This is a genomic window from Tsuneonella sp. HG094 (assembly GCF_053819285.1).
Genome location: NZ_JBSORA010000001.1, coordinates 2,124,715 through 2,236,122, shown reverse-complemented (window position 1 = coordinate 2,236,122; position 111,408 = coordinate 2,124,715). Strand labels below are relative to the sequence as shown.

At 66.0% G+C, this 111,408-nt stretch carries 111 protein-coding genes, 2 tRNA genes and 2 pseudogenes (2 of these 115 cut by a window edge); 49 read left to right on the top strand and 66 right to left on the bottom strand.

Annotated elements, in window-relative coordinates; genetic code table 11:
• From ACWPMX_RS11185 to ACWPMX_RS11150, 8 genes are all read left to right on the top strand, one after another.
• Nucleotides 1–715, top strand: the 3' portion of a protein-coding gene (locus tag ACWPMX_RS11185) for an acyl-CoA dehydrogenase family protein (protein WP_455700078.1). 482 nt of this gene lie to the left of the window's left edge; 715 of the gene's 1,197 nt are visible here — the last part of the coding sequence; the start codon falls outside the window, past its left edge; its stop codon occupies nt 713–715.
• Nucleotides 708–1,775 carry a phosphotransferase gene (locus ACWPMX_RS11180; protein WP_455700077.1) on the top strand — a complete coding sequence of 356 codons (1,068 nt, stop codon included), beginning with the start codon at nt 708–710 and terminating at the stop codon, nt 1,773–1,775. Before ACWPMX_RS11185 ends, ACWPMX_RS11180 begins: the two co-directional genes overlap by 8 nt.
• 11 nt (nt 1,776–1,786) lie before the next feature.
• The gene (locus ACWPMX_RS11175; RefSeq protein WP_455700076.1) at nt 1,787–2,578 is read left to right on the top strand and encodes an enoyl-CoA hydratase/isomerase family protein; all 792 of its coding nucleotides are present in this window, start codon (nt 1,787–1,789) and stop codon (nt 2,576–2,578) included.
• Between the two features lie 22 nt (nt 2,579–2,600).
• Nucleotides 2,601–3,746: an acyl-CoA dehydrogenase family protein gene (locus tag ACWPMX_RS11170; protein ID WP_455700075.1), complete on the top strand. Its 1,146-nt coding sequence runs from the start codon at nt 2,601–2,603 to the stop codon at nt 3,744–3,746.
• Between the two features lie 83 nt (nt 3,747–3,829).
• Nucleotides 3,830–4,951, top strand: coding sequence for an 8-amino-7-oxononanoate synthase (locus ACWPMX_RS11165; RefSeq protein WP_455700074.1), 1,122 nt, complete (start codon nt 3,830–3,832; stop codon nt 4,949–4,951).
• Nucleotides 4,948–5,568: a dethiobiotin synthase gene (gene bioD, locus ACWPMX_RS11160; RefSeq protein WP_455700073.1), complete on the top strand. Its 621-nt coding sequence runs from the start codon at nt 4,948–4,950 to the stop codon at nt 5,566–5,568. Before ACWPMX_RS11165 ends, bioD begins: the two co-directional genes overlap by 4 nt.
• A complete protein-coding gene (locus ACWPMX_RS11155; RefSeq protein WP_455700072.1) occupies nt 5,565–6,815 on the top strand; it encodes an adenosylmethionine--8-amino-7-oxononanoate transaminase in 1,251 nt (416 codons plus the stop codon). The genes bioD and ACWPMX_RS11155 overlap by 4 nt, the downstream gene beginning before the upstream one ends.
• 251 nt (nt 6,816–7,066) lie before the next feature.
• Nucleotides 7,067–8,359, top strand: coding sequence for a tyrosine-type recombinase/integrase (locus ACWPMX_RS11150; RefSeq protein ID WP_455700071.1), 1,293 nt, complete (start codon nt 7,067–7,069; stop codon nt 8,357–8,359).
• Between the two features lie 8 nt (nt 8,360–8,367).
• On the opposite strand, the gene ACWPMX_RS11145 is transcribed toward ACWPMX_RS11150, so the two are convergent.
• Nucleotides 8,368–8,580 (bottom strand): helix-turn-helix transcriptional regulator, encoded by a 213-nt coding sequence (locus ACWPMX_RS11145; protein ID WP_455700070.1) that lies wholly within the window; start codon nt 8,578–8,580, stop codon nt 8,368–8,370.
• 377 nt (nt 8,581–8,957) lie between these two features.
• Between ACWPMX_RS11145 and ACWPMX_RS11140 the strand changes: the two genes are divergently transcribed.
• On the top strand, nt 8,958–9,725 hold the full coding sequence (locus ACWPMX_RS11140) for a hypothetical protein (protein ID WP_455700069.1): 768 nt from the start codon (nt 8,958–8,960) through the stop codon (nt 9,723–9,725).
• Between the two features lie 193 nt (nt 9,726–9,918).
• Nucleotides 9,919–10,818: pseudogene (locus ACWPMX_RS11135) on the top strand (2-hydroxyacyl-CoA dehydratase).
• On the opposite strand, the pseudogene ACWPMX_RS11130 reads toward ACWPMX_RS11135, so the two are convergent.
• From ACWPMX_RS11130 to ACWPMX_RS11100, 7 genes and pseudogenes are all read right to left on the bottom strand, one after another.
• Nucleotides 10,743–10,901: pseudogene (locus tag ACWPMX_RS11130) on the bottom strand (CoA transferase); the annotation flags it as partial. The pseudogenes ACWPMX_RS11135 and ACWPMX_RS11130 sit on opposite strands and share 76 nt — an antisense overlap.
• A 127-nt stretch (nt 10,902–11,028) precedes the next feature.
• Entirely contained in the window at nt 11,029–13,023 is a 1,995-nt protein-coding gene (locus ACWPMX_RS11125; RefSeq protein ID WP_455700773.1) for a TonB-dependent receptor, read from the bottom strand.
• A gap of 42 nt (nt 13,024–13,065) precedes the next feature.
• Nucleotides 13,066–13,425 (bottom strand): hypothetical protein, encoded by a 360-nt coding sequence (locus tag ACWPMX_RS11120; RefSeq protein WP_455700068.1) that lies wholly within the window; start codon nt 13,423–13,425, stop codon nt 13,066–13,068.
• 59 nt (nt 13,426–13,484) lie between these two features.
• A complete protein-coding gene (locus ACWPMX_RS11115) occupies nt 13,485–15,029 on the bottom strand; it encodes a carboxylesterase/lipase family protein (protein WP_455700067.1) in 1,545 nt (514 codons plus the stop codon).
• A gap of 47 nt (nt 15,030–15,076) precedes the next feature.
• Nucleotides 15,077–17,320, bottom strand: coding sequence for a TonB-dependent receptor (locus tag ACWPMX_RS11110; protein ID WP_455700066.1), 2,244 nt, complete (start codon nt 17,318–17,320; stop codon nt 15,077–15,079).
• Nucleotides 17,321–17,414: 94 nt separating this feature from the next.
• Nucleotides 17,415–18,437 (bottom strand): hypothetical protein, encoded by a 1,023-nt coding sequence (locus ACWPMX_RS11105; protein ID WP_455700065.1) that lies wholly within the window; start codon nt 18,435–18,437, stop codon nt 17,415–17,417.
• A 287-nt stretch (nt 18,438–18,724) separates the two neighbouring features.
• A complete protein-coding gene (locus tag ACWPMX_RS11100; RefSeq protein ID WP_455700064.1) occupies nt 18,725–19,606 on the bottom strand; it encodes a GntR family transcriptional regulator in 882 nt (293 codons plus the stop codon).
• Here ACWPMX_RS11100 and ACWPMX_RS11095 point away from each other — a divergent pair.
• Complete coding sequence (locus ACWPMX_RS11095) at nt 19,596–20,603, top strand: serine hydrolase domain-containing protein (protein WP_455700063.1); 1,008 nt, start codon at nt 19,596–19,598, stop codon at nt 20,601–20,603. The two genes, ACWPMX_RS11100 and ACWPMX_RS11095, sit on opposite strands and share 11 nt — an antisense overlap.
• Here the strand turns inward: ACWPMX_RS11095 and ACWPMX_RS11090 are convergent.
• On the bottom strand, nt 20,580–20,921 hold the full coding sequence (locus ACWPMX_RS11090; RefSeq protein ID WP_455700062.1) for a hypothetical protein: 342 nt from the start codon (nt 20,919–20,921) through the stop codon (nt 20,580–20,582). The genes ACWPMX_RS11095 and ACWPMX_RS11090 overlap by 24 nt on opposite strands.
• Nucleotides 20,922–21,072: 151 nt before the next feature.
• Complete coding sequence (locus tag ACWPMX_RS11085; protein ID WP_455700061.1) at nt 21,073–21,303, bottom strand: hypothetical protein; 231 nt, start codon at nt 21,301–21,303, stop codon at nt 21,073–21,075.
• Nucleotides 21,304–21,317: 14 nt separating this feature from the next.
• Here ACWPMX_RS11085 and ACWPMX_RS11080 point away from each other — a divergent pair, with 14 nt between their 5' ends.
• The 4 genes from ACWPMX_RS11080 to ACWPMX_RS11065 all read left to right on the top strand — a co-directional run bounded on the left by ACWPMX_RS11080 (nt 21,318) and on the right by ACWPMX_RS11065 (nt 22,713).
• Nucleotides 21,318–21,530 (top strand): hypothetical protein, encoded by a 213-nt coding sequence (locus ACWPMX_RS11080; protein WP_455700806.1) that lies wholly within the window; start codon nt 21,318–21,320, stop codon nt 21,528–21,530.
• On the top strand, nt 21,470–21,943 hold the full coding sequence (locus tag ACWPMX_RS11075) for a serine aminopeptidase domain-containing protein (RefSeq protein WP_455700772.1): 474 nt from the start codon (nt 21,470–21,472) through the stop codon (nt 21,941–21,943). The genes ACWPMX_RS11080 and ACWPMX_RS11075 overlap by 61 nt, the downstream gene beginning before the upstream one ends.
• Nucleotides 21,944–22,000: 57 nt before the next feature.
• Nucleotides 22,001–22,342 (top strand): esterase/lipase family protein, encoded by a 342-nt coding sequence (locus tag ACWPMX_RS11070; protein ID WP_455700060.1) that lies wholly within the window; start codon nt 22,001–22,003, stop codon nt 22,340–22,342.
• Nucleotides 22,343–22,410: 68 nt separating this feature from the next.
• The gene (locus ACWPMX_RS11065; RefSeq protein WP_455700059.1) at nt 22,411–22,713 is read left to right on the top strand and encodes a hypothetical protein; all 303 of its coding nucleotides are present in this window, start codon (nt 22,411–22,413) and stop codon (nt 22,711–22,713) included.
• 211 nt (nt 22,714–22,924) lie between these two features.
• Here ACWPMX_RS11065 and ACWPMX_RS11060 read toward each other — a convergent pair whose 3' ends face one another.
• The gene (locus ACWPMX_RS11060; RefSeq protein WP_455700058.1) at nt 22,925–23,158 is read right to left on the bottom strand and encodes a conjugal transfer protein TraD; all 234 of its coding nucleotides are present in this window, start codon (nt 23,156–23,158) and stop codon (nt 22,925–22,927) included.
• 22 nt (nt 23,159–23,180) lie between these two features.
• Nucleotides 23,181–23,486, bottom strand: coding sequence for a conjugal transfer protein TraD (locus tag ACWPMX_RS11055; RefSeq protein ID WP_455700057.1), 306 nt, complete (start codon nt 23,484–23,486; stop codon nt 23,181–23,183).
• Nucleotides 23,487–23,658: 172 nt separating this feature from the next.
• Between ACWPMX_RS11055 and traA the strand changes: the two genes are divergently transcribed.
• Both traA and ACWPMX_RS11045 read left to right on the top strand, forming a co-directional pair.
• On the top strand, nt 23,659–26,544 hold the full coding sequence (traA, locus tag ACWPMX_RS11050) for a Ti-type conjugative transfer relaxase TraA (protein ID WP_455700056.1): 2,886 nt from the start codon (nt 23,659–23,661) through the stop codon (nt 26,542–26,544).
• 10 nt (nt 26,545–26,554) lie between these two features.
• On the top strand, nt 26,555–27,316 hold the full coding sequence (locus ACWPMX_RS11045) for a DUF6118 family protein (RefSeq protein WP_455700055.1): 762 nt from the start codon (nt 26,555–26,557) through the stop codon (nt 27,314–27,316).
• Nucleotides 27,317–27,467: 151 nt separating this feature from the next.
• On the opposite strand, the gene ACWPMX_RS11040 is transcribed toward ACWPMX_RS11045, so the two are convergent.
• A tRNA-Ser gene (locus ACWPMX_RS11040) sits at nt 27,468–27,560 on the bottom strand.
• A gap of 185 nt (nt 27,561–27,745) precedes the next feature.
• Here ACWPMX_RS11040 and ACWPMX_RS11035 point away from each other — a divergent pair.
• The 3 genes from ACWPMX_RS11035 (at nt 27,746) to ACWPMX_RS11025 (ending at nt 30,375) form a co-directional block, all read left to right on the top strand.
• A complete protein-coding gene (locus ACWPMX_RS11035; RefSeq protein WP_455700054.1) occupies nt 27,746–28,555 on the top strand; it encodes a DUF1134 domain-containing protein in 810 nt (269 codons plus the stop codon).
• An 87-nt stretch (nt 28,556–28,642) separates the two neighbouring features.
• Entirely contained in the window at nt 28,643–29,821 is a 1,179-nt protein-coding gene (locus ACWPMX_RS11030; RefSeq protein ID WP_455700053.1) for an amino acid aminotransferase, read from the top strand.
• A gap of 2 nt (nt 29,822–29,823) precedes the next feature.
• A complete protein-coding gene (locus tag ACWPMX_RS11025) occupies nt 29,824–30,375 on the top strand; it encodes a GNAT family N-acetyltransferase (protein WP_455700052.1) in 552 nt (183 codons plus the stop codon).
• 66 nt (nt 30,376–30,441) lie between these two features.
• Here the strand turns inward: ACWPMX_RS11025 and ACWPMX_RS11020 are convergent, their stop codons facing one another.
• The 4 genes from ACWPMX_RS11020 to secB all read right to left on the bottom strand — a co-directional run bounded on the left by ACWPMX_RS11020 (nt 30,442) and on the right by secB (nt 34,656).
• Nucleotides 30,442–31,164 (bottom strand): DUF4136 domain-containing protein, encoded by a 723-nt coding sequence (locus ACWPMX_RS11020; RefSeq protein WP_455700051.1) that lies wholly within the window; start codon nt 31,162–31,164, stop codon nt 30,442–30,444.
• A gap of 152 nt (nt 31,165–31,316) precedes the next feature.
• Entirely contained in the window at nt 31,317–32,330 is a 1,014-nt protein-coding gene (trpS, locus tag ACWPMX_RS11015) for a tryptophan--tRNA ligase (RefSeq protein ID WP_455700050.1), read from the bottom strand.
• A gap of 171 nt (nt 32,331–32,501) precedes the next feature.
• On the bottom strand, nt 32,502–34,097 hold the full coding sequence (murJ, locus tag ACWPMX_RS11010) for a murein biosynthesis integral membrane protein MurJ (protein ID WP_455700049.1): 1,596 nt from the start codon (nt 34,095–34,097) through the stop codon (nt 32,502–32,504).
• A 28-nt stretch (nt 34,098–34,125) separates the two neighbouring features.
• A complete protein-coding gene (gene secB / locus ACWPMX_RS11005) occupies nt 34,126–34,656 on the bottom strand; it encodes a protein-export chaperone SecB (protein WP_455700048.1) in 531 nt (176 codons plus the stop codon).
• Between the two features lie 216 nt (nt 34,657–34,872).
• Between secB and ACWPMX_RS11000 the strand changes: the two genes are divergently transcribed.
• The 3 genes from ACWPMX_RS11000 (at nt 34,873) to ACWPMX_RS10990 (ending at nt 37,318) form a co-directional block, all read left to right on the top strand.
• A complete protein-coding gene (locus tag ACWPMX_RS11000) occupies nt 34,873–35,523 on the top strand; it encodes a Tim44/TimA family putative adaptor protein (protein WP_455700771.1) in 651 nt (216 codons plus the stop codon).
• 290 nt (nt 35,524–35,813) lie between these two features.
• A complete protein-coding gene (gene mltA, locus ACWPMX_RS10995) occupies nt 35,814–36,773 on the top strand; it encodes a murein transglycosylase A (protein ID WP_455700047.1) in 960 nt (319 codons plus the stop codon).
• 146 nt (nt 36,774–36,919) lie between these two features.
• Entirely contained in the window at nt 36,920–37,318 is a 399-nt protein-coding gene (locus tag ACWPMX_RS10990) for a Smr/MutS family protein (RefSeq protein ID WP_455700046.1), read from the top strand.
• Here ACWPMX_RS10990 and ACWPMX_RS10985 read toward each other — a convergent pair whose 3' ends face one another.
• From ACWPMX_RS10985 to ahpC, 6 genes are all read right to left on the bottom strand, one after another.
• Entirely contained in the window at nt 37,319–38,080 is a 762-nt protein-coding gene (locus ACWPMX_RS10985) for a transglutaminase-like cysteine peptidase (protein ID WP_455700045.1), read from the bottom strand. It abuts the gene before it with no gap.
• Nucleotides 38,081–38,190: 110 nt separating this feature from the next.
• A complete protein-coding gene (locus ACWPMX_RS10980) occupies nt 38,191–39,537 on the bottom strand; it encodes a DUF418 domain-containing protein (protein ID WP_455700044.1) in 1,347 nt (448 codons plus the stop codon).
• 161 nt (nt 39,538–39,698) lie between these two features.
• Nucleotides 39,699–41,303, bottom strand: coding sequence for a catalase (locus tag ACWPMX_RS10975; RefSeq protein ID WP_455700043.1), 1,605 nt, complete (start codon nt 41,301–41,303; stop codon nt 39,699–39,701).
• A 182-nt stretch (nt 41,304–41,485) separates the two neighbouring features.
• Complete coding sequence (gene katG, locus ACWPMX_RS10970; protein ID WP_455700042.1) at nt 41,486–43,681, bottom strand: catalase/peroxidase HPI; 2,196 nt, start codon at nt 43,679–43,681, stop codon at nt 41,486–41,488.
• A 143-nt stretch (nt 43,682–43,824) separates the two neighbouring features.
• Nucleotides 43,825–45,414 carry an alkyl hydroperoxide reductase subunit F gene (gene ahpF, locus ACWPMX_RS10965; RefSeq protein WP_455700041.1) on the bottom strand — a complete coding sequence of 530 codons (1,590 nt, stop codon included), beginning with the start codon at nt 45,412–45,414 and terminating at the stop codon, nt 43,825–43,827.
• Between the two features lie 73 nt (nt 45,415–45,487).
• Nucleotides 45,488–46,054, bottom strand: coding sequence for an alkyl hydroperoxide reductase subunit C (gene ahpC, locus ACWPMX_RS10960; RefSeq protein WP_455700040.1), 567 nt, complete (start codon nt 46,052–46,054; stop codon nt 45,488–45,490).
• A 277-nt stretch (nt 46,055–46,331) separates the two neighbouring features.
• Between ahpC and ACWPMX_RS10955 the strand changes: the two genes are divergently transcribed.
• Nucleotides 46,332–46,838, top strand: coding sequence for a hypothetical protein (locus ACWPMX_RS10955; RefSeq protein ID WP_455700039.1), 507 nt, complete (start codon nt 46,332–46,334; stop codon nt 46,836–46,838).
• Here ACWPMX_RS10955 and ACWPMX_RS10950 read toward each other — a convergent pair.
• The 4 genes from ACWPMX_RS10950 to ACWPMX_RS10935 all read right to left on the bottom strand — a co-directional run bounded on the left by ACWPMX_RS10950 (nt 46,835) and on the right by ACWPMX_RS10935 (nt 49,347).
• Nucleotides 46,835–47,347, bottom strand: a complete 513-nt coding sequence (locus ACWPMX_RS10950; protein WP_455700038.1) for a ferric reductase-like transmembrane domain-containing protein — start codon at nt 47,345–47,347, stop codon at nt 46,835–46,837. The two genes, ACWPMX_RS10955 and ACWPMX_RS10950, sit on opposite strands and share 4 nt — an antisense overlap.
• Before the next feature lie 68 nt (nt 47,348–47,415).
• Nucleotides 47,416–48,495: a chorismate synthase gene (gene aroC / locus ACWPMX_RS10945; protein ID WP_455700037.1), complete on the bottom strand. Its 1,080-nt coding sequence runs from the start codon at nt 48,493–48,495 to the stop codon at nt 47,416–47,418.
• Nucleotides 48,496–48,631: 136 nt separating this feature from the next.
• Entirely contained in the window at nt 48,632–48,937 is a 306-nt protein-coding gene (locus tag ACWPMX_RS10940; RefSeq protein ID WP_455700036.1) for a hypothetical protein, read from the bottom strand.
• A gap of 56 nt (nt 48,938–48,993) precedes the next feature.
• Complete coding sequence (locus ACWPMX_RS10935) at nt 48,994–49,347, bottom strand: hypothetical protein (RefSeq protein WP_455700035.1); 354 nt, start codon at nt 49,345–49,347, stop codon at nt 48,994–48,996.
• 120 nt (nt 49,348–49,467) lie between these two features.
• On the opposite strand from ACWPMX_RS10935, the gene ruvA reads away from it, so the two are divergent.
• Both ruvA and ruvB read left to right on the top strand, forming a co-directional pair.
• Nucleotides 49,468–50,064: a Holliday junction branch migration protein RuvA gene (gene ruvA, locus ACWPMX_RS10930; RefSeq protein WP_455700034.1), complete on the top strand. Its 597-nt coding sequence runs from the start codon at nt 49,468–49,470 to the stop codon at nt 50,062–50,064.
• Entirely contained in the window at nt 50,061–51,089 is a 1,029-nt protein-coding gene (gene ruvB, locus ACWPMX_RS10925) for a Holliday junction branch migration DNA helicase RuvB (protein ID WP_455700033.1), read from the top strand. Before ruvA ends, ruvB begins: the two co-directional genes overlap by 4 nt.
• A gap of 592 nt (nt 51,090–51,681) precedes the next feature.
• Here the strand turns inward: ruvB and ACWPMX_RS10920 are convergent.
• From ACWPMX_RS10920 to ACWPMX_RS10905, 4 genes are all read right to left on the bottom strand, one after another.
• Nucleotides 51,682–52,203, bottom strand: coding sequence for a hypothetical protein (locus tag ACWPMX_RS10920; RefSeq protein WP_455700032.1), 522 nt, complete (start codon nt 52,201–52,203; stop codon nt 51,682–51,684).
• Nucleotides 52,204–52,572, bottom strand: a complete 369-nt coding sequence (locus ACWPMX_RS10915; RefSeq protein ID WP_455700031.1) for a hypothetical protein — start codon at nt 52,570–52,572, stop codon at nt 52,204–52,206.
• Nucleotides 52,573–52,745: 173 nt separating this feature from the next.
• On the bottom strand, nt 52,746–55,418 hold the full coding sequence (gene acnA / locus ACWPMX_RS10910; protein WP_455700030.1) for an aconitate hydratase AcnA: 2,673 nt from the start codon (nt 55,416–55,418) through the stop codon (nt 52,746–52,748).
• Nucleotides 55,419–55,528: 110 nt separating this feature from the next.
• Nucleotides 55,529–56,422: a DMT family transporter gene (locus ACWPMX_RS10905; RefSeq protein WP_455700029.1), complete on the bottom strand. Its 894-nt coding sequence runs from the start codon at nt 56,420–56,422 to the stop codon at nt 55,529–55,531.
• Between the two features lie 151 nt (nt 56,423–56,573).
• Between ACWPMX_RS10905 and ACWPMX_RS10900 the strand changes: the two genes are divergently transcribed.
• The gene (locus tag ACWPMX_RS10900) at nt 56,574–57,968 is read left to right on the top strand and encodes a L,D-transpeptidase family protein (RefSeq protein ID WP_455700770.1); all 1,395 of its coding nucleotides are present in this window, start codon (nt 56,574–56,576) and stop codon (nt 57,966–57,968) included.
• Between the two features lie 6 nt (nt 57,969–57,974).
• On the opposite strand, the gene ACWPMX_RS10895 is transcribed toward ACWPMX_RS10900, so the two are convergent.
• Genes ACWPMX_RS10895 through ispG form a run of 4 tightly spaced genes read right to left on the bottom strand, consistent with a single transcriptional unit; the run spans nt 57,975 to nt 60,829 of the window.
• Nucleotides 57,975–58,685, bottom strand: coding sequence for a murein L,D-transpeptidase catalytic domain-containing protein (locus ACWPMX_RS10895; RefSeq protein ID WP_455700028.1), 711 nt, complete (start codon nt 58,683–58,685; stop codon nt 57,975–57,977).
• A gap of 22 nt (nt 58,686–58,707) precedes the next feature.
• A complete protein-coding gene (locus tag ACWPMX_RS10890) occupies nt 58,708–59,196 on the bottom strand; it encodes a thioredoxin family protein (RefSeq protein ID WP_455700027.1) in 489 nt (162 codons plus the stop codon).
• On the bottom strand, nt 59,196–59,681 hold the full coding sequence (locus ACWPMX_RS10885) for an N-acetyltransferase family protein (RefSeq protein WP_455700026.1): 486 nt from the start codon (nt 59,679–59,681) through the stop codon (nt 59,196–59,198). Before ACWPMX_RS10885 ends, ACWPMX_RS10890 begins: the two co-directional genes overlap by 1 nt.
• Nucleotides 59,682–59,683: 2 nt before the next feature.
• Nucleotides 59,684–60,829, bottom strand: a complete 1,146-nt coding sequence (gene ispG, locus ACWPMX_RS10880; protein WP_455700025.1) for a flavodoxin-dependent (E)-4-hydroxy-3-methylbut-2-enyl-diphosphate synthase — start codon at nt 60,827–60,829, stop codon at nt 59,684–59,686.
• 208 nt (nt 60,830–61,037) lie between these two features.
• Between ispG and ACWPMX_RS10875 the strand changes: the two genes are divergently transcribed.
• Both ACWPMX_RS10875 and ACWPMX_RS10870 read left to right on the top strand, forming a co-directional pair.
• On the top strand, nt 61,038–61,400 hold the full coding sequence (locus tag ACWPMX_RS10875; protein WP_455700024.1) for a hypothetical protein: 363 nt from the start codon (nt 61,038–61,040) through the stop codon (nt 61,398–61,400).
• 96 nt (nt 61,401–61,496) lie between these two features.
• On the top strand, nt 61,497–62,519 hold the full coding sequence (locus ACWPMX_RS10870; protein ID WP_455700023.1) for a zinc transporter ZntB: 1,023 nt from the start codon (nt 61,497–61,499) through the stop codon (nt 62,517–62,519).
• A 1-nt stretch (nt 62,520) separates the two neighbouring features.
• Here ACWPMX_RS10870 and ACWPMX_RS10865 read toward each other — a convergent pair whose 3' ends face one another.
• Nucleotides 62,521–63,039, bottom strand: coding sequence for an N-acetyltransferase family protein (locus ACWPMX_RS10865; RefSeq protein WP_455700022.1), 519 nt, complete (start codon nt 63,037–63,039; stop codon nt 62,521–62,523).
• A gap of 93 nt (nt 63,040–63,132) precedes the next feature.
• On the opposite strand from ACWPMX_RS10865, the gene ACWPMX_RS10860 reads away from it, so the two are divergent.
• Nucleotides 63,133–64,188 carry an isoaspartyl peptidase/L-asparaginase family protein gene (locus ACWPMX_RS10860; RefSeq protein WP_455700021.1) on the top strand — a complete coding sequence of 352 codons (1,056 nt, stop codon included), beginning with the start codon at nt 63,133–63,135 and terminating at the stop codon, nt 64,186–64,188.
• 10 nt (nt 64,189–64,198) lie between these two features.
• Here the strand turns inward: ACWPMX_RS10860 and ACWPMX_RS10855 are convergent, their stop codons facing one another.
• From ACWPMX_RS10855 to ACWPMX_RS10820, 8 genes are read right to left on the bottom strand one after another with little or no spacing between them, the layout of a single operon-like run.
• A complete protein-coding gene (locus ACWPMX_RS10855; RefSeq protein WP_455700020.1) occupies nt 64,199–64,660 on the bottom strand; it encodes a GNAT family N-acetyltransferase in 462 nt (153 codons plus the stop codon).
• Nucleotides 64,657–65,574, bottom strand: a complete 918-nt coding sequence (locus ACWPMX_RS10850) for an RDD family protein (protein ID WP_455700019.1) — start codon at nt 65,572–65,574, stop codon at nt 64,657–64,659. The genes ACWPMX_RS10855 and ACWPMX_RS10850 overlap by 4 nt, the downstream gene beginning before the upstream one ends.
• Complete coding sequence (locus tag ACWPMX_RS10845; protein WP_455700018.1) at nt 65,571–66,602, bottom strand: stage II sporulation protein M; 1,032 nt, start codon at nt 66,600–66,602, stop codon at nt 65,571–65,573. The genes ACWPMX_RS10850 and ACWPMX_RS10845 overlap by 4 nt, the downstream gene beginning before the upstream one ends.
• Nucleotides 66,599–67,936, bottom strand: a complete 1,338-nt coding sequence (locus ACWPMX_RS10840; RefSeq protein WP_455700017.1) for a DUF58 domain-containing protein — start codon at nt 67,934–67,936, stop codon at nt 66,599–66,601. The genes ACWPMX_RS10845 and ACWPMX_RS10840 overlap by 4 nt, the downstream gene beginning before the upstream one ends.
• 9 nt (nt 67,937–67,945) lie before the next feature.
• On the bottom strand, nt 67,946–68,902 hold the full coding sequence (locus ACWPMX_RS10835; protein ID WP_455700769.1) for an AAA family ATPase: 957 nt from the start codon (nt 68,900–68,902) through the stop codon (nt 67,946–67,948).
• Between the two features lie 2 nt (nt 68,903–68,904).
• Nucleotides 68,905–70,176, bottom strand: a complete 1,272-nt coding sequence (locus ACWPMX_RS10830) for a DUF4350 domain-containing protein (protein WP_455700016.1) — start codon at nt 70,174–70,176, stop codon at nt 68,905–68,907.
• On the bottom strand, nt 70,173–70,868 hold the full coding sequence (locus tag ACWPMX_RS10825) for a hypothetical protein (RefSeq protein ID WP_455700015.1): 696 nt from the start codon (nt 70,866–70,868) through the stop codon (nt 70,173–70,175). The genes ACWPMX_RS10830 and ACWPMX_RS10825 overlap by 4 nt, the downstream gene beginning before the upstream one ends.
• A gap of 15 nt (nt 70,869–70,883) precedes the next feature.
• Nucleotides 70,884–71,774 carry a prephenate dehydratase gene (locus tag ACWPMX_RS10820; RefSeq protein ID WP_455700014.1) on the bottom strand — a complete coding sequence of 297 codons (891 nt, stop codon included), beginning with the start codon at nt 71,772–71,774 and terminating at the stop codon, nt 70,884–70,886.
• A gap of 128 nt (nt 71,775–71,902) precedes the next feature.
• Between ACWPMX_RS10820 and ACWPMX_RS10815 the strand changes: the two genes are divergently transcribed.
• Nucleotides 71,903–72,580 carry a c-type cytochrome gene (locus ACWPMX_RS10815; protein WP_455700013.1) on the top strand — a complete coding sequence of 226 codons (678 nt, stop codon included), beginning with the start codon at nt 71,903–71,905 and terminating at the stop codon, nt 72,578–72,580.
• Nucleotides 72,581–72,628: 48 nt separating this feature from the next.
• Here ACWPMX_RS10815 and ACWPMX_RS10810 read toward each other — a convergent pair whose 3' ends face one another.
• From ACWPMX_RS10810 to ACWPMX_RS10800, 3 genes are all read right to left on the bottom strand, one after another.
• The gene (locus tag ACWPMX_RS10810; protein WP_455700012.1) at nt 72,629–72,757 is read right to left on the bottom strand and encodes a hypothetical protein; all 129 of its coding nucleotides are present in this window, start codon (nt 72,755–72,757) and stop codon (nt 72,629–72,631) included.
• 152 nt (nt 72,758–72,909) lie between these two features.
• Nucleotides 72,910–73,584 (bottom strand): RlmE family RNA methyltransferase, encoded by a 675-nt coding sequence (locus ACWPMX_RS10805; RefSeq protein ID WP_455700011.1) that lies wholly within the window; start codon nt 73,582–73,584, stop codon nt 72,910–72,912.
• A complete protein-coding gene (locus tag ACWPMX_RS10800; RefSeq protein WP_455700010.1) occupies nt 73,581–74,768 on the bottom strand; it encodes a Ppx/GppA phosphatase family protein in 1,188 nt (395 codons plus the stop codon). The genes ACWPMX_RS10805 and ACWPMX_RS10800 overlap by 4 nt, the downstream gene beginning before the upstream one ends.
• A gap of 193 nt (nt 74,769–74,961) precedes the next feature.
• On the opposite strand from ACWPMX_RS10800, the gene ACWPMX_RS10795 reads away from it, so the two are divergent.
• Nucleotides 74,962–75,035, top strand: a tRNA-Gln gene (locus ACWPMX_RS10795).
• 17 nt (nt 75,036–75,052) lie between these two features.
• Here ACWPMX_RS10795 and ACWPMX_RS10790 read toward each other — a convergent pair.
• Complete coding sequence (locus ACWPMX_RS10790) at nt 75,053–75,856, bottom strand: lipid II flippase Amj family protein (RefSeq protein WP_455700009.1); 804 nt, start codon at nt 75,854–75,856, stop codon at nt 75,053–75,055.
• A 108-nt stretch (nt 75,857–75,964) separates the two neighbouring features.
• Here ACWPMX_RS10790 and ACWPMX_RS10785 point away from each other — a divergent pair, with 108 nt between their 5' ends.
• Nucleotides 75,965–76,837 carry an LOG family protein gene (locus ACWPMX_RS10785; RefSeq protein WP_455700008.1) on the top strand — a complete coding sequence of 291 codons (873 nt, stop codon included), beginning with the start codon at nt 75,965–75,967 and terminating at the stop codon, nt 76,835–76,837.
• On the opposite strand, the gene thiD is transcribed toward ACWPMX_RS10785, so the two are convergent.
• Genes thiD through glmM form a run of 3 tightly spaced genes read right to left on the bottom strand, consistent with a single transcriptional unit; the run spans nt 76,834 to nt 79,204 of the window.
• On the bottom strand, nt 76,834–77,646 hold the full coding sequence (gene thiD, locus ACWPMX_RS10780; protein ID WP_455700007.1) for a bifunctional hydroxymethylpyrimidine kinase/phosphomethylpyrimidine kinase: 813 nt from the start codon (nt 77,644–77,646) through the stop codon (nt 76,834–76,836). The two genes, ACWPMX_RS10785 and thiD, sit on opposite strands and share 4 nt — an antisense overlap.
• On the bottom strand, nt 77,643–77,867 hold the full coding sequence (locus tag ACWPMX_RS10775; RefSeq protein WP_455700006.1) for a DUF1272 domain-containing protein: 225 nt from the start codon (nt 77,865–77,867) through the stop codon (nt 77,643–77,645). Before ACWPMX_RS10775 ends, thiD begins: the two co-directional genes overlap by 4 nt.
• Entirely contained in the window at nt 77,867–79,204 is a 1,338-nt protein-coding gene (gene glmM / locus ACWPMX_RS10770) for a phosphoglucosamine mutase (protein WP_455700005.1), read from the bottom strand. Before glmM ends, ACWPMX_RS10775 begins: the two co-directional genes overlap by 1 nt.
• A 284-nt stretch (nt 79,205–79,488) precedes the next feature.
• Between glmM and ACWPMX_RS10765 the strand changes: the two genes are divergently transcribed.
• A complete protein-coding gene (locus ACWPMX_RS10765; RefSeq protein ID WP_455700004.1) occupies nt 79,489–80,769 on the top strand; it encodes a dicarboxylate/amino acid:cation symporter in 1,281 nt (426 codons plus the stop codon).
• A gap of 63 nt (nt 80,770–80,832) precedes the next feature.
• Nucleotides 80,833–81,444 carry a superoxide dismutase gene (locus ACWPMX_RS10760; protein WP_455700003.1) on the top strand — a complete coding sequence of 204 codons (612 nt, stop codon included), beginning with the start codon at nt 80,833–80,835 and terminating at the stop codon, nt 81,442–81,444.
• A gap of 9 nt (nt 81,445–81,453) precedes the next feature.
• Here ACWPMX_RS10760 and ACWPMX_RS10755 read toward each other — a convergent pair whose 3' ends face one another.
• From ACWPMX_RS10755 to ACWPMX_RS10745, 3 genes are all read right to left on the bottom strand, one after another.
• Nucleotides 81,454–82,638, bottom strand: a complete 1,185-nt coding sequence (locus ACWPMX_RS10755) for an AI-2E family transporter (protein ID WP_455700002.1) — start codon at nt 82,636–82,638, stop codon at nt 81,454–81,456.
• A gap of 84 nt (nt 82,639–82,722) precedes the next feature.
• Nucleotides 82,723–83,334 carry a sigma-70 family RNA polymerase sigma factor gene (locus ACWPMX_RS10750; protein WP_455700001.1) on the bottom strand — a complete coding sequence of 204 codons (612 nt, stop codon included), beginning with the start codon at nt 83,332–83,334 and terminating at the stop codon, nt 82,723–82,725.
• Nucleotides 83,334–83,582 carry a NepR family anti-sigma factor gene (locus tag ACWPMX_RS10745; protein ID WP_455700000.1) on the bottom strand — a complete coding sequence of 83 codons (249 nt, stop codon included), beginning with the start codon at nt 83,580–83,582 and terminating at the stop codon, nt 83,334–83,336. The genes ACWPMX_RS10750 and ACWPMX_RS10745 overlap by 1 nt, the downstream gene beginning before the upstream one ends.
• Nucleotides 83,583–83,706: 124 nt before the next feature.
• Here ACWPMX_RS10745 and ACWPMX_RS10740 point away from each other — a divergent pair, with 124 nt between their 5' ends.
• Nucleotides 83,707–85,398, top strand: a complete 1,692-nt coding sequence (locus ACWPMX_RS10740; protein WP_455699999.1) for a CHASE domain-containing protein — start codon at nt 83,707–83,709, stop codon at nt 85,396–85,398.
• 46 nt (nt 85,399–85,444) lie between these two features.
• Here the strand turns inward: ACWPMX_RS10740 and ACWPMX_RS10735 are convergent, their stop codons facing one another.
• The 3 genes from ACWPMX_RS10735 to ACWPMX_RS10725 all read right to left on the bottom strand — a co-directional run bounded on the left by ACWPMX_RS10735 (nt 85,445) and on the right by ACWPMX_RS10725 (nt 88,477).
• The gene (locus ACWPMX_RS10735) at nt 85,445–86,236 is read right to left on the bottom strand and encodes a response regulator (protein WP_455699998.1); all 792 of its coding nucleotides are present in this window, start codon (nt 86,234–86,236) and stop codon (nt 85,445–85,447) included.
• Nucleotides 86,237–86,704: 468 nt separating this feature from the next.
• Nucleotides 86,705–87,166, bottom strand: a complete 462-nt coding sequence (locus ACWPMX_RS10730) for a response regulator (protein WP_455699997.1) — start codon at nt 87,164–87,166, stop codon at nt 86,705–86,707.
• Nucleotides 87,167–87,298: 132 nt separating this feature from the next.
• Complete coding sequence (locus tag ACWPMX_RS10725) at nt 87,299–88,477, bottom strand: N-acetyltransferase (RefSeq protein WP_455699996.1); 1,179 nt, start codon at nt 88,475–88,477, stop codon at nt 87,299–87,301.
• A 73-nt stretch (nt 88,478–88,550) separates the two neighbouring features.
• Here ACWPMX_RS10725 and ACWPMX_RS10720 point away from each other — a divergent pair, with 73 nt between their 5' ends.
• Complete coding sequence (locus tag ACWPMX_RS10720; protein WP_455699995.1) at nt 88,551–89,696, top strand: fatty acid desaturase family protein; 1,146 nt, start codon at nt 88,551–88,553, stop codon at nt 89,694–89,696.
• Nucleotides 89,697–89,715: 19 nt separating this feature from the next.
• Here the strand turns inward: ACWPMX_RS10720 and ACWPMX_RS10715 are convergent, their stop codons facing one another.
• The 6 genes from ACWPMX_RS10715 to ACWPMX_RS10690 form a co-directional block, all read right to left on the bottom strand.
• Nucleotides 89,716–89,922: a hypothetical protein gene (locus tag ACWPMX_RS10715; protein WP_455699994.1), complete on the bottom strand. Its 207-nt coding sequence runs from the start codon at nt 89,920–89,922 to the stop codon at nt 89,716–89,718.
• A 72-nt stretch (nt 89,923–89,994) separates the two neighbouring features.
• Nucleotides 89,995–91,092, bottom strand: a complete 1,098-nt coding sequence (gene lptG / locus ACWPMX_RS10710) for an LPS export ABC transporter permease LptG (RefSeq protein WP_455699993.1) — start codon at nt 91,090–91,092, stop codon at nt 89,995–89,997.
• Between the two features lie 9 nt (nt 91,093–91,101).
• Nucleotides 91,102–92,334 carry an LptF/LptG family permease gene (locus ACWPMX_RS10705; protein WP_455699992.1) on the bottom strand — a complete coding sequence of 411 codons (1,233 nt, stop codon included), beginning with the start codon at nt 92,332–92,334 and terminating at the stop codon, nt 91,102–91,104.
• Nucleotides 92,335–92,449: 115 nt separating this feature from the next.
• Nucleotides 92,450–92,815 carry an ATP-dependent Clp protease adapter ClpS gene (clpS, locus tag ACWPMX_RS10700; RefSeq protein ID WP_455699991.1) on the bottom strand — a complete coding sequence of 122 codons (366 nt, stop codon included), beginning with the start codon at nt 92,813–92,815 and terminating at the stop codon, nt 92,450–92,452.
• Nucleotides 92,816–93,009: 194 nt separating this feature from the next.
• A complete protein-coding gene (locus ACWPMX_RS10695) occupies nt 93,010–93,873 on the bottom strand; it encodes a phasin family protein (protein ID WP_455699990.1) in 864 nt (287 codons plus the stop codon).
• 107 nt (nt 93,874–93,980) lie between these two features.
• Complete coding sequence (locus ACWPMX_RS10690) at nt 93,981–95,843, bottom strand: PHA/PHB synthase family protein (RefSeq protein WP_455699989.1); 1,863 nt, start codon at nt 95,841–95,843, stop codon at nt 93,981–93,983.
• Nucleotides 95,844–95,939: 96 nt separating this feature from the next.
• Here ACWPMX_RS10690 and ACWPMX_RS10685 point away from each other — a divergent pair, with 96 nt between their 5' ends.
• The 5 genes from ACWPMX_RS10685 (at nt 95,940) to ACWPMX_RS10665 (ending at nt 99,214) form a co-directional block, all read left to right on the top strand.
• On the top strand, nt 95,940–97,139 hold the full coding sequence (locus tag ACWPMX_RS10685; protein ID WP_455699988.1) for an LL-diaminopimelate aminotransferase: 1,200 nt from the start codon (nt 95,940–95,942) through the stop codon (nt 97,137–97,139).
• Between the two features lie 94 nt (nt 97,140–97,233).
• Nucleotides 97,234–97,788 carry a helix-turn-helix domain-containing protein gene (locus ACWPMX_RS10680; protein ID WP_455699987.1) on the top strand — a complete coding sequence of 185 codons (555 nt, stop codon included), beginning with the start codon at nt 97,234–97,236 and terminating at the stop codon, nt 97,786–97,788.
• A gap of 31 nt (nt 97,789–97,819) precedes the next feature.
• Nucleotides 97,820–98,158 (top strand): hypothetical protein, encoded by a 339-nt coding sequence (locus ACWPMX_RS10675; protein ID WP_455699986.1) that lies wholly within the window; start codon nt 97,820–97,822, stop codon nt 98,156–98,158.
• Between the two features lie 19 nt (nt 98,159–98,177).
• Complete coding sequence (locus ACWPMX_RS10670; protein ID WP_455699985.1) at nt 98,178–98,690, top strand: hypothetical protein; 513 nt, start codon at nt 98,178–98,180, stop codon at nt 98,688–98,690.
• Nucleotides 98,630–99,214, top strand: a complete 585-nt coding sequence (locus ACWPMX_RS10665; RefSeq protein ID WP_455699984.1) for a JAB domain-containing protein — start codon at nt 98,630–98,632, stop codon at nt 99,212–99,214. The genes ACWPMX_RS10670 and ACWPMX_RS10665 overlap by 61 nt, the downstream gene beginning before the upstream one ends.
• A gap of 3 nt (nt 99,215–99,217) precedes the next feature.
• On the opposite strand, the gene ACWPMX_RS10660 is transcribed toward ACWPMX_RS10665, so the two are convergent.
• A complete protein-coding gene (locus ACWPMX_RS10660; protein WP_455699983.1) occupies nt 99,218–100,432 on the bottom strand; it encodes a UbiH/UbiF/VisC/COQ6 family ubiquinone biosynthesis hydroxylase in 1,215 nt (404 codons plus the stop codon).
• Between the two features lie 28 nt (nt 100,433–100,460).
• On the opposite strand from ACWPMX_RS10660, the gene ACWPMX_RS10655 reads away from it, so the two are divergent.
• A complete protein-coding gene (locus ACWPMX_RS10655; protein WP_455699982.1) occupies nt 100,461–102,512 on the top strand; it encodes a protein-disulfide reductase DsbD family protein in 2,052 nt (683 codons plus the stop codon).
• Here the strand turns inward: ACWPMX_RS10655 and ACWPMX_RS10650 are convergent.
• Both ACWPMX_RS10650 and uvrB read right to left on the bottom strand, forming a co-directional pair.
• Nucleotides 102,478–103,044: a hypothetical protein gene (locus tag ACWPMX_RS10650; RefSeq protein WP_455699981.1), complete on the bottom strand. Its 567-nt coding sequence runs from the start codon at nt 103,042–103,044 to the stop codon at nt 102,478–102,480. The two genes, ACWPMX_RS10655 and ACWPMX_RS10650, sit on opposite strands and share 35 nt — an antisense overlap.
• Nucleotides 103,045–103,148: 104 nt before the next feature.
• Complete coding sequence (uvrB, locus tag ACWPMX_RS10645; RefSeq protein WP_455699980.1) at nt 103,149–105,344, bottom strand: excinuclease ABC subunit UvrB; 2,196 nt, start codon at nt 105,342–105,344, stop codon at nt 103,149–103,151.
• A 75-nt stretch (nt 105,345–105,419) separates the two neighbouring features.
• On the opposite strand from uvrB, the gene ACWPMX_RS10640 reads away from it, so the two are divergent.
• From ACWPMX_RS10640 to ACWPMX_RS10615, 6 genes are all read left to right on the top strand, one after another.
• Nucleotides 105,420–107,123 (top strand): N-acyl-D-amino-acid deacylase family protein, encoded by a 1,704-nt coding sequence (locus tag ACWPMX_RS10640; RefSeq protein ID WP_455699979.1) that lies wholly within the window; start codon nt 105,420–105,422, stop codon nt 107,121–107,123.
• Between the two features lie 71 nt (nt 107,124–107,194).
• Nucleotides 107,195–107,743, top strand: a complete 549-nt coding sequence (locus ACWPMX_RS10635; protein ID WP_455699978.1) for a DUF3617 domain-containing protein — start codon at nt 107,195–107,197, stop codon at nt 107,741–107,743.
• Nucleotides 107,744–107,785: 42 nt separating this feature from the next.
• On the top strand, nt 107,786–108,577 hold the full coding sequence (locus tag ACWPMX_RS10630; RefSeq protein WP_455699977.1) for an esterase/lipase family protein: 792 nt from the start codon (nt 107,786–107,788) through the stop codon (nt 108,575–108,577).
• Between the two features lie 92 nt (nt 108,578–108,669).
• Nucleotides 108,670–110,097, top strand: coding sequence for a circularly permuted type 2 ATP-grasp protein (locus ACWPMX_RS10625; RefSeq protein WP_455699976.1), 1,428 nt, complete (start codon nt 108,670–108,672; stop codon nt 110,095–110,097).
• Between the two features lie 16 nt (nt 110,098–110,113).
• A complete protein-coding gene (locus ACWPMX_RS10620; protein WP_455699975.1) occupies nt 110,114–111,058 on the top strand; it encodes an alpha-E domain-containing protein in 945 nt (314 codons plus the stop codon).
• A gap of 13 nt (nt 111,059–111,071) precedes the next feature.
• On the top strand, nt 111,072–111,408 hold the 5' end (the start) of the coding sequence (locus ACWPMX_RS10615) for a transglutaminase family protein (RefSeq protein WP_455699974.1). 479 nt of this gene lie beyond the right edge of the window; the window shows 337 of its 816 coding nt (coding positions 1–337); its start codon is at nt 111,072–111,074; its stop codon lies off the right edge, out of view.

Genomic DNA, 111,408 nt, shown 5'->3' with positions numbered 1-111,408 from the left:
CAAGGCATTCATTACCGGCGCGCAGGGAGCTCAGGTCGGAATCGTGATGGCGAAATCGATCGATCCGGCGAGTGAGGGAGGGGCATGCATGTTCCTCGTCGACTTGCCTGACGACGCGATCACGATCGAGCGGGTGCCCAACACGATCGACAGCTCCATGCCCGGGGGGCACGCCGTCGTGCGCATCAAAGGGTTGCGCGTGCCAGCCGACCAAATGCTGGGCGCAGCGGGCGAGGGGTTTCGCTATGCGCAAGTCAGGTTGTCGCCCGCGCGGCTCAGTCACTGCATGCGCTGGCTCGGTGCATGCATTCGCGCGCACGAAATCGCCACCGATTACGCCTGCCGGCGCAGCGCCTTCGGGAAGACGCTGGTCGACCACGAAGGGGTCGGCTTCATGCTCGCGGAAAACCGCATCGACCTGCAGCAGGCGCGGCTCATGGTCGACTGGTGCGCCGACGTGCTCGACGGCGGGGCGCTGGGAACCGTCGAAAGCTCGATGGCCAAAGTAGCCGTTTCCGAAGCGCTCATGCGCGTGGCGGACCGGTGCGTGCAGGTGATGGGCGGCAGCGGGGTGACTTCGGACACCATCGTCGAGCAGGTGTTTCGAGAAATCCGCGCCTTCCGCATCTATGACGGTCCGACGGAAGTCCACAAGTGGAGCCTGGCGAAGGCGATCAAGCGCGAATGGCGCGCCGCGCAGGCCAGTGATGTCTGACGATCTCATCACGGCCAACCTCGGCACCACCGACGTCCGCCCCGGTTTCGAAATCGATTCCGTCCGACTCGATGACTGGATGCAGGCCAACGTCGATGGGTACGCGGGGCCGCTTACTGTTCGCCAGTTCAAGGGCGGCCAGTCGAACCCGACCTATCAACTCGCCACGCCGGGGCGCAATTATGTCCTCCGACGGAAACCTCCGGGCAAGCTGCTCAAGGGCGCACACGCGGTCGAACGCGAAGCCCGCGTCATGGCGGCGCTCGGAGAAACGGCGGTGCCCGTTCCGCGGGTGTTCGGTATCTGCACAAACGACGATGTGATCGGGACGTGGTTCTTCGTCATGGACCTCGTCGACGGTCGCATCTTCTGGGACGCCACCTTCCTGGATGTCGATCGCGCACAGCGGCCCGAATACTTCGACGCCATGAACGCGACGCTCGCCGCACTCCACCGGGTCGATCCAGTGGCTGTCGGACTCGGCGATTACGGTCGGCCCGGCAATTATTTCGCCCGCCAGATCGCGCGCTGGTCGGGCCAGTACCTTGCGGACGAGGAAGCGGGGCGCGACGCGGGTATGGACTGCCTCATCGAATGGCTTCCCGCGAACATCCCTGCGGGTGAAGAGGCGACCATCGTCCACGGTGATTTCCGCTGCGACAACATGATCTTCCACCCGACCGAGCCACGGGTTCTCGCAATCCTCGACTGGGAGCTATCGACGATCGGTCACCCGCTGGCCGACTTCGCCTATCACGCCATCATGTATCGCATGCCGCCCGATATTGTCGCGGGCCTCGCAAGCGCCGACCTCGCCGACCTGAACATCCCCGGCGAGGAAGAGTATGTCGCGAGGTATTGCCGTCGGGTAGGGCGCACGGCGATCCCCGAGTGGGACTTCTATGTCGCGTTCCAGTTCTTCCGGCTCGCGGCGATCTTTCACGGCATCAAGGGCCGGGTCATCCGCGGCACCGCTGCCAACGCCAAGGCGCGGGTGCGGGCAGAAGCCTACCCCCGCCTCGTCGACCTAGCGATCGAAGCGATGGAGAAGTGCAATTGACAGGCAGCGGCGTGACCTTCACTGTTGACGGCGCGATAGCCACGATCCTGCTCGACCGGCCCGCCGCCGGAAATGCGATCGACATGAGCGTCGCCGACGCCTTGTTCGTGGCTGCGCGTACCTGCCACGCAGACGAGAGCATCCGGTGCGTCATGTTGACGGGCGCAGGCCGGCTATTCTGTGTCGGCGGCGACCTGTCGGCCATGCGCGGAGCAGCCGACCGCGGTGCGTACGTCGGCGCACTGGCCGAACGCCTTCATGAAGCGATCGTCCTCCTCATGACGATGCAGAAGCCCCTGGTGACCCTTGTCAACGGACCGGCTGCGGGCGCCGGCATGAGCCTGGCGATCATGGGCGACATTGTCCTCGCTTCGAGGAGTGCCACGTTTACTACCGCCTACGGCGCAGTGGGACTGACGCCTGACGGCGGCATGAGCTGGCTGCTCCCGCGGCTCGTCGGGTTGCGGGAGGCCCAACGCCTGCTCATGACCGGTGAGAGGGTAACGGCAGATAGGGCGATCGAGATCGGCCTTGTCTCGCAAGTCGTCGAAGTCGACGATCTGACGGTCGAAGGCCAGGCGCTGGCCTGTCGGCTCGCCATTGGGCCGACCCGGGCGCTTGGGGGTGCGCGGGCACTCTTGCAGACGAGCTATAGCACCTCGCTCGAGGGCCAGCTTGTCCGCGAGGCGGAGCGAATTGCCGTTGCGGCGCGCGGGGGCGAGGCGGCCGAGGGCATCACTGCCTTCGCCGAACGCAGGACGCCCGACTTTCCCGCAGCGACCGTCCAGCCCGCGAAAATCTAGTCCGTTCGAGAGAATTTTGCGCATGACAGGCCAGTTTCAGCTCACCGAAGACCAGCTCGCCATCCAGGACATGGCGAGGAAGTTCACCGCCGACCGCATCACGCCCTTCGCCGCGCAGTGGGACGAGGAGCACCACTTCCCGCGTGACGTGGTGCAGGCGGCGGGCGAGCTTGGCTTCGGCGCAATCTATGTGTCCGAAGATTCGGGCGGCATCGCGCTCGGCCGGCTCGAGGCGGCGCTGATCATGGAAGCGATGGCCTACGGCTGCCCCGCGACCAGCGCCTACGTCTCGATCCATAACATGGCGAGCTGGATGATCGATCGCTTCGGCGGCGACGAGGTGAAGGCGAAGTTCCTGCCCAGGCTCGTGAGCATGGAGCATATCGCGAGCTACGCCCTGACCGAGCCCGGCTCGGGCTCGGACGCGGCCGCGCTCAAGACCACCGCGCGTCTGGACGGCGACCACTACGTCGTCAATGGCACCAAGCAGTTCATCTCGGGCAGCGGTTTCAACGACATCTATGTCGTCATGGTCCGCACGAGCGACGACAAGAGCAAGGGCATCACCTGCCTCGTCGTCGAGAAGGGCACACCGGGTCTCAGTCACGGTGCGCCCGAGAAGAAGCTCGGCTGGAACGCATCGCCCACCGCGCAACTCATCTTCGAGGACTGCCGGGTGCCGGTCGCCAACCGCGTCGGGGCCGAGGGTGAAGGCTTCCGCTTCGCGATGGCGGGTCTCGACGGTGGCCGCCTCAACATCGGTGCGTGCAGCCTCGGCGGCGCGCAGCGGTGCCTCGACGAGGCGGTCAAGTACACCAAGGAACGCCAGCAGTTCGGCCAGCCGATCGCCGACTTCCAGAACACCCAGTTCATGCTCGCCGACATGGCGACAGACCTCGAGGCTGCGCGCGCGCTGCTCTATCTGGCCGCCGCCAAGGTGACCGACGGAGCGCCCGACAAGACGCGCTTCTCGGCAATGGCGAAGCGGTTGGCGACCGACTCGGGCAGCAAGATCGTCAACGACGCGCTGCAACTGTTCGGCGGCTACGGCTACCTGCGCGACTATCCGATCGAACGCTTCTGGCGCGACCTCAGGGTCCACTCGATCCTCGAGGGCACCAACCAGGTCATGCGCATGATCGTCGGCCGCGACATGCTGCGCCAATGACGACGCTCGCGAGCAAGCCGAGCCACGCTCCGAGCAAGAATTTTCAAGTCGCCTGCTCGTCTGCCTCCCCTATGTCGCCATCCATGCGCGCCCTGAAAGCACAAAGCGATGATCTCGATCGACTTCGCAAGGCAGACCGTCTTAGAAGCTTGAGACCACGCGAAGGCATCGACTTTGCGTCGAACGACTATCTTGCATTGGCGCAGTCCGAGCGCCTCCGCGATGCCGTCGCGAGTGCGCTCGCACGCGGCGTGCCCATCGGTTCAGGCGGTTCGAGGCTGCTTCGCGGCAACGATGCGGAACACGAGGCCCTCGAAGCACAGGCTGCAGCCGTGTTCGGGACGGAAACCGCGTTGTTCTTCGCCAACGGCTTCGCCGCAAACCTGGCCGCGTTCGGCGCGTTGCCGCAGCGCGGTGACCTCGTCATCCACGATGCGTTGATCCACGCGAGCGCGCACGACGGAATGCGGCTCGGTCGAGCGGAAGTTGTCGCGGCAATCCACAACGATCCGCAGGCCTTTGCGGATGCTGCGGGAGCATGGCGCCGCGATGGCGGGACCGGACAGATCTGGTTCGCCGTCGAAAGTCTCTACAGCATGGATGGCGATTGCGCCCCCTTTGCCGAGTTGAGCGCGATCGCCGACCGGTTCGATGCGAACTTGCTGATCGACGAGGCGCACGCCACCGGCGTGTTTGGCGCGCGGGGGCTGGGGCTCAGCGAAAGCCTCCATGGTCGTCCGAACGTCATAACCTTGCACACCTGCGGCAAGGCGTTGGGCTGCGAGGGTGCCTTGCTATGCGGTCCTGCGCCGCTGCGTGACTTCATGATCAATCGCGCAAGGAGTTTCATCTTCTCGACCGCTCCGTCGCCCCTGATGGCGGTGGCGGTCGGCGAGGCGCTGCGCATCCTCGCCGACGAGCCGGAACGCCGCGACGGACTGTGGCAGCGAATCGCGCATGCCGAGCGCGTGCTTGCAGCGTGCGGGGTGGCGGCGACCGGTTCGCAGATCATGCCACTGGTGATCGGCGACGATGCCCGCACGATGGCCGTGGCGGGCGCATTGCAGGCGAACGGCTTCGACGTCCGCGGCATCCGTCCACCGACCGTGCCAGCGCGGACATCGCGACTGCGGATCTCGCTGACCCTCAACGCCAGCAATGACGAGATCGACGCCCTGGCGCGCACGCTCGGGGCCGTGCTGTGACGATCGTCGTCACCGGGACCGACACCGACGTCGGCAAGACCGTTTTCGCCGCGGCGCTGACCGGTGCCCTCAAGGCTCGTTACTGGAAGCCGATCCAAGCCGGACTTGACGATGGCGGTGACGCCGGGCGCGTAGCAGCGCTTTCGGGTGCCAGAGGGCAGCCGATCATCCCCGAAGCGTATCGGCTTACCACGCCTTGCTCACCGCATCGCGCTGCCGAACTCGACGGCGTGATGATCGATCCTGCTCACCTCGACTTGCCCCCCGGTCATGGGCCATTGGTCGTCGAGGGTGCAGGTGGTGCCCTGGTGCCCGTGACCCGGGACCTGTTGTTCGCCGACCTGTTCGCGCGCTGGCGCGCACCGGTGGTGATCGTCGCGCGGACCGCGCTCGGCACCATCAACCACAGCCTGCTGACGATCGAAGTGCTTCGCAATCGAGGCGTCCCGATCCTCGGGGTGGCTTTCGTAGGGGAAGCGCAGGACGACAGCGAAACGACGATCTGCGCCATCGGGAAAGTGTCCAGGCTGGGCCGATTGCCGTGGCTTGAAACGCTCGACCGAGAGAACCTGGCCAAGGCTTTCGACGAGAACTTCGACACGCGGCTTTTCGTGTGAGCGGTTCTTCGATCTGGCACCCATTTACCCAGCACGGTCTCGGCGAGCCAACGCCGCTGGTCACCCATGGCGAGGGCGCGGCGCTGTTTACCCGAGACGGGCGAAGGGTAATCGACGCCATCTCGTCATGGTGGGTCACAACCCACGGCCACCGCCATCCGCGCATCATGCGGGCCATCGCCGAGCAGGCGGGAAAGCTCGATCAGGTCATCTTCGCCGGGTGGACCCACCAACCCGCCGAGGACGTCGCGGCAGGCCTCCGCGAGATCATGCCGGCCAGTCTGACCCGGGTGTTCTTCTCCGATTCCGGTTCGACCAGTGTCGAGGTCGCGCTGAAGATGGCGCTCGGCTTCTGGCTCAATCGCGGCGAACCGCGCCATTGCATCGTGGTGATGGAGCACAGCTATCACGGCGACACGATCGGAGCGATGTCGGTCGGCGCTCGCGGCGTTTTCAACCGCGCCTACGAACCCTTGCTGTTCGATGTCGCGACTGTTGCGTTTCCCGTGGCGGGCGGGGAGCAAGCGACTCTCGACGCCTTTGAGGCAGCGTGCCGGGACAAGCCCGTCGCGTTGATCGTCGAGCCGCTCATCCTCGGTGCGGGCGGGATGCTGATTTACCCGCCATGGGTTCTTGCAGAACTCGCGGCAATTGCCGCGCGTTACGAAGTCCTGTTCATTGCCGACGAGGTGATGACCGCTTGGGGGCGAACCGGAACGCTCACGGCGTGCGAGCAGGCGAACGTGGTGCCGGACATCCTGTGCCTGTCCAAGGGCCTCACCGGCGGCTCGCTGCCCCTAGCCGTAACGATGGCCAGCGAGGCGATCTTCGAAGCGCACCTGAGCAAGGATCGCGCGAAGACGTTCTTCCATTCGTCCAGCTACACCGCCAATCCGATCGCGTGTGCCGCGGCGGCGGCCAACCTCGCGATCTGGCGCGAGGAACCGGTGCTCGAACGGATTGCAGCGCTTTCCGGGCGACAGCAGGTGCAGCTAGACAAGATCGCGCATCACCCGATGGTCAGTAAGCCAAGGCGGATCGGCACCATTTCTGCTTTCGAGGTTGGTTCAGGCGCCGGTGCGTACCTTTCGGACTTCGGCCCACGCCTGCTCCGCTTCTTCGGCGAGAACGACCTCCTGATCCGTCCCCTTGGGAATACCGTCTACGTCATGCCGCCATACTGCATCGACGACACGGACCTTGATGCGATTTACGGTGGCATTGCCGAGGCGATATCCCAACTTTGAAGTGTCGGCTTCTCGGCCGAAAGCGGAAATCGGAATTATCGCGCCACTCTTGGGAACCGAGCGGGGGGCTTCGCTTGACCCGTCAGGCTGACGGCAAGCACCATGCGAACAGGATAACGCCAACGCCTCAATGGAGCGGCGCGTGGCGGAGACGGAGTCCGCCAAAGCCGGGATTCAGTGGTAAAATATGACATCGCGTGGAATGTTATATAATATATATTGTTCAACATCTTGATACGATTTCGTGTCTTATGTCATCTCTCGACATGTCGTTCCATCCTGCGTATAAAGTGGGACCATTAATGGGACCGAATGTGGGGCCAGGAGACGTGCACATGGCAGGGCGAGCCCTCAACAAGCTGAGCGCGACGCAGGCAGCGAAGCTGAAGACGCCGGGTCGCCATTCGGACGGTGGTGGGCTGTATTTGTTTATCGATCCGCACGGCCGACGGCGCTGGATTTTCATGTATGCGCGAAACGGCAAGCGCACCGAGCTTGGACTGGGCAGTGGTCGCGATATGTCGCTTGCCAATGCGCGGATGGAGGCAGGCAAGCTGCGCGAGATATTGGCAGCGGGCGGTGATCCCAAGGCCGATCGCGCGAAGGACGAGCGTATTCCGACATTCGGCGAATGTGCCGATGCCTATGTCGAGGCGATGAAGCCGTCTTGGCGCAATGCCAAGCACGCGGCGCAATGGACGATGACTCTCACCAAATACGCCAAGCCCATGCGCGGCAAGGCGGTGAACGCAATCGGTACGCAGGATGTGCTCGACGTGCTGCAGGGCTTGTGGAAACGCACGCCCGAGACCGCCGAACGTCTGCGCGGACGGATTGAAAATGTGCTCGATGCGGCAAAGGCCAAGGGGCACCGCGCGGGCGAGAATCCGGCGCGCTGGCGCGGGCATCTCGATCAACTCCTGCCTAAGCGCCAACGGCTTTCGCGCGGACATCACACAGCATTGGCCTATGACGTCATGCCGGATTTCATGGCAGACCTGCGTGGACGCAGCGCGGTAGCTGCGCGGGCGCTGGAGTTCACCATCCTGACCGCCGCGCGCTCCGGCGAAGTGCTGGGCGCACAGTGGGATGAGATCGACCTTGAGAAGAAGGTCTGGATCATCCCGCCCGCGCGCATGAAGGCAGGGCGCGAGCATCGCGTGCCGCTGTCGCCCCGCGCGATGGAGATAGTGGAAGTAATGCGGGAGCAGGGAACGGAGGGTTTTCTGTTCCCCGGCCCCAAACCGAAGAAGCCGCTGTCGTCCATGGCGATGGCGATGCTGCTGCGCCGGATGAAGGCGGAGGTCACCGTTCACGGCTTCCGCTCGACCTTCCGCGACTGGGCATCGGAGACCACCGGCTTTCCGCACGAGGTCTGCGAATTGGCGCTGGCCCATACCATCGGCAACAAGGCCGAGGCCGCCTACCGGCGCGGCGACCTGTTTGACAAGCGCCGCAAGCTGATGGAAGCCTGGGCCAGCTATTGTGCGAAGAAGGCCAGCGACAAGGTCGTCCCCATCCCCAAGCGCGAGCAGGCGGCTTGAACCATGACCTATGGACGACGCTCGGTCTCGTTCGGGCGATAGCCCACGGGATCGGCGATCCAGCGGTTGACGGCGGATTCGTGCCAGCCCGCGCCGTGGATACTGATCGGCAACTGCCGAGGAAATGTACCCTCGGTGATCTTGCGATAGAGTGTCGAGCGGGACAGGCCCGTGCGGGCGAGAACGGTCTTCAGGCGGATGATACGATCAGGGCAATTCATGGGGACTTTCTTCCATTGGTTGGCAGTTGATGAAACCTCCCGAGAGCAAAGATTGGCGGCTTGCCGCTCCAACGCAAGAACATTTATGGTACATCGCAACATGGGATGCAGTCGGATAGATTGGGAAAAGGACGCCGTGACAAGGCAATGGAAGACATGGGACAAAGAGCCGCGACAAGAATAGCGAGGTCCCGGAAAGCGGCTCGAACCAGAGATATGCCGCCAATCGGATCATCGATGCATATGTCCGCCATGATCGTCGTGAATTTGCGTCGGAATCGGCGGTCGTTGCGCGCGAATCGCGCACATTGCCGGCTCAACTTGTTGCGCGCTATCGGGTTCTGGCTTTTCGACCCGGCTGAGGGCATCTTCACGCGATGAGCAACTCATTGCCGATCCGATTGCCCTGGTTACCCGATTTCCCCGATGTAGTGATCCACACAGATGTCCGCACACGTGATAACCATCCGGGCTACGCCGCCGCAAAGGCGGGGGATGCCGAGGCGGCCCTCATGCTGGCTTCCGATCTCCTGTCACATGAAGGAATTGCGCGTCTCCGGGACGTCATTGACCATCGGCCAACGCTGCTCCTGCCGGTCGTGGCAGACGAGTTGACGGGCTTTAACGCGATCCCGGATGCAATGGCGCAAGTGCTCGGCAACGAACTCGGCATCACTGTCGTTGCCGGTGAAATCGTCCAGACCAACAAGGTCGGCCATACCCGCGCCCCGGCGTTTCAGCGGCTGGTCACTCCGGCGACCTTCGAAGGGCGGGTGCAACCGGGTGCAAACTATGTGCTCGTTGACGACCACGTCGGCCTAGGCGGCACCCTCGCCAACCTGCGCGGCTACGTCGAGGCACGGGGCGGAGAGGTCATCGCGATCACGACCCTGACCGAGAGCCGGGATGCACGCAAAATTTCAATGCAGCCCCCAACCCGAATTGTGCTATGGGAGCGGCATGGCCAAGCACTTGACGACCTCTGGCAAAGCCAATTCGGCTACGGGATCGACTGCCTCACGGAAGTTGAAGCCCTCAACCTATGTCGTCAACACTCCGTTGCCGCCATCGAGGATTTCCTGGCTCAGGCAGCAGTCGAAGCACGTGGCCGAGGTCTCCAGACAGCGGTTGAGCCAAGCGACTGATTGAGGACGACTAAGCTTTGCATAGTCGCGGTCGAAACGCGGATGATAGCAACCGGTCCGCGCCGACTTTGGTAGGGTTTGTTGATTTCCGTTGAGAGTTGACCCGGGAGGGGCATAAATTTCCGCTGAGAAGTGACCCATGTTCTGACCTTCCCCTTGGCGGATTGGCTGGGGGGACGATGGAGTGATCGACATGGCGTTATTGAGCGTAATCCGGCGTTGGCATTTTCGTGAGGGGATGCCGATCCGGGAGATTTAGCGACGCACGGAACTGTCGCGCAACACGATCCGCAAGTACTTTCGCAGCGGTGCGGTTGAGCCCAGATTCAAGGAGCCCGACCAGCCGAGCAAGCTGGACCCGTTTGCCGAGAAGCTGGCGGGTTGGTTGCGGATCGAGGCTGGTCGCTCGCGCAAGCAGCGGCGCACGGTGAAGCAGATGCACACCGATCTCGTCGCCTTGGGCTTCGATGGTTCCTATGGCCGTGTTGCAGCCTTTGCGCGCAGCTGGAAGACCGACCGACAGCGTGATGCCCAGACCAGCGGGCGCGGTATCTTCGTGCCGCTGGTGTTCCATTCTGGCGAAGCGTTCCAGTTCGACTGGAGCGAGGACTGGGCGATCATTGCCGGCAAGCAGACCAAGCTGCAGGTGGCGCACACCAAGCTGTCGCACAACCGCGACATGCTGCGGCAGCTCTATGCGCTCCGCCGCTCGGGCAAGGTCGCGCTCACCGGCCGCCAGATGCAGATATTGGTGAAATCGAGCATGATCATGGAGGTCGGGGCGCATAACGAACGTCTCGACGCGCTCCTGCCCTTGCTCGAGACCGGCCTGCGGGCACCGGCCAACCTCGTGAAACTGCATCTCTCGGGCCATTTCTGCCATGCGCCGCGGCCCGAGCTTCTCGACATGATCGAGGATTGCGGCACGGTCATCGTCGACGAAGATCTCTTCACGGGGTTCTCCATCACGCCGGGACGGAAGCCTTCGATGAGCATATCGGCGCGGCTGACGAGCGCACGGGCCACGCCAAGGCCCGACGGGTTCTGGAGATCGGTCGCGATAGATCGTTTCGAACGGCCGAGGAGATCGTAGCGGGTCGGGAAATCGATCCCGAGCCCCGATTTTCCGGTGCGGTCGATCCGGATCACCTCGGCGCCGAGATCGGCCAGAAGCATCCCGCGGAATGGCGCGGGACCGACACCCGTGCGCATTTCCCGCCGCCACACAGGCGGCGGCGGGTGCGATGAGACCCGAGGGGCCGGGCGGCTCAGCCTGATCGAGCGGTACGGGAGAGGGCCGGTCCTAGAAAGAATAGCCGACCTTGGCACCGAAGATGCGCGGCTGGCCGGGATAGTCGCTGGCGGTCGAACCGAGCGCAAACACCGTCCGCCGATAATCGGTGTTGAAGACGTTTGTTACGAACCCGGTCACCTTGAACGCGCCGAAATCGACACTCGCGCGAAGGTCGAGCAGGCCGTAGCCATCTTCGCCGGACAGGCTCGATGCGCCGCCATATATCGGATTGGCCTCGCCGGGCTCGTGGAAGAAGTCGCTGAGCAGCGCATAGTCGGCCCGCAGCATCAGTTGCGAGTCCACGCCCAATGGCAGGCGCCATTCCGCCCCGACGTTGAGCGTATGCTTTGGCGCGCGGACGAGGCGGGTGCCCGAATAGATTTGCGCCGGCGTCGGCGTCGTCCCCGGCGCATTGGTGGTGTAGGTGTCATATTTGGCGTCGAGATAGCCATAGGCGACGCTGACGTCGAAATTGTCGCCCGGTTGCAATACCAGCTCGGCATCGATGCCCTTGACTGTCGAGGTCGCGGCATTGTCGATCAGCGATGCGGCGGCACCGCCGCCGAGGTCGACGATGCGCGACACCTGCAAATCGGTGTAGTCATAATAGAACGCCGCGAGATTGAGGCGCACCCGCCGATCCATGAATTCCGACTTGAAGCCGATTTCGTAAGTCTTGATCTGTTCGGGATCGAACAGGACATTGGCTTGCGAGGCGGCAAAGGGCACATATTGGAAGCCGCCCGATTTAAAGCCCGTCGAGTAGCTGGCATAGACATTGACGTCGGGCGAGACCTTGTAGGTCAGGACCAGACGCGGATCGAACGAGGTGTAGACCGCGCTGTTGGACACCGAGAAAGGCGCCGCGATCAGCGGGGCCGCGTCGGTCGTCGTCCCCGACTGGACCGCGCGCTTTTCATCGCGGGTGTATCGCGCGCCGACGGTGACATCGAAACTCTCGCCGAGATGCACTGTGGCCTGGCCGAAGGCCGCATAGCTGTCCGACTTGAAGTCGGCGATCGTAGCATCGGTCGCCGGGGTACCGGCCGCCGCGCGGACCGCGCTGTCGATGCCGAGCTGGAAGGTGTCGATGCGCAGCGACTTGTCGTGATAGTAGAAGCCCCCGACCACCCAATCGACCGCGCCGCCGAACGACAGCGCGCCGTCGGGGTTCGACGCCAGGCGGAACTCCTGGGTGAACTGCTTCGAACGCTCGCGGCCGAGCTGGTCGAGCACGCTCCGCGACGAGCCTTCAAGGTCGCGCGCTTCGTCGGTGGCGAGTTTGCGATAGCCGGTGATCGAGGTCAGCGAGGCGAAGCCGAGATCGAACTCGCCGCGCGCGATATAGGTTTGAGCTTCGCGGTCGAGCCTGGGGTCGACGGAGATATAGCCGCTGTTGCCGCCCGGATTGACGATGGGCGTCCGCCCCGGGGCACTGAGGAAGATCGCTGCCGGGTTGGCCGGGGTTCGCACCAGGGTGATAGCATTGACGACCGGGCCGCTGCCGCGGTTGAAGCCGGCAAACGCCGCCTCGTCGCCATCAGTCGTATATTCGGCGGTCAGTTCGATGCGCACAGCATTGCTGGGCTCGAAGGCCAGCTTGGCACGGCCGCCCGTATTGTCGATGCCCTGGAAGGTCGTGCCGGTCGTTAGATTGGTGAGATAGCCTTCGCGATAATCGCGCCACCCGGAGACGCGAAACTGGACCGTGCCGCTGCTGATCAGCGGGCCGCCGACCGCGCCAAAGACATTGTAGCCATTGTAATTGCTGACCCCTGCCTCGACCTGCCCTTCGAAACTGGACGTCGGCGACTTGGTGATGACATTGATCGCGCCGCCGATCATGTTGCGGCCGTACAGCGTGCCCTGGGGACCGCGCAACACCTCGATTCGCTCGACATCGCGCAACGACGCAAAGGACCCGCTGGCGCGCCCGAGATAGACGTCGTCGACGAACACCCCGACCGAGCTTTCCGAACCGGGATCGAACGAGGGTGCTGTCAGTCTAATGCGAACTGGTCTCCACGCCGCTCAGTTCCCCCTTCCCTACCAACAGCCTAGGCGAACAGGTTTTGCCACTCGGCCAAGGCGGCCGAGCGTCGCTTCTTGTAGGTCTGCGACGATGAAATAGCCGTTCGGCACTTCGCTATCGGCGTCGATCGCAGTCTGAAGGGCGGTCCAGTCATATGTGTAACCCCCGACCGTGACGGTCAGGCTCGCCGCCGCGGCCGGCGCAGAGACCTTTGCGACGCCCCCGGACGCCACCGGCGCCGCTGGCGGCAACTGTACCATCGGACGACTGCCTTCGCCGGCGCTCCCGCCAAAGCCAGCCTGCGCCGCGAAAGGGGCCGCGCCGAGCACCGCCGTTCCGGCGGCAACGCCCATCCATTTCAATTGTCCTGCCATCTCTTCTCTCCCAGCTTCGTTGCACATCGTTGAAACGAAAGGGCCGCGCGGCCGGTCGGTCAGGGTGTGGCGCCGGCATTCCCGAAATGAACCTTGAGCAGATGATCCAGCTGCGCCTTGCGAAATCCCGGCGCGACGGCGGAGCGCGGCGAGAGCCACGCGAGCCGGTCGTCATCCTCGGAATATCGCGGCCAGTCGGGTACGAGCGAACAACGCGGCGCGCCGCCTTTCGCAAAAGCGACCCAGCAAGCCGACATCGCCTCGCCGAAACGGCGATCTTCATCATCGACCGGTCCCGCAAGCGAGGCGAAATAGTCGAGCGTGCCAAAGAGATAAGGGATTTCGGAGCCGTGCGCGGCGCCCTTAGCCTGGTCGCGGCGCGCGGCGGCGACATAGTCGAAATGATAGAGATAGGAGGGGGACCCGCCTGCTGTTCGGGCCGCGAGCCAGCGCGCCGGCGCGACGAACCACGCATCGCCAAGGATCTGCCGGGCCAGTTCGTCGTCGGCGAGCGCCGAGCCGTAAGCCGCGCGGCCCGCGGACGGATCGAAACCAAGATAGGTCAGCGCCATTGCAGGTGGCACGCCCATCGCGAGGATCACGCTCGCCTCGTTGCTGTTCGCGCCGATGAGCAGTGGCACGTCGATTATTTCTTTTCGCGCGAAGGTGCGCCAGGGCGCCTCGCGAACAAACATTCCATCGAGGATCGGACCGGGCATCGCCCCCGGAACGCGCTCCTCGCCCGCCGCGACAAGGGCGGCAGCGGGGAGCGCGCGCAAATCTGCCAGCGTCGCGTCCGCCTCCGCACCGGCGCGGCCGGCCAGAGCAAGGCCCGACCGCTCCTGCTGAGCGAGCGGGGCCGGATCGAGAAGGCCGACTCCGGACTGGACGATCGCGCGCGCGAAGAGCCCCTTGGCCTCGGGCTGCGCGAGGATCGTCGTGACGCCGATCGCGCCGGCGGATTCGCCGAACAGCGTGACCTCAGCCGGATCGCCGCCGAAAGCCGCGATGTTCTTTTGCACCCAGCGCAGCGCGGCGAGCTGGTCCATCAGGCCATAGTTGGCAAGCGCTTCGCCGCGAGGTTTCCCAGCGTTAAGCGCTGGATGCGCGAAATAGCCGAGCGCACCGAGACGGTAGTTGATCGTCACGAGTATGACGCCTTGCCGCGCGAATGCCGAGCCGTCGAAAGCGGGAAAGGTGCCCGATCCCACGACATGTGCACCGCCATGAATCCACAGCATGACGGGAAGTTTCTTCGCACCTGCCGGTCGCCAGATGTTCAGCTGGAGGCAATCCTCGGACTGGTTGTCGGCGACGCCGCCGGCGACAAGGGCAGGACGCACCGTCTGCGGGCAGGCCGGCCCGAGTTTCGACGCGTCGCGCACTCCCTTCCAGCGCGCTGGGGCATGCGGAGCGCGCCAGCGCAGCGCGCCTACCGGTGCGGCGGCGAACGGGATATTGAAGAAGCGCTCGATCCCTGCCTCGCTGGCACCGGCGAGCTTTCCGGCAGCCAGCTTCACCTGAGGGGCGGCCGCCGTCTGGCCGGCCGCAGGCAAGGCCGCTATCGCCGCCCAGACCATTGCTATCGCAGATAGGTGCCGCATATCGGCCTCCTTCGCTTTCCGGCGGCGCATGGTCCGCCGGGAACGAGCTAGAACGAGATACGCCCCTCGACCCCGATGACGCGCGGCTGGCTGTAGCGATTGATCGTCGGCGCCTGAGCAACATAATAGATCCTGTCGAACAGATTGTTCGCAAAGGCGCTGATGCTGACTTTTCCAAACTCGACCCCGACGCGCAGGTTGACGAGGACATAATCGTCGAGATCGACCGAGGTCGCGGTCAATTCCTGCTTTCCACCCCATTGGCCGCTGACGAGAATGTTGCTGGTGAGCGACACATCATTTGCTATCGGATAGCGGAGGTTGAGGTTGGCCGACGCCAGCCAGTCGGGCACTTGCGCAAGATCGAGACCATCATAGCGCCCGCTCTTGACCTCGCCGCCCTGACGCGAGCCGCTGAGCGCGAGACGCCCATTGCCTTGGCCGATATCAAAGCCCTGGCTATATTCGGCCTCGATGCCCCAGCTCTTCGCATCGCCCGCGTTGGTGAGGTAGGCAACCGCGGCGACCGGACACGCCGCATTGGTGAGCGCGCAGCCATCGTCGACCTGCGCGATCAGGTCCGACAGATCGGTGTAATAGCCCGCGATCGCAAAATAACCGCGGCGCACCGGGCTGCCCTTTACGCCGGCTTCATAGCTGGTGCTGTTTTCGTTGCCGAACAGCACCTGCACCGGGCTCGGCGCACGGGGATCGGAAAGGCGCGTATTGAAGCCACCGGCGCGATAGCTGCTGCCGACCTTGGCATAAACGAGAATGTCGCGCGCAAGCTTGTATGAGAGCGTCGTGTTATAGGAAAGATTGTCGGCATCGATGCTGTCGTCAATGACCCGCGCCGCGCCGCCGGTCGGCAGACCCGTGCCGAGATCGTAAAGCCGCGCCGTGATGCTGCGGCTGTCGCGCGTATAACGCAGTTCGCCCGTGACATTGAGGCTGTCGGTCAGATCGAACCCAAGCGACCCGTAGGCGGCATAGCTTTCGAAATGGAGCCGCGCAGGCGCGATGTTGCCCGGCGATGGATTGGCTAGCGTCGGCCTGCGAGTCGTCGCCACCGAAAAATCGCTGTCGAGCAGGAGCATTTCGGCTCCGACCAGCCAGGTCAAGCGGTCGCTCGAACCGCTGACATGGATGTCCTGCGAGAAATTGTCGGTCGTATCAATGACATAGGAAGCGGTGCTCGGGTCGAGCGGGGTCAACGCCCCGACCTCGCCAGCGGCGCGGGCGCGGGCCAGTTCGGCCGGGCTGATCGCGTCATTGTCGAGATCATATTCCGAATGCCGCTTGCGGAACGACGTCGTCGAAGTGAGATCAGCGCCGCCGAGATCGACGCGGACGATCGCCTGCAGCCCGTCGACGTCCTGCGATGCGCGCGGGGCGGTGCTCCACGGATAACGGAAACGATCCTGGATATAACCGCCTGGAAAGCCCGGCGTGCCGGCGGGTATGAAAATCTGGTAGTGGATCGTCGGCGTCGTAAGACGCTGCGTTTCCGCCATGATGACGGCATCGACCGGACCGCGCTTGATGCGGATCTGCCCGCGAATGCCATGCCCCTTCTGCCGGTCGAAATAGACGTCGTTGTCGGGATTGTAGAAGAAACCCTTGTCCTGCTCGACAAGGTCGCCGCTGAGACGCATCGCGATGCCGTCTCCGAGCGACACGTTGACCGCGCCCTGCGTCTGGAAGCTGTTGTTCTCGAAGCCGTAGCGCGCGCTCACCCAACCACCGAAATTCAAGTCCGGTTCGGCCGAGATGATATTGATCGCGCCGCCGACCGCGTTGCGACCGTAAAGAGCCCCTTGCGTGCCGCGCAGCACCTCGACCCGACCGATGTCGAGCAAGTCGAGGCGGGTGAAGTTGCGCCCGCCGACCGGGCCGCCCGCGATATAGGCGCCGTTGCGATAGAGCCCGACGCTGGGATCACCGTTTGTCGCGCGCGCGGTCGAGGAAGCACGGATCGAGATTTCCGAGGTGACCGACGAATTGAGATTGTTGAAGCGGACGCTCGGCTGGTCGGCAAGCAACTCGCCGCTGCCCGTCGCCCCGCCGCGATCGGTCAAGGCCGTGATATCGATGACCGACGCCGCGGTCGGAACATCGGCGAGGCGCTCCTCGCGGCGACGCGCCGTGACGACGATCGCTCCATCGTCGCCCGCTTCCACCGTATCGGCCGGGAGCGCCTCGGGAGCCGCCTCCTGCGCCGATGCGGGCGTGGCCGCGGCAACCACCCATATTGCAGCCGTGCAGAAAAGAAGGTGCGCCTGACGTCCCATAAAATCTCCCATCGCTCTTTTGGTATTTATTATCGATAATTTTGTGCAGCAGGACGCGCGAGTCAAGCCGGAAAGATCGATGGGAAAGCTGGGATCAGTGCTGAGACGGCGCGAGAGCAGCCAAAAGATCGCGAACCGCTTGCGCCGTAGCGGCAAGTAGCGGCGGCTCGATCACAGATAAATTATCGGTAGGCGCGTGATGATGCCGGTGGGCGCCAAATATACCGGCGTGGCGGAGATATCCCGCTCGCACGACCTCCGAGAGCTCGCCCGCGGTCCCTTCGGAGGATCGGTACGCCATTTCCAGACCTGGCAGCCCCCTGAAAATCTCGCGCGCGCGTTCCACGAACTCCGGCGAGGTCATCAGAAAACGATAGGGATCGGCGCTCGGCAGCGGCAGCAGGCGCCCTGGCATCTCCTGATAATCACGGGTCGCGACGTTGGCGCCGAGATGCAGCCAGAAATCGGTCTCGGCCGGCGGCGGACCGACCTTCTCGATGATATGGCTGGCACCCAGATTCTCATATTCATGCCCGCTGTTGCAGACGAAGAGCAGGCTATGCTCGCTAAAAATGCGCGGCATCCAGTCGGCAAGCGCCAGCCAGATCGCGATTCCCGGACCGCGCTCGCCTGCGCAATCGGTCCAGCCCGAACGCGGTGTCGAGACAGCGAGCCACGGGCGGCCCGCGCGAACACGCCGCCCCACGACATTGTCGGCAGGACGCACCCCGCCGCGCCCCATAAGAACCAATCTGGCTGACCGGCCATGCCGCGCGGCCTCGACGACCGGCGCCGATCGTTTCGGCGCAAGCAAAGCCAGCGGCTTGTCGGAAAGCGGCGCATCGGCCGGAGTATTGAGGAGAAGCGCTTCGCCGCTTGGCCCCGTTGTAACGAGGATGACGGCCGCCGCGCCGCGCGTGAACGCGTCGGCAAGCGGCTCGCGCACCGCCCGGTCGATAAGACTCGACCAGCGGCGATGGGATAGCCGGACCACGGCGATCGCGCCGTCGAGGCGCGCAGACGTCTCGGCGAGCCGCAGCGGCGCGTCGATCCCGTCATCGGCGGTCTCAATCCCAAGCGGCTGCGCCAGGAGCGGAATCCGCAGATCGTCGATCACCAGTTCGCAGCGTTCGGTTTCGAACCACGGCACGTTGAACGATTGCCGCTCGACAGAAAACCCGGCCGCATCGAGGCGCCTCGCAACCCAATCGGCGGTCCATCGATCGCCTGCTCCGCCCGATTGCTTGTTGCCCGCCTCGGCATAGGCTTTGACGTCCGCGAACAATCTCTCGGGCCCGAACATCATTTCATCCCCGGAAGCGGCGGCGGACGGCGCCGCTTGAAATGTCAACGGCGCGACGAACCCTGCCTTGAGGAGCGTGCGCCGATCGGTCGCGGACCGCCTCACGTCGCCTTCGCCCGGCGACGTCCGGGTTTGGGCTTGGCATGACGCGCCTTATATTCCTCGAGCGCCTGCCCGAAACTGCTCTGCGTGACGCCAATCAGTTCGCGCGCTGCGGCATCCGCCGCATCGCCGTCACGCGCCACGATGTGACGGCAAAGCTCGTCGTAAAGGATTGCAGACTGCCTCCCCGCTTCGTTCCCATGCGTCTCGATATAGCTGTTGGTATAGACATTGTGCTGCCAGCGCGCGAGCAGCGCGACGCGGTCGAGCAGCTCAAGCGCAAGCGGCGCATTGGTGCGCTTCGCGATGAAGCGGCCGATCCGGTTAGACACCTTGATATGCTCGAACGTATTCTCCGTACGCTGGGTGACATCCTTATATTCGACAAGCCGGTGCATCAGCTCGCGCCCGTCGCGATCCGACATTTCGGCCGCCGCAAGGCGGCAGACGACACCAAAAAGGGACTTCCAGAGCTCATAGACCTCGTTCGCGGCATGCTCGTCGACGTCGATCACATAGGTGCCGCGCCACGGCACGACCTTGACCAGCCCGATCCGCGCAAGATGCCGGAACGCCTCGCGTACCGGCGCATGACTGACGTCGAAGCGCGCGGCGATTTCGCGTTCACGCAACCATGCCCCCGGCGGGATCCGCCATTCGACGATATCGTCGGTTAGCAACCGCGCGATCACGCGGTCATGCGTCGGCGCCTGTTCGTCTTCGGTCTTGGTCGTGGCCATTTCTCTCCAGTCGGCTTCTCGCTCCCGGTGCCATCCTAATCGGGTGACACCCACGCGCAAATGAGGATTGCAGTTCAAATTATTATCGATAATATTTGCAAAGACAAGCATTTGAAAATGGGAGCCGGACTTGAAGCGCATCACCCCCCTTCTCCTTCTCGCCGCCTGCACGGCTACACCGCCCGCCCAGGCCGAGCCCGCCCCCCTTCCCGGCTGCGCCGCAGCGCTCGCATATTCCAAGGCGCATGGCGGCCTCGCGCTGCTCGTGCTCGAGGATGGCGCGGTGCGCTGCCGCACGCCCGACATCTCGACGCCGCAGGAACTCTGGTCGGGAACGAAGAGCCTCGTGGGGCTTATGGCAGCCGCGGCGGTCCAGGATGGACTCCTTGTCCTAGACGAGAAGGCTTCCGACACGCTTGCCGAATGGCGGAGCGACCCCGGAAAATCAACAATCACGCTGCGCCAGCTACTCAGCATGACCAGCGGCCAGCCGTCGGCGATCGGCCGACCGCAGGGCTATGCGGATTCGCTGAAAGTGCCACTGTCCGCGGCGCCCGGCACCCGCTTCCAATATGGGCCGACGCCGCTCCAGATTTTCGGCGAGGTCATGCGGCGTAAGCTCAAGGCGACCGGCCAGAATCCCGATCCGCAGGAGTATCTCGACCGGCGGCTGCTCGTACCGCTCGGCGTGCGGACCGGCGAATGGCGCAAGGGAGCCGACGGCAAACCGCTGATGCCGCAGGGCCTCGTCCTTGCCGCGAGCGAATGGGCCAAGATCGGCGAGTTCGTACGCGCGGGGGGCAAGCAGGACGGCAAGCCGCTTGTCGATCCGGTCGCTTTCGCGGACCTTTTCGAGGGCAGCAGCGTCAATCCCGCTTACGGCCTCACCTGGTGGCTGCCGCGCCCCAGCCTCTCGAACGATCCTGTCACCCGCGCGACCGACATCACCGAGCATTCCACCGAACTCCCCGCCGACATGGTCGTGGCTGCGGGCGCCGGCGACCAGCGCCTCTATGTCATTCCCTCGCGCCGCCTAACGATCGTCCGGCAGGCGAAGCTCGACATCATGGCGCTCGCTGCGGGCAAGAAAAGCGGCTGGTCCGACACCCGCTTCCTAGAGCTTCTCCTCGCCGATTAGTCCTGCCATCCGGTGGCGAGTCGAACGGAATAGATTTGTCCCGCTGTCTAATTTTGACCCTACGCTGCGCAGGCTTCGCGGCACCCCTAATGGAAACTGCGACGGGACGCCCTTATGGTCGCTGAGGCAGGAAAACCGCAGCGAGAATTGACCTCCGTCCTGAGTTGAGATGTTGTGCAGTTGGGGATTTGCAGACGAGAAATGAACGAGGTCGATGATCAACTGTCGCAGCGGCTCGATCGCGCTGAATCCTGCGCCCTTTTCACGTTTTACGTTGTTAAAGGCTTCTAATCGGCGAAACATATGCTCCATTGTCATCGACCAGAGATTCTCCTTCGATTACACATCGTAGACGAGTGGCTGGATTGTGGTGCGAGCATAGACCGCGATCGATCGCATCCGCGCCCCCTTGTAACCATCCCTGGTAAAGCGCAGGTCAAACCGCGCGCGGCGCCATGCCAATTGGCAACTAACCGCGGAACCTGAAATTCGAAGCGAAATATTCGATCGACTCCGAGGCCTGCGTTCCGTGCCGAAAGCGTCTCTCCTCTTCAAAGTCGATCGAGGGAACCAGATGGATGAACTGATCATTCGCATAAAGCGAGATCAACGCCTCGGGGTCGAGCCCACCGGACCGCTGGCCCGCCATCGTGTTCGCCGCCTGGATTGCGGCACCGATCAGCACATCGGCCAGTTGCACCGCAGGACTCGCTTTTGAGTCGATCTGGGTACGCGGCCAACGGCATCGCGCTCGTCGCAGGCGATCCGGTGGTGGCGATCGATCGTCTGGGCAAGACGGTGACGACGCGCGGCGGCGTCACCGAAGGCTATGACCGGCTGCTGATCGCGACCGGCTCGACGGTCTCATCCTCTCGGGATCGGTCGCGGTCGACCATATTCCGGCGGGCGGCGACCCCGCCGGGCTGATCGCGGCGTTGAATTCGCCGTTCGAACCCGCGCGCACCCCGTTCGACTGGCTGAGCCGCGACGAGGCCGAGGTCGACCTCTATCTCGCCGATCCGCTCTGCGGTTTCGGCCTTACAGACGCGAGCTTCGCCTCGCTCGCCGCCGCGGGGCCGCGCCTCGCCGATGCGGACGCGCTCGCGGCCATTCCGGCGAGCCTTCCCATTTACATCTTCTCGGGCGACATGGATCCGCTCCACTGCGTTCTCGGCGGCGTGACGCCGCTGATCGAGCGCTACGAAGCGGCGGGCAAGACCGTCGAGAGCCGCCTCGATGCGGGCGGCCGCCACGAGATGCTGAACGAGACCAATCGGGCCGAGGTCGTGGGCGACCTCTGGCGCTGGCTCGAGCCGCTCCTGTCCGAAGGGAAAGGCTGAGACCCGCCGCCACGCCCGCCGACCGATCCACAATGATAAACAATCGGGAGACGGACTATGAAGACGGTTATCAGCACGCTTTTGAAAGCGGGGGCGTTGCTCGCCGCCGCGCTGGCCGCCACGCCGGCGATGGCGTGGGATATCTGCTGGACGAACTGCGATTTTACGCGGACCAGATATCCGATCGTCCTCGAACATGGGCTCGCGGGCTTTAACGAGCTGGGCGGCGTCCTCCCCTATTGGAACGGCATCCCCGAGAATCTGCGATCGGCCGGCGCCGAAGTCTATGTGACGCAGGTCAACCCGTTTAACAGCTCGGTCGTGCGCGGCGAGTCGCTCATCGCCCAGTTCGATGACATCCGAGCCATCAAGGGCAATAACAGCCTCAAATTCACCTGATCGGGCACAGTCAGGGCGGCCTCGGCATCCGCTATGTCGCCGCAGTGCGCCCCGACCTCGGCGCCTCATTGACCACCGTCGGCTCGCCGCGCAAGGGCTCGGACCTCATCACCTTCGACGTCAATGGTCAGCTCGTTCCGACGCCTGCCACCAACGCCTTCAGCAATTTCGTCAGCATGGTCTGGAGCTCCCTCGGCGGCAGCCCCGACCCGATCAGCATCACCGCGGTGCTCAAGAATTTCTCGCCGGCGGGAATCGCGGCCTTCAATGCGAGTTTCCCGGCGGGCATGCCGACGACGTCCTGCGGCCACCCGCCCAGACACATGACGGGTTTCTCGAAGTTTTCGGGAAGGACGAAAGCCCCCAGTTGATCGACGCACTTTCGGCTCTGGCGGATGGCAAAGCAGTGGACCTATTTGCGCATTCGCCGAACCTGTTATTCGAAAAGTTTCATCCGCATTTGACGGAGGAACTGCCGCAAAAGATGCATTATCCGCGCGCCTCGATGCAGGCGGGTTGGCTGACCTGTCTCGATCCATTCTTGGGTGGGACTAGCGTCTCAAGACCGTGGCGATCGTACTGCTACTCATCTTTCGATTGCTCCGTTTCGAACGCCCGCTTGCCCTTCCGTTTCCACAGTACCAGCGCCTGCTCCCGTTCTTCGCCCTTCAACTTGGACGCGACAGTGAGGAACGCACCATAGAGCGTGGCGCGGTCATCGTCGGCAAGATCGACAAGCCCAGCTTTCACGACCAAGCCGCCGAGTTCGATCAGTTGCCGCGTGCGTTCGCGGCGCTTGACCTGCCATTCGCGCATGTCGGTTCGCGCCTTTGCTGCCTCAAGCCGATGCCGCGCCGCCGTCAAGCGGGAGAGTGCCATCCGGCTGGCTTTGAGGTCCATCACCACGCTTGCGCGCCTTGCTCTGAAAGAAGGCCGCACCCCGCTCGCGCCACGCCTCCTTCCTCTGGGCTTCGCTGGTTTCCGCGATGACCAGCAGCGCGCCGACCAGCGTTTCCGCATCGGTCGCATCGGCTCCCGTAGCGATCACCAACTCGCCGAGCTGTTGCACGCGGCGTTCTTTCAGTTGCTTCGCCTTGTCGGCGAGCGCCTTCAGTTCCGAATCAAAGTCACGGGGTTTGCGCATCGAAGTTCTCTCGTTCGAGGTGATGCGCTGATGATAATATCGATGCTGTCCCAATGCTGTAGAGTCGTCGAGACGGCCTGATACCGGATAGTCCCGAGCAGGATTTTATCATGGGAGGGCGCGCTTATACGTCGTGCCGACGGTGCGCTCATGGCGTAGATGGATTGCCGTCATGGCGATCTTCCACCTCTCCGTCAAAGTCATCAGCCGGTCGAGCGGGCGCAGCGCGGTCGCCGCTGCTGCTTATCGCGGGGCCGAGCGGCTGCACGACGAACGGCTCGACCGCGACCATGACTTCACCAACAAGGACGGAGTCATCCATTCCGAAGTGCTGCTGCCGGAAGGCGCGCCGGAGGAATTTGCCGACCGCGAAAAGCTCTGGAACGCGGTCGAGGCCGCCGAGAAGCGCAAGGACGCCCAGCTTGCCCGCGAGGTCGAATTCGCGATTCCGCGCGAACTCAGCAAGGAACAGGGCATCGAGCTGGCGCGGGAGTTTGCCGAGGCCGAGTTCGTCGAAAAGGGCATGATCGCCGACCTCAATGTCCATTGGGATATTGGCGCGGACGGCCAGCCCAAGCCCCACGCGCATGTCATGCTTACCATGCGCGAAGTCGATAAAGATGGCTTCGGCGCGAAGGTGCGTGAGTGGAACAAGGCCGAACTGGTGGAGCAGTGGCGCGAGCGCTGGGCCGATCATGTCAATCAGCGGCTGGCCGAACTCGACATCGACGCGCGCGTCGATCACCGATCCTTGCAGGCACAGGGCATTGCGCTGGAGCCGCAGGACAAGATTGGCCCCGCCGCTTCGCGGATGGGCGTGCGCGGACTTGAGGCCGAACGGATCGAGGAACACCGCGCTGTAGCGCAGCGCAATGGCGAGCGGATCATCGCCAACCCGGCTGTAGCGCTTGACGCGATCACGCACAGCCAGGCCACCTTTACGAACCGCGACCTTGCCATGTTCGTGCATCGGCACAGCGACGGGAAAGAGCAGTTCGATTTGGCCATGAGCGCGGTTCGCGGATCATCTGACCTTGTCGCACTGGGCAAGGACGGACGCGGCGAGGACCGGTCCACATCGCGCCAGATGATCGAGACCGAGCAGCGGCTTGGCCGCGCTTCGGAATTGCTGGCGGAGCGCGAGCGGCATCAGGTCGAAGATCATGGCCGGGAAGGAGCGCTGGCGCGCGCCGAGACACGCGGGCTGGTGCTGTCCGGGGAGCAGCGCGCGGCGTTCGAGCATGTCACCGATAGTCGCGGCCTCAATGTTGTCGTCGGCTATGCCGGAACCGGCAAGAGCGCGATGCTGGGCGTCGCGCGCGAGGCATGGGAGAGCGCGGGCTATACCGTTCGAGGCGCGGCACTGTCCGGCATTGCCGCCGAGGGGCTTGAACACGGTTCGGGCATCGCATCGCGCACCATCGCCAGCCTTGAACACCAGTGGGGCCAAGGCCGCGAATTGCTCACCGCGCGCGATGTGCTGGTCATCGATGAAGCAGGCATGGTCGGCACGCGCCAGATGGAGCGCGTCCTTTCTCATGCCGCCGATGCAGGCGCGAAAGTTGTCCTGGTCGGCGACCCGCAACAGCTCCAGGCTATCGAAGCCGGAGCCGCCTTCCGTGCGATCCACGAACGGCATGGCGGCGTCGAAATCAGCGAGGTTCGCCGTCAGCATGACAGCTGGCAGCAGGACGCCACGCGGCACCTTGCCACCGGGCGCACCGGACTTGCCATTCAGGCCTATGACGAACGCGGCATGGTTCATGCTGCCGACACGCGGGAAGCGGCACGCGGCGAACTGATCGAGCATTGGGATCGTGACCGGCAGGCCAGCCCCAGCGATACGCGGATCATTCTCACCCACACCAATGACGAGGTGCGCGAACTCAATGAGGCTGCGCGTGGACGACTGCGCGATGCCGGTGAGCTGGGCAACGACGTGTCGATCAAAGCTGATCGCGGGGAACGCGCGTTCGCATCCGGCGACCGCATCATGTTCCTGCGCAATGAGCGGGGCCTGGGCGTCAAGAACGGCACCCTTGGCACCGTGGAGCAGGTGACGCCGCAGCGCATGGCCGTGCGTACCGACGATGGCCGCAACGTGGCTTTCGATACGAAGGATTATGCTCACATCGATCACGGCTATGCCGCGACGATCCATAAGGCGCAGGGCATGACCGTGGACCGGGCGCATGTGCTGGCGACGCCGGGCATGGACAGCCATGGTGCCTATGTGGCGATGTCACGCCACCGTGACGGTGTGGCTCTTCATTATGGGCGCGACGACTTCGCCGATCAGTCGAAACTGGTCCGCACGCTGAGCCGCGAGCGCGGCAAGGACATGGCGATCGACTACAAACCCGAGCAGCAGTTCGCCGAGCGGCGCGGCATTACCTTCCGTGAACGTATCGTCGAAATTGTCCGGCAGTTGCCGAAACGGGCGAAGTCCATCTTCGCTGGTTTCCGGCCTCAGGCTAACACGCTCGAAGCTCTGCCAACGGATCAGGCTGGCCTTTCCGATCAGCGCCGCGCCGTCGAACGCTATGCGCGTGCCGCCGCTGACATCGGACAGATGCGCGAGCAGGGATTGCCGGTCCTGCCACATCAGAGCGACGCGCTGGAGAAGGCTGGGAAGGCGCTCGATGCGATCCGGCCCCATGGCGCAACCGACCTCGCCAGCGCCTTGCAGCGCCAACCCTCGCTCGCGCGTGAGGCCGCCGATGGTCGCAGCCAGGGCGCAATCCGCGCCATGCAGCTTGAGGCCGAAATCCGCGTCGATCCCGCGCAGCGCGCCGACCGCTTTGTCAGCGACTGGCAGCGGCTTGGGCAGGCGCGCCAGGCCATGCAGCGCGCTGGCGACAGCAACGGTGCGCAGAGGCTCACCAATCGCATGGCGGACATGGCCAAGGGTCTGGAGCGCGACGCGCAGGTTGAATCCCTGCTGCGCAGCCGCACCCGCGAGCTTGGCATCAAGACAGAACTCGGTCGCGATCTGGCCCGCGACCTTGCCGCGTCAATCTCGATGGAGCGGAGCCGGTCAATCGGCATGGGCCTGTAGGAGAAACGCGATGGTTACCGATACCGATGACGTAGAACTGACCTTGGACATTGAGTCGGAACCCGAACCCGACCCGCCCGTCCCGGAGGCCGCAGGCGATCCCGCCGCCGAGGCGTTTGCCCGCCTTGAAGGAGAACTGGCTCTCATGCGCCGGGCGGTTCAGCATCTCGCCTCCGAACGCGCAGACATTGTCATTCCCGACTATGGCCCGACCCTTAGCGATATGACCAAGCGGATGAGTACGATAAGCGAGAGCCTGAAGGGCATGGCTGGTCATCCGGCGATGCAGATGACCCCTGACAGCATTGGCCAGCGGATCGTCGCCGCAGCAGAAGCCGCGCGGCGCAGCGATCAGGACAGGATCAGTCAGGCCCGCAGCGACTTGAACCACGCCGCCCAGGAAATGCGGAGCATCACGGCCCATGCGCGCACCGCTGCCGAACAACGGCAGCAGCTCTGCAAGGTGGCAGGCGGGGCCTTTCTGGCAGGCATCCTGCTATGGTCATTCCTTCCCGGCACCATTGCCCGCGCCATGCCGGAAGGCTGGCGCTGGCCAGAGCGCTTGGCGGCGCGGATGGTTGGCGCATCCACGCGCTGGGACGCGGGTGTGCGGCTGATGCAGAGCGACAGCCCTGAGGCCTGGAATGCACTGGTGCAGGCCGCTGACATCCAGCGCGACAATCGCGATGCCATTGACACTTGCCGGAAGTCCGCTGCAACCTCGCAGCAGCCAGTGCGATGCACCGTCAAGATTCGGGCACTCGGTAAATAGGGCTGTGACTACATTGCGTGGGAATCAGGATTCGTGCGAATCACGTACGCACAGGCCCGCATTGCCAGTTCGCTGAAGTGGGACCGTAAATGGGACCGAAATCGCTGCGCAGTCTTAAGATGCTGCAAAACCACAATAAAAAGTATCGAAGTGGCGGAGACGGAGGGATTCGAACCCTCGGTACCGGATTTACCAGTACGACGGTTTAGCAAACCGTTGGTTTCAGCCACTCACCCACGTCTCCAGGCCGTGCGGCAGGCGCGCGCTATAGCGAGGGGGTGGGGGGGTCGCAAGGGGCTGCGTCGCCCCTTTTACGACTCGTTTCGTCGCAAAACAGATTCGCTTCGCCGCGCGTTCATTGCCGCTTCACGGCGAAAGGACTCTCCTGCGCCCTGGACGTAATCCCGGATGCGGGAACGGAGGGAAATCATGCGCTTGTTCGCCCATCTGACGCGGCGCGGCTGGATCGCCGCGATCGGCGCCGCCGCTTTCGTCGCTGCGCCTGCTGCGGCGCAAATCCAGACGATCGACCCCAATGCGGGGATCGACGCCGATCTTGCCCAACCGGCCGCGACCCCTGCCGAAACGCCGGGCGAGCCCGCATACGACAATTCGACGACCTATACGCCGACCCCGCCCGCCGGCGCGCCGGCCGAGGTCGCGCCCGAATGGACCGACCCGGTCGTGACCAGCGGAAACGCCTCGACCGCCGCAACCCAGGCCTCGGCCAATCCCGAAGTCGCCGCGGTGCAGGGCGATACCTACAAGAAGGACGACCTGATCGGCGCGGCCGAGGGTGTGTTCGGCAAGGGTGCCGAAGGCCTCGCGCGGATGATCGAGGACCTGCTCAAGAAGCAGGGTGAGCCCAATGCATATATCGTCGGGCGCGAGGCGGGCGGCGCGTTCGTCGTCGGCGCGCGCTATGGCTCGGGCACGCTGCACCACAAGGTAGAGGGCGAGAAGCCGGTCTACTGGACCGGTCCCTCGATCGGGTTCGACGCGGGAGCCAACGCGGGCAACACCTTCGTGCTGGTCTACAACCTTTACGACAGCGAGGAGCTGTTCGAGCGCTACCCGGCGGGCGAGGCTGCGGCCTATGCCATCGGCGGGCTCAACGCGTCGTACATGCGCAAGGGTGATGTGGTTCTGATCCCGATTCGCGTCGGCGCGGGCCTGCGGCTCGGCGTGAACGCGGGCTACATGAAGTTTTCGAAGAAGCAGCGCTGGCTCCCGTTTTGAGCCGTTAAGAAATTCTGCCCTTCGGATCGCGGGGGCCGCAGCGGGAAGCCGTTGCGGCCTTTCGCATATCCGCTTAGGCGCGCTGCCATGCTCGACCGTCTCGCTCCCCAGGCTCCCGACGCGCTGCTCGCGCTGATCAAACTCCACCGCGAAGACCCGCGGACCGACAAGATCGACCTCGGCGTCGGCGTCTATCGCACCGGCCAGGGCGCAACCCCGGTCTTCGGCGCAATCAAGGCAGCCGAGAGAAAGCTGGTCGAGACGCAGGATTCGAAGGCCTACCTCGGCCCCGAAGGCGACATGGGTTTCGTCGAGGCGCTGATGCCCTACGTCTTCGGCGCCGAAGACCCGACGATGGGCGGCCGGATCGAGGGGATGCAGAGCCCCGGCGGCACCGGCGCGGTGCGCCTCGCCGCGGCGCTCGCGAAGGCGGCGGGCGTGCGCCGCGTGCTCCTCGGCATGCCGAGCTGGCCGAACCACGCCCAGATCCTCGCCGATCTCGATCTCGAGGTGCTGCCGTTCGCGCACGCCAAGGCCGATGGCACGGCCGATATAGAGGCGGTGCTTGCCGCGATCGAAGGCGCGGCCGAGGGCGACGCGATCCTGCTCCACGGGTGCTGCCACAACCCGACCGGGATCGACTATTCGAACGCGCAGTGGGACCAGATCGCCGCCGCGCTCGCCGCGGGCAAGCCGCTCGCCATCCTCGACCTCGCCTACCAGGGCCTCGGCGCAGGGATGGACGAGGACGCCTATGGCCTGCGCGCGGTGCTCGCCGCGGTGCCCGAGGCGCTGGTCGCCTATAGCTGCGACAAGAATTTCGGACTCTACCGCGACCGCGTGGGGGCGTTCTACGTCATGGCGCAGGACGGCGGGCAATTGCCCGCGATCATGTCGAACGCGGCGGCGCTCGCGCGGGCGAACTGGTCGATGCCGCCCGATCACGGTGCAGCGGCGGTGCGGTTGGTCCTCGAGGACGAAGCGCTCACCGCGCAGTGGCTCGACGAACTCGACACGATGCGTACGCGGATGCGCCAGGTGCGCGACCGGCTCGCTGCGGCGGGGACGGTCGGCTCGGTCGACCTTGCGCCGCTGGGCGGCCAGCACGGGCTGTTCTCGATGCTGCCGCTGTCGAAGGACCAGATCGCCGCGCTGCGCGCCGATCACGGCGTCTACATGGCGGGCTCGGGGCGTATCAACGTGGCCGGGCTGACCGCAGGCAACATCGACCAGTTCATCGCCGCACTCGGCGCGGTCAGCGCGTAATCGTGGACCGGCAGCCGGTCCTCGAAGGGGAGCGGTTGCGGTTGAGGCCGCTACGGGAAGACGACTGGGACGCGCTGTATGCCGTCGCCTCCGACGCCGAGCTGTGGGCCGGACATCCGGCGCACGACCGCTGGCAGGAGCCGGTCTTCCGCACCTATTTCGCCAACGCGATCGCCAACAAGGGCGCGCTCGCTGTGATCGACAAGGCGACCGGCAAGATCATCGGCGCCTCGCAGTTCTACGACTATCTCGACGACGAGGACGGACGCGGCGCTTCGATCGAGATCGGCTTCACCTTCCTCGCCCGCTCGCACTGGGGCGGCGCCTACAACCGCGAGATGAAGCGCCTGATGCTCGCCCACGCGCTCTCCTGCGTGAACTACGTCCGCTTTCGCGTAGGCGAGGCCAACATCCGTTCGCGCACCGCGATGGAGCGGATCGGCGGCAGGCTGACCGACCGTACGCAGGTCGAACTCAAGGCGGGGCAGCCCTCGACCAACGTCTACTACGAGATCGACCGGGCGAGCTTCGCGGCAGGTCCGCTCGTGTCCTGACAAACGAAAGGGCGGGCCGTGGCTGCCCACGACCCGCCCCGCTCGATGTCCTCCCTGCAGGAGTGACTATCGTGTCTGGTTGCGCTGCACCGGCATCTTTTCGGGCGCGATCGAAATGCGCTTGGTTTCGCCCGAGCGGCCCGGGAAGTCGGTGAACATCGCCTCGACCAGGTTGGGCACCAGGTACTGCAGGCGATTCGACGTCGAGACCGCCTCGGCCTTGCCTTCGAACAGGCGCTGGCCGCTGGCGCGGTTGTCGATCTTCATCTCGATGCCGCTGGTGTAGACCGTGTAGGCGTCGAGACCGTTATCGAAGAACGGGTCGTAGAAGCCGTAGCTCCACGGGCGGCCGTAATAGCCGCGCCCGAACGCCGGACCCCAGTAGCCGCGCGAATACCCGAAGCGGCTGTAGCCGTACCGGCCATAGCCGAACCACGGATCGTAGAACGGATCGCGGAAGCCGGTCTGGCGCACGCGCTCGCGGCCCTTGTCGACGCCGTAGTCGAAGCGGACGAGCAGGTCGGCCTCGGCGGTGCTGTTGACCGGGCGATAGCCGAGCGAGGCCATGCGATCGGCGACGACCGAGGCGTACTGGCTGAACTCGAGCCCGCCGGCGAGTGCCGGATCGTCGGCGACGACGGTGAAGGTCTGGCCCTGCGGCGCGGGCAGCGCGCTCTGGAAGCGCTGGACATCGGCGTTGAACGGCGTGGCACAGGCGGCCAGCGTGCCGAGCGCGAGCGGCGCGGCAACCAGCTTCATCGTACGCGACCAGTTGGTCAATATGGACATGACGCGAAACCCTTCGAGTGGTGAGTGTATGACGCTCCACCCGCGCCAAACGAATGCGGGCAAGCTGTCACCTATGCGGCAGGGTGTAAAGGTTTCGCGGTGAACCGAGTTTGAATGGCGGGATTAGCAAAAGTTATGCCAATCCCGCCACTTCAGCGCACCAGCCCGAGGGCGGCGTAGGTCGCATCGAGCGTCGGGCGACCGATCTCGCGCGCCTTGGCCGCGCCGCGCGCGAGGATGGCGTCGATCGATTCGCGGTCTTCGAGAAGCTCGCGCAAACGGGCAGAGATCGGGCTCAGCGTTTCGACCAGCACTTCGCCCAGCGCAGGCTTGAACGCGCCGAAGCCCTGTCCGCCGAAATGGGCCAGCACGGCATCGGCCTTCTCGCCAGTGAGCGCCGCATAGATTGTCACCAGGTTGAGCGCTTCGGGTCTGCCCTCGAGCCCCGCGACCTCGGACGGCAGCGGTTCTGGGTCGGTCTTGGCCTTCTTCACCTTCTGCATGATCGTGTCGGCATCGTCGACGAGGTTGATCCGCGCCATGTCGCTGGCGTCGGACTTGCTCATCTTGGCGCTGCCATCGCGCAGCGACATGATCCGCGCCGCTTCGGGTGGGACGATCGGGTCGGGCAAGGTGAATACCGGCGCGTCTTCGGTCCCGAAGTCGTTGTTGAATTTCTGCGCGATGTCGCGGGCAAGCTCGAGGTGCTGCTTCTGGTCCTCGCCCACAGGCACGTGGGTCGCCTGGTAGAGCAGCACGTCGGCGGCCTGCAGCACCGGATATGTGAACAACGCGACCGACTGGCCCTCGCGGTTCTTGCCCGCCTTGTCCTTCCACTGCGTCATCCGGTTAAGCCAACCCATGCGGGCGGTTCCGCCGAGCAGCCATTGCAGCTCAGCGTGGGCGGGTACCTGGGCCTGGTTGAACAGGACCGAGCGCGCCGGATCAATCCCGCAGGCGACGAGCGCGGCGGCCATCTCGAGCGTGCCGCGCTTCAGTTCCGTCGGCTCGTGCGGCATCGATATCGCGTGGAGGTCGGCGAGAAAGAACAGGCATTGGGAGCCGTCCTCCATCTCGTCCTGCATCCGCACCCAGTTGCGGATTGCGCCGAGATAGTTGCCGAGGTGGAGGTTGCCCGTGGGCTGGATACCGGAGACGACGCGCATGGCGGTGTCCTTTTGATCGAATGAAATGGTCGCCCGCGGGCGGATTACGCTGAGATTGAGATCAGCGCAGCCATCGCCAGGCCGCCCGGCCGCGCACCGCGAAGCGGAGCGGCGCTGACATCGTGAAGGCGGCGGAACGGGTCATCGGAGCCCGCGCTAACCGCAAAGCGCCTATTCGGCAAGATCGACCGGTTTGGCCGGCTGGCGTCGCCGGATCTGCGCGAGGAGGTCCCTGTCCAGCGCGCCGATCGCGAAGGCGACCAGGAAGAACACCGCCATGCCGCCCAGCACGATCGCGCCCAGCGACCACACGCGCTCGACCACGTTGCCTCCGAAGCGGTCGGCGAGGAGCGGCATGAGCCACCACAGGAAGCCGCCCATCGCGGCGGTCGCGACGAACTGGCGCGCGATCCGACCCGCGAGCTTCGCGGTCATGCGGAACCAGCCGCGCAGTTGCAGGATCGTGTAGAGCGTGACGACGTTTAGCGTCGCCGTCACCGCGGTCGCGGCGGCGAGGCCGACGATGCCGTAGCGCGGCACGACCCAGAAATTGAGCGCGATGTTCACCGACAGCGCACCGGCGGCGACATAGACAGGGGTGCGCGTATCTTCGCGGCTGAAGAACGCGGGCTGGAACACCTTGACCAGAACGTAGGCGGGAAGACCGCAGACCAGGGCGACGACGATGTTCGCCATCACCGCCCCATCCGCCGGGGTCATCTTTCCGCCGACAAAGAACGCGGTCACGAACGCCGGGGCGCAGATGCCGAGAGCCACTGCGGCGGGCAGGGTGAGCAGGGTGCCGACCTCGACCGCGTTGGCCTGCAAGCGCTGAGCCTCCTTCGCGTCGCCCGACTGGATATGCCGAGCGAGCATCGGGAGAATCGCCGTGCCGAGCGCGATGCCGAAAATGCCGAGCGGCATCTGGTTGAGGCGGTCGGCGAGTTTGAGCAGCGTCAGCGAGCCCTGCGGCAGGCTGGTCGCGAAGAACGTGTCGACCAGCTGGCTGATCTGGTAGATGCCGGCGCCGAACGTGGCGGGCAGGATCAGCATCCCCAGTCGCTTGACCTCGGGCGTGAATTTGGGCGCGGTGACCTTCAACCGCACTCCGGCGCGCCGCGCGGCCCACGCCATGTAGCCCAGCTGCACCACGCCCGCGACGCAGAGCGAGATGGCCAGCGCCCAGGCGACCACCACGTCGTCGCCGCCGGGTCCGCGCAGATACCATCCGGCGACGATGCCGCCGATCATCACGAGGTTCAGGAACACGGGCGCGAAGGCGCCGGGCCCGAAGCGGCTGCGCGCGTTGAGCAGGCCCGACAGCATCGCCACCAGGCTGACTAGCCCCAGATACGGGAACGTCACCCGGCTCAGCACGACCGACAGCTCGAACTTGCCGGGCACGTCGCCGTATTCGCGGGCGAGCAGCCACACGATCCCCGGCATCGCGATCATGCAGATCGCCGAGAAGCCGAGCAGCACCCAGACGAAGACCGACAACACGTCGCCCGCGAAGGCATCCGCGTCGGCCTCGCCGCCCTCTCCGTGCAGCTTGCGTGAATACATCGGCACGAAGGCGACGCTGAACGCGCCTTCGGCGAACAGGCGGCGGAAGGTGTTGGGCAACGTGAAGGCGAGCTGCCACGCGTCCGCCGCCAGCCCCGCGCCGAGCACGCGGCTGAGCAGGATGTCGCGGATGAAGCCGAAGACGCGGCTGACCGCCGTCAGCGCGCCGATCGTGCCGACGCTGCGGACGAGGTTGCTCATGGCCGGTCGGCCGCGACTTTGACTAGACTCAGGCCTCGCCCGCTGGCGGGCCGGCCTGGGCAGCCTCTTCGTCGGCGCGGCGCTGGAGCTGCTGGACATACAGCCCGTTGAAGTCGATCGGATCGATCATCATCGGTTGGAAGCCGAGATCGCGGGTCGCATCGGCGATCACCCGGCGGGCGAACGGGAACAGGATGCGCGGCGCTTCGGCATAGAGGAACGCGTGGGCGTGGTCGTCGGGCAGGTTGCGCATGCCGACAAGGCCGCAGTACGCGAGCTCGACGAGATAGAGGTCGCCTTCGTCCGCCTTGGACGTCAGCTTGATCTTGAGTTCGACCTCGTGGACTTCGTCGTTGACCAGTTCAGCGGCAATGTTGAACTGCACGTCGATGTTCGGCTGGCTCTGCCACTGGAAGCACGCGGGCGCGTTCGGGTTCTCGACCGAGAGGTCCTTCACGTACTGCGAGATGATGCCCGCGACTGGTGAATTGTCGGCACCGTTGCCGGTGGCTGCGGGGTCCATGTTGAGGTCGGTGAGAACGTCGCCTTCGTCGGCCATGATTCTGGGGTATCCTGCTGGTTGGCGCTGGCCCCATGGCCGCGCTCAATCGCCGGCGCGCCTAGCACCGTGTTTCGTTTGCCGCAACGGCGCACCCGATTGGCGCTCCCGCGCGTTGTTCGTTTGTATTTCGTGCCTATGTAGGGCACGGTTGGATCGACAGAGGGATGGTGCGTGCGCCATCTCAAGCTGTCACAGCGGAAACGGATTGCAACGGTGATTATCCAGATCGTCATCCTCGCCATGATCGCGGCGTTCCTCGGCCTGAGGCTCTACTCGGTGCTCGGACGTCGTGCCGAGCACGAGGAAGAGCCGGTGCCCACCCGGTTTGACCAGCCGGATGCTGCTCCTTCCGCCGCGCCGCAGCTTCGCCCGGTCCAGTCGGCCCGCCCGGCCGCGCTCGAGGGCGCGCTCCCCGCGGTCGAACGCGGCGTGCGAGAGATCGCCGCGGCCGACAAGTCGTTCGACATCTCTGGCTTCGTCGAAGGCGCCAAGGCAGCCTACGCCATGGTGCTGGAGGCGTTCTGGAAGGGCGACCGCGAAACCTTGCGCGAACTGTGCGACGACGACGTCTACGCCGGTTTCGACGCCGCGATTGCCGCACGAGAGACCGCCGGCGAAACGCTCGACAACCGCCTGGTGCGGATCGAGGATGCGACCATCGACATGGCCGAACTGGTCGGCAAGACCGCGCGGGTGCGCGTGCGCTTCGTCGCCGATATCGCCGCCGTCACCCGCGACAAGGACGGCACCGTGGTGGCCGGATCGTTGACCGATGCGGTTGAGACGCGCGACCTGTGGACTTTCAAGCGCGACGTGCGCGAGGCCGACCCGCACTGGTTGCTCGACGAGACCGACGAGGGCTGATCACTAACCGGGGTCGAGGAATGCGTGTGAGGGTTGCTGCGGGCTTGCTGCTCGCGATGGTGGCGTTGGCAGGATGCCGCGTGGTTCCTGATACTTCCTCTCCTCCCGTATCGACGAGGCCTCCTCCAATAACGCCCCTTCCGACGACACCCACGCCGACGCCGCCACCAGTGGCGTCCAACGCGGTTTCGGCGGGACTGGTCGCGGGGCCATCTTTCACGTCGCTCCGACCAGGCGCTGGCGATAGTTCATCGGCTCTGGCGAGCTTTCGCGAATCGTGCCCCCGCCTGTTGTCGCGCGCGGATGCCAGCGGTCTGACGCGAGGGTCGGACTGGGCGCCCGCCTGCACTGCCGCGCGCGACTGGCCTGCGGGCGACTCGGTCGCATTCTTCGAGCGCTTCTTCGAAACCGTGCGGGTCGCTGACGGCACGGCGTTCGCCACCGGCTACTACGAACCCGAGATCGCCGGCAGCCGCGATCGACGCGCCGGGTTCGAGGTGCCGGTCTATTCGCTTCCGCCCGAGCTCGAACGCGGCTGGCCCGATGACATTCCGGAAAGCGAACGCACGGGCCGCCCGCCGCTTGGCCGCCGCGATGCATCGGGGAAGTTCGTACCCTATTACGAACGGTCGGAAATCGAGGCGGGCGCGCTCGCCAACCGCGGACTCGAGATCGCCTGGGCGGCCGATCCGGTCGAATTATTCTTCCTCCAGATCCAGGGGTCGGGCCGTTTGCGCGACCCGGAGGGCCGCGTCATGCGGATCGGTTATGCCGGGCAGAACGGTCGGGAGTATGTCGGCATCGGCAAGACGATGCGCGATCGCGGCCTGATCGGCGGGACGACCGGCTACGCCACCTCGATGCAGGGGATCATGGAGTACCTGCGCGCGCAGCCCGATGGCGGAGCGTCGATCATGAACGAGAACAAGAGCTGGGTGTTCTTCAAGGAACTGACCGGCGACGGCCCCCTTGGCGCGCTCAACGTGCCCGTGCGGCGCGAAGCGTCGGTCGCTGCGGATCCGGCCTTCGTGCCGCTCGGCGCGCCGGTCTGGCTCGAAATGGATCGCGCCGAGGCTGACGGGCTGTGGATCGCGCAGGACACCGGCGGCGCGATCAAGGGTGCCAATCGCTTCGACACCTTCTGGGGCGCGGGCGACGATGCCCGCACGATCGCCGGCGGCATGAGCGCGCGCGGTTCCGCCCTGCTGCTGCTTCCCAAGGGGACGCTCGCGCGCCTCAAGAGCCAGTGAGACCGCCGCGCGGGCTGTCGGCGGGCGAGGCGGAAGCCTGGGCACGCGTGGCCTCGACGGTCGCACCGCTTGCGCCGCGAACGGCAGTCGCTCCACCCGAGGCGAAAGCCGCACCCGCGCCGCCCGCGCCGCAGCCAAAGAAGCCCATGGTTGCTCCTCCGGTGAAGGCGTCGAAAGCGTCGCCACCCCCGCCGCCCGGCCCGGGACTCGATTCGCATTGGGACCGCCGCATTCGCGCGGGTGCACTCGAGCCAGATTTCACGCTCGACCTCCACGGCCACACGCTGGACACCGCGCACACCCGGCTGATGGACGGGCTGGCGCAGGCGCGCGCGATGGATGCGCGGGTGGTGCTCCTTATCGCGGGCAAGTCGCGCCCCGTCGAGCACGCCGACCGGGCCGACCGCCGCGGGGCGATCCGCGCCAAGGTGCTCGACTGGCTGGCGGCGTCGAGCCATGCCCCCGCCATCGCCGCGATCCGCAAGGCGCACGTGCGCCACGGCGGGGAGGGGGCGCTCTATGTGGTGCTGCGGCGAACGCGCTAACTAGTTCAAGCCGACCCGCTTGCCGTAAGTCCACGCGAAGGTCCCCGAGAAGCTGAGGATCGGCGTATAATCGGCGATCGCCTCGGCGCGCAGGACCTTGTCGGTGCGGTTGTCGAGAACGTGGAACCGACCGTTGCGGTTCACCGCGAGCACCGCGTGATCGGCCTGACGGGCATCGCGCAGCAGCACGAGGAACATCTCGTCAGGCGAGATCCCGAGTTCCGCCAGCAATGCCATCTTGGCGAGCGCGAAGTCCTCGCAATCGCCATAGCCGCGCATCAGCGTCACCGGGGCGGTCGCCCATTCGTCGCCACGCTCGTCCTCGCGGTAGCGAACGTGCCAGTTCACCCACTGGTTGACCATCTGCACCGGGTCCAGTTCGGGCATCCGGCGGGCTTCGGACAGGAGCTCGTTCCATGCACCGGGGTAGTCGGCGAGGCCGGCGAGCCGCGTATCGGCCCATTTGCGGGCGGCTGCGTTGTCGCCGATCGGCATCGCGACCATCCGGAACAGGGACGGCGCGGGCGGCCGGACGGGCGGCGGAGGCGCAAGGGGCGGGCAATCGGTCTCGGGCGTCGCGACCGGTTCGTCGGGCAGTGTGAACACCGCGCCGGTCGTCGGCATCACGAACTGCTCGGCAGGGGCCGCGACGCATTCCGTAGGAGGCAAAGCCGCCGAAGGATCAATCGCTTCCTGCGCCAACGCCGCGGCAGGTGCCGCAAGCGGCACCGCGGCAGCTAGCAGCAACCGTTTCCAATTCACGCCAGACCCATCCCAGCTTGCTTCCCCGAAGCCAGCATGGTGCCGCGCGGAGCGGGCGGCGGCAACAAGGAGGGCCGCCGTCCGACTCGTTTCCGGCACCGTATGGCGCTTCAGGCGAGCGCGGGCGCGGCTCCGGCGGCGGGCTGCAGACGCATCGGCTGGCGCTTCCAGTAGGTCAGCGAGCGCCACACCCATTCGAGCGGTCCGAAGCGGAAGTTGCGAAGCCAGACCAGGCTGAACGCCATCTCGAACGCCGCGATCGCCAGCACGATCAGGTAGAGCTGTGCCCGGTCGAGCTGGTTGTACAGTCCGACACCGAAGCCGTAGAACAGCACGGTGCAGATCAGCGTCTGGCCGATGTAGTTGCTCAGCGCCATCTGGCCCGCTGACGCCAGCCCCTTCTGCAGCCACCGCAGCACGCCCGCTCGAATTGCCATCAGCACGAGACCGAGGTGCCCGACGACCATCGCCAGACGGCTGATCTGGTAGGTGCGGTTGGCTTCGGTCGCGGCGACCGGGCCATAGTCCCCCGCGGTCAGCACGCCGAGTTCGTAGAGGCCGAGCGGAACTCCGATCCCGTAGCCTGCCAGCATCATCACCGCATAAAACTGCGCCGGTCGATCGGCTGTGAGGACCTGCCATTTCAGCAGCGCCATGCCGATCAGCATGAACGGGATCATGTCGAAAAACAGCCAGAACGGCGCCTCATTCCACTGGAATTCGCGGCTGAAACCAAACTGACCGGCAACCGCTTCGGGGTAGGATCCGGTGTGCCAGCCGTTGAACATCGCCGTCGATTCCTCGGTCGGGATCGAATGCGAACGGAGTTCGGCCCACTCGCCGAGCGTCGCTTCCTGCTCCTCGTTGAGCGTGCCACCGCCCGCCTTCAAAGTCTCGATCTGCGCCGCCTTTTCAGCCAGCGCGGCCGTTCCATCGTGTTCGAGGTTGGTCCACAGCCCCGCCGCCAGCAGCAGCGCCACGCCGACGATCAGCTGCCACTTCGCGGCCACCTTGCGCACCGCGAACAGCAGGAATCCGCACATCGAATAGGCGAACAGGATCTCGCCGGCCCACAGCAACAGCGCCCAGTGGATGAAGCCGAACAGCATCATCCAGCTCATCCGGCGGAAATGGATTTCCGCCGTCCGGAGGCCCGCACCCGCCGCCTCCATCCGATCGGTCATGAGGACGATGCCCGCACCGAACAGCATCGAGAACAGGCCGCGCATGGTGCCTTCGAAGCCGACGTTCATGATCTCGAACAGCCGCAAGTTCAGCCCCGTGGCGCCGCCCGCGGCATTGGGGTTGCCATAGGCCTGCCAGATCATCCCGAAGGCGGAGATGTTCATCAGCAGGATGCCGAACACCGCGATCCCGCGCAGGATGTCGAGCGAATCGATGCGGTTCGCTTTGGCAACGGGCGTAGCGGCGGAGCGCGCGGTCGCGTCTTCGATCATCAGGAACCCCCATTCCCGAGGCGCCAAAAGCACGCGCGACCCGCTTTGCCTGTCGGCACCGCCCCCCGGCTTCGGTGCTCGTCGGAGCAAGCTACACTCGCAAGGGCTCACTGGCAAACCGGGCCGCGCGAACGCGACCCGGTCGGGAATGGGGTTCCTGCCTATTTGGCGGGGGCGGGTTCCTTATCGCGGACAACGTCGGACGCGGATTGTCTTGCGGCGTCTGCCGTCGACGGAATGCCCGCATAGCGCTCGATCGATTCCGCGCTCGCCATGCCCGGCGCGTCCGACTTCCCGCCGATCAGGCCGCGCGTGGCCTTCTCGATCCGGTCGCCGATATCCGTGTCGACATTGCGCCAGTAATCGAACGCGCGAACCAGGATCGGCTCGCTGACGCCATCGGCCAGATGACCCGCCACGTTGCCGACGAAGCGCTCGCGCTGTGCGTCGTCCATCACGTCTCGGACAAGAGCACCGGGCTGGCTCCAGTCGTCGTCGTCCTCGCGCAGGGTATAGGCCTGCCGAACCATTTCGCCGTCGGCGTACCAGGTCGCTTCGCCGCCGGTCTGCGGCTGCGCCCCGGGACCGCCGTAGGAATTGGGGGCATAGACCGGATCGACGGCGTTGACCGTCCGCATCGCGCCTGCGCGCGAATAGGAATTGACCCTCGCCGCCTTCGCCGCGTTGACCGGGATCTGCTTGTAATTGACGCCCAGCCGGTGACGGTGCGCGTCGGCGTACGAAAATCCGCGCGCCAGCAGCATCTTGTCGGGGCTGAGGCCGGTACCCGGCACCATGTTGTTGGGCTCGAACGCCAGCTGCTCGATCTGCGTGTCCCAATCGACCGGGTTGGTGTCGAGCGTCAGCTTGCCGACCTCGACCAAGGGGAAATCGGCGTGCGGCCAGACCTTGGTCAGGTCGAACGGATTGATGCGATAGGTCTTCGCCTGTTCGAACGGCATGATCTGCCATTTGAGGGTCCAGCTCGGATGATCGCCGCGCGCGATCGCCTCGAACAGGTCGCGTCGGTGGTAGTCGCCATCCTGGCCCGCCAGATTGTCGGCTTCATCCTGCGCCAGATAGGCGTTTCCGCTCTCTTCGCCCTGGTCCGTGTGCCAATGGAACTTGACCCAGAATTGCTCACCGGCCTCGTTGACGAGCATATAGGTATGGCTGCCGTAGCCGTTCATCTCGCGCCAGTTCTTGGGGATGCCGCGATCGCCCATCAGGTAGGTGACCTGGTGCGCGCTTTCCGGACTCAGGGTCCAGAAATCCCATTGCATGTCATGATCGCGCAGGCCGTTGTCGGCGCGCCGCTTCTGGCTGCGGATGAAGTGCTGGAACTTGAGCGGATCGCGGATGAAAAAGACCGGCGTGTTGTTGCCGACCATGTCGAAGTTGCCATCCTCGGTGTAGAGCTTGACCGAGAAACCGCGGGGATCGCGCCAGGTGTCGGGGCTGCCGCGTTCGCCGGCGACGGTGCTGAACCGGACCGCGGCTTCGACCTTGGCACCCTTCTGAAAGACCTTCGCCTTGGTGTACTGCGAAACGTCCGCGGTCATCTCGAAATGGCCGAATGCACCCGATCCCTTGGCATGCGGCTGCCGCTCGGGAATGCGCTCGCGATTGAAGTTGGCCATCTGCTCGAGGAGATAGTGATCGTTGAGGACGATCGGGCCGTCGCGACCCAGGGTTAGCGAATGCTCATCCGACTGGACGGGGATCCCGGCATCGGTGGTGGTGCGGGGCAAGTTCGTGTCGGGCATGGTGGAATCTCTCGATGATCCGCGCCGCGGTGCGCGCGCAGTACGGACCATACGGTCGGCGACCATCCGCAGTTCCGAGCTTGCCAATTGCGAAGATTGGCGGTGACGGGACCTAGCGCAAGCAAACGAAAAGGCCCCCGGCGTTGCCGCCGGAGGCTTTTCGTGCGTCCCGTCGGCCGGGATCAGTTGTGGTATTTGCCGTGGGTCAGGTCGAACCGGTCGGCGTTCATTACCTTGGTCCAGGCCTTGACGAAGTCCTTCGTGAACTTCTCCTCATGGCCCTTCTCGGCGTAGACTTCGGCCACCGCGCGCAGTTCGGCATTGGAACCGAAGACGAGGTCGGCACGGCTGGCACGCCAGGTTTCGTGCCCGCCTTCACGGTCGGTCGCGATGAATTCCTCCTCGCTCTCGTCGCTCGCCTTCCAGACGTTGGTCATGGCGAGCAGGTTGACGAAGAAGTCGTTCGTCAGCTTGCCCGACTGCTTGGTGAAGTGGCCATGGCCCCGTTCGCCGTGGTTGGCGCCGAGGACACGCAGGCCCCCCACCAGCACCGTCATCTCCGGAACCGACAGGCCGAGCAGCGCCGCCCGGTCGAGCAGCATTTCCTCTGTCTTTACGCGCAGCTTCTTCGGCAGGTAGTTGCGGAAGCCGTCGGCCTCCGGCTCGAGCCAGGCAAAGCTCTCGACGTCGGTCTGGTCCTGCGTCGCGTCGCCGCGGCCGCCGGAAAACGGCACGTCCGTCGCGCCCGCCATCTCAAGCCCTACTACGCCGCCGAGCACGATGGCGTCGGCCAGGCTCATCGAACCGCGCAGCCCGTTCAAGGTGTCGAGCACCTTGCCCAGCATCGCCGGTTCGTTGACGTCCCAACTGCGCTGTGGCTCGAGCGCGATACGAGCGCCGTTCGCGCCGCCGCGATGATCCGACTTGCGGTAGGTCGAGGCCGATGCCCACGCCGTCTTGACCAGCTGGCTGACGGTGAGGCCGCTGTCGCGGATCTTGGCCTTCACCGCCGCGACGTCGGCGTCCGACGGGTTCTGCCCTGCGGGGATCGGGTCCTGCCAGATCAGGTCTTCGGCCGGCACTTCGGGGCCGAGGTAGCGGACCTTGGGACCCATGTCGCGGTGGGTCAGCTTGAACCATGCGCGGGCGAAGGCGTCCTTGAACGCCTCGTGGTCGGTGCGGAACTTCTCGCTGACCGCGCGGAATTCGGGATCGCGCTTCAGCGCCATGTCGGCGGTGGTCATCATTGTCGGAACCTTGATGTTCGGGTCCCATGCCGCCGGGGCCATGTCTTCCGGCTTCTGGTCGATCGGCTGCCACTGGTTCGCGCCAGCGGGGGACTTCACCAGCTCGTAGTCGTAGTCGAGCAGCAGGCGGAAGTAGTTCTCGCTCCACTCGGTCGGGGTGTTGCTCCACGCGCCTTCGATGCCGCTGGTGACGGTGTGCTCGCCGATCCCGCCGCTTTCGTGGCTGGAGACCCAGCCGAAGCCCTGGCTGATCATGTCGCCACCCGCCGGGGCCGCGCCGAGCAGCGAGGCATCGCCGTTGCCGTGCGCCTTGCCGAAAGTGTGGCCGCCAGCGGTGAGTGCTACGATTTCCTCGGCGTCCATCGCCATTCGGCGGAAGGTTTCCTTCATGTCGCGCGCCATGCCCGCATCATCGTGCGGGTTGCCGCCGGGACCTTCGGGATTGACGTAGATGAGGCCCATCTGGATCGCGGCGAGCGGCCCGTCGATGTCCTCCAGCCCGCGCTCGGGGTCGATGCGGGTCTGGACTCCCTGATTGACCCATTTGTCCTCGGTGCCCCAGTAGATGTCTTTCTCGGGCTCGAACACGTCGGCGCGGCCGCCGCCGAAGCCGAATACCGGGCCGCCCATGCTCTCGATGGCGACGTTGCCGGCGAGGATGAACAGGTCGGCCCAACTGATGTGCTTGCCGTACTTCTGCTTGATCGGCCACAGCAGGCGGCGCGCCTTGTCAAGGTTGCCGTTGTCGGGCCAGGAATCGAGCGGGGCGAAGCGCTGCTGGCCGCTGTTCGCGCCGCCACGACCGTCACCCGTGCGATAGGTACCCGCCGCGTGCCATGCCATGCGGATGAAGAACGGGCCGTAGTGGCCGTAATCCGCCGGCCACCACGGCTGGCTGTCGGTCATCAGCGCGGTGAGATCGTTCTTGAGCGCGCCGTAATCAAGCGCGTTGAACGCCTCCGCATAGTCGAAATCGTCGCCCATCGGGTTCGCCGGCCCGTTGGAGGCAAGCACGTCGACCGCCAGTGCATCGGGCCACCAGTCGCGGTTCTGCCTGCCGAGCAGGCCGCGCACGCCGCCTTCGTGGGGGACAGGGCAACCGCCCTCGATCGATCCAGTCTTCGCGTCCATTTTGCATCGTCTCCTTGGGCAGAATCGCGGCCGTTGCGGTCCTTGTCGTCAGGAGTAATGGGCGGACGTGCTTGATGGGTCCAATAGATTGATTGCGATTGTTTGATTGAGTGGGTCGATTTGTCGGCGACCGGTGCGCAGGGTCAGGCGGCCTGTGCGATCGCCTCGGCCGGTTCGGTGCGAATGAGGTGATCGAACGCCGACAGCGCGGCCTTCGATCCTTCACCCATCGCGACAACGATCTGCTTGTACGGCACCGTCGTGGCGTCGCCTGCGGCGAACACGCCGGGCAGGTTGGTGCGCGCCTCGCTGTCGATCGCGATCTCTCCGCGATCGGACAGCTCGAGCGCGCCGTCCGCCAGCCACTCGGTGTTGGGAACGAGGCCGATCTGGACGAACACACCCTCGAGTTCGACGGTCCGGCTATCGCCGCTCGCGCGGTCTTCGACCGTGATGCCAGACACCTTCCCGCCATCTCCGAGCACTTCGGTGGTGGCGGTGTTCGTGAGGATCGTGACGTTGGCCATGCTCTGCAGCTTGGCCTGCAGCACCGCGTCGGCGCGCAGCTTGCCGTCATATTCGATCAGGGTGACGTGGCCGACGATGTTGGCGAGATCGATCGCCGCCTCGACGCCCGAATTGCCGCCACCGATCACCGCCACGCGCTTGCCCTTGAACAGCGGGCCGTCGCAGTGGGGGCAATAGGCGACGCCCTTGTTGCGGTACTCCGCCTCGCCCGGCACGCCCAGATTACGCCAGCGCGCGCCGGTCGCTAGGATTACGCTCCGCGCCTTGAGGCTGCCGCCGCCAGCGAAGTGGACGGTGTGGAAGCCGCCAGGCGCGTCGGCGGGTTCGAGCCGCTCTGCAGTCGCCAGCGCGAATGTCTCGATACCGTTCGCGTCGACCTGCTCCTTGAGGCTGGCGGCGAGCTTCGGTCCTTCCGTATAGGAAGTGCCGGGCAGGTTCTCGATCCCGAGCGTGTCGTTGAGCTGGCCGCCCATCCGTGTCGCGGCGATGGCGGTGCGGAAACCCTTGCGCGCGGTGTAGACCGACGCGGCGACCGCGGCGGGGCCGCCGCCGATCACCAGCACCTCGAACGGCGCGGCGGCATCGAGCTTGGCGGCGGAACGATCGCTCGCCCCCGTATCGAGCTGGGCGAGGATTTCGCCGAGATCCATCTTGCCGTTCCAGAACGGCTCGCCGTTGAGGAACGTCGCGGGTACCGCCATCACGCCGCGCTCGTCGACCTCGGCCTGGAAGGTGCCGCCTTCGATGAGCGTTGCAGTGATGCGCGAGTTTTCGAGCGCCATCAGCGTTAGCGCCTGCACCACGTCGGGGCAGTTGTGGCACGACAGGCTGAAGTACATCTCGAACGCGAAGTCGCCCTCCAGCGCGCGGACCGCGGCGAGGTGTTCGGGATCGACCTTGGGCGGATGGCCGCCGGCCCACAGCAGGGCGAGCACCAGCGAGGTGAATTCGTGCCCCATGGGCAGTCCGGCGAAGCGGACCCAGCGCGCGTTGTCGCTCGCGCGGCGGACGATGAAGCTGGGACGCCGATCGTCGCTGCCGTCGAAGGTGGCTGAGACCATCTCGTGCAACGCGGCGATCTGGGTCAGCAGTTCGCGCGTCTGGGCCGACTTCGCATCGTCGCCGAGCGAGGCGACGAGCTCGATCGGCTCGCGCAGGTTGGCGAGGTAGGTCTTGAGCTGGGTCTGCATCGCGGCGTCGAGCATGGCGGTCTCCGATCGGAAAAGGATGGTCGGTCCGGGACGCGGGCTGACCGCGCCCCGGACCTCTCGTTCAAGCTTAGATCTTGCCGACGAGGTCGAGGCTCGGCGCGAGCGTTTCGGCGCCTTCCTCCCACGCGGCCGGGCAGACCTGGCCGGGATTGTTGCGGACGTACTGTGCGGCGCGGATCTTGCGGACGAGCTCGTTCGCGTTGCGGCCCACGCCCTCGCAGGTGATTTCCATGATCTGGATCACGCCGTCGGGATCGACCACGAAGGTCGCACGGTCGGCGAGACCGGCACCGTCACGCAGTACGCCGAAATTGTTGGCGAGCACGTGGTTCTGGTCGCCCAGGAACGGGTACTGCAGCTTGCCGATCTTGTCCGAGGTGTCGTGCCAGGCCTTGTGGCTGAAGTGCGTATCGGTCGACACGGCATAGACATCCACGCCGAGCTTCTGGAGCATCGCGTAGTGCTCGCCGAGGTCCTCGAGTTCGGTCGGGCAGACGAACGTGAAGTCGGCGGGGTAGAAGAAGAACACCGCCCACTTGCCGGCGAGGTCGCTGTCGCTGACCTGGTAGAAGTCCTTGCCGGCCTGGAAGGCGGTGGCGGTGAACGGCTTGATGGTGCTGCCGATGATTCCCATGATCTTTTTCTCCGGATTGGTTGGAAACTGGTCCGGTCCAGATACGCATTGCTGCGATGCAAAAAAGCTATTTTGTGCGATTGCGAACATCGGAATTTTCAATCAATCCCGCGTAAGTTTCGCAAAGTGCAACTGAGGCGTGAATCCATTGCGTTGTGCGCAAGATCGGTGCCTCGGGAACCCGCCGCCATCGCGACGATACTGATACAATAAACACCCTTCGCAGAGCGTGTGACACTCGCTATTGCGAACCTTTAGCAAGAAGGAAGTGTTCTCTATGCGTAAGTTGGTACTCGCCGCCGCTCTCGGCTCGGCATCGCTCCTCGCGGCCTGTTCGGGCGGTGCGGACGAAGCGGCCGAAGCTCCCGCCGAAGTCGCTGCGACCGAAACCGCCGCCGCCCCCGCCGCGACGGCCAGCACGATCGTCGATGCCAACACCGCGACCGAAGCGCAGCTCTCGGGTATCGCGGGCGTGACCCCCGAAATCGCCGCAGCGATCGTCGCCGGTCGCCCCTACAGCGATGCCACCGCGTTTGCCGCCGCGCTCGAGAAGGCGACCAGCAAGGCCGCCGCAACCGAGCTGATGACCCGCGTGTTCGTGCCGGTGAACCTCAACACGGCGAGCGAGGATGCGATCAAGCTGATCCCCGGCATGACCCCGAAGATGGTCCACGAGTTCATGGAATACCGCCCCTACGAAGACATGGCCGAATTCGACCGCGAGATCGGCAAGTACGTCGACGAGGCGGAAGTCGCCCGCCTGCGGAGCTACACGACCCTCTAATCCCGGGACCGGCGCCTATTGCGCCACTGCAGCACGATCCTGGTCCCTTCGATGGCGACCAGGATCGCGATGTGGGCATAGGCGGTCGCGGGATCGAATGCCGTTAGCGCCCAGTGCACGAACACCAGCACTGCAGCAGGGTAGACGAGCCGGTGCAATCGCTTCCACCCGCGCTTCATCGCGCGCACCGAGACGTCGTTCGACGTCAGCGCCAGCGGCACGAACAGTCCAAGCGCCAGCCACGCGGTCAGCAGTTCGGCATCCGCCGCCTGCTTCAGCACCGTCGCCAGCGAACCTTTGTCGACCAGGTAGATCGCGGTGTGCGCCGCGGCATAGGCGAAGCTCGCCACGCCCAGGTCGCGCCGCCGCAACAGCAGCCAGCGAGTGAACGCGCTCGTCCCCAGCAGCAGCCGCAGCGGCGTGACCGCGAGCGTCGCCAGCAATATCCAAGCCGCCCAGTCGCCGCTGTCCTTGATCGCGTGGCCGAAGCCGTAGGCGTCGGGGGTCATGACCCAGCGCCAGCCCGACCACAGGCCGGGCAGGGCAAGGATCAGCCAAATAAGGGGACGCGGAAAGCCTAGCCGCACTGTGCGCGGTGCAGGAGTTTGTGATCTGCCAGGACCAGCGCCATCATCGCGGCGACGACTGGGGTGCCGCGAATGCCTACGCACGGATCGTGGCGACCTTTAGTGCGAATCTCGGTCGCGTTGCCGTCGCGGTCGATCGTGTCGACCGGGGTCAGGATGGAGCTCGTCGGCTTGAATGCCACCCGGCAGACGATCGGCTGGCCGGTGCTGATCCCGCCCGCAATGCCGCCAGCGTGGTTCGCCTCGAAGCGCGGGCTGCTTGCGTCCTGGGCGTTGCCGGGCCGCATCGGGTCGGCGTTCTGCTCTCCGGTCAGGCGCGCGGCGGCGAACCCGTCGCCGATCTCGACCGCCTTGACCGCGTTGATACCCATCATGCCGCCCGCAAGGTCGGCGTCGAGCTTGCCGTAGAGCGGAGCGCCCCATCCGGTGGGGACGCCGTGCGCCACGCACTCGACCACCGCGCCGATCGACGATCCGGCAAGCCGCGCCTCGTCGACCGCCTTCGCCCAGCGTGTCGCCGCCGCCGCATCGGGGCACCAGAACGGGTTGTTGCCGATCTGGTCCGCGTCGAAGTTCGCGCGATCGATGGCATCGCCGCCGATCTCCACCACGAAGGCCTCGATCGTGACTTCGGGGATCACGAGCCGCGCCACAGCACCTGCCGCCACCCGCGCCGCGGTCTCGCGCGCGCTCGATCGGCCGCCGCCGCGATAGTCGCGAAAACCGTACTTCGCGTCGTAGGCGTAGTCGGCATGGCCGGGGCGATAGGCCTTGGCGACCTCCGAATAGTCCTTGCTGCGCTGGTCGACGTTCTCGATCATCAGGCTGATCGGCGTGCCGGTGGTCAGCCCATCGAACACGCCCGACAGCACGCGCACCGCGTCAGGCTCCTGCCGCTGGGTCGTGAACTTGTTCTGCCCCGGCCGCCGCGCATCGAGGAACGGCTGGATGTCCGCTTCCGACAGCGCCAGCCCCGGCGGGCACCCGTCGACCACGACGCCCAGCGCGGGTCCGTGGCTTTCGCCCCAGGTGGTCATGCGCAGCACGCGTCCGAAAGTGTTCCAGCTCATGACCGCGCGGTCTTGCCGATAACATGCGCCAAGTCCACTTGCCGCGTGCTTCGGCGCGCAAAAGTGATGCTTGCGACGTCAGATAGTTGGCGGGGCGACGACAGGGGGGGAGAGAAGGCCGCCGCCCCGCCGCCCGTCAGGTGCCGGCAAGCACCATCCAGGCAATCAGCACCGCGACTGCCGCCACCACGGCGGCCGCGCCGAGCAAGTCCTTGGGGGTGAAGCGGTCGATGTGGTCCTCGCGAAACCGTTGGTAGCCCGGGGAGACCCAGTCCTTGCTCGCGATGCTCGCAACATCGAATGCCGAGGCTTCCTTGCGGAACCATGTCTTGAGCGAGGCGATCTCCGCTTCGGAAATTTCGGGATAGCGTGCGAGAAGGGTTTCGACCGCGTCGAAACGGTCGATCCCGCCGTCAGCGGGAACGGAAGTGATGTCTGTCATGAAAATTTCGTCCTGAATGAACTGAGGCGCCCGCAAGGGGCGCAGGAATGCGAAGTTCAGTTCGGGACGGGGGGTGCGCGGGGAGTCGCGCCTCCATAAAGCGGGATTGGCCGCGCGGGCGGGCCGGTCTGGCGGTTGGCAGGCCACGGTGCCGCGTCTTCCGCTGAATCGCGCAATCGTTCGATGGGCAGCACTGGCAACTGGGGGAGCGGCTGCGGCTGCGGCGCGACCTGCACCTCGCCGGCTTCCGCCCGGCGCGCGCCGAGCGACTGCTCCTGCGTGCTCGCGCTGAAGGCCGAGCCATGGGTCACGTGCGTAGGCAGCGCGGTCGTCGGTATCGCCTGCAGCCCGATCACCGCGAGCATCGCGGCCGCCCATAGGCGCAAGGAGAGCAGGAGCTTCGGACCCATGACACCAACCTAGGGTCCCGGAAGGCCCGAAGCAACTCTGCGGCGGATGAGTTAGCGGCCCCCCCTTTCCAAGCGCGCCCCGCTCGGGCAGGAACAAACCATGATTGCCAGGCACGCAACATGATCGCCAAGCTAAAGGGCCTGCTCGACGAAACCGGCGCCGACTGGGCGGTGATCGACGTCGCGGGTGTCGGCTACCTCGTCCACTGTTCGTCGAAGACGCTCGCCGCGCTGGGCGAACCGGGTGAGGCGTGCACCGTCTACACCGACCTGCAGGTGAGCGAGAACGACATGCGCCTGCTGGGCTTCGCCTCGGGCACCGAACGCGACTGGTTCCGCCTGCTGACCCAGGTGCAGGGCGTGGGCAGCAAGGTCGCGCTGGCGATCCTCTCCGCGCTCAACCCCGACGAGCTGCAACGCGCCTGCGCCGCACAGGACGCCGCCACCGTCGCCCGCGCAAACGGGGTGGGACCGAAACTCGCAAGCCGCATCGTCAACGAATTGAAGGACAAGGCCGGCGCGCTGCCGTCGGCACCGGGCGTTGCCGCTGCCCTGCCGAAGGGCCGGGCGAGCGCCGACGCCGTCAGCGCGCTCCAGAACCTCGGCTTCAAACCCCAGATCGCCGCGGCCGCCGTCGCCCGCGCGATCGACGAACTGGGCGAAGGCGCGGCGGAGGGCGACCTCATCCGCGTGGCACTGAAGAGGGCGGCGGGGTGAGCATCGATCCGCTCCACACCCCTCAGCGCCAGCCTGACGACCCGGACGCCGCGCTGCGCCCGAAGTCGCTCGGCGAGTTCGTCGGGCAGGAGGCGGCGCGGGAGAACCTGCGGGTGTTCGTCGATGCGGCGAAGGCGCGCGGGGAGGCGATGGACCATGTGCTGTTCTTCGGACCGCCGGGGCTGGGCAAGACGACGCTGGCGCAGATCGTCGCCAAGGAACTCGGCGTGGGGTTCCGCGCCACTAGTGGCCCGGTGATCGCCAAGGCGGGCGATCTTGCCGCGCTGCTGACGAACCTCGAGGCGAACGACGTCCTCTTCATCGACGAGATTCACCGCCTCAATCCGGTGGTCGAGGAAGTGCTTTACCCGGCGATGGAGGACCGTGCGCTCGACCTCATCATCGGCGAGGGGCCCTCGGCCCGATCGGTGCGGATCGACCTGCCGCCGTTCACGCTGATCGGCGCGACGACGCGGCAGGGGCTGCTGACGACACCGCTGCGCGACCGGTTCGGCATTCCAGTGCGGCTGAACTTCTACACGGTCGAGGAACTCGAGCGCGTGGTGACGCGCGGTGCGGGGCTGCTCGGCCTGCCGCTGGGGCCGGGCGGCGCGCGCGAGATCGCCCGCCGCAGCCGCGGCACGCCGCGCGTCGCGGGACGGCTGCTGCGCCGGGTGCGCGACTTCGCGCACGTGCAGGGCGACGTTTCGGTGACGGCGGCGGTCGCCGATGCCGCGCTGACCCGGTTGGAGATCGACAACCTCGGCCTCGATGCGATGGACCGCCGCTACCTGCGGATGATCGCAGGCATCTACAAGGGCGGTCCGGTGGGAGTGGAAACACTCGCCGCGGGCCTGTCCGAGCCGCGAGACACGATCGAGGAAGTGATCGAGCCCTACCTCATCCAACTGGGCCTGGTGGCACGAACCGCGCGCGGGCGCTGCCTCAACGATGCCGGGTGGACGCACCTCGATATGCAACCCCCTGCGCCGCCGCAGGGCGGTCTGTTCGATCCGGGCAAGTAGCGATTCGTCGTTAGCCCGGCGCTGGCGACGGTCGCGCGCACGATCGGTTAATGGCGTTAGCCAACCGGTTCCGTTCTGGCACAGGTCGGCCACGTCGGGCCATTCGAGACCGGAAAATCGCTCCGATGCGCGAAATAACGTGGTTAATTCAATTGTCGGTAAGGGGTGGCTGCCGTTTCCTGATGTGACAGGGGCACGTTCGACCGGACCCGCCGGCGGGCGCCCCGACTGAGGAAACGAAAGTAGCGCCCATGTCGGTCAAGATGGCCCTCGCGAAACTGTCCGCCACTGCTGCAGGCACCGCCCTGCTGGTCGGCGGCGCGGTCCACGTCGCGGAAAAGCCGGTTGCGAACGCGACGACGATGAAGACCATCAAGTCGATCAAGCGGACGGCCAAGCCGGTCAAGCGCGCTCGCACGATCGTCCAGCGGCCTGCGCCCAAGTCCGTGCAACGGACCCGGCGGATCGTTCGCCGCGAAGTCGAGTGCGTGCCCGCGAGCGCAGCCTCGATCGGCGCCTACGGTGCGACCTCCGGCGCGGTCGGCGGCGGCGGCTACGCCGGCGTCGACGCCCAGTGCCCGCCGACCTACGCCTATGCGATGGCGCCGATCATGCTCCCACCCCCGGCCCCGCTCGGCGGCGGCAGCGGCGGCGGCACCACGGTGATCGGCGGCAGCGGCGGCTTCGGCGGTTTCGGCGGCGGCTTCTTCGGCGGTTTCTTCGGTGGCGGCGGTTCGAGCGGCGGCAATGTGACCGTGACCTCGACCACCTCGACGTCGGGCAGCTCGGGCACCACCAGCGGCATCAACATCGACATCGACAATTCGAACAACGGCGGCTCGACCTCGTCGTCGAGTTCGACCGGCGGGTTCACCTCGACCTCGACCGGCGGTTCGACCTCCACATCGACCGGGGGGCTGACCAGCACGAGCACCTCGAGCTCGGGTAATGTCAGCTCCACCTCGAGTTCGGGCAACGTCAGCTCGACTTCGGGCAACGTCAGCTCCAGCTCGGGCAACGTGTCGTCGAGTTCGGGCAATGTCAGCAGCAGCTCGGGCAATGTCACGAGCTCCAGCTCGACCTCGTCGGGCAACGTGACCAGCTCGTCGGGCAACTATTCGAGCACGTCGACCTCGACCTCGGGCAACGTCTCCAGCTCCTCGTCGAGCAGTTCCTCGTCGTCCTCCTCGTCGTCTTCATCGAGCTCCTCCTCCTCGAGCGGTTCGAGTTCGGGCGGTTCGTCGGGCAAGCCGGGCCACGGCTCGTCGAGCTGGGGCGGATCGAACGGTTCCTCCGGATCGAGCAGCGGCTCGTCGGGCAGCAGTTCCTCGTCGTCGGGCAGCAGCGGGATTTCGACCAGCGGTTCGAGCTCGGGCAACATGAGCACCTCGACCAGCTCGAGCAGCAGCAGCTCGTCTTCGTCGAGTTCTTCCTCGTCAGGTTCGTCTTCGGGTTCTTCGGGCTGGTCGTCGACCAGCGGCACCCCGGTTCCCGCGCCGCCGATGATGGTCCTGTTCGGTGCGGCCGCCGCAGCGGCCCTGGTCCGCCGCAAACGGAAACAAAAGCCGGCGGACTGAGCCTCGAAGCAGGACTCCGGCTGATGGAGGGCGGCTCGCGCAAGCGGGCCGCCCTTTCCTCTTGGCCGGAAGCCCGCGATCAGGACGCGAGCTTGCGCAGCACGTACTGCAGGATGCCGCCGTTGAAGAAGTATTCCAGCTCGTTGGCCGTATCGATGCGGCACTTGGCGATGAAGCTAGTCGTGCTGCCGTCGGCCTTGGTCACCTCGACCTCGACATCCTGGCCCGGCTGGATGTCGGCAAGGCCGCGCACCGAGAAGCTGTCGTCGGCGGTCAGGCCGAGCGAGGCGCGGCTCTCGCCGTCCTTGAACTGCAGCGGCAGTACGCCCATCCCGACGAGGTTCGATCGGTGGATGCGCTCGAAGCTTTCGACGATCACTACGCGCACGCCGAGCAGGTTGGTGCCCTTCGCCGCCCAGTCGCGCGATGAGCCGGTGCCGTATTCCTTGCCCGCGATCACGATCAACGGGGTGCCGTCGGCCTTGTGCTTCATCGCGGCGTCGTAGACCGGCATGGTCTCGCCCTTGTAGCTGCTGAAGCCTCCCTCGGTGCCGGGGACCATCTCGTTCTTGATGCGGATGTTGGCGAAGGTGCCGCGCATCATGACTTCGTGATGGCCGCGCCGCGCGCCGTAGGAGTTGAAGTCCGCCTTGGCGACCTGATGCTCCTGCAGCCACTGGCCCGCCGGGCTGTCGGCCTTGATCGATCCGGCCGGGCTGATGTGGTCGGTGGTGATCGAATCGCCCAAGATCAGCAGCGGCTTCGCCTCGATGATGTCGGTCACGGGGGCCGGGGTCATCGTCATGCCCTCGAAATACGGCGGGTTGGCGACGTAGGTGGACCCTGCGCGCCACTTGTAGGTCTCGCTGCCGGTCACGTCGATCGCCTGCCAGTGCGCGTCGCCCTTGTAGACGTCAGCATAGCGCGCCTGGAACATCGCACGGTCGACGTTGGCGTTCATCGTCGTGGCGACTTCCTCGTTCGTCGGCCAGATGTCCTTGAGATAGACGTCGGCACCGTCCTTCGACTGGCCGATCGGCGTCGTGGTGAAGTTGTCGATCACCGTGCCCTTGAGCGCGTAGGCGACGACCAGCGGCGGCGAAGCGAGGAAATTGGCGCGCACGTCGGGCGACACGCGGCCTTCGAAATTGCGGTTGCCAGAAATCACCGCGCTGGCGACCAGGTTGTTGTCGTTGATCGCCTTGCTGATGGGGTCTGCGAGCGGACCCGAGTTGCCGATGCAGGTGGTGCAGCCGTAACCCACGAGGTTGAAACCGATGTTGTCGAGGTGCTTCTGCAGCCCCGCCTTTTCGAGATAATCGGTGACGACCTGCGATCCCGGCGCCAGGCTGGTCTTGACCCACGGCTTGGGCTTGAGACCCAGTTCGTCGGCCTTTTTCGCGACGAGGCCGGCGGCGACGAGGACGCTGGGGTTCGAGGTGTTGGTGCAGCTGGTGATTGCGGCGATCATCACGTCGCCGTCACCGATATCGAAGTCCTTGCCTTCGACCGGAACGCGGGTGTTCTTCTTCTTGTAGGTCTCCGCCATGTCCTTGGCGAACACCTCGTCGACGTGGTCGAGGTCGACGCGGTCCTGCGGGCGCTTCGGACCGGCGAGCGAAGGCACCACGGTCGCCATGTCCAGCTCGAGCGTCGAGGAGAACACCGGATCGGCGGCCTTTGGGTCGATCCACAGGCCCTGCTCCTTGGCATAAGCCTCGACCAGCGCGATCTGCTGCTCCTCGCGGCCGGTCAGGCGCATGTAGTCGAGCGTCTTGTCGTCGATCCCGAAGAAGCCGCAGGTCGCGCCGTATTCGGGCGCCATGTTGGCGAGCGTCGCGCGGTCGGCGAGGCTGAGCGAGGCGAGGCCCGGGCCGAAGTATTCGACGAAGCGGCCGACCACCCCGTGCTTGCGCAGCATGTTGGTGCAGGTCAGCACCAGGTCGGTCGCGGTCACGCCTTCCCTGAGCTTGCCGGTCAGCTTGAAGCCGACGACTTCGGGAATCAGCATCGAGACCGGCTGGCCGAGCATGGCCGCCTCCGCCTCGATCCCGCCCACGCCCCAGCCTAGCACGCCGAGACCGTTGATCATCGTGGTGTGGCTGTCGGTGCCGACGCAGGTGTCGGGATAGGCGACCATCGCGCCGTTCTGGTCCATGCTGGTCCAGACGGCCTGCGCGATGTTTTCCAGGTTCACCTGGTGGCAGATGCCGGTGCCCGGCGGCACGGCGTAGAAGTTGTTGAGGCTCTTCGATCCCCACTTGAGGAAGTCGTAACGCTCGAGGTTGCGCTGGTATTCGATCTCGACGTTCTCCTCGAACGCCTTGGGATGGCCGAACTCGTCGACCATCACGGAGTGATCGATCACGAGGTTCACAGGCACCAGCGGGTTGATCTTGCTGGTATCGCCGCCCAGCTTGGCGATGGCATCGCGCATGGCGGCAAGGTCGACCACGCAGGGCACGCCGGTGAAGTCCTGCAGCAGCACGCGCGCCGGGCGGTACTGGATTTCGCCCCCGGTGGCCGGGTTCTTCTGCCAGTCGGCGAGCGCCTGGATGTGGCCGACCGAAACGGTGAAGCCGGCATCCTCGAAGCGGAGCAGGTTCTCGAGCAGGACCTTCATGCTGAACGGCAGGCGGCTGACGTCGCCGATGGTCTCGGATGCCTTGGCGAGGCTGTAATAGGCGTAATCCTTGCCCCCCACCGTCAATGAGCTGCGGGTGCCGAGCGAGTCCTTGCCGACCTGGGTCATGCGCGTTCCTGTCCTTGCCTTGAATGGGGCTGATTTTCGGGCCGCACCTGCGCGCTACGCTGCGCTGCGTCAAGGGTGGGCGGGGCGAGGAATCCTTGTCGCGACCGAAGTCACGCGACGGCGTTTTCGGGCGGCGGCGGGGCCCCGCGGGTGGCGATCCAGCTACCCGCCACGATGAGTGTAGCTCCCGCGATCGTTGCCGGGGTCACCGCCTCGGCAAAGAACAACCACCCGAACAGCGCTGCCCACAGGAACCCGGTGTATTCGAGCGGGGCGAGCCGCTGCGTCTCGGCCCGCGCATAGCCCCAGGTGAAGAGCAGCGCTCCGGACACCGAAAGGCCCGCGCTGATCGCGATGTCCGGCCACTCGCCGGGCTGGGGCAGGTGGAGGAAGAACGGGGCGAAGACCGCGAGCAGCAGGAAGGTCACCCCGTTCTGGAAGCTCGCCACCTCCAGCGGCTTGGCGACGAGCGCCTGCTGGCGCTGGAGCACTAGATTCCAGGCGTAGAGCACCGCCGAAGCCAGCACCGCGGCGATGCCCAGCGGCGCACCGCCGCCCATCGACTCGCGCAGGATCTTGCCCGCGAGGATCACGACGACTCCCGCCAGGCCCAGCACGGCGCCGATAATCGCAGGCCGCCCGATCCGCTCGCCCAGCAATACGCTCGCGAGGAACAGCGCGATGAGCGGGGCGACGAAGCTGATTGCGATCGTCTGCGCGAGCGGCAGGCGGGTGAGGCCGAAGAAGAACAGGAACGCCATCGCGGTCACCACCGCGCCCCGAATGAGGTGGATTTTCAGCGCCGCGCGGGCCGGCCAGCGCCCGCCGGTCAGTCGCCACGTCGGTCCGACGATGGCAAGGCCGATCGGCGCGCGCAGCAGCAGCGCGCTGTAGGCGCCCACCGCCAGCGCGGCGTTCTTCATGAACGCGTCCATCAGGCTCAAAAGGCCGATCGCGGCGACCGCGGCGAGGACCGGCAGGACGGGATGATCGGAACGCGGCATGACGTGGCGGCGGTTCGTGGCAATCGTGCCACCGGTCAAGCCGGATTCAGCCGAGCTTCAGCCGCGCGCGTTGAAGGGGGCGGGGTAAGGGCGCTATATACCGTGCCTGCAGACTCTAAGGGGCATGATTGTGATCGAGGTGAACAAGCGGATGTGGTTGACGGGCGCGGCGATGCTGGCGCTGCCGGGAATCGCGTTCGCACAAGGCAAGGCGCCGGCGAACCTCCTTCCCAGCGAAAAGCCCGCCATCAAGGCCGAGAAGCTCGCCAGCCCGGACGAGGTGACCGCCTCGATCGACGCGATGGGCCAGAAGGCCGAGATGGCCGCGACCGTGCAGCCGGTGACGCCGCTGGTGCAGACCTGGACCGTCGCCGATGCGAGGACGCTCGCCGGAGTGATCGCGTCGATCGGCGCCGAGGGGCTCGATCCCAGGGACTACCAGCCGGCCGAGCTCGACAAAGCCATTGCCGCCGGTCCCGGTGCCGCGCTCAACGAAACGGCCAGCCGCAGTTTCGCGTGGCTGGTCGAGGACCTGCGCGACGGGCGCACGCCGATGGACGCGCGCAAGCAGTGGTTCGTGGTCGATCCCGATCCCGATCGCTATCGCACCGGCGACATCATGGCCGAAGCGCTGGCGAAGCACTCGGTCGCCGCCAGCCTGATGGCACTCAACCCCGGTCATCCGGACTACGCGGCGCTCAAGGCAGAGCTGGCCGCCGCCACCGTTCCGGCCAAGCGCAAGCTGATCCGCGCCAACATGGACCGCTGGCGCTGGCTCGCCCGCGACCTCGGCAACCAGTACCTGCTCACCAACGTCCCCGAGTACCAGCTCCGGCTGACGGTCAACCACAAGATCATCAGCACCTACAAGACGATCGTCGGCAAGCCGGGCCGAACCGCGACCCCGCAGCTCGCCGAGACGGTCGAAGGCGTGATCTTCAACCCGACCTGGACCGTGCCGCAGTCCATCGTGAAGGGCGAGGGGCTGGGCGCGAAGGTGCTCGGCAACCCCGGCTGGGCCAAAGCCGCTGGCTACAAGGGCTGGAAGGACAAGGAGACGGGCTTCGTCACCGTGGTCCAGCAGCCGGGCGCGAACAACTCGCTCGGCCTGATGAAGGTCGACATGCCCAATCCGCACGCGATCTTCCTGCACGATACACCGAACCGCAACCTGTTCAACACCGAGAACCGCGCGCTGTCGCATGGCTGCATCCGCACCGAACGGGCGCAGGAACTGGCGATCACCATCGCGATTCTCGGCAACCTCGCCAACACGCCCGAGACGCGCAAGGCCGCGGCGGACGAGGCGGTGGCGATCAGCACCAGCGGGAAATACACCCGCGTACCGGTGCAGAAGTCGATGCCTGTCTACATCACCTATTTCACGATGGGCCGCGACATCTCGGGCAAGCTGCGCGAATTCAGCGACATCTACGGCCGCGACGCGCCGGTGCTGGCGAGCTTCGACAAGCCCCGCGAACAGAACCGCGCCCGTGCCACGAGCGAAAAGGCCGTCGAGATCGTCGACGACCTGCAGACGACCTGACGCCGGCTAAAACGCGCCCGGATTGGGCGGTTGGGGTGCACCCTCGGGGACGAGGGGCACCAGGTCCTTCGGCGGCTCGGTCACGTGCTCGCCATTGGGGCCGATACCCAGCTTGTCGGCAAAAAGCAGCCTTCCGCCCGCGAGCCGCAGCAGCGCAAGCTTGAAGTCGGCGTCGCTCATCGCGAAGCAACCGTTGGAGCGGCCGAGCCTGCCGTAGCGTTCGAGGTGCCCCGGCTCGCAATAGGCGGCGCGGTGCATCACGATGGCGCGGCGCAGCGCGTTCGAATTGCTCGGTTCGCGCCCTTCGAGGCGGATCGAGGTGCCGAACTTGCCCGTGTACCAGCCGAAGGTCATGTAGGCGCCCTTGCTGGTGCACCACGATTCCTCGATATTCGAGAACCAGTTGAGCCAGCCGTCGTGCTCGGGGTCGGAGCCCATGCCGTGCGCGCAGTGGTAACTGTCCACCACGCCGCGATCGAAATCGACCATATGCAGGCGCGGGTCGCTCGAGCGCAGGCCGAAGTCGACCACGCCGACGACGTCGCGCGCCCACAACCCCTGTCCATGCCGCGCGAGCTGTTCCTGCGCGATGGCGAACAGGCGCCGGTCACGCAGACCGAGCGAATTGGGCACGGAGGGGACCTGCGCGCGCAGGGGCGCGGCCGCCAGCGCAGCGCCGGTCGCAAGGGTGCCTGCCAGGATGTCCCGCCGCTTCATGCCGTCAGCATACCATAGCGCCCTATCCCGCGGGTGAACGCGGCGCGAAAGAGGCGAGCTCGGCATAGATCGCGCGTTCGCTGCGGCTCGCCGCATTGCCCCATTTCGTCGCGCTTGTCCGGTTGAGCAACGTGCCGTCGGGCGCGATCACCAGCAGCGCCGGGGTCGATGTCATCTCGGCGATGCCGAACGATTGCAGGATCTGCCGGTTGCGACCCTCGCCGGTCTGGGGATGGCCGACGTCGACGAAGACCAGCTCGAAGTGGTCGGCCACGAGCTGGCGGAAGCGCGGCGTCTCGAGCCATCCGGCCAGCGCGCGGCTGTCGTGGCACCAGTTTGCACCGAGCACCGCGATCAGCGGTCTGCCGGTCGACTGCGATCGTTCGCGCGCTGCGGCGAAAGCGGCACTTGCGTCGGCCGTAGCATCGAAGAGCGACGCCTCGGGATGCGCGACGGGTGCGGTCGCACATCCGCCGAGGGCAAGGGCGAGGGCGAGAAGGGCGGAGCGCATCAGATTGCGATTGCCGCCAGATTGCCAAGCGCGTCGCCATCGACGCGCATCGTCGTCCACTCGTCCATCGAGCGCGCACCGAACCCGCGATAAAAGGCGATCGAGGGCGCGTTCCAGTCGAGCACCGACCATTCCAGCCGGGCGCATTCACGCTTCACCGCCAGTCGCGCCAACTCGGCCAGCAGCGCCTTGCCGAGGCCAGCCCCGCGCGCGGCGGGCCGCACGAACAGGTCTTCGAGGTAAATCCCCGGCTTGCCTTCGAAGGTCGAGAAATTGTGGAAGAACAAGGCGAAGCCGTGCGCCATCCCGTCGACTTCGCCAATGATCACCTCGGCGTATGGCCGGGGTCCGAACAGATGCTCCGCGAGCATCGCCTCGTCGAAGCGCACGTCATGGGCCAGCCGCTCGTACTCCGCGAGTTCGCGGATGAGGTCGGCAATGAGGGGCAAGTCGGCGCGCGTGGCGGGCCGGATCGACAGGGCCACCGTTACTCCGCCGCCTCGACCACTTCGTCTGCGTGGCCGGCGTCGGTCATGTCCGCCTCGATCTCGGCGGCCTTGGCTTCCACAAGGGTCACGATGTGGTCGAGCATCCGGTCGGACTGCACGTGGTGGTCGGTCACTCCGGCGAGGTAGACCATGTGCTTGCCGGCGCCGCCGCCGGTGATGCCGATGTCGGTCTCGCGCGCTTCGCCCGGGCCGTTGACGACGCATCCGAGCACCGAGAGGCTCATCGGCGTCTTGATATGCTCGAGCCGCTTTTCGAGCGCCTCGACCGTGCGGATCACGTCGAAGCCCTGGCGGCTGCACGACGGGCACGAGACGATGCGGACCCCGCGGGTGCGCAGGCCGAGCGACTTCAGGATCTCGAAGCCGACCTTCACTTCCTGCTCGGGCTCGGCCGACAGGCTGACGCGAATGGTGTCGCCGATGCCCGCCCACAGCAGGTTGCCGATGCCGATGCTCGATTTGACCGTGCCGCCGATCAGTCCGCCCGCCTCGGTGATGCCGAGGTGCAGAGGGCAATCGACCGCTTCGGCAAGCTGCATGTAGGCGGCGACCGCGAGGAACACGTCGCTCGCCTTCACCGCCACCTTGTAATCGTGGAAATCGTGGTCCTGCAGCAGCTTGATATGGTCGAGCGCGCTCTCCACCAGCGCTTCGGGGCAGGGCTCGCCGTATTTCTCGAGCAGGTCCTTTTCGAGGGAGCCCGCATTGACCCCGATGCGGATCGCGCAGCCGTTGGCCTTGGCGGCGCGGACGACCTCGGCCACGCGCTCGCTCGAGCCGATGTTGCCGGGGTTGATCCGCAGGCACGCGGCGCCCTTGTCGGCAGCTTCCAGCGCGCGCTTGTAGTGAAAGTGGATGTCGGCGACGATCGGCACCTTGGCGGCGCGGGTGATCTGGTCGAAGTGGCGGGTCGCCTCTTCGGTGGGGCACGAAACGCGGATGATGTCCGCGCCCGCATCCTCGCAGCGGCGGATCTGGTCGATCGTCGCCGCGACGTCCTCGGTCGGGGTATTGGTCATCGTTTGCACGCTGATCGGCGCATCGCCGCCGACGGGCACCTTGCCGACCATGATCTGGCGGGACTGACGGCGCGCGATGTCGCGCCACGGACGGATCGAGGACATGGGCGGCGATATAGGCCGCAGGCGATGAAGGAGCAATGACAGCTTCCGGCCACCCGCCTTGTCGTCTGAACGCAGGCACAGCTCCTACTGTCCCATATGAACGAGATTTCAGGCACTTAACGTGCCCCAAGCGCTTCTGCCTCCGTCCAACCCGGATTGGCGCGATCAGGTGGGTGCTCGCTTCAGACAAGCAAAGAGAGAGAATGCCATGCGTACCATCGCCATTGCCGCCGCCCTGTCGGTTGCCACCGCCACCATCGCAGTCCCGCTGGCCGCCCAGGTCAGCGCGCCGCAGGTCAACGCGCCCGCCGGTCTCATCCCCGTGACCGTCGGCAACGTGATCCTGCAGGACATCCTGACCGACGTGGAGGTCAACGCCCTCAACGACCTCGACCTGCTCAACGACAACCAGATCGTCGTGCAGGTGCCGGTCTCGGTCGCCGCGAACGTGTGCAACGTGGCCGTCAACGTTCTTGCGTCCGGCAAGAGCACCGGCGCCGGATGCACCGCCACCAGCGGTTCGGATGCGTTGGCAAAGGTGATCCGTCAGCGGATCAAGACTGCCAAGTAAGACTTCCTGAAAGAAGCAACGTGGGGCTCCGGGCGTACCGTCCGGGGCCCCGCTTGCTATGATGACACGCCAGACGTGTTGCGGCATGAGGCGCGGATGAATGCGGCAGCCGACCCCACCGACGACCATTCCTGCGACGGACCGCTGCTGATCGGGCGTGTGCTCGACGGTCGCGGGGGCGGCAATCACATCTCGTGGGAGCGCGCGCAGGGCTGGCAGCCATCGCGCCCGGGCGAGGTGCTGTGGCTCCATATAGACCGCACCCAGCCGGAAATGACCGAATGGCTGCAAAGCGAGTTCGGCATTCCCGAGGCGACCGCCGAGCTGCTCACCAGCGACGACACCCGCCCGCGCGCATTTCGCGACGGCGACAAGCTGATCGCCACGCTTCGCGGGATTAACTTCAATCCCGGTGCCGCGCCGGAAGACATGGTCTCGATGCAGCTCTGGTCCGACGGGGTGCGCGTGGTCACCCTGCGCCGCCACCCGCTGCAGACCCCGCGCGATGTGCTCGACGATATCGACGCCGGGCGTGGTCCGAAGGATGCCGGGGCGCTTATCACCACGCTCGCCGAACACATGGTCCACCGGATCAATCGCGTGATCGTGGACATGAACGACGAGATCGACCGGCTCGAGGACCTCGATTTCGACACGGTGGACAACGAACAGCTGCTCGCCGAGATCGTCGCCATCCGCCGCAGCGCGCTCGCCCTGCAGCGGCACATGGGGCCCGAGCACGTGGCGCTGGAATCGATCAGCCGCGATGCGCCCGAATGGTTCGAGAAGCACGACCGGCGCGAGATCAACGAAACGATCGCGCTGCTCCGCCGCTTCATCGACGATATCGACGTCAGCAAGGAAAGCGCGGTCGTCCTGATGGACGAACTGCGCAGCCGCGCGCTCGCCCGGTCCGAAAAGACGAACCGCCGCCTGACGCTGGTGGCGACCGTGTTTCTGCCGTTGAGCTTCCTCGTCGGCCTGTTCGGGATCAACGTCGGCGGGATGCCATGGGCCGACATTGCGGGGCATCCGCGGGGGTTCTGGTTCGTGACCGCCCTGTGCGCGGGCTTCGGCGGAATAACTCTGTTCTTCTTCCGCCGTTGGAAGTGGATGTAGCCTAGAGTTTCAGTTCGTAGAGAAATTCGTCGTCGCGCTGGTTGCCGACCCAGAAATCGATGTCGGCGACCTTGGCGAACCCGACCCGCTGGTAGAACCGCTGCGCGCCGACATTCTCGCTGTACACCGACAGCTGCACCGCATCGCATCCGCGCGCCTTTGCGGCGGCGATCGCGTCGTCCATCAGCGCCTTGCCGAGGCCTTTGCCGGTCGCCGCCTGGCTGCAGTAAAGCTGGCTGAGGTAGGCGGGACGCGCCGGTTGCGGCTCGGGCCGCTCGTCGAAGCCCTTGCCGAACACCGTCAGGCAGTAGCCGAGGATTTGCCCGTCCTCGGTCGCCAGCGTGACCGCGGTATCGGAATCGGCGACAGCGGCGGCGAACCGCTCGGGCGAGCGCCATTCGCTCAGGAAGGCATCGAGGTCGGCCGGATCGTAGAGGTGGCCGAACGCGTCGATGAATGCAGCACGAGAGACTTCGACCAGATCGGGAATGTCGGCGGGAACGGCGGGGCGCAAGGTCATCGCCCACTGTCTACGGCGCTGGACGACCGCTGGAAAGTCAAACGCGACGATGAGACGGTCGACTAGTCCCGATCAAGCGCTTAATTCGCAACAATGCGCTCGTTCCTGACGGCCCTGATCGGCCTCGCCATCGTCTCAGCCACCCCCGCTTTCGCCAAGGAGGACGCCGTGCCCCAGACCTGGAGCTTCGCGATCCACGGCGGCGCGGGCGTGCTCGAACGCGCGCGGATGACCCCGGCACAGCAGGCCGAATACAAGGCGGCGCTGCAGGCCGCGCTCGATGCCGGGGCCAAGGTGCTTAAGGCAGGCGGCTCCTCGGTCGACGCAGTCACCGCCGCGATCACGCTGCTCGAGGACGACCCCAAGTTCAACGCGGGGCGCGGCGCGGTGTTCACGTGGGACGGCATCAACGAACTCGATGCCTCGATCATGGACGGCTCCGGGCGCAAGGCAGGGGCTGTTGCGGGCGTCCACACGGTGCGTCATCCGATCCTGCTGGCGAAGGCGGTGATGGACGACGGGCGCCACGTCATGCTCTCGGGCAAGGGGGCCGAGCAGTTCGCGGGCGAGAAGGGGCTCGAAATCGTCCCCAACGAATGGTTCGCGACCGAGCATCGCCGCAAGCAGCTCGAGGAATTAAAGGCGAAGAACCTCTCGGCGCTCGACGTCGAATTCAAGTATGGCACCGTCGGTGCGGTCGCGCGCGACAACGGCGGCCACCTCGCCGCCGGAACGTCGACCGGCGGGATGACCGGCAAGCGCTGGGGCCGCATCGGCGACAGCCCGGTGATCGGGGCGGGCACCTATGCCGACAACAAGGCCTGCGCGGTGAGCGCGACCGGATCGGGCGAATACTTCATCCGCGTGGCCGTGGCGCACACGATCTGCGAGCGCGTCCGCGCCGCGCGCCAGCTCACGCTCTCCGAGTTCGATGGTAACGACACCCAGACCGTGCCGCTCACAACGCAAGTGCTGCAGGGCATCGTCGACGGCGTGATTGCGGAGGTGGGTGAGCTTGGCGGAGACGGTGGAGTCATCGTCGTCAGCCCCACCGGCGTGCCGGTGTTCGCGATGAACACCCCGGGGATGTACCGCGGCCGCGCCACCGCCGAAGGCCTGAGCGAAGTCGCGATCTTTGCCGACGAGTAGGGCGTGACCCCTAGAGGTTGCGGCTCATGCAAAGGCTGAAGTCGTCCGAGACGTAGTCCCCGAAGGCCGGGCATTCGGTGAAGCCATTGGCGGCATACAGCGCCCGCGCCGCGGCGAATTCGGCCGGGCGCCCGGTCTCGAGGCCGAGCCAGGTCATGCCGCGCCCCTTTGCCTGCTCCATGAGATGGTCGAGCATGGCGCGGCCCGCGCCCTTGCCGCGCCAGGCCGGTGCCGCGCGCATCGACTTGAGCTCGCCGCGCCCGTCGCCGAGGTCCTTGAGCGCGCCGACTGCTGTGAGCGTGTCGCCGTCCCACGCCGAATAGAACGCCACATCGGGCGCGCGCAGGCGCTCGGCCGGCATCGCGTGAACCTTGCAGGCGGGCGACCAGCGATGCATCTCGTCGAGGTGGAACTGGAGCAGCGCCAAGACGTCCGAGCGGGTCAGGTCGTCCGAGCGAATCGAGTAGGTCATGACGCGTACTTGTCCGCCTTGCGCTTGCCGAACCGCATCCCGCCTTCGAGCCGCGCGCGGAGCTGGGCGTAATAGGCTTCGAGGAAGGCCCGCTCGTCGCCCGCGCCGGGGTTCCAGCCGATCTTGCGGCAGATCGCCTCGTGGACCGACTGGATCGCCTCGGCGCGATCGTCGCGCAGAACGCGTTCGAGGGTCTGCAGTTCGTACTCCCCATAGATCGCGAGTTCCGTCTCGCTGAAGCGATAGGTCGCCCCCGTTACCGTGCTGGCCCCGCGCGCGGCGCCCTCGGTCGACAGGACCTGCGCAAGCTTGGTGCGCGGCATCTCGACCACCCAGGTGCCCGCGACGAGATCGCCCGCGCGTAGCGCATCGCGGTTGAAGAACGGAAAGAACGCGAAGACGAGGAACCATGCGAGCCCGGCGATCCCGGCCGATCCCGCCTCTCCCGTGGGGGCTACGAGCAGGAAGATCAGCGGCAGGAACAGTTCGATGTCGCGCAGCAGGTTGCGCGCGATAACGGCTTCGGCGGTCAGGCGACCGGAGCCGCCACGCTCGGTCGGACGCGCGGCGACGCGGATGCCGACGATGCGCTTGCCCGGCGTCGCACCCCGCGGCGACAATTCGAAGGCCATGAAATAGCCGTTCCACGCGATGAACCAGAACAGCATCCAGACGACCTGGAGGAACTCGCTCGCGCTGCCCGCCTGGTCGTTCCCGATGACGTCGAGGCCGCCCGCGACCTGGGCGATCAGCAGCGTCACGCCGACCGATCCCAGGAGCAGGAACAGGTAATCGAGCATCAGCGCGCCCAGCCGCGCGCCGCGCGTGGCGATCACGAAGGGCAGCTCGATCCCCTCGGGCGTTACGATCGTGCGCCGCCGCTTGGCGTCGAACGGCAGGACCGCGCCGCTCACCGGAGCGACCCCGACGGCTGCCTGCGGAAGGCGAAGAAATAGGCGAGCCAGAAGGCCAGCATCGACCCGCCGATCAGCAGCCGCTCCCACGTCTGCCCGACGAGCTGGCGCGGGAACGCCTCGAGCAGTGCGGCGACGACGAGCATCAGCACCACGCCCGCCATGACGGTCGCAGCTCTTCGCCCCGCCTCGGTGGTCGCCGCAAGGATCGACCGGTCGCCGGGAAACGCCATCGCGCGGCCCACGTGCAGGCCCGCCGCGCCCGCGAGCAGAATTGCGAACAGCTCGGTCGTGCCGTGGACCGAGAGCCAGCCGATGAAATCCAGCGTCAGGCCTTGCGTCGAGAACAGCCACACCATCGCGCCGAGCGTGGCCATCTCCTTGAGCAGCAGCATCAGCGTAGGAATGCCGAACGCGAAGCCCAGCGCGAACGCGAGGATCGAGACGCCCGCATTGTTCTGGAACAGGTAGGCGGCAAATCCGGTGAGGCCCGCGGCAGTGTCCTCGGTGCTGAGCGCCTTGAGCAGCACCTCGCGGCTCGCACCGGGCACGCGGGTGTCGGCGAACTGGCTAGGGACGAGCGTCCAGTACCATTCTTCGTCGCCGCTCACGAGCAGCCATCCTGACACCGCGCCGGCGATCATCACCGCCAGCGCGATGCAGACGTCGAGCCAGATTCCTCGCACCGCCGCGCTCAACCCGCCGCCGAGAAAGCCTGCGAACCATCGGGCGAAACCCTGCCGCGGCCGGTAGACCTGGTACCACGCCCGCTGGACGAGGCTTTCGAGATAGGCATGGGTCGCCGCGTCGAGCGAGGTGTCGCGCGCGACCGACAGGCTCGATGCGGCGGTCCGGTAGAGCGCGGGAAGGGCGAGAACGTCCTCGTCGGACACCTTGCGCAGGCGACCCTTTTCCATCGCAGTGACGATGCTCTCGAGCCGCTGCCAGTCGCCCTCGCGCGCAAGGCGGAAGCGGTCGGATCGCAAAGCCGCCGCCTCGATCGCGGTATCGGCGAGAACCGCACTCATCCGATGCCTCCCTTGCGCTTCACTTCGAGATAGCGGTCGATCAGCTTGTAGCCGATCGCCTCCCACGGGGCCTCGATCACCTCGATTCCGAGCTGACGAAGCCGCTGGAGCACGACCGCGCGCTGGCGGGAGAGGGTGTCAGCGGCCACCGCCGTGGCCAGCGTGTCGATGCTGTCGGGCTCGGCATCCTGCAGCGCGCCGAGCTCGGTATCCTCGATCGTGACGAACAGCACGAGGTGCCGCTCGACCAGCCGGCCAAGGCTCTCGACCATCAGTTCCGCGCTGGTCGGGTCGGTGAAATCCGAGAACAGCACGATCAGGCTGCGCCGCTTGAGCCGGGACGACAAGGTCGCGAGCGCAAGCGTGAAGTTCGGTTCCTCGGCGTGGTAGTCGAGCCCGGCGGCGGCCGATTGCAAGCGATGGAAGGCGCGCGTTTCACCGTAGAACGGGGTCGAGACGGTCGGGCGGCGGGCGAAGCCGAATAGGCTCACCCGGTCGCCGCCCTTGATCGCCACCCACGCAGCAGTGAGCGCGGCGGAGACCGCGCGGTCGATCCGCGGCAATCCCGAGTCCTTTTCGTCCCCCGACCCGCCCACTGGCTCGCACATAGCTTGCCCGCAATCGAAGGCGAACACGATCTGGTTGTTGCGCTCGGCCTCGTTCTCGCGCGCGAACAGGCGGGTGTGGCGGCCCGACGTCTTCCAGTCGATCCGTCGCCGGTCCATCCCGGGTTGGTATTCGGCGAGCGATTCGAACTGCGTGCCTTCGCCGCGGATGCGCCGGGCGACGATCCCGAACGCCGCATCGCGCAGGAAATGCTGGAGCGCGGGGCTGCGCACCGGAGAGAGGTCGGGCCACACGCGGATCGCCTGATCCATCGGGTGCGAGACCTGCCGCGCGCCGAGGCCGAGCGGTCCGGTCCAGCGCAGCCAGACCTGCGTCAGCGCGGCTGTGCCCCGGCGATTGGGGGTGAGCGTCGTCTCGCCACTCCATGCCCCCGCATTGGGCGCGAGCGACAACTCCGCGCGGCCCGACGCCGCGAGGCGGGGATCGACCGCGACGCTCGCGCTGACGTCTCCCCCCGGCGCGCGTCCGGCAATGTCGGCCATGACGCGCAGGGTCAGCGCTTCTCCCACTTCGGCGTCGGGCGGAGCCGTCACGCGCCAGTCGGCAAGCCTTCCTGCGAGCAGGGCGTCGACCGCGACCAGTACGATCAGCCCCAGTGCCGCAATCGGCGCGATGGCCCACGCCGCCGGGACCGCCGCGGCGATCACGAGCGCCACCGGCGCGGCGAGCGCCGCGAGCCAGGCAGTGCGGGCGGTGGGAAGGATCATGTCAGGCGGTTACCGAGGCGCCTCGGTCCGTTCGACCAGTTCGGCGACGAGATCCTCGACCAGACGCCCCTCGATCTCCGCCGCGGGGCTGAGCATGAGGCGGTGGCGCAGCACCGCCGTGGCGAGTGCCTTCACGTCGTCGGGGATCACGTAGTCGCGGCCCTCCAGCGCGGCGCGGGCGCGCGCGGCATTGGCAAGCGCGACCGCCGCGCGGGGCGACGCGCCGCTCGACAGGTCGGCCGTCTCGCGTGTGCCGCGCACGAGCCGCACGACGTAATCGACGATCCCCTCGGCCACGGTGACCTGGCTCAGTGCAGCGCTTGCGTCGGCGAGCTTGCCCGCGTCTGCGACGTGCGCGATGCCGAAGTCGGCCGGGCGCGGCGGCCCTTGCCGCTGGCCGAAGCGGGTCACGATCGCGGTCTCCTCCTCGGGCGAAGGGTAGGGCACCAGCAGCTTGAACAGGAACCGGTCGAGCTGCGCCTCGGGCAGCGGGTACACGCCTTGGCTCTCGATCGGGTTCTGCGTGGCGACGACCATGAAGCTCGGCGGCAGCGCGTGGGTCTCGCCGTCGAGCGTCACTTTCCGCTCCTGCATCGCCTCCAGTAGCGCCGCCTGCGTCTTGGGCGGGGTGCGGTTGATTTCGTCGGCGAGGAGCAGGTCGCAGAAGATCGGCCCGCGGGTGAGGGTGAACTGGCTCGTCTGGAAGTTGAACAGGTTCGACCCCAGGATATCGCCCGGCAGCAGGTCCGGCGTGAACTGGATGCGCCCGAAATCGAGGCCGAGCGCGCAGGCGAAGCACTGGGCGAGGAAAGTCTTGGCGGTGCCCGGCGGTCCTTCGAGCAGGACGTGCCCTTCGGCGAGCAGCGCCACCAGCAGATGATCGACGATGGCGTCCTGCCCGACGATCGCCTTGCCGACCTCGCCGCGGATCGCCGTGGCCAGGGCGCGGACTTCGTCGAGGGTCATGGTCATCGTCTGGCGGTCCTTTCGAGGGAATGGAGGGCGTGCGCGGCGCGCAGGGTTTCGGATGGCCCGCGCGCGCCTTCGAGTCGGGCAGCGAGCACGGAGAAAGGCGGTTCGCCGGGTGCGCGGCGGGCGAGCGCGGCGTCGATCGCGGCCGGATCGGGGCTGCGCAGCCCGAAGGTCGCGGCAAGACGCCGGGCGATGTGCGCGGCATAGGGCGGCCCCAGCAGATGCAGTCGCCCGCTCCGCCGCAGGAAGCCGGCGGAGTTGGTTGCGAGCTGGGTTTTTCCGAAGGCGATCCCGCGCGCTTCCGCGAGTGGCGGGCCGAAGCGCCCGAAGCCGCGCCAGGCGACCACGCACAGCGCCAGGATCAGGCACAGCGTCGCGGCGAGGAAGGGCGGCGCGAAGGCAAGGGTGAGCAGGTTGCGCTGTCCGCCGATGCCCGCCAGAGTCAGGTCGAACACGATCGGATAACCCGCATCCTCGCCCGCTAGCGCGACGATCTGTGCCGCGAGCTGCGCCCGATTGCGGTCGGCCATGCCCCAGTTGTTGACGAGGTCGGGCTCGAACACGGTGGTGACCGCCCACTTGCTCTCGCACTCGTCCTCGCCCAGCGGCTCGACGTTCGCGGCGATCTCGAGGTCGGCATAGCATCCGCCGTCGTCGGCGAAGGCGACCAGGTCGCGGCCCTTGCTGTCGCGCACCAGGCTGACCCACGGCCCACCGTCGAGTGCCAGTACTTCGCCGCGCGAAGGCAGCGCGCCCGACAGGCCGAGGCCCTGCCAGTCGGGGCCGGACCCGTCGAGTTTGCCCATCTCGGTCGTCATGGAGAGCTCGTTCTCCAGCTCGGCGGCAAAACCCGGCTTGTTGGCGGCGACAAGCCGGACCCAGCCCTTCTTGGTGCCCTTGGTGTTGCCAGGCAACTCGTACGCGAACCACTTGGGGAGAATCACCAGCGTCGGGCCGACATAGCGGCGCTGCTCGATCACTTCGGCGAGATCGTCGCCGTCGGTCCACATCGTCGGGGTCAGGACGAGCAGCGCCTCGTCGTCGAGCCGCGCGCGATTGCGCGCGAGCGATACCTCGTAGCCCTGCGCCTCGAGCAGGTCGGCGAGCGCGGCGTATCCGGCAAGCCCGTGCCCGGCGGCGTGCGCTTCCCCATTGTCGGGGCCGCGTCCGGTGTCGCCCTGGCCGATGAACCACAGCATCGCGAAGAACGCGATGGCGCCGAACACGAGGACGCCCAGCACCGCCCGAGGATTGAACGCCCCGCTCATGCCCCGCGCCGCGCCAGCGGGGCGAGCGCGAATGCCGAGTAGGCCTCGCGCGCCGCCTGCCAGTCGTCCGCGCCGAGCGCGCGCAGCGCGAAGAGGCTGCGCTCGACCCGCCCCGCGATCGTGGAAAACGCAGTCCGCGCTTCGTCGGGAAGTGCGGTCAGCACCGACAGTTCGCGCGCGGTCGTTGCCGGTTCGACCAGGCCGGGGCGGGCGGCGGCAATCTGGCCGACGCTGCGCTGGAGCAGGAGGTGGGTCGCCTCGTCGAAGCGGCCCTCGGCGGCGAGCCGGTCGGCATCCTCGAGCAGGGCGATCGCGGCACCGGTGTCCGGCATCCAGCCCTCGTCCACTTCGGTCGCGGGTGCGCGCCTGATGCGCCAGCCTAGCGCGGGTGCGAGCATCCGCCACAGCAGGAAAGCGACGGCAGCCACGCCGATCGCAAGAAGGACCCACTTGAAGACCGGCCAGCTCATCCCGAGCGCCCGACCCAGCGGTTCCAGCAGTTCGCCCAGCCAGCGGAGGAACGCGTCGAGCCAGCCGGGCGGCTTGGGTGGCGGCGGTGGCGGAGTATCGAGCGGCGCGAATTGGATCGCGTCGTCGGCGCGGACCGATCGCCACGCGTCGCCCGCGTCCCTGATGTCCCCTGCGCCCGTCGTCACGAAACCCGTGGTGACACGCGATCCCTTGCCGCGCAACCAACCGTGCGCACGCTATCCTCTGGGGCGTTCCTGGGGGTACGTTCCCAGCATCCGCAATTCCTTGCAGTGAAAGGCAAGTTCCTCGAGCGCACGGTCGACCGCCGGATCGCCCGGGGCGCCGATGATGTCGGCATAGAACATGGTCGCGGAAAAGCTCGCGCCGACCTGGTAGCTCTCCAGCTTGGTCATGTTGACGCCGTTGGTCGCGAAGCCGCCCAGCGCCTTGTAGAGCGCGGCGGGCACGTTCTTCACTTCGAACACGAAAGTGGTCATCGCGGCGGTCGCGACGACCGAAGGCTCGAGTGCTTCGGGGGCCAGCAGCAGGAATCGCGTGGTGTTGTCGGCAGCATCCTCGACGTCGTTCTCGAGGATCGTCAGTCCGTAGAGATCGGCAGCGAGCGGCGGGGCGATCGCGGCGATCGTCGGCTCGGCGCGCTCTGCGACATGCGCCGCGGCCGCAGCCGTGTCGGCATAGGCCAGCGGCACGATACCGCGCTCGCGCAGGAAGTGGCGCGACTGGCCAAGCGCCTGCGGGTGGCTGTAGGCCGCCTCGAACGGTCCGGGACCGGTTGCCATCAGAGCATGGTTGATCCGCAGGAAGTGCTCGGCAACGATCTTGAGGCCGCTTTCGGGCAACAGGAAATGGATGTCCGCAACGCGTCCGTGCTGGCTGTTCTCGATCGGAATCGCCGCACAGCCCGCGCGGCCCGCCTTCACCGCGTCGATCGCGTCCTCGAACGAATAGCAGGGCAGCGGCAGGCCTTCGGGCACCATCTCCATCGCGGCGCGGTGCGAATTGGCCCCCGGCGCCCCAGCGAATGCGACCGCGCGCAGCGGGTCCGCTTCGGCGGAGGCCTGCATGGCCGCGACCATTTCGCGGGCGGGGGCGGGAAAGCTGCTCATCTGGGAGGTGCGCGTAGCGGTGGGACATTCGGTCGGCAACCCGCATCCGCCCCTTGCGCTGCCGGGGTCGCCTGACTAGAGCGCGGCGCAAACCCGCAAGTTCAACTTCATCGCGGATTACTGCACGCATGGACGACCGTTTCAATACCGCCGCCGGCTGGGTCCTTTTCTCCGGCATCGTCGCGCTCGGCCTGTCGAGCGTAAGCGCCAAGTACTTCTCGGCCGACAAGCCCCACCGCCCGCACGAAATGGGCTACCCGATCGAGGGTGTCGTCGAGGAAGGCGAAGGCGGCGCGGACGAAGGTCCGGGCCTCGCCGCGCTGCTCGCTTCGGGCGATGTGGCGGCGGGCGAAAAGGCCGCGCAGGGCCGTTGCGGCACCTGCCACACCTTCGACCAGGGCGGCGCTGCAAAGCAGGGTCCGAATCTATTCGGCGTAATCGGCAAGCCGGTCGGCAAGCACGCCGCCGGATTCGCCTACAGCGCCGACCTTTCAGGCCATGGCGGTGACTGGACCTACGAGAATCTCGATGTCTGGCTGAAGAGCCCGAAGGCGTTCGCCGCCGGCACCAAGATGAGCTTCGCCGGCCTGTCGAACGGTCAGGACCGCGCGAACATCATTCTTTACATGAAGCAGCAGGGCGGCGGACCCGCCTTGCCGACGCCCGAAGCGGTGGCACCGGCGGCCGAGGGCGCGGAAGCCGCGGCTGCGGGCGATCCGAGCGCGGCGCCCGGTCCGGCGACCGAAGCCGGCGCCGAAGCGGCAGGCGCCGTTGCCGATCCGGTTGGCGACGCTCCGAAGCAATAACAGGCGGAACCGGCGTTTCGGCGCCGGTTCGCCCTTCATTCGACAAATTCAGCGGCGCGAGCGCCGCGGTTGTCCGCCGCGTCGAATGCGGCGCTCGTCTTCGTTCTTGCGCCTGTAATACACGATCACCGCCGCGATGGCTGCGACCATCAAGGCGATGAGGATATAGGCGAACATCGTTCGTTCTTGCATTTGGGGTGCGACTCCAGGGGTTCACGCGGTCTTTCCCGCACGTTCGATCCCAAACGCCCGTTGAGAGGTTTATTTCCCTCCGTCCATCGCAAAATATGCGACGTTTCAGAAATCTACCGCAGTTGCGAATGCTTCCGTCAGGCTTTCACTTCGTCGCCCTTGAATCCTTGGGCAATCACGTACCACTCGCTCGAATCCTTGCGACTGGCGGGTGGCTTGGCGTGTTTCACGGTGCGGAAATGCTTTTTGAGCAGGGCCAGGATTTCGGCGTCGGTTCCGCCCGCGAACACCTTTGCCACGAACGCGCCGCCCGGCTCGAGGTTCTCGACCGCGAACCATGCCGCCGCCTCGACCAGTCCCATCGTCCGCAGGTGATCGGTCGCCTTGTGGCCAACGGTGTTGGCGGCCATGTCCGACAGCACGAGATCGGTCGGCCCGCCGAGCGCTTCGACCAAAGCGGCGGGGGCGGCATCGGCCATGAAATCCATCTCGATCAGGGTAGCACCCTCGATCGGTTCGGTCGGCAGCAGGTCGATCCCGACGATCGCTGCCTGCGGGCGCTTCTTGCGCACGACCTGGGTCCAGCCGCCGGGTGCGACTCCCAGGTCGACCACGCGCTTCGCGCCCTTGAGCACGCCGAACTTCTCGTCGAGCTCGATCAGTTTGTACGCCGCCCGGCTGCGATAACCTTCGGCCTTGGCCTGCCGGACGTACGGATCGTTGAGCTGGCGCGACAGCCATCGATTCGACGAAGCGGTACGTCCGCGCGCGGTCTTGACGCGCTTGCCCGGATCTTTGGCCCCCCTGCTCACGCGCCGGTCCTCGCGGGGATCGCCATGCCTGCCATCAGACTGCGCAGGATGCCTTCGCGAATTCCCCGATCCGCCACGCCGAGCCGATCGGCGGGCCAGATGTCGAGTATCGATTCGAGGATCGCGCAGCCCGCCACCACAAGGTCCGCGCGGTCGTTGCCGATGCACGGAAGGCTGCGCCGTTCCTCGGGCGCCATGCCAGACAGGCGGGTACTGATGTCGCGCATTGCCCCGGCGGGCACGATCAGCCCGTCGACCGCGCGCCGGTCGTATTGCGGCAGTTCCAGATGGAGGCTGGCGAGCGTCGTGACCGTGCCGCTGGTGCCGAGCAGGCGGATATCCGCGGCCCGCGACGCGTTCGCCACCCGATCGGCGAACGGCGCGAAGCTATCGGACACGACCTGGCGCATCCGGGCATAGCGCGCGAACCGCTGGTCCCGGTCCGCATCGTCGACCCTGCCGACCGTGTCGGTCAGCGACACGACGCCCCACGGAACGCTCGCCCAGTCGATGATGCGCGGTACGCGTTCGCCGGGTTCGATCAGCACGAGTTCGGTCGATCCCCCGCCTATGTCGAAGATCACCGCCGGACCATGACCCTGTTCGAGGAGGATGTGGCAGCCGAGGACAGCGAGCCGCGCTTCCTCCTGCGCCGAGATGATGTCGAGCGCGATCCCGGTCTCGCTGCGCACCCGCTCGATGAACGCCTCGCCGTTCTCCGCGCGGCGGCACGCTTCGGTCGCGACCGAGCGGGCGAGGAACACATTGCGGCGGCGAAGTTTCTCTGCGCAGATGTGGAGAGCGCCGAGCGCCCGGTCCATCGCCGCGTCGCTCAAACGTCCGCTCGCGGCGAGCCCCTCGCCGAGTCGCACGACCCGGCTGAAAGCGTCGATCACAGTGAAATTCTCACCTTCGGGCCGGGCAATCAGCAGGCGGCAGTTGTTGGTGCCCAGGTCGAGCGCGGCATAGGCCTGGCGCCGCACCGACTTGTCGGCCGAGGCGCCAAATGGACCGGGCGATCCCTCCGGCGCACAAGCGGGCCGGGGATGGTTCGTGCTCGGGTATTCGGACTGTCGGGGTCCCTTGTAGCGAAAATCCGCTACCTTGCCGGACGATCTACCCCGTTTGCTATCAGCCCTGCCGCCCGTACTCCTGTTCGTGTCCGGCGGAGAAAAATCCGCCATTATGCAATGCTTTCTCATCCTCTCGCCGCGCGTCAGTTTCGGTGCGGCGAGGACCTGCCGACGATGCTAGCGACCTCTGGTGCGAACGGCAAGCGCACCGCGCCCGCCCGCACCAAGCGCGCCCTTGACCCGGCACGAATGCGAAACTAAGTGCGCCCCCTCGCGAGGCGGTGCGCCGCCCGCCGCATGATGATGCCCCGTCCTCTAATGGTAAGAGAGCGGACTCTGACTCCGTCAATCAAGGTTCGAATCCTTGCGGGGCATCCAATTCCGCCTGCGCTGTCTCAGAACGCGCGGGCTGCCCACACCACCAGCAGCGCGGCCGGAACGAACAGCAATTGCGCGAGCAGCGTCCCCGCGACGCGGCTGAGCGAGAGCCACACGATCGTGCGGCGGAACATCGGCTCGTCGACTTTCCCCGCCACCACGTCGTCGGTCATCACCGACAGCTGCGGGTCGATGAGGATGAACAGCATCAGCGTGGCGAGGCCGTTGACCACCGCCGACAGCTGCGAAGCGGTCACGCGGTATTCGGGATAGAGGTAGCCCGCGTAGAGCGAGGCGATGACGCCCACGGTCAGCAGCGCCTGCGCGGCGACGTTCATCACGATCACCTTGAGCGGGATGCCGCGCGGCTTGACCAGGTCGCGCAGGTGGACGGTGCGCGGAGGCGTGGCGGTCTGGCGAATATAGCCCACCCCGCCGCGTGCGAAGGCGTGAAGCAGCAGGCGCGCGACCGAGCGATGCTCCTGGAAATGGCCGATCGCGCTTGCGAACCAGCGCTGGACGGTTGGCACCATCAGCGTGCCGACAATCGTCGCCGCGGTGGCCGAGGCGAGCACGAGTCGGAAGTCGCCGAGCAGGTATTCGCCCGTTCCCCGCGCCAGCGCGTCCTCGATCCGGTTGGCGAGGAAGGGGCCGAGAAATCCGTTTGACAGGCGCGAGACGAGCACCAGCACATTGAACAGCGCGAACGACATCGCGATCCGTCCGGTCCGCACTCCGGCGATGCGGGCCGCGTATGCGAGCGCGCCGATAAGCTGGATCGCGAACGTCAGCGCGCAGATCACCGCCAGTTGAGGATCCATTGCGACCGTCCTTCGCTGTATGAAAGGCGGGGCCTTAGCGCCGGCAACGATGCGCGCAAAGGCGCATTTCGATTGTGCCCGCGCGCGGCCCCGCCTATCGGCAGCGCAATGACAAAAGCAGAAGAGCGCGACCTGAAGGGTCGCAGGTTCTACCGGGCCGAACAGGAAGCGGCCTTTTCGGAAAAAGCCACCCCCGACACGCCGCAGACGCGGCATCCGGCCTATCGCCTGGCGTTTCAGGACACCGACTTCCTCCTGCGGCAGGAGCTGCGCCCGGTGCGTTTCCAGCTCGAGCTCCTGAAGCCCGAGATGCTGCTCGACGAAGCGGGCGTCGGCTCGACGCTGGTGATGTACGGATCGGCGCGCATCCCCTCGCCCGACCACGTCGACGCACTGCTCAAGAACGCGACCGACGAGAACCGCCCGGTCGCTGAGCGGCTCGCGGCGAAGGCGAAGTACTACGACGAGGCGTACAAGCTCGCCCGGCTCGCCAGCGAAAAGTCGCTGATCGAGGATGGCAAGCGCCAGTTCGTCGTCACCTCTGGCGGCGGCCCGTCAATCATGGAAGCGGCCAACCGCGGTGCGAGCGACGCGGGCGCTGAATCGATCGGACTCAACATCGTCCTGCCGCACGAGCAGGCGCCCAACCCCTACGTCACGCCTTACCTGAGCTTCCAGTTCCACTATTTCGCGCTGCGCAAGATGCACTTCCTGCTGCGCGCGAAGGCGGTCGCGGTGTTCCCCGGCGGGTTCGGCACCTTCGACGAATTCTTCGAGCTGCTCACGCTGATCCAGACCGGCAAGATCATGCCGATGCCGATCCTGCTGTTCGGCAAAGAATTCTGGACCCGCGTGATCGACTGGGATGCCTTCGCCGAGGAAGGCGTGATCTCAAAGGAAGACCTCGACCTGTTCCGCTGGTGCGAGACCGCGGAAGAGGCCTGGGGCCACATCACCGCCTTCTACAACATCAAGACCTAGCCGCGCACCGCCTGGTGGCCGAGCGGGCCGCTGCCCGCGCCGAAGCCAGGCGCGGCCTCGATCGCGCGGCGGACGAACCGGCGGGCGATCCGCACCGAATGGTCGAGTGGCTGGCCGTGCCCAAGCAGGGTCGCGAGCGCCGACGACAGGGTGCAGCCGGTGCCGTGGGTATGCCGCGTCTCGATCCGCGGGTCGCCGAACTGGCCGAAAGCGCCGCCCGGCATCATCAGCAAGTCGAACAGGCGGTCGTCGTCACCCGCTGGGCCGTGGCCGCCCTTCGCCAGCACCGCACAGCCGTATTCGTCGGCGAGCGCCATCGCGGCGGCGGCGATCGCGTCGCGATCGGGCAAGGCGCGGCCTGCCAAGTGTTCGAGCTCTGGAAAGTTGGGCGTGATGACCGTCGCGAGCGGAAACAGGCGCGCCTTCATCGCGGCGATGGCGTCGGCAGCGATCAGCGTCGCGCCTGAGGTGGCAATCATCACCGGGTCGAGCACGACCCTTGCGCCATCGGGCAGGTCGGCCAAGGTATCGGCGACCGCTTCGACGATCTCGACGTCGTGGACCATGCCGATCTTGATCGCGTCGGCGCCGATGTCGGACAGGCACGAACGGATCTGCTCCGCGACGACATCGCCGCTCATCGGTGCAATCGCCTGCACCCCGACGGTGTTCTGCGCGGTGACGGCGGTGATCGCGGTCATCGCATAGCCGCCGAGCATGGTGATCGTCTTGATGTCGGCCTGGATGCCCGCGCCGCCCGAGCTGTCGGATCCGGCGATGGCGAGGATGCGGGGTGGGGTCGTCGTCAAGCTGAGTGCTTCCGCTCGGTCGAGGGCGGATATTTCCCGTGCAGTGCCTTGGCGCGGGTCGGCCGGTCCATCAGCTCGCCGCCGCAGTTGGGGCACCGGTCGTCGAGCGCGTCGGCGCATTCGGCGCAAAAGGTGCACTCGAAGCTGCAGATGAACGCGCCGGGCGCCTCGGCCGGAAGGTCGGTGCCGCACTTCTCGCAATCGGGGCGCATCTCGAGCATCAGATCGCCTCTTTCACTGCATCGCAGATCGAATCGACCAGCCGCTCGACCTGGTCGGCGTCGTCGCCTTCGGCCATCACGCGGATCAGCGGTTCGGTTCCCGAGGGGCGGATGACGAGGCGGCCCTTGCCGGCGAGTTCCGCCTCGGCCTCGGCGATCGCAGACTTCACGCGCGCGTCGTCGAGCGGCTTGCCGCCCGCATAGCGCACGTTCTTGAGAAGTTGCGGCACTGGGTCGAACTGGTGCAGCAGTTCGCTTGCGCGCTTGCCAGAGCGGACGAGACTGGCCAGCACGCGGAGCGCCGCCACCGTGCCGTCGCCGGTGGTCCCGTAATCGAGCAGGATCATGTGCCCCGACTGCTCGCCGCCGACATTGAAGCCGCCTTCGCGCATCCGTTCGAGAACGTGCCGGTCGCCCACCGCGGTGCGCTCGAGCGTCAGGCCGTGCCCCGCGAGATGCCGTTCGAGCCCCAGATTGGACATAACCGTCGCCACCACGCCGCCGCCGCGCAGGTCGCCGCGGTCCTTGAGGCGGAGTGCGATCAGCGACATGATCTGGTCGCCGTCGACCGTCTGGCCTTTCTCGTCGACCACGATCAGCCGATCGGCATCGCCGTCCAAAGCGATGCCGATGTCGGCGCCTTCCTCGACGACCCTCGCCTTGATTGCCGCGAGCGAGGTGGAGCCGACGTCGCGGTTGATGTTGATGCCGTTGGGCGTGACGCCCAGCGGGATGACTTTGGCGCCCAACTCCCAGATCGCCGAGGGTGCGACCTGGTAGGCGGCGCCGTGCGCGCAATCGACCACGATCTTGAGGTCGTCGAAGCGGATGTCGCTCGCCACCGCCTGCTTGACCGCGTGGATATAGCGGCCGCGGGCATCGTCGATGCGGCGGGCGCGACCCACCAGCGGCGCGTCGGCGAGTTCGGGCTCCTCGTCGATCAGCGCCTCGATCGCCAGTTCGTCCTCGTCGGACAGCTTGAAGCCGTCGGGACCGAACAACTTGATGCCGTTATCCTCGTACGGGTTGTGGCTGGCGCTGATCATCACGCCAACGTCGGCGCGCAGTTCGCGGGTGAGCAGCGCGATGGCGGGGGTAGGCAGGGGGCCGGTCATCACCACGTCCATGCCGACCGAGGTGAACCCGGCGACCAGTGCGTTTTCCAGCATGTAACCCGACAGCCGGGTGTCCTTGCCGATCACCACACGGTGGCGGTGCGTGCCGCGCAGGAAATGACGCCCCGCGGCCTGGCCGACCCGCATCGCGATCGCCGCGGTCATCACACCGGCATTGGTGCGCCCGCGGATGCCATCGGTGCCGAAGAACTTGCGTGCCATTGGTTGCGAACCTCGATTGTCTCTCCGGCGCGGCAATGGCGCGGCGCGCGCGCGATGTCACTAGCCGACGGGGCTGTCCTACACGCATTCGGCTCGCTATGCCGTTGGTTCGGCGGGCATCTGGCCCCCCGCAGAGGTCGCAAGGACGAGAAATTGGAAAGTCACACGCCGGTCACGCGATTTTCGGGTATGTCCTTGTCGGTCCTTGCGAATGCCGGATGGCGGTGTTTTTCAAAGCACCCGGTTGCGTGTGACGGCGGCCCGACCGTTGGGAGCGATCGCTGATGGAACGCGCCCCGACCCAGGAACCGGCCGCGGCGACCGAACGGCAATTGATCTCGGTTAGGATACCCGCGGGCTGGACGCTCGTGGGCCTGGTCGCGGGACTGGTAGTGGGCATCCTCGTTTCGCGCACCGCGTTGCTCGACGAGGTTCTGGCGGTCTCGGCTCCGATCGGCGCGCTGTGGCTGCGCGCGTTGCAGGTCACGATCGTGCCGCTGGTCGCGGGGCTGCTGGTCGTCGGGATCGCACAGATGGCACTCGCAGCCCGCGCCGGGGCGACCGCCCGGCGGATGCTCGGCTGGGTCGCGGCGGTGCTCGCGTTCTCGGGACTGATGAGCGCGTTCGTGACGCCGCTGCTCCTCAGCCTCTTCCCGCCCCCCGCTGCTGCCGCCGGGGTGCTGTCCGCAACAACCGAGGCGCAGACCGTGCCGGGCCTCGCCGCGTTCGTCGAATCGCTGGTCGCGCCCAATATCGTCGCCGCCGCGGCCGAGACCGCGATGCTGCCGCTGACGTTGTTCTTCGCCGCCTTCGCGGTGGCGATTGCCCGCCTGCCCGACGACCAGCGTACGACGCTGCTGGGAGTGTTCCGCGCGCTCGCCAACGCGATGCTGACGATCATCGGCTGGGTGCTGTGGGTGGCTCCGGTCGGCGTCTTCGCGCTGGCGCTCGGGGTCGGCGCGGCGAGCGGCGGTGCGGCCTTCGCGACGCTCCTCCACTACATCCTGATCGTCGTGGCGGTGGGGACGGTGATCCTCGTTGGCGCCTACCTCTGGGCATGGCTCGCGGGCGGAATCTCCCCTCTGCGCTTCGCCCGCGCGCTGATCCCGGCGCAGGCGGTCGCACTCTCGACGCAGAGTTCTCTCGCTTCGCTCCCGGCCATGCTTGTCAGCGCGCGCCGCCTGGAACTGCGCGAGGCGACCTCCGACTTCGTCCTGCCGCTCGCGGTGGCTATCTTTCGCGCGACGAGCCCGGCGATGAACATGGCCGTGGCGATCTACGTCGCGCACCTTGCGGGCGTCGAACTGACCCCGCTGGCATTGCTGGCGGGGGCGGCGGTCGCGGTCGTCATCGCGCTCGGTTCGGTCAGCCTGCCGGGCACGATCAGCTTCGTCGTCTCGGTCGGCCCGATCGCGCTCGCGATGGGCGTGCCGATCGGACCGCTCGCGCTTTTGGTCGCGGTGGAGATGATGCCCGACATCATGCGCACGATCGGCAATGTTACCGCAGACGTCGCACTGACTGCCGCGGTCGACCGGAAAAAAGGCGGCGATGCGCAACCCTAACGCGTCCCGCGCATTGGTGGGGTGACCCCTCACTCGATCACATTTCGATAACCGGAGAATATCATGGCCTTCGCCGTCACGCCCTTGCCCTATCCCGACACCGCGCTCGCGCCCGCGATTTCCGCCGAGACGCTGAGCTTCCACCATGGCAAGCACCACAAGGCCTACATCGACAAGACCAACGCTGCCATCGAAGGCACCGACATGGCCGATGCGACCCTCGAGGAGGTCATCGCCAAGGCGCGCGGGAGCAACCAGGGGCTGTTCAACAACGCCGCGCAGAGCTGGAACCACGGCTTCTACTGGCACTCGCTGGCCGCCGACAGCGGCTCACCCTCCGACGAACTCCAGTCGATGATCGAGGATGCCTTCGGCTCGGTCGACGATCTCAAAAAGCAGATCAAGGAAAAGGGCGCCGGTCACTTCGCGAGCGGCTGGGTCTGGCTGGTCGAGAAGGGCGGAAAGCTCGAGATCGGCGAAACGCACGACGGCGACACTTTCGCCGACCAGGACGGAAACCCGCTGCTGGTGATCGACCTGTGGGAGCACGCCTACTACCTCGACCACCAGAACGCGCGTCCGGCCTATCTCGACGCGGTCGTCGACGGGAAGCTCAACTGGGGCTTCGCCGCGGAGAACCTCGCGCGGGGCAGCACTTGGGCCTATCCGGCCTGACCGCTGGCGTCAGGCGGCCGGGACCTCGGTCTCGGCCGCCGCGTCGGGTACGCTTTCGGGGAACAACGGCTCACCGAACATGAAGCCGACCAGGTTCGGCCGCCCGACATGGTCGAAGAACGCAGTCAGCGTCAGCAGGATCGGCACCGAAAGCAGGCCTCCGAACACGCCCCAGATCCAGGTGAAATAGCTTAGCGCGAGAAGGATCAGCACCGGGTTCATCGTAAACCGGGCGCCGAGGATCGATGGGGTCACCACGTTCGATTCGATCGTATGCAGCCCGAGATAGGCGGCCGCGGGAATAATCCCGAGCACCACCGTTTCCGCCGTCCCCACGCCGAACAGCGCAAGGATGCCGACCATCGCGAGCGGCCCGATATAGGGCAGGAAATTGAGGATCGCGGCGAGCCCGCCCCACATCACCGGCGCCTCCAGCCCGAAGGCCCACGCGCCGAGAGCCACGATCACTCCGACGCCCGCGTTGATCCAGGTGACGGTGAGGATATAGGCCGCGACCCGGTCCTGCACTTCGCGGATCACGCGTGCCGCCTTGATGCTCGCGCCGAAGTCGCTGCGTTCGAGCAGCAGGCGCCGCCGCATCCGCACTCGCGCCTCGACCATGAAGAACGTCATCAGGAAGGTCAGCAGCGTCTCGAGGATCACGCTCGGGGTGGCGTATGCGAATTGCTCGATGACCGAAGGTGTGGCGATCACCACTTCGCGGCCTGATTGCCCGGTCAACTCGGCGATGCGGCGATTGGTTTGGCCAAGCCAGTAAAACTGGCGCTGCAGCTCGCTGAACCGTTGGCCGAGCTGGTCGAGGATCGCGGGCAGGGAATCGAACAGCGTCACCGCCGGTTGCAGGATCAACAGCCCCGCGAGAATGAGCACCGCGACGAGGAACAGGATCGCGACGAACGACGCGAGCACGTTCGGCAGGCCCAGCGCCGAGAGCTTGTCCGCGAGCGGCGAGAGGATGATCGTCAGGATCAGTGCGGTGACCAGCGGCAGGAACACCACCGACCCGATCGACAGGACGAAGGGCAGCGCGAGGAACAGCCCGAGACCGAGGATGACCACAAGCGCGGAAATCAGCCGCAGTTCCTGCGCGGCGAACGTCATCCGCGCCGTCCGCGATGCGGCACGCGGCGGAGGGGCCGGTTTGGCTTCGGCGATGGGACGCGACTCGTTCATGACCTGTCGTGTTCCCTGCTCAGGCGCGCGATTCTGCCGCGAAGGCGGGCAGGGTTCAAGCGGTCAAATCGTGCTTCGAGCCGTTCAGCGTGTCGGCTCGCTGACGCCGTTGCCCGCAGCCACTTCGTCGAGTTCTTCGAGAATAGCGCGGTGCGCGCTCACATCGTCGATCGCGCGTTGCGGGATGTCGCCGTCTTCGAGCATCGTGGTGAGCGCGGCACGGGCGCGGCCCACGCGGCTCTTGATGGTTCCGACCGCGCAGCCGCAGATCTCCGCAGCCTCTTCGTAGGAAAAGCCGCCGGCCCCCACGAGCAGTAGTGCTTCGCGCCGTTCGGGCGGCAACGTGAGGAGCGCGCGGCGCATGTCGCTGAGGTGGATCGGCTCTTCCTGCCCTGCGGGAGCGGTCAGGATGCGTTCCGCCACAGACTCGTCGAAGTCGCCCCGAAAGCGATTGCGGCGCATGTCGGTAAGGTAGGCGTTGCGCAGGATCACGAAGGTCCACGCCCGCATGCTGGTGCCCGGCTCGAACCGCTCCTGTGCGGCCCACGCCTTGAGCAGGGTCTCCTGCACGAGGTCATCCGCCATGTCGGGGCGACCGCAAAGGCCGCGCGCGAAGGCGCGGAGGTGCGGCACCACCTCGGTCAATTCGCGTTTGAAGTCGGCCTGCTCGGAGGCCGTCCGCTGATGGTCGGACATCAGTTCTTCTGATCCAGCTTCGACAGTAGATCCTTGAACGTGTCGGGAAGGGGCTCGTCGACAACCGAATCGTAGAGCTGGCGCAAGCCATTGGCCCAGCCGGGTGAGCCGGGTCCACGATCGGTTGAAGGCGCAGCAGTCGTAATTCTCTTGTCCTCTTTACGCGGAGGTATGGCGGATTTTCGCTTTTCCAATGTCAAGTCCCGCCCCTGGCAGCATTCAAACCAATTTTCCGGCCAACTCCGCACGCGCGCAGCTGCCGGGAAAACGAACCCGTGAAAATGGGGAACGAACCGCCTCTCCCTTGGTTCCCTCCTCACCCCGCATGTTTGCGAGCGGGTGGTTAGCACGGGAACGATCGGGGCGATCGAATTGGACAGTACCGATCAGAACCGCCGTCGGACACGCCGGTGGCTGGTATCCTATCCCCGCGCAACGCCTCTGGCGATCTTCGTACTCATCGCTGCGATCACAGCGCTGAGCGTATTCGCGATCGAGCGCGGCGAGCGGCGGCGCGAGGAAGCCCGCCTGACCGAGACGGTGCAGGTCGTTGCATCCGCCATCGAACGCCGGTCCAACACATCCGCCGCGTACCTGCGCGCAGGCGCGGCACTGTTCGGAACGGTCGAGGCCGTGCCGGCCAGCCTCTTCCGCCGGTTCGTGAGCGAGTTGCGGCTCGATTCCGACTATCGCGGCGCCGAGGGCGTCGGCTGGGCGGAAGCAATTTCCCCCGCCGAAATTCCTAGCTTCGAGGCGCAGGTGGCGGCCGAGCTGCCCGGGATGCCCAAGGTGCATCCCCAGCCGTCGGCAAGCCGCGGACAGGTCGTCCCGGTGACGTTTCTTCAGCCAGATACCGAGAGGAACCGCCGCGCGCTGGGCTTCGACATGTATTCCGATGCGCCGCGTCGCGAAGCCATGGACGAAGCCGAACGCACGCTTCGACCGACGGCCAGCGGCCGGGTCATTCTGGTGCAGGAGGGGACCGAGCAATCGCCCGGCTTCCTGATCTACATGCCGGTGTTCGACCAGATCGCGGGTGGCCGCCGCCTGAAGGGGTTCATCTACAGCCCGTTCAACGCGCAGGAATTCCTCTCATCGGCCATCCGTGACGAGACACGCGGCGGTATGGGGGTCAAGATCTTCGACGGCGAGTCACCCGACAGTGGCAACCTCCTCGCCGAACTGCCGGGTGAATCGACCACTGGCAGGATCGAAGGTCGCACGATCACCATCGCCAACCGACCGATGCTGCTGCAAGTCGAATCCTCGCGCGGCGCCCTGTTGTCGATGCTGTCGATGTTGACGCTGCTGTTCGGCCTGCTGGTCGCCAGCCTGCTGATGATCGTCGCGCGATTGCTGACGCAGCAGGCGGTCGAGGACCAGGCCTCGCTCGAATGGCTGGCGGAGCAGAACTCGATCCGCGACACGCTGACCCGCGAGCTCAATCACCGGGTCAAGAACACCTTGGCGAACGTCCTGTCGATCGTCAGCCTGACCCGCCGCCGTGCGAGCAGTCTCGATGATTTCGCGGAAGGACTCGACGGCCGCATCCGCGCACTGTCGGCAACGCACGATCTTCTCACCCAGTCCGAATGGGGCACGACCCCGATCCGCGCGGTCATAGAGGCGGAATTGGCGCCTTATGCGCGAGGCGAAGGTGTGCTCGAACTGGCCGGACCAAGCGTGGAGTTGGCACCGAACGACGCGCTGTCACTGGGGCTGGCGATTCACGAGCTTGCCACGAACGCCACGAAGTACGGCGCGCTGTCGACTGCCGGGGGGACCGTCCGGATCACCTGGGCACTCGACCGCGACGATCTTGCGAGCATTCGCTGGGTGGAGCGGGGCGGGCCGCCGGTACCCGCCGACCGTCCGCGCGGCTTCGGCACCGATCTGATCGAGAAGATCGTCGCGCACGAATTGCGCCACCCGGTCGATCTGCGGTTCGACGAGCAGGGCGTTACCTGCACCCTGTTCGTGCCCGTTCGACTGCCGAGCGACTTCGACCTGCGCGCGCGGCGCCACGCCCTTTCGCTCAAGGGTCCGGTGACGCCGACGGCCTAAAGGGAAGGGTTCTGCGGAACGCTCGGAGCGCCCCGCCGAAGCCAAGTCAGCCGAGCGGGCGGCTCGATCCGAAGAACAGCGCCTGGCTGATCGCCGCGCGAACGGTCGATTCCTGGAACGGCTTGGTGACCAGATACGTTGGCTCGGGCCGGTCACCGGTCAGCAGGCGTTCGGGGTAGGCGGTGATGAAGATCACCGGGACGCTGTCGATCGCAAGGATATCGTCGACGGCATCGAGGCCCGACGATCCGTCGGCAAGCTGGATATCTGCGAGGACCAGGCCGGGCGTCCGCTCGGCGACGACTTCCTGAGCCTGCGTGCGGGTCGCGGCAGTACCGCAAATTTCGTGTCCGAGCGAGCGCACGAGATCCTCGAGCTGCATCGAAATCAGGGGCTCGTCCTCGATGATGAGCACGCTGGTCGAGGATTCGCGATCGATCTCTTCTACCGCTTCCTGCACCATCGTTTCGATGTCGCGGGAGTCCATTTCCATGATCTCGGCCGCTTCGGGAACCGAAAAGTCCTCGAGCGTGGTCAGGAGCAGGGCCTGGCGGTTGAGCGGCGTGATCGTGCGGAGACGATCCTGCGCGGCGCCTTCATGACCCGAGCCGCCATCGGCGTCCGCCACTTCCAGGTAGGCACTCGCCCAGACCTTGTTGAACGCCTTGTAGAGCGGTACGCGACCGCCCGAGAGCGACGCCTTCAGATCGTCATCGGCAAGCGCAGCCTCTAGCGTTGCGCGAACAAACGCGTCGCCGGTGTGCTGCGAGCCGGTAAGCGCGCGCGCGTACCGGCGAAGATAAGGCAGATTGGCGGCGACTTGATCCCCGAGCGACATGCAGTCCCTTCCCGTTAATTACTCCGCACAAAACGTGATCCCCAAGGGATGGTTCCGCCTGCGCGCGTGTTTCGTGCCGGGCGCAGATAGGCCGCGGGAACCGAGATGAACAGGGGCGCATGGAAATGGGTTCGTGCAAGCAAACGGAATTCCGGCGGGGAGCCGGGTTTGGGTAATTTGTCCAGCACTAAAAATGACGTAAAATCAGTAGAGTATCTTAAAATTGCGATCGGGCCGCATTTTTTTCAGACAGTATGGGAACACCCTTTCGGGTCGAGCATTTTACCATTGTCACCGCCGAGACCCCCCCTCCCGTCCAAGCGGCTGGTGATACGATCCCGAAGGGCCTCCGCTCAGCCGAGCGGAGGCCTTTTTTTTTATTGGCGTTGGCCGTCGGTTTAACGACGGAAGGGCAGGAGGCCGCCTGATGTTGGCCCTAGGTCTCCAACCCGGTACTAGAGGTCGGCTTCAGCCCTTCTCGGGGGCTGCGCTTTCTTGCTTGGTCAGTACATCCTTGATCCGGGCGATCAGCCCGGCCCTTGGCGGACGGCGCAGGGCAGCGATCAATTCGCCGTGATCGTATGGCTTTTCGAGCACCGGGCCGAGATCGGCGATCTCCGTTGGAATGTCCTGCGGCGCTCCAGTCGAAAAAACGATCCGCGGCGGCTTGGGCCCGACCGAATTAACGAGTTCGGCGATCGCCCAGCCATCGTCGCGGTCGGCGAGATGGACGTCCAGCACGAGCGCATCGGGCTTGTGGTCGCGCAGTGCGGCCAGCGCCTCCGCCGAAGTCGGACAGATAGTGACCGATTTGGCACCCGCATCGAGCAGCGATCCTTCCAGAGCGAACGCGATCATCGCGTCGTCCTCGACGAGGAGGACGTGCCCCAGGGGCCGTGCTGCCGTTCGCTTTCCGGATCTCAATTCCAAGGTGAATGCCTCCCATCATGGGAAGCGACATGGCGGCTTCCGGTCGATTTTGCGAACGGGGAGGCCAGGTCGAGGTTCCCCCGCAAAAACCGCTTTGCGCCGCGCCGTGGCGCCCCTGCCACAAATAGCAGGTCAGAGTGCCTTGCGGTAGATCACGTATTCGCGGTTCACGTGGCTGTCGATCGCATCGGCAATGGCGACCATTCCCTGGTTGTCATCGAGGATCCATCCGATCTCGCCGCGCCTGGCATCGTAGCGAACGATCGCGTCGCGGCGGATGAGCTCGATCATCATGAAGGCGAGCTGGCTCGCCATGCGCGAGGATTGCAGTTTCTTGCGCACCCCCATCAGTGGCACGCGCATCGTGCGTACCTTGGGCTTGCGCAACCAGAGCAGCAGCTTCGCCCAGCCTAGCGGGAACAGGCTTCCCTTGAGCGGGGCAAGCACCTCGTTGAGATCGGGCAAGGTCATCATGAAGGCAACCGGCTCACCGTCGTACTCGGCCACGCGGATGAGGTCTTCGAATACGATCGGTTTGAACTTCTTGCCGGCGTAGGCGATCTCCGCCTCGGTGAAGGGCACGAAACCCCAGTTGTCCGACCAGGCATCGTTGAGGATGTCGAGGATCAGCCGCGCCTCCTCGTCGAAGCGCCACTTGTCGACGTGGCGGATGCGGATCCGTTCGTTTTTTTCGCCGGCTGCGACAATCCGCTGGATCAACGGCGGAAATTCCTTCCTGACGTCGAGTTCGTAGGTCAGCAGAGACTTCGCCGGCGCGTAGCCGCCGAGGCTATTGATCCAGTCGTCGTAGCGCTTGGACTGGTGGCCCATCATCACCGTTGGCGGATGGTCGTGGCCGCGCACGAGCTGGCCGGGTTCCTCCCAGATCGACATCGACAGCGGCGCAAGCACCTGCGTCATCCCCTTGCCGCGCAGCCAGTCTTCGGCGCGTGCGATCAGGGCGTGCGCGACCTCTTCGTCTTCCGCTTCGAGCAAACCCCAGTTACCAGTGCCGGGGCCCATCCCCTGTTCGGCCGGCTGGGCGAGCGCGAGGCGGTCGATGTGCGCGGAAATCCGCCCGACGACCCGGCCTCCCTCGCGCGCGAGCATCAGTTCGACGTCGGCATGTTCGAAGAACGGGTTCTTGCCGGGGGTGACGAGTTCGATCGCCTCCATCCTGAGCGGGGCGACCCAGTTCGGGTCCGATGCATTCAATCGATAAGCGAGATCGACGAATTCGCGGCGCTCGCGCTTGCTGGCCACCGGCGTGATCTCTATCTTGCGCATGCAGCCGCTTTTGACCTCGTTCATGTGGACGCGCTATGGGTGTCGCCGCCCGGCAGCGCCGGATAGGCCGCACACACCGCCTGGAAAAGCACAAAGTATGAATGCCGAACCTGCCCCTGCCACTCCCCGCACCTATTCTGGTGCGCGCGACGAGGACGACAAGGCGCTGCTGCGCGCCGCGGTCGAACTGACCCGCGACCTGGGCGAGGCACGCGCGGCGATCTACTGGCCCGACATGATCGGGTCGGCGGCGGTCGGCTATGCCGCGCTCGCCGGGGCGATCCTGTCTCCGGCGCTGTGGCTGACGATCCTGCTCGGCATCATCGCCGTGCTGTCCCTCTACCGCGCGCTGCTGTTCATTCATGAGCTGACGCACCTTCACCGCGACGCCCTGCCGGGATTTCGCACTGTGTGGAACCTCGTCGTCGGCATCCCGATGCTGATGCCGAGCTTCATGTACGAGGACGGCCACACGATCCACCATTCGCGCAAGCGATACGGCACGCCCGACGATCCCGAATACCTCCCGCTCGCGCTGATGAAGCCGTGGAGCCTGCCGCTGTTCGTGCTGATCGCACTGCTTGCCCCGGTCGGTTTGGTGATCCGTTACGGCGTGCTCGCGCCGTTCGGGCTGGTGATCCCGGCGGTGCGACGCATCAACTGGGAGCGCTTCTCGACCCTCGCGATAAACCCGGACTTCCGCCGACGGCCCCCCGCACCCGAGGACAAACGCCGTTTCGTCCTGCTCGAAACGGGCGCGGCGATCTGGGGCATGGTCATCGTCGCCAGCGTCTTCTGGATCGGCTGGCAGCCGTTGCTGGTGGCGCTCGCGGTGTTCTCCGCCGTTGCCGTCCTCAACCAGTTGCGCACGCTGGTCGCGCATCTGTGGGAGAACGAGGGCGAGCCGATGAGCGTGACCGCGCAGTACCTCGATACGGTGAACGTGCCGCCGCCCGGATACCTCGCTGCGCTGTGGGCACCGGTGGGCCTGCGCTATCACGCGCTGCACCACCTCCTGCCGTCGCTGCCGTATCATTCGCTGGGCGAGGCGCATCGGCGGCTGACAGCGCACGAATTGGCGCGCGAGACGTACGGACGTGCACACTATCGCGGTATGTCGCCTCTGGTCGGAAAGATTGCCGCGAGCACGATGCGTCGGCCGCGAACGCCTGACACTACAGGCGGGCACGAAAAAGGGGCCGCCTCCATGGAAGCGGCCCCCTCGAACGCCAGCCGCGGATAACCGCGACCGGGCGTGACGATTACATCGGAGTGGCGGTGTCCGTCGGCGCCGGAGCCGTTTCGGTGGCAGCCGCAGTGTCGGTCGCCACGGGAGCGGTTTCGGTCGGCATCGGCTCGGTCATCGCCGGCTCGGTCGCCATGTCGGTGGCGGGTGCTTCTTCCGGCGTGCTGTCGGCGCAGGCGGAAAGAGCAAGGGCAGCAAGGGCAGGAACGATAAACTTCTTCATAACCGAGACTCCAGGTTGGACCCAAGACTCAACTTATCAAAGCTGCCAAGGTTCCGCCACAATTTGTTCTAACTATTCTTCGGTTCGTACCAATACGGTCTCCCCGACCAGTGCGAACAGAACAAACGGCGCCCATGCGGCCAAGAGCGGCGGGTAGCCGCCGAAATTGCCCATCGCCAGCGCGGCGTTGTCGACCACGAAATAGGCGAAGCCGAGTGCCATGCCGATCACTGCACGCACGAACACTTGCCCCGATCGCGCAAGGCCGAACGCCGCGACGGCGCCAAGCAGCGGCATCAGGACCGACGACAGCGGACTCACGAGCTTGTGCCACCATTTCGACTTGAGCTCGGCGGTGCGCCGGCCGGCCTCGTCATAGTCGGCAATCGCGCCGCGCAGTGACCAGAACGATGTGCCGTCGGCATCCACGCTGCCCAGCGCGACCTGCTCGGGCGTGATCTGCGGCGCTACGACCGTTTCGCCGATCTTCGAGGACCGCGCACTGGCGACCTCGAAGCGAATCGCATCATCGAGCTTCCAGCCTTCGCCGGTCCACGTGCCGCGAGCGCTGCGCAGTTGCTCGGCGATCGCGCCGCTCGGGGCTCGGCGGTAAAAGGTCACCCCGGTCAATTCGGTTGCTGCGCCGGTTCCCGTGACCGTCGCTGCCGCGAGGATATCGCTGCCTTCGCTCAGGTACACGTTCGAGCGAACTCCGGAATCCTTCGGCACCGCCTTGAACTCGTTGGCATCCCACGCCTTGAGCGTGGCCGTCGCCCGCGTGACGACGCGTTCGTTGAACACGAAACTGGCGGTCCCGACGACGAAGGCGGTGAGGAGCAAAGGTGCGAGCACCTGGTGCGCACTCATGCCGGCAGCCTTCATGGCCACCACTTCGCTGTTCTGGTTGAGGCCGACCAGCGTGATAATCGTCGCCAGCAGCACCGAATAGGGCAGGAACCGCGCGATGAGCTGCGGCATCCGCAGCCCCGCATACGTCAGGATTTCGGCCTGTCCGTTGCCCGGCACCGCGAGAATTTTGCCCGTCGCGGTGAGCAGGTCGAGCATCAGCAGCACCAGCACGAGCATCACGAGCACCGCGAGGATGCGCACGATGAACATCTTGCCGAGATAGAGCGTCAGGGTCCGCGAGGGAAAGAAGTCGAACTGCATCGGATCCCGTTACTCTGCCGGCGCCAGAGCGGGCGGCGCAGGCGGGCGGCGGCGCATGAGCCTGCGCACCTGTTTGCCGACTTTCGCAAAGAACGTCTCGAGCGCGCCGATCGCCTGCCCACCCGGGACATAGGCGACCCGCCAGTACATCCACACAATGAGCGCCGCGAACAGCGCGAACGGAACCCACAATGCCAGCGTCGGGTCGACGCGACCGAGCATCGCGTAGTCCTCGGCGTACTGATTGATCTTGTGATACGCGACGACCATCACGATCGATACGAAGACGCCAAGGGCGCTGGTCGATCGCTTGGGCGGAATGGCGAGCGCCACCGCGAGCAGCGGCATGAGGAACATCATCACCACTTCCACCAGCCGGAAGTTGAAGCTCGCCTGGCTGCCGGTCTGCGCTTCTCGATCGGCCCCGGCATTGTCGCCCCACCCGAGGCGCAGGAGTTCCGGCAGGATATATTCTCGCGTCTCGTCGCCGCGCGCGCGGAATCGCTCGATCGCGGGCAGGTCGATCGGCAAATCGTGGCGGGTGAAGCTGAGCACGCGCGGAGTGGTCGATCCACCCATGTCCTGCACGATGGTCCCGTCCGTGAGCCGGAAGATGATCGTGTCCGGGTTGTCGCGCGTGGCGAGAAAGGCACCTTCCTTGGCCGAGATCGACAGCACCTGCCCTTTGTCGTTCGCCACTCGCGCGAAGATGCCGACGAGCCGGCGTCCGTCGTCTTCGCTGTGATCGATGCGCAGGGCCATGCGGTCCTTGAGCGTGGTGAACTCGCCGACCTTGATCGACGCGCCGAGCGCACCCGACTGCAGTTCGTATTCGAGCCGTTCGTACCAATAGCGGCTGATCGGCTGGACGTAGAAAACCAGCGCGATGTTGACCGCCACCAGGACGAGCGCGATGGCGTAGGGTACCCGCAGCAACCGGCCATAGCCCTGGCCGACGGCGCGCATCACGTCGAGTTCGCTCGATGTCGCGAGCTTGCGGAATGCCATCAGTACGCCGAGCAGCAGTCCCAGCGGGATCGCCAGGCTGGCGTATTCGGGCATCATGGTGGCCAGCATCTTGAACACGACGCCGATCGGTCCGCCCTGGATCGCCACGAAGTCGAGCAGCCGAAGCATCTTGTCGAGCACCAGCAGCGAGGCCGCCAACACGAACACGCCGACCATCGGCACGACGGTCAGGCGCAGGATGTAGCGGTCTATTGCGGGCAAGAAGCGGAACAAGGGGTAGGGCAGCTCTCTGGCAATCGTGGCGCGGCCTTAGCGGCAAATCGATCGCCGGTCATGCCTGTTAGTGTCCGTCAACGCGCGAAATACGCCCGCGGTTTCGCTCGGGCGCTCAGGCCTTTTCCAGCGTGCACTGGAGCGGGTGCTGGTTCTGGCGCGCGAAGTCCATCACCTGGTTCACCTTGGTCTCGGCCACCTCGTAGGGAAATACGCCGCACACACCGACTCCGCGCTGGTGGACGTGAAGCATCACCCGGGTCGCCTGTTCGAGATCCATTCGGAAGAACCGCTTGAGGACCATCACCACGAATTCCATCGGTGTGTAGTCGTCGTTCAGCAACAGCACCTTGTACTGGCTCGGTTTCTTGGGTTTGGCGCGGGTCTTGGTGGCGACACCGACCTGTTCGCCGGTATCGCTGTCCTCGTCGTGCCCGGCGGCGCGGATGGTCAGCGGGAAGTGGGTGAGGCGGTCGGTCATCGGGCTCGCAATATCGTATCGGAACGGCTGGCCGCAAGATGCACCCGTGCGGTTAAGCTCTCGCGAATGCCGCGCGATCGTCCGAAAGGCGCTCAAACGGCAACGGGCCGGACGGCTTGTGACCGTCCGACCCGCTCGATGGGCGCACCAGCAGGAGAGGAGAGAAGTGGTGCGCTTGTCCGTATCGAAGTGGCTTACGCCGCCTTCGAAATCTTCTCGGCCGCCAGGCTCATGCGGTTCGACAGCGGCGCGAAGGCCTCGTTGGCGAGCTTCATCGAGACTTCGGCGTTCTTCGAGTAGTGCGCAACGGCAGCGTCGAAGTTGCGACGGGCAATTTCGCCCTGCAGCTTGAACAGCTCGGCCGGGCTCTTGATCGCGGCCATCGCCTTGAGGTCGGCGGTCGCGGTCTCGAAGGCGCCCTTGGCGGCTTCGACTTCGCCGCGGGCCATGTCCTGGACGCCGGCGCCGAGGATCTTGCCCGACTCGACGATCGCTTCGACGTTGCCCTTGGTGAACTCGGTCACGTGGCCGGCATAGGCCTGCATCTTGTCATAGGCGGCCTTGGCCTTGGTCTGCGCGTCGGCAGCCATGTCCTTGACGGTCTTGGTGAAATCGGTGGTCTTGGCAGTGGCCATGATCTTGTCCTTCAGCTTGGAAACGGGGGTGATGACGGGTGTCTTGGCAATCTTCGCGGCCTTGGGCGCGGCGGGCTTGGCAGCCGGCTTGACCTTGGCAACGACCTTCTTCCGCGCCTTGACGACCTTCTTGACCGGTGCGCTCTTGGCGGCCGGGGCAGTCGGTTTCGGCGTGGTCTTCCTGGCAGCAGCCGGCTTCTTCGCCTTCGCGGCCTTCTTGACCGGCGCAGCCTTCACGGCGGCAACGGCCTTGTCGATCTTGGGCGCGGCGGCCGGTGCAGGCGTGGCCGCGACCGGCGTTTCCGCCTTCTTCGCTTCGACGACGGGAGCCTTGGGACTCACTTCGCTCGCCGCTTCGGCATAGGCCTTTTCAGCGGCAGCATCGGCCTTCGCGGTATCGACTTTGTCGGCAGCAGTGGCCATTGACTTCGCTCCTATGTTGCACTGCACAAAGTAGGCATTGCAAGCGCGAAGTCAAGAATTTTTTGTGCAGTGCACCATATCGCGAAATCGATCGCGATTGCAGTGTATTAGCGGGTTTTCACGTAGCGCCCCGGAGCGTCCTCGATCACCGAATCACCCTTTTCGCCCGGCCGCCGCTTGCCCGTCGCCGGCACCGTTTTGTCATCACGATCGCCGAGCCATGCGCGCCAGTGCGGCCACCAGCTACCCTTGTGCTCGGTCGATTCCGCGACGAAGGCATCGAGGCTTTGCGCGGCGCTGTCGCCCGTCCAGTATTGGTACTTGCCGGCATCGGGATGGTTGACGACACCGGCGATGTGGCCCGATCCGGCCAGGATGAAGGTCGTGTCGCCGCGCACGTGGCGGGTCATCCGCCAGACGCTTTCGGCAGGTGCGATGTGGTCCTCGCGTCCGGCCTGGATGTATATCGGCGTCTCGATACGGGTGAGGTCGATCGGCGTACCGTCCGCCTCCATCTGGTCGGGAACGACGAGCTTGTTGCCGCGATAGAGGTCGCGCAGATACGCGCTGTGCCACTTCGCGGGCAGGTTGGTGACATCGCCGTTCCAGTGCAGCAGGTCGAAGGCGGGGTAGTCTTCGCCCAACAGGTAGTTGTTGACGACATAGTTCCAGATCAGGTCGCGGCCGCGCAGGAGGTTGAACGTCGCTGCCATGTAGCGCCCGTCGAGATACCCGTCCTGCGACAGATTGCCGATCATCTCCAGCTGGCCCTCGTCGATGAAGTTCTTGAGTTCGCCCGCCCGCTCGAAATCGACCTGCGCGGTGAAGAACGTGGCGCTTGCCACCTTGTCGGCTTCGCCGCGGCGCGCAAGGATCGCGAGGGTCGCCGCCAGCGTGGTTCCGGCGACGCAGTAGCCGATCGTATGGACCGACTTCGTACCGAGCCTCTCGCGGATCGTGTCGATGGCGTCCATCTGGGCGCGGATGTAATCATCCCAGACCACGTCCTTCATGCTCGCGTCGGCCGACTTCCAGCTCGTCACGAACACCGTCAGGCCCTGATCGACGGCCCACTTGATGAAGCTCTTCTTGGGCGTGAGGTCGAGGATGTAGAACCGGTTGATCCACGGCGGGAAGATCACCAGCGGCGTTTCCAGCACGGTCTCGGTGGTGGGGCTGTACTGGATCAGCTGGTAGAGCGGCGCTTCGTGGACGACCTTGCCCGGGGTCGTTGCGATGTTCTCGCCCAGCCGGAACGCGTCGGCATCGGTGTGGGTGAGCTGCCCGCGCTCGAGATCCTTGATGAGGTGCTGCATCCCCTTGACGAGGTTGGCGCCCTTGGAATCGATCGTCCGCTGGAGCACGACAGGGTTGGTCGCCAGGAAATTGTCCGGACTCATCGCTTCAAGAAGGGCGCGCGTGGCGAACGTCAGTTGCTCCTTCTTCTCGGGATCTACCCCGGCAACCTGGTCGGCTGCGTTGAGCATGTAGTCTGCCACCATCAGGTATGTCTGGTGGAGCAGCGCGAAGGCCGGATGATTGCGCCACGCCGGATCGGCGAATCGGCGATCGCTATGCGGCAGTTCGGCCGGCTCCTCGCTGCTGCCGAGCGAATTGCCCATCACCCCCTGCCACAGCGCCATGCTGTCCTCGATCAGCTTCTGCTGGGCAGCCATGCCCTGCTGCGCCCGCGCCTGCCAGCTTTGGGCCCAGCCCTGGCTCATCATCATGAACTGGGCCGGATCGATCGGCATTCCCCCTTCCGCTGCGGCGCGCGCCTTGTCGCCGACGAAGGCGAGCCACATCGATTGCAGCTTTTGCGCGGTCTCGGCCCATTCGGACACCTCGGTCCAGTCGCGCATGACGGGGGCGGAGGCAGGGACGAACTGGCTCCACATCTCGCGCATCGCCTCGCCCTGCATGTCGAACAGACCGGAAAACGGGTCAGTCGGGCTGGAATTCTCGGCCATCGGTGATCCTTCGCTTTGCAAGGCTGTTTCGCCGCGATGCGGAATCGCTTACAGCCCATCTCCCGCAAACGCATCCTAACCATAGTATCGAGAACGATGAACGACGAATTCTATCGCATGAAGCGCCTGCCGCCTTACGTCATTGCCGAAGTCAACGGCATGCGGGCAGCAGCGCGTGCGGCAGGTCGCGACATCATCGACCTCGGCATGGGCAATCCGGACCTGCCGCCGCCGCAGCACGTGATCGACAAGCTGTGCGAGGTCGCGCAGAAGCCGAACGCGCACGGCTACTCGCAATCGAAGGGGATTCCGGGGCTGCGCCGCGCCCAGGCGAACTACTACGGGCGCCGCTTCGGGGTCGATCTCGACCCGGAAACCGAGGTTGTGGTCACGATGGGTTCGAAGGAGGGCCTAGCCAGCCTCGCCACCGCGATCACCGCGCCCGGCGACGTCGTGCTGGCTCCCAATCCCAGCTACCCGATCCATACCTTCGGGTTCATCATCGCCGGGGCGACGATCCGCAGCGTGCCCACGACGCCGGACGAGAACTATTTCCGCAGCCTCGAGCGCGCGATGGCCTTTACCGTCCCGCGGCCGAGCATCCTCGTGGTGAACTACCCGTCGAATCCCACTGCCGAGACCGTCGGGATCGACTTCTACGAGCGCCTGGTCGCCTGGGCGCGGGAGAACAAGGTCTGGATCCTGTCCGACCTCGCCTATTCCGAACTCTACTTCGACGGCAATCCGACCGTCTCGATCCTGCAGGTAAAGGGCGCCAAGGACGTCGCGGTGGAGTTTACCTCGCTGTCGAAGACCTTCTCGATGGCGGGTTGGCGGATCGGTTTCGCGGTCGGCAACAGGGACCTCATTGCCGCGATGACGCGGGTGAAGAGCTATCTCGACTATGGCGCCTTCACCCCGATCCAGGCGGCGGCCTGCGCGGCGCTCAACGGGCCGCAGGACATCGTGGAGAAGAACCGCCAACTCTACCACAAGCGCCGCGATGTGCTGGTCGAGGTGATGGGCCGGGCCGGCTGGGACATTCCGCCGCCACCCGCTTCGATGTTCGCCTGGGCCCCCTTGCCGCCCGCGCTCAAGCACATGGGCAGCCTCGAGTTCTCCAAGCAGATGCTCATGCATGCCGAAGTCGCGGTCGCACCGGGGGTGGGCTATGGCGAGGACGGCGAAGGGTTCGTGCGCATCGCGCTGGTCGAGAACGAGCAGCGTTTGCGGCAGGCGGCCCGCAACGTGAAGCGCTGGTTCCAGTCGATGGGTATCAACGCCAGCGCCGCTTGACGTTACGGAACACGCGCTGCTTGAGCTGCGTTGTGGACGTTGCCGCATTGCGGTATGTCAACCGTATTAGCCGATCCGGTAATTCGAGGACCCCATGTCGGTCGTGACCCAGCGTGACCTTACCGATCGCGAGCGCGCGGTGCTCGACGGCATCGACCGTCGGCTGCCACTCAAGGCGATTGCGTCCGAACTCGGCATTTCGGAATCGCGGGTCAACCAGCACGTGCGCGCGCTCAAGGAGCGGTACGGCGTCAATGCCCTCTCCGACCTGGTCGACGCCTGGCGCGCGAGCGACGGCGGAGCGGCTGCAGAAACCGATTACAGAAATTCTGCATGGAGAAATCCGCAGATTCCGGCCGCGGCGATCAGTCGCGAGAACGGACCCCGGGTCGCACCCGGGGAATTCGTTCTCGCCGACGCGGCGCTCTATGCGATCGAGACGCCGTGGTCAGTGGAGACCGGTCCCCGGGTAGTCCCCGGGATGCTCGATGGTGACAACGCCGTCCTCATCCGGCTTGCCGTCATCATCGGGATTGCATTCGGGCTTGTTGCCGCGATCGTCCTGGTGGTGACGGCCTCGCTCTCTCTGAGTGCGATGCTGGAAGGAACGGCCACCGTACCCGAACCCACTTCCGACCCGGCCGGGTGAGCGACGGCGGGGCACCGCCGGAGCTCACACCATGTCCCACACCGTCCGCGAAGATGCCCTCTCCATCCGCAAGCTCATCCGCGAGGCCGAGGCCGTCAGTGATGAAATGATGATCGCCTGCGCCCGCCTGAAGCAGGCGATGGTGCGGGCCCGCCAGAATCCCGAGGTGTCGATCGACGCCGGCCAGCGCGCGTTGATGCGGCTCGGTCAGGCGGAGAACCAGGCGCTCGCGCTTTCGACCAGCCTGCTGCGCGTCCACGACGAGCTGAGCAAGGTCGCCCGTGAGACGATGGGCGTAGAGGATGGCCAGATGGACACGGTCGTCAATCCGTCGGCAATCGCCGCCGAACCGGCCTTGATCGAAGTCTGAGGCAAGGTACGGAGCGTGGATGATTTTGGGTCTATCCGAAGTTCGGCTGTGGCTGCAGATCGCCGCCATCGTCGCACTGGTGATCGCCTCCTGGCGATACGGATCGGATCCGGAACGCATCCTGGCGGGCACGCTCGCCGGAATGATGGTCGTAGACAGCGGATACCATGCGCTGCTCGAAGGCCGCGGCTTCATGCCGTCACCCGAAGTCATCCACCTCGGTATCGACCTGATCGCGCTGGCGATCGCCACCGCCGTCGCGCTACTCGCTAACCGGTTCTACCCGCTATGGTTCGCCGCATTTCAGCTCATCGCCCTGATGGCCCATTTCGCGAACGAAATGGCGCCGGGCGTGGCGCGCCTGGCATACGGGATCATGTATATCGGCCCGTCGTATTTTCAGATCATCCTGCTGGCCGGGGGCATCTGGTTCCATCGTCGGCGGGTGCGACGGCACGGCCCCTATCGGTCGTGGCGGACCTCCTCACCCCGTTCGCGGGTGACGCCGCCGGGGAACTGGCCGAACGCCTGATCGGCCGGTTCGGCTCGCTGGCACGGGCGCTTGCTGCGGACCCGGCGCAGCTCGCCGCAGCCGCCAAGGGGCACGAGCGCGCCTGCCTCGCCATCGCCGGCGCCCGCCGGCTGGTCGAGGCTGCTCTCGATGAGGAACTGGTCCGCGCTCCGGTCGACGCGGCCGACCCGGCGCTCCATCGCTATCTTCGCTCCCATCTTGCCGGAGGGGCGACCGAACGCCTCCACGTCATCTACTGCGATCGCTCGCGCGGGTATCTCGCGGACGAGACGGTGGCGAGCGGCGACAGACGCCAGATCGAGACGCGCGCCCGGCCGGTCATCGAACGCGCGCTGGCGCTGGGGGCCGACGGCTTCCTGCTCGCGCACAACCATCCCTCGGGAATCTGCCGGCCGAGCCCGCAGGATATCTCCGGCACGCGCCGGTTGCAGGGAATCGCGGAGGCGCTCGAACTGACGCTGGTCGATCACCTGATCGTGACCCGCCGCGCCGTCTACAGCATGCGCGCGGGCGGCTGCCTCTAGCTTTCAGGCTTTCAGCAAATCGGGCAGTGCGCCGGATACGCCGCGCGCCTCGTCCATGAACCAGTGCTTCAGCGGCACCGCGCGCTGGACCCCGGCCATGCCGAATCGCCGCACCGCGCTGGCAGCCTTGCCGGGCACGCCGAACAGTCGGGTCAGACCGTCGGTCGCCAGCGCGACGGAAAAAGCATCGAGCCCGCGCCAGCGTTCGTAACGGGCGAGGAGCTGGGCATCGCCCGGCTCGAGCCCGAGGCGCATACCCTCGACCAGCACTTCGACCAGCGCACCGACGTCGCGCAGGCCCAGGTTGAGGCCTTGCCCGGCGATGGGGTGGATGCCGTGCGCGGCGTCGCCCACCAGCACGAGGCGGTCGGCGGTGATCGTGGCGGTGTGGTGGAAACCGAGCGGAAATGATGAACGCGGTCCGACCGCCGTGACTGCGCCGAGGATGTCGCCCATGCGCTTGTCCACTTCGGCAAGGAAGGCGCGGTCGCCCAGCTTCAGCACGCCCGCGGCGTCCTTCTCGTCGACCGTCCAGACAAGCGCGCTGCGGTGCGCGCCGTCGGCCCCGTCCTGCATCGGCAGCAAGGCGAACGGTCCTGCCGGCCAGAATATCTCCCACGCGGTGCCTTCGTGCGGGCGGGCATGGGTCAGCCCGGCGATGATCGCGCGGTGGCGATAGTCCCAGGTCGCGACCGCGAGCCCGGCGCCCTCGCGCGTCGGCGAGCGGCGGCCCTCGGCAGCGACGAGGAGACTGCCGGAGAGCGTGCGTCCACCCGCCAGGCGAACCGTCACGCCGTGAATGCCGCGCGTACGATCGGCCACTTCGCTGCCCGGATGGAAGGCGATCAGCGGCTGGTCCTTCGCCGCCTCGTACAGCGCGAGGCGCAGGCGGCGGTTCTCGAACATCCGACCGAGCGAGCCTTCGTGCTCCTCGGGCACGAAATCGATCCGACCGGGCTTCAACTGGTCGCTGACCGCGATCCGTTCGATCGGGCAGGCGAACGGTTCGAGCGCGCCGGCAAGCCCGATGTTGCCCAGCAGGTTCCAGCTCGCGGTCGAGATCGCGCTGGCGCGGCCGTCGAATCCTTCGGCGGTCAGGTCGGCAGGATCGGCGCGGTCGACGACATGGCTGGAGATGCCCTTCGACGCCGCCGTTAGCGCGAGCGTCATGCCGACGAGCCCGCCGCCGAGGATCACGAGGTCGCGCTTGTCGTCCATGGGTCCCGGCCCTAGAGCGCAGGCGACCATGCGCGCAAGGACATTGCCTCTTCTGGCCGCGATCTGCGCGTTGCTCGTCGCACTGTATCCGCACGTTACCTCGGCGCAAGGCCGGGCCAATCACATCGCCGCGCGACTGGTCGCCGACGGCCCCGTCCGGCCGGGCGGACCGCTGACGGTTGCCATCGCGTTCGATCCAGAGCCGGGTTGGCACGGATATTGGCTCAATCCGGGCGACGCCGGATACGGAATGGAACTGGACTGGACCCTGGCGCCGGGCTGGCAGGCGGGTGAGCCGCGTTATCCGGTGCCGCAGAAGCTGATCATCGGCGGGCTGATGAACCACGTCTACGAAGGTCCTTACGCGGTCCTCGTCGATCTTGCTGTGCCGAAGGGCGCGGCGGTCGCCAACCTTACTCCGATCATGCTCGATGCGCAGTGGCTCGCCTGCACTGACAAGGTCTGCGTGCCCGAACAGGCGCGGCTCAGCCTCGACCTCTCGCAGGCGAGCCCGCAGTCGGTGTTCGACACCTGGCGCTCGGCCATCCCGGCGCTGCTCGATGCCCGGGGCAGCTTCGCGCTGAACGATCGGTATCTGCGGATCGCCATTCCCCTGCCGGCGGCGATGGACGTGCCCGATCCGCACGTCTTCATCGAGCAGCGCGATCTGGTCCGGTATGCTGCCGTCCAGACGTTCTCGCGCGATGGCGACCTGCTGGTGGCGGAAATCCCGCTCGCGGAAGCGGTGATGCGGCCGGGAGCGGTATCGGGCATCCTGTCACTCGGCGATGGCAATGGCGTGGAATTCGCAGGTGCGCCGGGACCCGTTCCCGCAAACGGCATTCCCGTGAAATCGCGCGGCAGTGCCGGGGCGGCCGGGCCGCTGTGGCTGCTGCTGCTCGGCGCCATTGCGGGCGGGCTGCTGCTCAACGTGATGCCGTGCGTGTTTCCGATCCTCAGCCTCAAGGCCCTGAGCCTGGCCCGCGCTGGCGAAAGCGATGCCAAGGCGCGGGCGGAGGGTGTTGCCTATACCGCCGGGGTCATGCTCGCGACGCTCGCGCTCGGCGCGCTGCTGCTCGCCCTGCGCTCGGCGGGCGAAGCGGTGGGCTGGGCGTTCCAGTTGCAGGAGCCGGCTGTTGTCGTGATCCTTCTGCTCCTCGCGGTTGCGGTCACCGCGAACCTTGCGGGGCTGTTCGAACTACCGGCGTTGCCCATCACCCGGGGCGGCGAACCGGCAGGCGCGTTTGCCACTGGTGTTCTCGCCGCCTTCGTCGCGACGCCATGCACAGGCCCGTTCATGGCCGCTGCGATGGGCGCGGCGCTGCTGCTGCCGCCGCTCCAGGCGTTGCTGCTGTTCGCAGGCCTCGGGTTGGGCCTCGCGCTTCCGTTCCTGCTGCTCGGCTTCATTCCGCCCCTGCGGCGGATGCTGCCGCGACCGGGTCCGTGGATGGAGCGGTTCCGCCGCTGGATGGCCCTGCCGATGGGCCTGACCGCACTGGCGCTGGCGTGGCTGTGCTGGCGTATCGGCGGACCGTGGTTCGCCGTGGCGGGCGTGATGGCGGCGGCCGGCATGGTCATCGCGCTTTGGGCGACCGGCGTGCGCCAGCGGGCGGGGCGCGGAGCGGGGCGGACCTTCGCGCTGTTGGCCGCACCCTTCGCCGTCTTCGCCGCGATCGCGATGCCCGCCGCGCTGGCCCATCGCCCCGCGCCGGTCCTGGAGGATAGCCTCCTTTCGGCCCAGCCGTTCAGTGAGGCCCGCCTTGCCGCCGCACGCGCCTCGGGCAAGCCGGTGTTCCTGTGGTTCACCGCCGACTGGTGCCTTTCGTGCAAGGTCAACGAGCGCGTCGCGATCGAGCGTGAGACGACCCGCGCCGCGTTCGAAAAGGCCGGGGTGGTCGCGCTGGTGGCGGACTGGACCCGCCGCGATCCCGAGATCACGCGATTCCTGACGCGGCAGGGCGCCGCCGGTGTGCCGCTCTACCTGTGGTACCCGGCGGACGGGGATGCGCAGACGCTGCCGCAGGTCCTCACGCCCGACATGCTCGTCACGCTGGCGGAGCGGGAGGCATCTGCGCGGTAGGTCCGCTCGGCGCGATCCGGCGGCAGCGTTCAATCAGTTCGCCGGGCTGGCCACCGGTCACCACCAGCGTTCCCGCGCCGGGGATCGTCACTTCGAGCCGCCGACTCCCGGTGAGCGCATCGAGACGGGTGTCGGTTGGGGCGTAGCGGCCCTGCCACAGCCAGCCGCGTCCTTCGCCCTGGTCGAGCGCGTCGATCTTCAGCCGTTCGACATGGCCGTTGCCGACGAGCGCCATCATGCCTTCGGCGTACGGTTCGGTCGGGGCAAACCGGGTCACCTTGATCATGCGCCCCGCACCCCAGCATTCGATCGCGAGCAGCGGCGCCTGCCCCGGCTGGCCGAAAACGATCCGCTCGGGCGTCTCGCTCGGCGCCCAGACCGCCTTGGACACGTCGGGGGAAGTCATCTGCACCTGCGGGCCCTTGTTGGCCCCGTCGAGTGCGATGCGTTCGACGTAACGGTCGCTTGCGGGCGGGCGGCAAGCGGCAAGTAATGCAACGAAAATGGCAATCGGAACGCGGCAGGCAATCATCGCTGCCGCGTATGGCAGGCCTGTCCGGCATGGTAAATGCGTCGCGCTTTCCCCATCCCACGAACTTGTCGAGAAGCGGCTATCCCATCGACCCGATCACGTCGTCAGGGTTTTCCGCCCATCCGCTTGTAGCGGGTCTTGCCGAAGCGGTCCTTGCGCGTTCCGGGCTTGCCCTCGTTGCTGCGGCCGACGATCGGTGCACGCCTTTCGCCGTCGGGAATGCCGAGTTCGTCGGCTTCCAGGCGGCGGATCTCGTCGCGCAACCTCCCGGCTTCCTCGAATTCGAGATCGGCGGCGGCGGTGCGCATCCGCTTCTCGAGGTCCTGGATGTAGGCGCGCAGGTTGTGCCCGACGAGGTTGTTGCGTTCCGGATCGCCGGTTCCGATCGTGACGCTGTCCTGCGACGCCGTATGCGCCACGATGTCCTGGATGCCGCGAATGATCGTGGTCGGCGTGATGCCGTGCTCGGCGTTGTACTCCTCCTGCTTGGCGCGCCGCCGCTCGGTCTCGGCCATCGCGCGTTCCATGCTGCCGGTGATCCGGTCGGCGTAGAGGATGACCTTGGAATCGACGTTGCGCGCCGCGCGGCCGATCGTCTGGATCAGCGACGTCTCGGAGCGCAGGAAGCCCTCCTTGTCAGCATCCAAGATGCAGACAAGCCCGCACTCGGGAATGTCGAGGCCTTCGCGCAGCAGGTTGATTCCGATCAGCACGTCGTAGACGCCGAGGCGCAGGTCGCGGATCAGCTCGATGCGCTCCAACGTCTCGACGTCGGAGTGCATGTAGCGCACCCGCACGCCCTGTTCGTGCATGAACTCGGTCAGATCCTCCGCCATACGCTTGGTCAGCGTTGTAACGAGCGTTCGGTACCCCTTTGCAGCGGTTGATTTGCACTCGGCGATACAGTCCTGGACCTGGTCCTCGACCGGGCGGATTTCGACCGGCGGGTCGATCAGCCCGGTAGGGCGGATCACCTGCTCGGCGAACACACCGCCGGTCTGGTTCATCTCCCAGTCGCCGGGGGTGGCCGAAACAGCGAAAGTTTGCGGGCGCATCGCGTCCCATTCGTTGAACCGCAAAGGGCGGTTGTCGATGCAACTCGGCAGGCGGAAGCCGTATTCGGCCAGCGTCAGTTTGCGGCGGTGGTCGCCCTTCGCCATCGCGCCGATCTGCGGCACGGTCTGGTGGCTCTCGTCGACGAAAAGCAGTGCGTTGTCGGGCAGGTATTCGAACAGCGTCGGCGGCGGCTCGCCCGGAAGGCGGCCGGTGAGAAAGCGGCTGTAGTTTTCGATCCCCGCGCAAGAGCCGGTCGCCGCGATCATCTCGAGGTCGAAGTTGGTGCGCTGTTCGAGCCGCTGCGCCTCGAGCAATCGCCCTTCGGCGTGCAGCTCCTTCAGCCGCTCCTCCAGCTCGAATTTGATCGCCTGCGAGGCCTGCTTCATCGTCGGGCCGGGCGTGACATAGTGGCTGTTGGCGTAAACGCGCACGCTGTTGAGGCTCGCGCCTTTGGCGCCGGTCAGCGGATCGAATTCCGAAATCTCCTCGATCTCGTCGCCGAAAAAGCTGATCCGCCAGGCCATGTCCTCGTAGTGGCTGGGGAAGATCTCCAAGCTGTCGCCGCGCACGCGGAAGTTGCCGCGCTGGAAGGCTGCGTCGTTGCGCTTGTACTGGAGGGCCACGAGCTTGCGGATGATCTCGCGCTGGTCCTCGGCCGCGCCCTTCTTGAGGTCGAAGATCATCGCCGAGTACGTCTCGACCGAGCCGATGCCGTAGAGGCACGAGACCGAGGCGACGATGATCACGTCGTCGCGTTCGAGAAGCGCGCGGGTGGCCGAGTGGCGCATCCGATCGATCGCCTCGTTCACCGAGCTTTCCTTCTCGATGTAGGTGTCCGACCGGGGGACATAGGCCTCCGGCTGATAATAGTCGTAATACGAGACGAAATACTCGACCGCGTTGTTGGGGAAGAAGCTCTTGAACTCGCCGTAGAGCTGCGCGGCAAGGATCTTGTTCGGCGCGAGGACGAGCGCGGGGCGCTGCAGTTCCTCGATCACCTTGGCCATCGTGAAGGTCTTGCCGCTGCCGGTAACGCCCAGCAGTACCTGCGTCTGCTCGCCATCGCGGGCGCTCGCGGTCAGTTCGGCAATTGCGGTCGGCTGGTCGCCCGACGGGGTGTATTCGCTCACGAGCTCGAAGCGCCGCCCGCCCATCGATTTCTCGGGCCTGACGGGCTTGTGAGGAATGAATTTGTCGGAGGTGTCGGGCTCTTCCAGCCCTCTGCGAATGACGAGTTCGGCCATGCGCCGGGATATGGGGAACGGGACGCGAACAAGCAAGCTTGGCAGGGCCTTGCATGCGCTTTAGCGTCGGCGACCATGACCCATCTCAAACGCGCCCTGCTCGCCACCGTTCTAATCCCGCTTGTGGGGTGCGCGACATTGCCTGCGGCGGGGCCAAGCTACGACCTGCTGGTGCGCGGCGGGACGATCTACGACGGGAGCGGAGGCCCGCCCGTCACGGGTGACGTAGCGATCCGGGGCGACCGGATCGTAGCGGTCGGGCAGGCGCTGGCGGGCAGCGCGAAGCAAGTGATCGACGCGCGCGGCCTCGCGGTCGCGCCGGGGTTCATCAACATGCTGAGCTGGTCGGGCGACACGCTTATCATCGACGGCGCGAGCGAGAGCGACATCCGCCAGGGCGTGACGCTGGAGGTGATGGGCGAGGGCACTTCGCCCGGACCCCTGACCGATGCCATGGCCGAAAGCCGCGAGCGCAACCAGGGTGCGGTCAAGTATCCCGTCGCGTGGCGCACCTTGCGCGGATACTGGGACTTCCTTGAGCAGCGCGGGATCGCGACCAACGTCACCAGCTTCATCGGCGCGACGACGGTGCGCACGATGGTGCTCGGCAGCGGCGACGTCGACCCGACCCCCGTGCAACTGGCCGAGATGCAGAACATCGTGCGGCAGGCCATGAACGATGGCGCTGTGGGGGTCGGCACCTCGCTGATCTACGCACCGGCCGTGTTCGCCGAGACCGACGAGATCGCGGCGCTGGCAAAGGCCTCGGCCGAATGCGGCGGGATGTACATCAGCCACATGCGCAACGAGAGCGACGAGGTGCTGGAGGCGACCGACGAACTCATCGACATCGCGCGTCGCTCGGGCGGTCCGGCCGAGATGTTCCATATGAAGCAGGCAGGCCAGGGCAACTGGGACAAGCTGCCCGCGATGATCGCGAGGATCGAGGCGGCGCGCGCAGCGGGCCTGCGGATCACCGCAAACATGTACACCTACACCGCCGGCGCGACCGGACTCGACGCGGCGATGCCGCCGTGGGTGCGCGAGGGTGGGCACGCGCAGTGGGCTGCGCGGCTGAAGGACCCTGCCGTTCGAGAGCGGTTGCGCAAGGAGATGACCGAGCGCCCCGTGGGCTGGGACAACCTGATGTACCAGGCGGGCAGCCCGGACAAACTGCTGTTCCTCGAATTCAAGAACCCGGCGCTCAAGAAATACATCGGAAAGACGCTGGCCGAGGTGGCGGCTGAGCGTGGAACCTCGCCGGTCGACACGGCGATGGACCTCGTGATCGAGGACGGCACCCGGGTCGGCACCGCCTATTTCCTCATGAGCGAGGAAAATGTCGCAAAGCAGGTTGCGCTGCCGTGGATGTCGTTCGGCAGCGATTCCTCGTCGCAAGCGCCGCGCGGGGTGTTCCTCGAATCGAAGCTCCATCCGCGCGCCTACGGCAACTTCGCGCGCCTGCTCGGCAAATACGTGCGCGAGGAGAAGCGGTTGTCGCTCGCCGAGGCGGTTCGGCGGCTGACGAGCTTTCCGGCGGGCAATCTCGGCCTCACGGATCGCGGGATGGTCAAGCCGGGCAAGTTCGCCGACCTTGCGATCTTCGATCCCGCAACGATCGCCGACCGCGCGACGTACGAGAACCCGCAGACTTTCGCTGTCGGAATGCGCGACGTGGTCGTCAACGGTACGCCCGTGTTGCTGGGCGGGGAAATGACCGGTGCGCGGCCGGGACGCGCGGTGCCGGGTCCGGGTGCGGGACGCTGTCCGCAGCGATGATCGCCCCCGTTGGCACGCGCAAGGTATCGGACTAAACCGAGGCTAGGGGCCGATCAGGGAGTGCCAACACCATGCATCATGCCACTGCGATCGTGTTGATCGGCGTTCTTGCCCTCGCCGGTTGCGGCAAGGCGGGCGAGGAAACGAAAACCGCGGACGAGGTCGTCGCCGAAGCGAACCAGCTCGAACGGCCGCGACCCGGGCAGTACGAAACAACGGTCGAACTGATCAAATTCGAAGTGCCCGGCCTTCCGCCGCAGCAGGGCGAGGCGATGAAGGCCACGATGGGGAATGTCTCGGGCCAGTCGAGCGCGTCGTGCCTGACGCAGGCCGAGGCGGACAAGGGTTTCGAGGAATCGGTCCGCAAGATGACCGAGAACAACGGCGCGATGCGTTGCGAATTCGGCCGTTTCGATGTCGACGGCGGAAAGATCGACGCTTCAATGACCTGCAAGGGGTCGAAAGGGTTGACCTCGGACATCACTCTCGCCGGCACCGGGTCGGCCGAGGCGACGTCGATGCACATGAAGATGGTGCAAAAGGCGGCGATGATCCCGGGCGGCGAGATGCGGATGGAAATGAAGATGAACGCGCGCCGCGTCGGCGATTGCCCCCGATAGTGGCGCGATGAAACCGGCAGGCTCCAGACGCGTTTCGCTCTCATGACGGGTGTTCCCCAGCTTGGCCCGAAACCTCCCGCACGGTTCGATTACGCGCGCATCATCGGCGCGCGGCAGGTCCTGCGCGACCGGATCGCGATCGCGGCCGAGCAGGGGCCGGACGACGTGGTCGGCCCGCCGATGCGTCGCCTGCTCGGCGAACTCGCCGTGCTTGCCGAACCGTTCCGCCGGGTCCGGCGCCAGCACCCCAAGGTCGCCGCGGCCCGGCCGCGCACCGTCATGCTGCTGCCCGGCTTCGCCACCCACCCCGTTCGCATGCGCTACATGGCGCGTCGGCTCGAGGCGGCGGGCCATACGGTCAAGCGCTGGGGCCTGGGCTTCAACTGGGGTCCGACGCAGGATAATTTCGATGCGCTCGAGGCGCGCCTTGTGGACATCCACGCGCGCCACAACGAGCCGGTGGTGCTCGTCGGCTGGAGCCTCGGCGGGCTGTTCGCGCGCGAACTTGCCAAGCGCAGCCCTGATCGAGTCGCGAAGGTCGTCACGATGGGATCTCCGTTCTCGTGGAGTCCGCGGGCCAACAACGTCTGGCGCGCGTATCATTTCGTGACCGGTCACCGGGTCGAGGAGCCACCGGTCGAAGTCGAGCTTTCGGCGAAGCCTCCAGTCGAGACGGTTGCGCTATGGAGCCCGCGCGATGGCATCGTCCATCCGCGCGCAGCGTGCGGGCGTCCCGGCGAACGCGACCGGGCTGTGGCCCTGCGCTGCACTCACATGGGGTTTGCCTACGACCCTCAGGTGATCGCTGCGGTGCTCGCCGAGCTCGATTCGTGATCGGCGGCGGCGATTGATGCACTGCAATATTTGGGGCTGTATTTCCCGCACGGGCTACTACGGTAGCGCACGATGAGGCCAGCAGGGGGACAATGAGCGCCGCTCCGGAACCGTTCGACGAGATGCGCGACCCCGCCGGGGCGGTGAGGGCCGCCTATTCCGGGTATTCGCAGTGGTTCGACGAACAGGATAGACGCTGGCTCGAACGCAAGGACCGCGAGGCGGAAGGCGTGTTCCGCCGGACGGGCATCACCTTCAACGTCTATGGAGAGGATGCAGCCGAAGAACGGCTGATCCCCTTCGACATGGTTCCGCGGATCGTTTCCGCGGCGGAATGGCGGCGGCTGACCCGCGGAATTGAACAGCGCGTTCGCGCGCTCAATGCCTTCATTCATGACCTCTACCACCGGCAGGAAATCATCCGCGCCGGCCGCGTGCCCGAGCGGCTGCTGCGCGACAATGCGGCATGGCTTCCCAACATGGTCGGCTTCACGCCGCCGGGCGGCGTTTACACCCACATCGTCGGGATCGACCTCGTCCGCACCGGCCCCAACGACTTTTTCGTGCTCGAGGATAACGCCCGCACCCCGTCGGGCGTGTCGTACATGCTCGAGAACCGCGAAACCATGATGGCGATGTTCCCCGAGCTGTTCACGCGTGTGGGGGTCGAAACGGTAAGCGACTATCCGCGCAAGCTCGCCCGTAGTCTCGCTGCCTGCGCTCCGCCCAAGTGCAAGGGGAAGCCGACGGTCGCGGTGCTGACGCCCGGCATCTTCAACAGCGCCTATTACGAGCACGCGTTCCTCGCCGACCAGATGGGTGCGGAACTGGTCGAGGGCAGCGACCTGCGTGTGATCGACGGGCGCGTCGCGATGCGGACGACCGGCGGCTACGAACCGGTCGACGTGCTCTATCGCCGGGTGGACGACGATTTCCTCGATCCCTTGAGCTTCAATCCCGACAGCGTACTCGGCGTGCCGGGGATCATGGATGTCTATCGGTCGGGCGGCATCACCATCGCCAACGCACCGGGCACCGGCATCGCCGACGACAAGGCGATCTATTCGTTCATGCCCGATATCGTGGAATTCTATACCGGCGAAAAGCCGCTGCTGCCCAACGTCGAGACGTTTCGCTGCGCGGATGCCGACAGCCTGAAGTACGTGCTCGACAACCTAGCCGAGCTGGTGGTGAAGGAAGTCCACGGATCCGGCGGCTACGGGATGCTCGTCGGCCCGACTTCGACGCGCCGCGAAATCGCCGATTTCCGCCGCAAGCTCATCGCGAACCCTGACAACTACATCGCGCAGCCGACGCTCGCGCTCAGCACCTGCCCGGTATTCGGTCGCAAGGGTTTGAGCCCGCGGCACGTCGACCTGCGGCCGTTCGTGCTCGTCTCGCCCGAGGGGATCGAGATTACACCCGGCGGGCTGACGCGGGTGGCGCTCAAGCGCGGCAGCCTCGTGGTGAATTCGTCGCAGGGTGGCGGGACCAAGGATACCTGGGTGCTCAAAGACTGATGCCCGGATACCCATCATGCTAGGCCGGACTGCTAACGGGCTGTTCTGGATGTTCCGCTATCTCGAGCGGGCGGAGAACACTGCGCGCCTGCTCGAGGCAGGGTTGCGTATGGCGCTGACCCGCGATCTCATCACAGCGGAAGAAGAATGGCGCTCGGTGATCCAGGCGTCGGGCCACGGACGGCGGTATCGCCAGAAGCACGGCACCTACACCGGCATCCAGGTATGGAATTACATCCTGCGCGACCGGGATAACCCGCTCAGCGTGCTCGAGATGATGCGGCAGGTGCGCACCAACGCGCGGGCGGTGCGCAATGCCATTTCGGGCGAACTGTGGCGCGCGGTCAACGAAAGTTGGATGGAACTCGATCACGCGCTCGCTCGTCCGGTCACGCAAGGCGCGGTGGGCGACGTGATCGCGCTGGTCCGCCGCGCGGGCACGCTCACCCATGGCGCGATGGTCAATTCGATGCTGCGCGATGCAGGGTTCAATTTCGCGCAGGCCGGCACCTTCGTCGAGCGGGCGGACAACACCGCGCGCATCCTCGACATGAAATATTACCTGCTGCTCCCGTCGATTTCGTATGTCGGGACCACGCTCGACAGCGGGCAATGGGATCAGGTGCTGCGCTCGGTCTCGGGCGACCGCGCCTATCGCTGGCTCAACGCGGGCCAAGCCGATCCGCGCGGCATCGTCGAATTTCTTGTGCTCGACCAGCGCTTTCCGCGCAGCCTTGCCTACAGCCACCAGCTGTTGCGGCAGGCGATTGCGGGGCTGGTCAAGTTCCACGGCGTGGAAGGCGAAGCCAAGAAGCTCGTACGCCAGTCGGCCGACACGATGGGCGCGTTGAAGATCGAACAAATCTTCGACCAGGGACTTCACGAATTCCTGGTCGGCTTCATGCGGACCAACAATGAAATCGCTCGTGCCATCTCCGACGACTATCGGTTCCTGAGGTAGGGGAAGGACAGCCATGCGCCTCGCGATCCGGCACACCAGCCGCTACACGTTCATCGACCCGGTGTCGCACGCCCTGCAGCGCCTGCGGCTCACCCCCAAGACGACGCAGGGCCAGTCGATCCTGGACTGGTCGATGGATTTTACGAACGCGAAGTGCGAGCTCGAATACGACGACCAGCATCACAATCACGTTTCGCTCGTGTCGGTCGAACCGGGCGCGCGCGAAGTGGTCGTCACGTGCAGCGGAACGGTTCAGACGCAGGATCACGCGGGCGTAATCGGTCGCCATGCAGGCCACCTGCCGCTCTGGAGTTTCACCAGCCAGACGCCGTTGACGAAACCCGGAACGC

What these genes read in the sequence shown, in the direction of transcription:
- ACWPMX_RS10630 (WP_455699977.1), top strand. Translation starts at nt 107,786, where the DNA reads ATGACGGGTGTTCCCCAGCTTGGCCCGAAACCTCCCGCACGGTTCGAT.
- ACWPMX_RS10715 (WP_455699994.1), bottom strand. Translation starts at nt 89,922, where the DNA reads ATGAAGAAGTTTATCGTTCCTGCCCTTGCTGCCCTTGCTCTTTCCGCC.
- ACWPMX_RS10750 (WP_455700001.1), bottom strand. Translation starts at nt 83,334, where the DNA reads ATGTCCGACCATCAGCGGACGGCCTCCGAGCAGGCCGACTTCAAACGC.
- ACWPMX_RS10840 (WP_455700017.1), bottom strand. Translation starts at nt 67,936, where the DNA reads ATGATCCTTCCCACCGCCCGCACTGCCTGGCTCGCGGCGCTCGCCGCG.
- ruvA (WP_455700034.1), top strand. Translation starts at nt 49,468, where the DNA reads ATGATCGCCAAGCTAAAGGGCCTGCTCGACGAAACCGGCGCCGACTGG.
- ACWPMX_RS11170 (WP_455700075.1), top strand. Translation starts at nt 2,601, where the DNA reads ATGACAGGCCAGTTTCAGCTCACCGAAGACCAGCTCGCCATCCAGGAC.
- ACWPMX_RS10690 (WP_455699989.1), bottom strand. Translation starts at nt 95,843, where the DNA reads ATGGCCGAGAATTCCAGCCCGACTGACCCGTTTTCCGGTCTGTTCGAC.
- clpS (WP_455699991.1), bottom strand. Translation starts at nt 92,815, where the DNA reads ATGACCGACCGCCTCACCCACTTCCCGCTGACCATCCGCGCCGCCGGG.
- ACWPMX_RS10860 (WP_455700021.1), top strand. Translation starts at nt 63,133, where the DNA reads ATGCGCTCGTTCCTGACGGCCCTGATCGGCCTCGCCATCGTCTCAGCC.
- ACWPMX_RS10800 (WP_455700010.1), bottom strand. Translation starts at nt 74,768, where the DNA reads ATGGCGGATTTTTCTCCGCCGGACACGAACAGGAGTACGGGCGGCAGG.
- ACWPMX_RS10935 (WP_455700035.1), bottom strand. Translation starts at nt 49,347, where the DNA reads ATGGGTCCGAAGCTCCTGCTCTCCTTGCGCCTATGGGCGGCCGCGATG.
- ACWPMX_RS10695 (WP_455699990.1), bottom strand. Translation starts at nt 93,873, where the DNA reads ATGGCCACTGCTGCCGACAAAGTCGATACCGCGAAGGCCGATGCTGCC.
- ACWPMX_RS11060 (WP_455700058.1), bottom strand. Translation starts at nt 23,158, where the DNA reads ATGCGCGAATGGCAGGTCAAGCGCCGCGAACGCACGCGGCAACTGATC.
- trpS (WP_455700050.1), bottom strand. Translation starts at nt 32,330, where the DNA reads ATGCGCGTCGTCTCCGGTATCCAGCCCACGGGCAACCTCCACCTCGGC.
- ACWPMX_RS10790 (WP_455700009.1), bottom strand. Translation starts at nt 75,856, where the DNA reads ATGGATCCTCAACTGGCGGTGATCTGCGCGCTGACGTTCGCGATCCAG.
- ahpF (WP_455700041.1), bottom strand. Translation starts at nt 45,414, where the DNA reads ATGCTCGACGCCGCGATGCAGACCCAGCTCAAGACCTACCTCGCCAAC.
- ACWPMX_RS10810 (WP_455700012.1), bottom strand. Translation starts at nt 72,757, where the DNA reads ATGTTCGCCTATATCCTCATCGCCTTGATGGTCGCAGCCATCGCGGCG.
- ACWPMX_RS10775 (WP_455700006.1), bottom strand. Translation starts at nt 77,867, where the DNA reads ATGCTCGAGATGCGCCCCGATTGCGAGAAGTGCGGCACCGACCTTCCG.
- ACWPMX_RS11030 (WP_455700053.1), top strand. Translation starts at nt 28,643, where the DNA reads ATGCTCGACCGTCTCGCTCCCCAGGCTCCCGACGCGCTGCTCGCGCTG.
- ACWPMX_RS10635 (WP_455699978.1), top strand. Translation starts at nt 107,195, where the DNA reads ATGCATCATGCCACTGCGATCGTGTTGATCGGCGTTCTTGCCCTCGCC.
- ACWPMX_RS10680 (WP_455699987.1), top strand. Translation starts at nt 97,234, where the DNA reads ATGTCGGTCGTGACCCAGCGTGACCTTACCGATCGCGAGCGCGCGGTG.
- ACWPMX_RS10815 (WP_455700013.1), top strand. Translation starts at nt 71,903, where the DNA reads ATGGACGACCGTTTCAATACCGCCGCCGGCTGGGTCCTTTTCTCCGGC.
- ACWPMX_RS10895 (WP_455700028.1), bottom strand. Translation starts at nt 58,685, where the DNA reads ATGAAGCGGCGGGACATCCTGGCAGGCACCCTTGCGACCGGCGCTGCG.
- secB (WP_455700048.1), bottom strand. Translation starts at nt 34,656, where the DNA reads ATGGCCGACGAAGGCGACGTTCTCACCGACCTCAACATGGACCCCGCA.
- ACWPMX_RS10820 (WP_455700014.1), bottom strand. Translation starts at nt 71,774, where the DNA reads ATGAGCAGCTTTCCCGCCCCCGCCCGCGAAATGGTCGCGGCCATGCAG.
- acnA (WP_455700030.1), bottom strand. Translation starts at nt 55,418, where the DNA reads ATGACCCAGGTCGGCAAGGACTCGCTCGGCACCCGCAGCTCATTGACG.
- ACWPMX_RS10940 (WP_455700036.1), bottom strand. Translation starts at nt 48,937, where the DNA reads ATGACAGACATCACTTCCGTTCCCGCTGACGGCGGGATCGACCGTTTC.
- ACWPMX_RS10955 (WP_455700039.1), top strand. Translation starts at nt 46,332, where the DNA reads ATGCGTAAGTTGGTACTCGCCGCCGCTCTCGGCTCGGCATCGCTCCTC.
- ispG (WP_455700025.1), bottom strand. Translation starts at nt 60,829, where the DNA reads ATGTCCTCGATCCGTCCGTGGCGCGACATCGCGCGCCGTCAGTCCCGC.
- ACWPMX_RS10685 (WP_455699988.1), top strand. Translation starts at nt 95,940, where the DNA reads ATGAACGACGAATTCTATCGCATGAAGCGCCTGCCGCCTTACGTCATT.
- ACWPMX_RS10785 (WP_455700008.1), top strand. Translation starts at nt 75,965, where the DNA reads ATGACAAAAGCAGAAGAGCGCGACCTGAAGGGTCGCAGGTTCTACCGG.
- murJ (WP_455700049.1), bottom strand. Translation starts at nt 34,097, where the DNA reads ATGAGCAACCTCGTCCGCAGCGTCGGCACGATCGGCGCGCTGACGGCG.
- ACWPMX_RS10845 (WP_455700018.1), bottom strand. Translation starts at nt 66,602, where the DNA reads ATGAGTGCGGTTCTCGCCGATACCGCGATCGAGGCGGCGGCTTTGCGA.
- ACWPMX_RS11070 (WP_455700060.1), top strand. Translation starts at nt 22,001, where the DNA reads ATGAAGACGGTTATCAGCACGCTTTTGAAAGCGGGGGCGTTGCTCGCC.
- aroC (WP_455700037.1), bottom strand. Translation starts at nt 48,495, where the DNA reads ATGAGCTGGAACACTTTCGGACGCGTGCTGCGCATGACCACCTGGGGC.
- ACWPMX_RS10890 (WP_455700027.1), bottom strand. Translation starts at nt 59,196, where the DNA reads ATGCGCTCCGCCCTTCTCGCCCTCGCCCTTGCCCTCGGCGGATGTGCG.
- ACWPMX_RS11150 (WP_455700071.1), top strand. Translation starts at nt 7,067, where the DNA reads ATGTCATCTCTCGACATGTCGTTCCATCCTGCGTATAAAGTGGGACCA.
- ACWPMX_RS10990 (WP_455700046.1), top strand. Translation starts at nt 36,920, where the DNA reads ATGGTTGCTCCTCCGGTGAAGGCGTCGAAAGCGTCGCCACCCCCGCCG.
- uvrB (WP_455699980.1), bottom strand. Translation starts at nt 105,344, where the DNA reads ATGGCCGAACTCGTCATTCGCAGAGGGCTGGAAGAGCCCGACACCTCC.
- ACWPMX_RS11120 (WP_455700068.1), bottom strand. Translation starts at nt 13,425, where the DNA reads ATGGCAGGACAATTGAAATGGATGGGCGTTGCCGCCGGAACGGCGGTG.
- ACWPMX_RS10735 (WP_455699998.1), bottom strand. Translation starts at nt 86,236, where the DNA reads ATGTCGCTCGGGGATCAAGTCGCCGCCAATCTGCCTTATCTTCGCCGG.
- ACWPMX_RS10625 (WP_455699976.1), top strand. Translation starts at nt 108,670, where the DNA reads ATGAGCGCCGCTCCGGAACCGTTCGACGAGATGCGCGACCCCGCCGGG.
- ACWPMX_RS11110 (WP_455700066.1), bottom strand. Translation starts at nt 17,320, where the DNA reads ATGGGACGTCAGGCGCACCTTCTTTTCTGCACGGCTGCAATATGGGTG.
- ACWPMX_RS10975 (WP_455700043.1), bottom strand. Translation starts at nt 41,303, where the DNA reads ATGCCCGACACGAACTTGCCCCGCACCACCACCGATGCCGGGATCCCC.
- ACWPMX_RS11045 (WP_455700055.1), top strand. Translation starts at nt 26,555, where the DNA reads ATGGTTACCGATACCGATGACGTAGAACTGACCTTGGACATTGAGTCG.
- ACWPMX_RS11165 (WP_455700074.1), top strand. Translation starts at nt 3,830, where the DNA reads ATGCGCGCCCTGAAAGCACAAAGCGATGATCTCGATCGACTTCGCAAG.
- ACWPMX_RS11180 (WP_455700077.1), top strand. Translation starts at nt 708, where the DNA reads ATGTCTGACGATCTCATCACGGCCAACCTCGGCACCACCGACGTCCGC.
- ACWPMX_RS10675 (WP_455699986.1), top strand. Translation starts at nt 97,820, where the DNA reads ATGTCCCACACCGTCCGCGAAGATGCCCTCTCCATCCGCAAGCTCATC.
- ACWPMX_RS10870 (WP_455700023.1), top strand. Translation starts at nt 61,497, where the DNA reads ATGAATGCGGCAGCCGACCCCACCGACGACCATTCCTGCGACGGACCG.
- ACWPMX_RS10760 (WP_455700003.1), top strand. Translation starts at nt 80,833, where the DNA reads ATGGCCTTCGCCGTCACGCCCTTGCCCTATCCCGACACCGCGCTCGCG.
- ACWPMX_RS11055 (WP_455700057.1), bottom strand. Translation starts at nt 23,486, where the DNA reads ATGCGCAAACCCCGTGACTTTGATTCGGAACTGAAGGCGCTCGCCGAC.
- ACWPMX_RS11035 (WP_455700054.1), top strand. Translation starts at nt 27,746, where the DNA reads ATGCGCTTGTTCGCCCATCTGACGCGGCGCGGCTGGATCGCCGCGATC.
- ACWPMX_RS11140 (WP_455700069.1), top strand. Translation starts at nt 8,958, where the DNA reads ATGAGCAACTCATTGCCGATCCGATTGCCCTGGTTACCCGATTTCCCC.
- ACWPMX_RS10660 (WP_455699983.1), bottom strand. Translation starts at nt 100,432, where the DNA reads ATGGACGACAAGCGCGACCTCGTGATCCTCGGCGGCGGGCTCGTCGGC.
- ACWPMX_RS11100 (WP_455700064.1), bottom strand. Translation starts at nt 19,606, where the DNA reads ATGCGCTTCAAGTCCGGCTCCCATTTTCAAATGCTTGTCTTTGCAAAT.
- ACWPMX_RS10670 (WP_455699985.1), top strand. Translation starts at nt 98,178, where the DNA reads ATGATTTTGGGTCTATCCGAAGTTCGGCTGTGGCTGCAGATCGCCGCC.
- ACWPMX_RS11020 (WP_455700051.1), bottom strand. Translation starts at nt 31,164, where the DNA reads ATGTCCATATTGACCAACTGGTCGCGTACGATGAAGCTGGTTGCCGCG.
- ACWPMX_RS10830 (WP_455700016.1), bottom strand. Translation starts at nt 70,176, where the DNA reads ATGAGCGGGGCGTTCAATCCTCGGGCGGTGCTGGGCGTCCTCGTGTTC.
- ACWPMX_RS10655 (WP_455699982.1), top strand. Translation starts at nt 100,461, where the DNA reads ATGCGCGCAAGGACATTGCCTCTTCTGGCCGCGATCTGCGCGTTGCTC.
- katG (WP_455700042.1), bottom strand. Translation starts at nt 43,681, where the DNA reads ATGGACGCGAAGACTGGATCGATCGAGGGCGGTTGCCCTGTCCCCCAC.
- ACWPMX_RS10720 (WP_455699995.1), top strand. Translation starts at nt 88,551, where the DNA reads ATGAATGCCGAACCTGCCCCTGCCACTCCCCGCACCTATTCTGGTGCG.
- ACWPMX_RS10905 (WP_455700029.1), bottom strand. Translation starts at nt 56,422, where the DNA reads ATGCCGCGTTCCGATCATCCCGTCCTGCCGGTCCTCGCCGCGGTCGCC.
- glmM (WP_455700005.1), bottom strand. Translation starts at nt 79,204, where the DNA reads ATGGCACGCAAGTTCTTCGGCACCGATGGCATCCGCGGGCGCACCAAT.
- ACWPMX_RS10865 (WP_455700022.1), bottom strand. Translation starts at nt 63,039, where the DNA reads ATGACCTTGCGCCCCGCCGTTCCCGCCGACATTCCCGATCTGGTCGAA.
- ACWPMX_RS10650 (WP_455699981.1), bottom strand. Translation starts at nt 103,044, where the DNA reads ATGATTGCCTGCCGCGTTCCGATTGCCATTTTCGTTGCATTACTTGCC.
- ACWPMX_RS10855 (WP_455700020.1), bottom strand. Translation starts at nt 64,660, where the DNA reads ATGACCTACTCGATTCGCTCGGACGACCTGACCCGCTCGGACGTCTTG.
- traA (WP_455700056.1), top strand. Translation starts at nt 23,659, where the DNA reads ATGGCGATCTTCCACCTCTCCGTCAAAGTCATCAGCCGGTCGAGCGGG.
- ahpC (WP_455700040.1), bottom strand. Translation starts at nt 46,054, where the DNA reads ATGGGAATCATCGGCAGCACCATCAAGCCGTTCACCGCCACCGCCTTC.
- ACWPMX_RS10755 (WP_455700002.1), bottom strand. Translation starts at nt 82,638, where the DNA reads ATGAACGAGTCGCGTCCCATCGCCGAAGCCAAACCGGCCCCTCCGCCG.
- ACWPMX_RS10640 (WP_455699979.1), top strand. Translation starts at nt 105,420, where the DNA reads ATGACCCATCTCAAACGCGCCCTGCTCGCCACCGTTCTAATCCCGCTT.
- ACWPMX_RS11115 (WP_455700067.1), bottom strand. Translation starts at nt 15,029, where the DNA reads ATGCGGCACCTATCTGCGATAGCAATGGTCTGGGCGGCGATAGCGGCC.
- ACWPMX_RS10980 (WP_455700044.1), bottom strand. Translation starts at nt 39,537, where the DNA reads ATGATCGAAGACGCGACCGCGCGCTCCGCCGCTACGCCCGTTGCCAAA.
- ACWPMX_RS10725 (WP_455699996.1), bottom strand. Translation starts at nt 88,477, where the DNA reads ATGAACGAGGTCAAAAGCGGCTGCATGCGCAAGATAGAGATCACGCCG.
- ACWPMX_RS10950 (WP_455700038.1), bottom strand. Translation starts at nt 47,347, where the DNA reads ATGACCCCCGACGCCTACGGCTTCGGCCACGCGATCAAGGACAGCGGC.
- ACWPMX_RS10875 (WP_455700024.1), top strand. Translation starts at nt 61,038, where the DNA reads ATGCGTACCATCGCCATTGCCGCCGCCCTGTCGGTTGCCACCGCCACC.
- ACWPMX_RS11145 (WP_455700070.1), bottom strand. Translation starts at nt 8,580, where the DNA reads ATGAATTGCCCTGATCGTATCATCCGCCTGAAGACCGTTCTCGCCCGC.
- ACWPMX_RS10835 (WP_455700769.1), bottom strand. Translation starts at nt 68,902, where the DNA reads ATGACCCTCGACGAAGTCCGCGCCCTGGCCACGGCGATCCGCGGCGAG.
- lptG (WP_455699993.1), bottom strand. Translation starts at nt 91,092, where the DNA reads ATGCAGTTCGACTTCTTTCCCTCGCGGACCCTGACGCTCTATCTCGGC.
- ACWPMX_RS11090 (WP_455700062.1), bottom strand. Translation starts at nt 20,921, where the DNA reads ATGACAATGGAGCATATGTTTCGCCGATTAGAAGCCTTTAACAACGTA.
- ACWPMX_RS10620 (WP_455699975.1), top strand. Translation starts at nt 110,114, where the DNA reads ATGCTAGGCCGGACTGCTAACGGGCTGTTCTGGATGTTCCGCTATCTC.
- ACWPMX_RS10900 (WP_455700770.1), top strand. Translation starts at nt 56,574, where the DNA reads ATGTGGTTGACGGGCGCGGCGATGCTGGCGCTGCCGGGAATCGCGTTC.
- ACWPMX_RS10765 (WP_455700004.1), top strand. Translation starts at nt 79,489, where the DNA reads ATGGAACGCGCCCCGACCCAGGAACCGGCCGCGGCGACCGAACGGCAA.